The organism is Streptomyces luteoverticillatus (genome assembly GCF_003970715.1).
In the GTDB taxonomy this organism is placed as follows: Bacteria; Actinomycetota; Actinomycetes; order Streptomycetales; family Streptomycetaceae; genus Streptomyces; species Streptomyces abikoensis.
On sequence record NZ_CP034587.1, the window covers coordinates 2,830,001 to 2,943,566 of the forward strand.

General features: G+C 72.1%; 101 protein-coding genes, 1 tRNA gene and 1 riboswitch (2 of these 103 cut by a window edge). Of the genes, 38 read left to right on the top strand and 64 right to left on the bottom strand.

Going from position 1 to position 113,566, the window contains the following annotated elements:
- Positions 1–1,209, bottom strand: the 5' portion of a protein-coding gene (ahcY, locus tag EKH77_RS12210; RefSeq protein ID WP_126914418.1) for an adenosylhomocysteinase. It extends 246 nt beyond the left edge of the window; the window shows 1,209 of its 1,455 coding nt (coding positions 1–1,209); the start codon lies at positions 1,207–1,209; its stop codon lies off the left edge, out of view.
- 359 nt (positions 1,210–1,568) lie between these two features.
- Here ahcY and EKH77_RS12215 point away from each other — a divergent pair, with 359 nt between their 5' ends.
- The gene (locus EKH77_RS12215; protein ID WP_397613306.1) at positions 1,569–3,602 is read left to right on the top strand and encodes a fructose-specific PTS transporter subunit EIIC; all 2,034 of its coding nucleotides are present in this window, start codon (positions 1,569–1,571) and stop codon (positions 3,600–3,602) included.
- Between the two features lie 102 nt (positions 3,603–3,704).
- Here the strand turns inward: EKH77_RS12215 and EKH77_RS12220 are convergent, their stop codons facing one another.
- The 6 genes from EKH77_RS12220 to EKH77_RS12245 form a co-directional block, all read right to left on the bottom strand.
- The gene (locus tag EKH77_RS12220) at positions 3,705–4,631 is read right to left on the bottom strand and encodes a cation diffusion facilitator family transporter (protein WP_126914420.1); all 927 of its coding nucleotides are present in this window, start codon (positions 4,629–4,631) and stop codon (positions 3,705–3,707) included.
- Positions 4,632–4,694: 63 nt separating this feature from the next.
- Positions 4,695–5,912: a mannose-6-phosphate isomerase, class I gene (manA, locus tag EKH77_RS12225; protein ID WP_126914421.1), complete on the bottom strand. Its 1,218-nt coding sequence runs from the start codon at positions 5,910–5,912 to the stop codon at positions 4,695–4,697.
- 87 nt (positions 5,913–5,999) lie between these two features.
- The gene (locus tag EKH77_RS12230) at positions 6,000–7,172 is read right to left on the bottom strand and encodes an SIS domain-containing protein (protein ID WP_126914422.1); all 1,173 of its coding nucleotides are present in this window, start codon (positions 7,170–7,172) and stop codon (positions 6,000–6,002) included.
- Between the two features lie 104 nt (positions 7,173–7,276).
- On the bottom strand, positions 7,277–7,462 hold the full coding sequence (locus tag EKH77_RS12235) for a Trm112 family protein (RefSeq protein WP_126914423.1): 186 nt from the start codon (positions 7,460–7,462) through the stop codon (positions 7,277–7,279).
- A 151-nt stretch (positions 7,463–7,613) separates the two neighbouring features.
- Positions 7,614–8,972 carry a phosphomannomutase/phosphoglucomutase gene (locus tag EKH77_RS12240; protein WP_126914424.1) on the bottom strand — a complete coding sequence of 453 codons (1,359 nt, stop codon included), beginning with the start codon at positions 8,970–8,972 and terminating at the stop codon, positions 7,614–7,616.
- A 96-nt stretch (positions 8,973–9,068) separates the two neighbouring features.
- Positions 9,069–9,509 carry a DUF3499 domain-containing protein gene (locus EKH77_RS12245; protein ID WP_126914425.1) on the bottom strand — a complete coding sequence of 147 codons (441 nt, stop codon included), beginning with the start codon at positions 9,507–9,509 and terminating at the stop codon, positions 9,069–9,071.
- Positions 9,510–9,782: 273 nt separating this feature from the next.
- Between EKH77_RS12245 and EKH77_RS12250 the strand changes: the two genes are divergently transcribed.
- Positions 9,783–10,277, top strand: coding sequence for a metallopeptidase family protein (locus EKH77_RS12250; RefSeq protein ID WP_126914426.1), 495 nt, complete (start codon positions 9,783–9,785; stop codon positions 10,275–10,277).
- Between the two features lie 13 nt (positions 10,278–10,290).
- Here EKH77_RS12250 and EKH77_RS12255 read toward each other — a convergent pair whose 3' ends face one another.
- The 3 genes from EKH77_RS12255 to EKH77_RS12265 form a co-directional block, all read right to left on the bottom strand.
- Positions 10,291–11,862 (bottom strand): DUF5719 family protein, encoded by a 1,572-nt coding sequence (locus EKH77_RS12255; RefSeq protein ID WP_126914427.1) that lies wholly within the window; start codon positions 11,860–11,862, stop codon positions 10,291–10,293.
- The gene (locus EKH77_RS12260) at positions 11,859–15,530 is read right to left on the bottom strand and encodes a glycosyltransferase family 2 protein (protein WP_126914428.1); all 3,672 of its coding nucleotides are present in this window, start codon (positions 15,528–15,530) and stop codon (positions 11,859–11,861) included. The genes EKH77_RS12255 and EKH77_RS12260 overlap by 4 nt, the downstream gene beginning before the upstream one ends.
- 297 nt (positions 15,531–15,827) lie before the next feature.
- Positions 15,828–16,091, bottom strand: coding sequence for a WhiB family transcriptional regulator (locus EKH77_RS12265; RefSeq protein WP_004952403.1), 264 nt, complete (start codon positions 16,089–16,091; stop codon positions 15,828–15,830).
- 735 nt (positions 16,092–16,826) lie between these two features.
- On the opposite strand from EKH77_RS12265, the gene EKH77_RS12275 reads away from it, so the two are divergent.
- The 3 genes from EKH77_RS12275 to EKH77_RS12285 are packed head-to-tail and all read left to right on the top strand — an operon-like array spanning position 16,827 to position 19,679.
- Positions 16,827–17,333 carry a cysteine dioxygenase gene (locus EKH77_RS12275; protein WP_126914430.1) on the top strand — a complete coding sequence of 169 codons (507 nt, stop codon included), beginning with the start codon at positions 16,827–16,829 and terminating at the stop codon, positions 17,331–17,333.
- A gap of 58 nt (positions 17,334–17,391) precedes the next feature.
- Positions 17,392–18,363 carry a 2-phospho-L-lactate transferase gene (gene cofD, locus EKH77_RS12280; protein ID WP_126914431.1) on the top strand — a complete coding sequence of 324 codons (972 nt, stop codon included), beginning with the start codon at positions 17,392–17,394 and terminating at the stop codon, positions 18,361–18,363.
- Positions 18,360–19,679, top strand: coding sequence for a coenzyme F420-0:L-glutamate ligase (locus tag EKH77_RS12285; RefSeq protein WP_126914432.1), 1,320 nt, complete (start codon positions 18,360–18,362; stop codon positions 19,677–19,679). The genes cofD and EKH77_RS12285 overlap by 4 nt, the downstream gene beginning before the upstream one ends.
- A gap of 158 nt (positions 19,680–19,837) precedes the next feature.
- Here the strand turns inward: EKH77_RS12285 and EKH77_RS12290 are convergent, their stop codons facing one another.
- The 3 genes from EKH77_RS12290 to EKH77_RS12300 all read right to left on the bottom strand — a co-directional run bounded on the left by EKH77_RS12290 (position 19,838) and on the right by EKH77_RS12300 (position 23,505).
- Positions 19,838–20,746, bottom strand: a complete 909-nt coding sequence (locus EKH77_RS12290) for a DNA-3-methyladenine glycosylase family protein (protein ID WP_126914433.1) — start codon at positions 20,744–20,746, stop codon at positions 19,838–19,840.
- Positions 20,747–20,797: 51 nt separating this feature from the next.
- Positions 20,798–21,880 (bottom strand): sugar phosphate nucleotidyltransferase, encoded by a 1,083-nt coding sequence (locus EKH77_RS12295; RefSeq protein WP_126914434.1) that lies wholly within the window; start codon positions 21,878–21,880, stop codon positions 20,798–20,800.
- An 83-nt stretch (positions 21,881–21,963) separates the two neighbouring features.
- Positions 21,964–23,505 carry a peptidoglycan recognition protein family protein gene (locus tag EKH77_RS12300; protein ID WP_240667327.1) on the bottom strand — a complete coding sequence of 514 codons (1,542 nt, stop codon included), beginning with the start codon at positions 23,503–23,505 and terminating at the stop codon, positions 21,964–21,966.
- 139 nt (positions 23,506–23,644) lie between these two features.
- Here EKH77_RS12300 and EKH77_RS33755 point away from each other — a divergent pair, with 139 nt between their 5' ends.
- The 4 genes from EKH77_RS33755 to EKH77_RS12320 all read left to right on the top strand — a co-directional run bounded on the left by EKH77_RS33755 (position 23,645) and on the right by EKH77_RS12320 (position 29,868).
- Entirely contained in the window at positions 23,645–24,397 is a 753-nt protein-coding gene (locus tag EKH77_RS33755; protein WP_126914436.1) for a TIGR03089 family protein, read from the top strand.
- A 137-nt stretch (positions 24,398–24,534) separates the two neighbouring features.
- A complete protein-coding gene (locus tag EKH77_RS33760; protein ID WP_397613298.1) occupies positions 24,535–25,956 on the top strand; it encodes an LCP family protein in 1,422 nt (473 codons plus the stop codon).
- Between the two features lie 289 nt (positions 25,957–26,245).
- A complete protein-coding gene (locus EKH77_RS12315; protein ID WP_126914437.1) occupies positions 26,246–28,027 on the top strand; it encodes an LCP family protein in 1,782 nt (593 codons plus the stop codon).
- A 98-nt stretch (positions 28,028–28,125) separates the two neighbouring features.
- The gene (locus EKH77_RS12320; protein WP_126914438.1) at positions 28,126–29,868 is read left to right on the top strand and encodes an LCP family protein; all 1,743 of its coding nucleotides are present in this window, start codon (positions 28,126–28,128) and stop codon (positions 29,866–29,868) included.
- A 91-nt stretch (positions 29,869–29,959) separates the two neighbouring features.
- On the opposite strand, the gene EKH77_RS12325 is transcribed toward EKH77_RS12320, so the two are convergent.
- The 6 genes from EKH77_RS12325 to EKH77_RS12350 all read right to left on the bottom strand — a co-directional run bounded on the left by EKH77_RS12325 (position 29,960) and on the right by EKH77_RS12350 (position 32,877).
- Positions 29,960–30,430, bottom strand: a complete 471-nt coding sequence (locus EKH77_RS12325) for a hypothetical protein (RefSeq protein ID WP_126914439.1) — start codon at positions 30,428–30,430, stop codon at positions 29,960–29,962.
- A 77-nt stretch (positions 30,431–30,507) separates the two neighbouring features.
- Positions 30,508–30,738, bottom strand: a complete 231-nt coding sequence (locus EKH77_RS12330) for a DUF397 domain-containing protein (RefSeq protein WP_126914440.1) — start codon at positions 30,736–30,738, stop codon at positions 30,508–30,510.
- A 277-nt stretch (positions 30,739–31,015) separates the two neighbouring features.
- A complete protein-coding gene (locus tag EKH77_RS12335) occupies positions 31,016–31,204 on the bottom strand; it encodes a hypothetical protein (protein WP_126914441.1) in 189 nt (62 codons plus the stop codon).
- A 61-nt stretch (positions 31,205–31,265) separates the two neighbouring features.
- Positions 31,266–32,114: a helix-turn-helix domain-containing protein gene (locus EKH77_RS12340; RefSeq protein WP_126914442.1), complete on the bottom strand. Its 849-nt coding sequence runs from the start codon at positions 32,112–32,114 to the stop codon at positions 31,266–31,268.
- An 18-nt stretch (positions 32,115–32,132) separates the two neighbouring features.
- Positions 32,133–32,654: a DUF6879 family protein gene (locus EKH77_RS12345; RefSeq protein ID WP_126914443.1), complete on the bottom strand. Its 522-nt coding sequence runs from the start codon at positions 32,652–32,654 to the stop codon at positions 32,133–32,135.
- Positions 32,620–32,877 (bottom strand): hypothetical protein, encoded by a 258-nt coding sequence (locus tag EKH77_RS12350; RefSeq protein WP_126914444.1) that lies wholly within the window; start codon positions 32,875–32,877, stop codon positions 32,620–32,622. Before EKH77_RS12350 ends, EKH77_RS12345 begins: the two co-directional genes overlap by 35 nt.
- 221 nt (positions 32,878–33,098) lie before the next feature.
- On the opposite strand from EKH77_RS12350, the gene EKH77_RS12355 reads away from it, so the two are divergent.
- Positions 33,099–33,893 carry a VOC family protein gene (locus EKH77_RS12355; protein ID WP_126914445.1) on the top strand — a complete coding sequence of 265 codons (795 nt, stop codon included), beginning with the start codon at positions 33,099–33,101 and terminating at the stop codon, positions 33,891–33,893.
- Between the two features lie 27 nt (positions 33,894–33,920).
- Here EKH77_RS12355 and EKH77_RS12360 read toward each other — a convergent pair whose 3' ends face one another.
- Complete coding sequence (locus EKH77_RS12360; protein WP_126914446.1) at positions 33,921–35,225, bottom strand: LCP family protein; 1,305 nt, start codon at positions 35,223–35,225, stop codon at positions 33,921–33,923.
- Between the two features lie 141 nt (positions 35,226–35,366).
- On the opposite strand from EKH77_RS12360, the gene EKH77_RS12365 reads away from it, so the two are divergent.
- Positions 35,367–35,915 (top strand): acyl-CoA thioesterase, encoded by a 549-nt coding sequence (locus EKH77_RS12365; RefSeq protein ID WP_126914447.1) that lies wholly within the window; start codon positions 35,367–35,369, stop codon positions 35,913–35,915.
- A 14-nt stretch (positions 35,916–35,929) separates the two neighbouring features.
- Here EKH77_RS12365 and EKH77_RS12370 read toward each other — a convergent pair whose 3' ends face one another.
- Positions 35,930–37,426, bottom strand: a complete 1,497-nt coding sequence (locus EKH77_RS12370) for an LCP family protein (protein ID WP_240667328.1) — start codon at positions 37,424–37,426, stop codon at positions 35,930–35,932.
- A gap of 239 nt (positions 37,427–37,665) precedes the next feature.
- Here EKH77_RS12370 and EKH77_RS12375 point away from each other — a divergent pair, with 239 nt between their 5' ends.
- Positions 37,666–38,670 carry a glycosyltransferase family 2 protein gene (locus EKH77_RS12375; protein ID WP_126914448.1) on the top strand — a complete coding sequence of 335 codons (1,005 nt, stop codon included), beginning with the start codon at positions 37,666–37,668 and terminating at the stop codon, positions 38,668–38,670.
- A 271-nt stretch (positions 38,671–38,941) separates the two neighbouring features.
- Here EKH77_RS12375 and EKH77_RS12380 read toward each other — a convergent pair whose 3' ends face one another.
- Positions 38,942–40,099, bottom strand: coding sequence for an acyl-CoA dehydrogenase family protein (locus EKH77_RS12380; RefSeq protein WP_126914449.1), 1,158 nt, complete (start codon positions 40,097–40,099; stop codon positions 38,942–38,944).
- 216 nt (positions 40,100–40,315) lie between these two features.
- On the opposite strand from EKH77_RS12380, the gene EKH77_RS12385 reads away from it, so the two are divergent.
- Positions 40,316–41,656 carry a UDP-glucose dehydrogenase family protein gene (locus EKH77_RS12385; protein WP_126914450.1) on the top strand — a complete coding sequence of 447 codons (1,341 nt, stop codon included), beginning with the start codon at positions 40,316–40,318 and terminating at the stop codon, positions 41,654–41,656.
- A 53-nt stretch (positions 41,657–41,709) separates the two neighbouring features.
- On the opposite strand, the gene EKH77_RS12390 is transcribed toward EKH77_RS12385, so the two are convergent.
- Genes EKH77_RS12390 through EKH77_RS12400 form a run of 3 tightly spaced genes read right to left on the bottom strand, consistent with a single transcriptional unit; the run spans position 41,710 to position 44,551 of the window.
- Positions 41,710–42,897 (bottom strand): dipeptidase, encoded by a 1,188-nt coding sequence (locus EKH77_RS12390; RefSeq protein WP_126914451.1) that lies wholly within the window; start codon positions 42,895–42,897, stop codon positions 41,710–41,712.
- Positions 42,898–42,902: 5 nt separating this feature from the next.
- Entirely contained in the window at positions 42,903–43,436 is a 534-nt protein-coding gene (gene purE, locus EKH77_RS12395) for a 5-(carboxyamino)imidazole ribonucleotide mutase (RefSeq protein WP_126914452.1), read from the bottom strand.
- The gene (locus EKH77_RS12400; RefSeq protein WP_240667732.1) at positions 43,433–44,551 is read right to left on the bottom strand and encodes a 5-(carboxyamino)imidazole ribonucleotide synthase; all 1,119 of its coding nucleotides are present in this window, start codon (positions 44,549–44,551) and stop codon (positions 43,433–43,435) included. The genes purE and EKH77_RS12400 overlap by 4 nt, the downstream gene beginning before the upstream one ends.
- 198 nt (positions 44,552–44,749) lie before the next feature.
- Here EKH77_RS12400 and EKH77_RS12405 point away from each other — a divergent pair, with 198 nt between their 5' ends.
- Positions 44,750–45,268, top strand: a complete 519-nt coding sequence (locus tag EKH77_RS12405; RefSeq protein ID WP_126914454.1) for a GtrA family protein — start codon at positions 44,750–44,752, stop codon at positions 45,266–45,268.
- A gap of 7 nt (positions 45,269–45,275) precedes the next feature.
- On the opposite strand, the gene EKH77_RS12410 is transcribed toward EKH77_RS12405, so the two are convergent.
- Positions 45,276–46,520: an ATP-binding protein gene (locus tag EKH77_RS12410; protein WP_126914455.1), complete on the bottom strand. Its 1,245-nt coding sequence runs from the start codon at positions 46,518–46,520 to the stop codon at positions 45,276–45,278.
- A 10-nt stretch (positions 46,521–46,530) separates the two neighbouring features.
- Positions 46,531–47,211, bottom strand: coding sequence for a response regulator transcription factor (locus tag EKH77_RS12415; RefSeq protein WP_126914456.1), 681 nt, complete (start codon positions 47,209–47,211; stop codon positions 46,531–46,533).
- A gap of 473 nt (positions 47,212–47,684) precedes the next feature.
- On the opposite strand from EKH77_RS12415, the gene EKH77_RS12420 reads away from it, so the two are divergent.
- On the top strand, positions 47,685–49,220 hold the full coding sequence (locus EKH77_RS12420) for a peptide MFS transporter (protein WP_126914457.1): 1,536 nt from the start codon (positions 47,685–47,687) through the stop codon (positions 49,218–49,220).
- Between the two features lie 107 nt (positions 49,221–49,327).
- Here the strand turns inward: EKH77_RS12420 and EKH77_RS12425 are convergent, their stop codons facing one another.
- From EKH77_RS12425 to EKH77_RS12445, 5 genes are all read right to left on the bottom strand, one after another.
- Positions 49,328–50,272 (bottom strand): hypothetical protein, encoded by a 945-nt coding sequence (locus EKH77_RS12425; RefSeq protein ID WP_126914458.1) that lies wholly within the window; start codon positions 50,270–50,272, stop codon positions 49,328–49,330.
- Positions 50,269–51,177, bottom strand: a complete 909-nt coding sequence (locus EKH77_RS12430) for a hypothetical protein (RefSeq protein WP_126914459.1) — start codon at positions 51,175–51,177, stop codon at positions 50,269–50,271. Before EKH77_RS12430 ends, EKH77_RS12425 begins: the two co-directional genes overlap by 4 nt.
- Positions 51,178–51,209: 32 nt before the next feature.
- The gene (locus EKH77_RS12435) at positions 51,210–52,106 is read right to left on the bottom strand and encodes a peptidase (protein ID WP_126918036.1); all 897 of its coding nucleotides are present in this window, start codon (positions 52,104–52,106) and stop codon (positions 51,210–51,212) included.
- Between the two features lie 146 nt (positions 52,107–52,252).
- Entirely contained in the window at positions 52,253–52,747 is a 495-nt protein-coding gene (locus EKH77_RS12440) for an ATP-binding protein (protein ID WP_126914460.1), read from the bottom strand.
- 138 nt (positions 52,748–52,885) lie between these two features.
- Positions 52,886–53,254 (bottom strand): STAS domain-containing protein, encoded by a 369-nt coding sequence (locus EKH77_RS12445; RefSeq protein ID WP_126914461.1) that lies wholly within the window; start codon positions 53,252–53,254, stop codon positions 52,886–52,888.
- 245 nt (positions 53,255–53,499) lie between these two features.
- Here EKH77_RS12445 and EKH77_RS12450 point away from each other — a divergent pair, with 245 nt between their 5' ends.
- Together EKH77_RS12450 and EKH77_RS12455 are read left to right on the top strand one after the other, a co-directional pair.
- Positions 53,500–54,453, top strand: a complete 954-nt coding sequence (locus EKH77_RS12450; RefSeq protein ID WP_126918037.1) for an RNA polymerase sigma factor SigF — start codon at positions 53,500–53,502, stop codon at positions 54,451–54,453.
- A gap of 220 nt (positions 54,454–54,673) precedes the next feature.
- Positions 54,674–55,039 (top strand): hypothetical protein, encoded by a 366-nt coding sequence (locus tag EKH77_RS12455; RefSeq protein ID WP_126914462.1) that lies wholly within the window; start codon positions 54,674–54,676, stop codon positions 55,037–55,039.
- A gap of 33 nt (positions 55,040–55,072) precedes the next feature.
- Here EKH77_RS12455 and EKH77_RS12460 read toward each other — a convergent pair whose 3' ends face one another.
- Positions 55,073–55,429 (bottom strand): hypothetical protein, encoded by a 357-nt coding sequence (locus tag EKH77_RS12460; protein WP_126914463.1) that lies wholly within the window; start codon positions 55,427–55,429, stop codon positions 55,073–55,075.
- Positions 55,426–55,905: a hypothetical protein gene (locus tag EKH77_RS12465; RefSeq protein ID WP_126914464.1), complete on the bottom strand. Its 480-nt coding sequence runs from the start codon at positions 55,903–55,905 to the stop codon at positions 55,426–55,428. The genes EKH77_RS12460 and EKH77_RS12465 overlap by 4 nt, the downstream gene beginning before the upstream one ends.
- Before the next feature lie 311 nt (positions 55,906–56,216).
- On the opposite strand from EKH77_RS12465, the gene EKH77_RS12470 reads away from it, so the two are divergent.
- The 3 genes from EKH77_RS12470 (at position 56,217) to EKH77_RS12480 (ending at position 57,687) form a co-directional block, all read left to right on the top strand.
- On the top strand, positions 56,217–57,041 hold the full coding sequence (locus tag EKH77_RS12470) for a helix-turn-helix domain-containing protein (RefSeq protein WP_126914465.1): 825 nt from the start codon (positions 56,217–56,219) through the stop codon (positions 57,039–57,041).
- Between the two features lie 162 nt (positions 57,042–57,203).
- Complete coding sequence (locus tag EKH77_RS12475; RefSeq protein ID WP_240667330.1) at positions 57,204–57,404, top strand: hypothetical protein; 201 nt, start codon at positions 57,204–57,206, stop codon at positions 57,402–57,404.
- Positions 57,397–57,687, top strand: coding sequence for a hypothetical protein (locus EKH77_RS12480; protein ID WP_126914467.1), 291 nt, complete (start codon positions 57,397–57,399; stop codon positions 57,685–57,687). The genes EKH77_RS12475 and EKH77_RS12480 overlap by 8 nt, the downstream gene beginning before the upstream one ends.
- Positions 57,688–57,770: 83 nt before the next feature.
- On the opposite strand, the gene EKH77_RS12485 is transcribed toward EKH77_RS12480, so the two are convergent.
- The 5 genes from EKH77_RS12485 to hutU all read right to left on the bottom strand — a co-directional run bounded on the left by EKH77_RS12485 (position 57,771) and on the right by hutU (position 64,073).
- Complete coding sequence (locus EKH77_RS12485) at positions 57,771–58,445, bottom strand: hypothetical protein (RefSeq protein WP_126914468.1); 675 nt, start codon at positions 58,443–58,445, stop codon at positions 57,771–57,773.
- Positions 58,446–58,538: 93 nt separating this feature from the next.
- The gene (gene hutI / locus EKH77_RS12490; RefSeq protein ID WP_126914469.1) at positions 58,539–59,705 is read right to left on the bottom strand and encodes an imidazolonepropionase; all 1,167 of its coding nucleotides are present in this window, start codon (positions 59,703–59,705) and stop codon (positions 58,539–58,541) included.
- Positions 59,706–59,725: 20 nt separating this feature from the next.
- Complete coding sequence (locus tag EKH77_RS12495; protein WP_126914470.1) at positions 59,726–61,060, bottom strand: formimidoylglutamate deiminase; 1,335 nt, start codon at positions 61,058–61,060, stop codon at positions 59,726–59,728.
- A complete protein-coding gene (locus tag EKH77_RS12500) occupies positions 61,051–62,238 on the bottom strand; it encodes an allantoate amidohydrolase (protein WP_126918038.1) in 1,188 nt (395 codons plus the stop codon). Before EKH77_RS12500 ends, EKH77_RS12495 begins: the two co-directional genes overlap by 10 nt.
- A gap of 176 nt (positions 62,239–62,414) precedes the next feature.
- Complete coding sequence (gene hutU / locus EKH77_RS12505) at positions 62,415–64,073, bottom strand: urocanate hydratase (RefSeq protein WP_126914471.1); 1,659 nt, start codon at positions 64,071–64,073, stop codon at positions 62,415–62,417.
- Between the two features lie 151 nt (positions 64,074–64,224).
- Here hutU and EKH77_RS12510 point away from each other — a divergent pair, with 151 nt between their 5' ends.
- Positions 64,225–65,607 carry a diaminopimelate decarboxylase gene (locus tag EKH77_RS12510; protein WP_126914472.1) on the top strand — a complete coding sequence of 461 codons (1,383 nt, stop codon included), beginning with the start codon at positions 64,225–64,227 and terminating at the stop codon, positions 65,605–65,607.
- On the opposite strand, the gene EKH77_RS12515 is transcribed toward EKH77_RS12510, so the two are convergent.
- The gene (locus EKH77_RS12515; protein ID WP_126914473.1) at positions 65,591–66,175 is read right to left on the bottom strand and encodes a hypothetical protein; all 585 of its coding nucleotides are present in this window, start codon (positions 66,173–66,175) and stop codon (positions 65,591–65,593) included. The two genes, EKH77_RS12510 and EKH77_RS12515, sit on opposite strands and share 17 nt — an antisense overlap.
- Positions 66,176–66,425: 250 nt before the next feature.
- On the opposite strand from EKH77_RS12515, the gene EKH77_RS12520 reads away from it, so the two are divergent.
- The gene (locus EKH77_RS12520; protein WP_126914474.1) at positions 66,426–67,727 is read left to right on the top strand and encodes an alpha/beta hydrolase family protein; all 1,302 of its coding nucleotides are present in this window, start codon (positions 66,426–66,428) and stop codon (positions 67,725–67,727) included.
- 110 nt (positions 67,728–67,837) lie between these two features.
- Here the strand turns inward: EKH77_RS12520 and EKH77_RS12525 are convergent, their stop codons facing one another.
- Both EKH77_RS12525 and EKH77_RS12530 read right to left on the bottom strand, forming a co-directional pair.
- Positions 67,838–68,689 carry a MurR/RpiR family transcriptional regulator gene (locus tag EKH77_RS12525; RefSeq protein ID WP_126914475.1) on the bottom strand — a complete coding sequence of 284 codons (852 nt, stop codon included), beginning with the start codon at positions 68,687–68,689 and terminating at the stop codon, positions 67,838–67,840.
- 77 nt (positions 68,690–68,766) lie between these two features.
- The gene (locus tag EKH77_RS12530) at positions 68,767–70,128 is read right to left on the bottom strand and encodes an acyl-CoA synthetase (protein WP_240667331.1); all 1,362 of its coding nucleotides are present in this window, start codon (positions 70,126–70,128) and stop codon (positions 68,767–68,769) included.
- A 108-nt stretch (positions 70,129–70,236) separates the two neighbouring features.
- Between EKH77_RS12530 and EKH77_RS12535 the strand changes: the two genes are divergently transcribed.
- Positions 70,237–70,770 (top strand): hypothetical protein, encoded by a 534-nt coding sequence (locus EKH77_RS12535; RefSeq protein ID WP_240667332.1) that lies wholly within the window; start codon positions 70,237–70,239, stop codon positions 70,768–70,770.
- Between the two features lie 344 nt (positions 70,771–71,114).
- Here EKH77_RS12535 and EKH77_RS12540 read toward each other — a convergent pair whose 3' ends face one another.
- Complete coding sequence (locus EKH77_RS12540; protein WP_126914477.1) at positions 71,115–72,512, bottom strand: cystathionine beta-synthase; 1,398 nt, start codon at positions 72,510–72,512, stop codon at positions 71,115–71,117.
- 213 nt (positions 72,513–72,725) lie between these two features.
- Between EKH77_RS12540 and EKH77_RS12545 the strand changes: the two genes are divergently transcribed.
- The 3 genes from EKH77_RS12545 to EKH77_RS12555 all read left to right on the top strand — a co-directional run bounded on the left by EKH77_RS12545 (position 72,726) and on the right by EKH77_RS12555 (position 76,116).
- Positions 72,726–73,790 carry an SGNH/GDSL hydrolase family protein gene (locus EKH77_RS12545; RefSeq protein ID WP_126918040.1) on the top strand — a complete coding sequence of 355 codons (1,065 nt, stop codon included), beginning with the start codon at positions 72,726–72,728 and terminating at the stop codon, positions 73,788–73,790.
- Between the two features lie 39 nt (positions 73,791–73,829).
- Positions 73,830–75,050: an acetyl-CoA C-acetyltransferase gene (locus EKH77_RS12550; protein WP_126914478.1), complete on the top strand. Its 1,221-nt coding sequence runs from the start codon at positions 73,830–73,832 to the stop codon at positions 75,048–75,050.
- A gap of 253 nt (positions 75,051–75,303) precedes the next feature.
- Positions 75,304–76,116, top strand: a complete 813-nt coding sequence (locus EKH77_RS12555) for a hypothetical protein (protein ID WP_126914479.1) — start codon at positions 75,304–75,306, stop codon at positions 76,114–76,116.
- Positions 76,117–76,212: 96 nt separating this feature from the next.
- Here the strand turns inward: EKH77_RS12555 and EKH77_RS12560 are convergent, their stop codons facing one another.
- Positions 76,213–76,539 (bottom strand): hypothetical protein, encoded by a 327-nt coding sequence (locus tag EKH77_RS12560; RefSeq protein ID WP_126914480.1) that lies wholly within the window; start codon positions 76,537–76,539, stop codon positions 76,213–76,215.
- A 98-nt stretch (positions 76,540–76,637) separates the two neighbouring features.
- On the opposite strand from EKH77_RS12560, the gene EKH77_RS12565 reads away from it, so the two are divergent.
- Positions 76,638–76,868 (top strand): DUF4287 domain-containing protein, encoded by a 231-nt coding sequence (locus tag EKH77_RS12565; protein ID WP_126918041.1) that lies wholly within the window; start codon positions 76,638–76,640, stop codon positions 76,866–76,868.
- Positions 76,869–76,956: 88 nt separating this feature from the next.
- On the opposite strand, the gene EKH77_RS12570 is transcribed toward EKH77_RS12565, so the two are convergent.
- Positions 76,957–77,844 (bottom strand): Bax inhibitor-1/YccA family protein, encoded by an 888-nt coding sequence (locus EKH77_RS12570; RefSeq protein WP_126914481.1) that lies wholly within the window; start codon positions 77,842–77,844, stop codon positions 76,957–76,959.
- 223 nt (positions 77,845–78,067) lie between these two features.
- Positions 78,068–78,149 (bottom strand) — tRNA-Leu (locus tag EKH77_RS12575).
- Positions 78,150–78,585: 436 nt separating this feature from the next.
- Here EKH77_RS12575 and EKH77_RS12580 point away from each other — a divergent pair.
- Both EKH77_RS12580 and EKH77_RS12585 read left to right on the top strand, forming a co-directional pair.
- The gene (locus EKH77_RS12580) at positions 78,586–79,362 is read left to right on the top strand and encodes an ABC transporter ATP-binding protein (RefSeq protein ID WP_240667734.1); all 777 of its coding nucleotides are present in this window, start codon (positions 78,586–78,588) and stop codon (positions 79,360–79,362) included.
- Between the two features lie 34 nt (positions 79,363–79,396).
- Positions 79,397–81,916, top strand: coding sequence for an ABC transporter permease (locus tag EKH77_RS12585; protein ID WP_126914483.1), 2,520 nt, complete (start codon positions 79,397–79,399; stop codon positions 81,914–81,916).
- A 73-nt stretch (positions 81,917–81,989) separates the two neighbouring features.
- Here EKH77_RS12585 and EKH77_RS12590 read toward each other — a convergent pair whose 3' ends face one another.
- The 3 genes from EKH77_RS12590 to EKH77_RS12600 form a co-directional block, all read right to left on the bottom strand.
- Entirely contained in the window at positions 81,990–83,300 is a 1,311-nt protein-coding gene (locus EKH77_RS12590; protein WP_126914484.1) for an SAM-dependent methyltransferase, read from the bottom strand.
- Between the two features lie 191 nt (positions 83,301–83,491).
- Positions 83,492–84,868: an NAD(P)/FAD-dependent oxidoreductase gene (locus EKH77_RS12595; RefSeq protein WP_126914485.1), complete on the bottom strand. Its 1,377-nt coding sequence runs from the start codon at positions 84,866–84,868 to the stop codon at positions 83,492–83,494.
- A 404-nt stretch (positions 84,869–85,272) separates the two neighbouring features.
- The gene (locus EKH77_RS12600; RefSeq protein WP_126914486.1) at positions 85,273–85,491 is read right to left on the bottom strand and encodes a DUF397 domain-containing protein; all 219 of its coding nucleotides are present in this window, start codon (positions 85,489–85,491) and stop codon (positions 85,273–85,275) included.
- A gap of 164 nt (positions 85,492–85,655) precedes the next feature.
- On the opposite strand from EKH77_RS12600, the gene EKH77_RS12605 reads away from it, so the two are divergent.
- From EKH77_RS12605 to EKH77_RS12630, 7 genes are all read left to right on the top strand, one after another.
- A complete protein-coding gene (locus EKH77_RS12605; RefSeq protein ID WP_126914487.1) occupies positions 85,656–86,867 on the top strand; it encodes a helix-turn-helix domain-containing protein in 1,212 nt (403 codons plus the stop codon).
- A gap of 85 nt (positions 86,868–86,952) precedes the next feature.
- Positions 86,953–87,432, top strand: coding sequence for a recombinase family protein (locus EKH77_RS12610; protein ID WP_164737788.1), 480 nt, complete (start codon positions 86,953–86,955; stop codon positions 87,430–87,432).
- On the top strand, positions 87,429–87,725 hold the full coding sequence (locus EKH77_RS12615; protein WP_126914489.1) for a hypothetical protein: 297 nt from the start codon (positions 87,429–87,431) through the stop codon (positions 87,723–87,725). Before EKH77_RS12610 ends, EKH77_RS12615 begins: the two co-directional genes overlap by 4 nt.
- A 409-nt stretch (positions 87,726–88,134) precedes the next feature.
- Positions 88,135–88,287 (top strand): hypothetical protein, encoded by a 153-nt coding sequence (locus tag EKH77_RS33000; protein ID WP_164737789.1) that lies wholly within the window; start codon positions 88,135–88,137, stop codon positions 88,285–88,287.
- On the top strand, positions 88,284–89,468 hold the full coding sequence (locus tag EKH77_RS12620) for a protein-L-isoaspartate(D-aspartate) O-methyltransferase (protein WP_240667333.1): 1,185 nt from the start codon (positions 88,284–88,286) through the stop codon (positions 89,466–89,468). The genes EKH77_RS33000 and EKH77_RS12620 overlap by 4 nt, the downstream gene beginning before the upstream one ends.
- Positions 89,469–89,574: 106 nt before the next feature.
- Positions 89,575–89,847 (top strand): type II toxin-antitoxin system Phd/YefM family antitoxin, encoded by a 273-nt coding sequence (locus EKH77_RS12625; RefSeq protein WP_126914490.1) that lies wholly within the window; start codon positions 89,575–89,577, stop codon positions 89,845–89,847.
- On the top strand, positions 89,844–90,113 hold the full coding sequence (locus tag EKH77_RS12630; RefSeq protein WP_126914491.1) for a type II toxin-antitoxin system RelE family toxin: 270 nt from the start codon (positions 89,844–89,846) through the stop codon (positions 90,111–90,113). The genes EKH77_RS12625 and EKH77_RS12630 overlap by 4 nt, the downstream gene beginning before the upstream one ends.
- Before the next feature lie 4 nt (positions 90,114–90,117).
- On the opposite strand, the gene EKH77_RS12635 is transcribed toward EKH77_RS12630, so the two are convergent.
- From EKH77_RS12635 to EKH77_RS12680, 10 genes are all read right to left on the bottom strand, one after another.
- Positions 90,118–91,059, bottom strand: a complete 942-nt coding sequence (locus EKH77_RS12635) for a Ppx/GppA phosphatase family protein (RefSeq protein WP_126914492.1) — start codon at positions 91,057–91,059, stop codon at positions 90,118–90,120.
- Positions 91,056–91,592, bottom strand: a complete 537-nt coding sequence (locus EKH77_RS12640) for a DUF501 domain-containing protein (RefSeq protein WP_126914493.1) — start codon at positions 91,590–91,592, stop codon at positions 91,056–91,058. The genes EKH77_RS12635 and EKH77_RS12640 overlap by 4 nt, the downstream gene beginning before the upstream one ends.
- A 71-nt stretch (positions 91,593–91,663) precedes the next feature.
- Positions 91,664–92,140 carry an FtsB family cell division protein gene (locus tag EKH77_RS12645; RefSeq protein ID WP_126914494.1) on the bottom strand — a complete coding sequence of 159 codons (477 nt, stop codon included), beginning with the start codon at positions 92,138–92,140 and terminating at the stop codon, positions 91,664–91,666.
- 129 nt (positions 92,141–92,269) lie between these two features.
- Positions 92,270–93,550 carry a phosphopyruvate hydratase gene (gene eno, locus EKH77_RS12650; RefSeq protein WP_126914495.1) on the bottom strand — a complete coding sequence of 427 codons (1,281 nt, stop codon included), beginning with the start codon at positions 93,548–93,550 and terminating at the stop codon, positions 92,270–92,272.
- Positions 93,551–93,812: 262 nt separating this feature from the next.
- Positions 93,813–94,565, bottom strand: a complete 753-nt coding sequence (locus EKH77_RS12655; protein ID WP_126914496.1) for a transglycosylase family protein — start codon at positions 94,563–94,565, stop codon at positions 93,813–93,815.
- Between the two features lie 4 nt (positions 94,566–94,569).
- A riboswitch (cyclic di-AMP (ydaO/yuaA leader) is annotated at positions 94,570–94,754 on the bottom strand.
- 259 nt (positions 94,755–95,013) lie between these two features.
- A complete protein-coding gene (locus tag EKH77_RS12660; protein ID WP_346429055.1) occupies positions 95,014–96,030 on the bottom strand; it encodes a transglycosylase family protein in 1,017 nt (338 codons plus the stop codon).
- Between the two features lie 183 nt (positions 96,031–96,213).
- The gene (locus EKH77_RS12665; RefSeq protein ID WP_126914498.1) at positions 96,214–97,485 is read right to left on the bottom strand and encodes a cytochrome P450 family protein; all 1,272 of its coding nucleotides are present in this window, start codon (positions 97,483–97,485) and stop codon (positions 96,214–96,216) included.
- A 73-nt stretch (positions 97,486–97,558) separates the two neighbouring features.
- Complete coding sequence (locus EKH77_RS33005) at positions 97,559–97,990, bottom strand: DUF6479 family protein (protein WP_240667334.1); 432 nt, start codon at positions 97,988–97,990, stop codon at positions 97,559–97,561.
- A 75-nt stretch (positions 97,991–98,065) separates the two neighbouring features.
- The gene (locus EKH77_RS12675; protein ID WP_126914500.1) at positions 98,066–99,103 is read right to left on the bottom strand and encodes a nucleoside triphosphate pyrophosphohydrolase; all 1,038 of its coding nucleotides are present in this window, start codon (positions 99,101–99,103) and stop codon (positions 98,066–98,068) included.
- 94 nt (positions 99,104–99,197) lie between these two features.
- Entirely contained in the window at positions 99,198–99,818 is a 621-nt protein-coding gene (locus tag EKH77_RS12680) for a SurA N-terminal domain-containing protein (protein WP_126914501.1), read from the bottom strand.
- A gap of 323 nt (positions 99,819–100,141) precedes the next feature.
- Between EKH77_RS12680 and EKH77_RS12685 the strand changes: the two genes are divergently transcribed.
- A complete protein-coding gene (locus EKH77_RS12685; protein ID WP_126914502.1) occupies positions 100,142–101,596 on the top strand; it encodes a DUF2079 domain-containing protein in 1,455 nt (484 codons plus the stop codon).
- A 170-nt stretch (positions 101,597–101,766) separates the two neighbouring features.
- On the opposite strand, the gene mfd is transcribed toward EKH77_RS12685, so the two are convergent.
- The 3 genes from mfd to EKH77_RS12700 all read right to left on the bottom strand — a co-directional run bounded on the left by mfd (position 101,767) and on the right by EKH77_RS12700 (position 108,999).
- The gene (gene mfd, locus EKH77_RS12690; protein ID WP_126914503.1) at positions 101,767–105,297 is read right to left on the bottom strand and encodes a transcription-repair coupling factor; all 3,531 of its coding nucleotides are present in this window, start codon (positions 105,295–105,297) and stop codon (positions 101,767–101,769) included.
- A gap of 346 nt (positions 105,298–105,643) precedes the next feature.
- Positions 105,644–108,214, bottom strand: a complete 2,571-nt coding sequence (locus tag EKH77_RS12695) for an ABC transporter permease (RefSeq protein WP_126914504.1) — start codon at positions 108,212–108,214, stop codon at positions 105,644–105,646.
- Entirely contained in the window at positions 108,211–108,999 is a 789-nt protein-coding gene (locus EKH77_RS12700; RefSeq protein WP_126914505.1) for an ABC transporter ATP-binding protein, read from the bottom strand. Before EKH77_RS12700 ends, EKH77_RS12695 begins: the two co-directional genes overlap by 4 nt.
- A gap of 462 nt (positions 109,000–109,461) precedes the next feature.
- On the opposite strand from EKH77_RS12700, the gene EKH77_RS12705 reads away from it, so the two are divergent.
- The gene (locus tag EKH77_RS12705) at positions 109,462–111,276 is read left to right on the top strand and encodes a lytic transglycosylase domain-containing protein (RefSeq protein WP_240667335.1); all 1,815 of its coding nucleotides are present in this window, start codon (positions 109,462–109,464) and stop codon (positions 111,274–111,276) included.
- A gap of 60 nt (positions 111,277–111,336) precedes the next feature.
- Here the strand turns inward: EKH77_RS12705 and EKH77_RS12710 are convergent, their stop codons facing one another.
- Complete coding sequence (locus EKH77_RS12710) at positions 111,337–112,227, bottom strand: cellulose-binding protein (protein ID WP_126914507.1); 891 nt, start codon at positions 112,225–112,227, stop codon at positions 111,337–111,339.
- 193 nt (positions 112,228–112,420) lie between these two features.
- Positions 112,421–113,566 carry the final stretch of an SUKH-4 family immunity protein gene (locus EKH77_RS12715; RefSeq protein ID WP_126914508.1) on the bottom strand. Its footprint extends 1,482 nt past the window's final position, so only the last 1,146 of its 2,628 coding nucleotides appear in the window; its start codon lies off the right edge, out of view; it ends in the stop codon at positions 112,421–112,423.

The window sequence follows — 113,566 nt, forward strand, 5'->3', positions numbered from 1 at the left end:
GGTCGCGTTGCCGAGGTTGAGGAGGCGGCCCTCGGACAGCACGATGAGGACCTTGCCGTCGGGGAAGGTCCAGGTGTGGACCTGGGGCTTGACCTCGTCCTTGACGATGCCGGGGACCTTGGCGAGGCCGGCCATGTCGATCTCGTTGTCGAAGTGGCCGATGTTGCCGACGATGGCCTGGTGCTTCATCTTGGCCATGTCCGAGGCCATGATGATGTCCTTGTTGCCCGTCGTGGTGATGAAGATGTCGGCGGTCTCGACGACCTCGTCCAGGGTGGTGACCTGGAAGCCGTCCATGGCGGCCTGGAGGGCGCAGATCGGGTCGATCTCGGTGATGACGACCCGGGCGCCCTGGCCGCGGAGGGACTCGGCGCAGCCCTTGCCCACGTCGCCGTAGCCGCAGACGACCGCGACCTTGCCGCCGATGAGGACGTCGGTGGCGCGGTTGATGCCGTCGACGAGGGAGTGGCGGCAGCCGTACTTGTTGTCGAACTTCGACTTGGTCACCGCGTCGTTCACGTTGATCGCGGGGAAGAGCAGCGTGCCGGCCTGCTGCATCTCGTAGAGGCGGTGGACGCCCGTCGTGGTCTCCTCGGTGACGCCGCGGATCTCGGACGCCAGCTGGGTCCACTTCCGCGGGTTCTCCGCGAGGGTGCGGTTGAGGAGGGTGAGGATCTGGGCGTACTCCTCGCTGTCGGCCGTGGCCGGGTCGGGAGCGGCGCCCGCCTTCTCGAACTCCACACCCTTGTGGACGAGGAGGGTGGCGTCACCGCCGTCGTCCAGGATCATGTTGGGGCCGCCGGTGGGCGTGCCCGGCCAGGTCAGCGCCTGCTCCGTGCACCACCAGTACTCCTCGAGCGTCTCGCCCTTCCAGGCGAAGACGGGGATGCCCTGGGGGTTCTCCGGGGTGCCCTCGGGGCCGACGGCGATGGCGGCGGCCGCGTGGTCCTGAGTGGAGAAGATGTTGCAGGACGCCCAGCGGACCTGCGCGCCCAGTGCCGCCAGGGTCTCGATGAGGACCGCGGTCTGCACGGTCATGTGCAGGGAGCCGGTGATGCGGGCGCCCGCCAGCGGCTGCGCCTCCGCGTACTCCTTGCGGATCGCCATCAGGCCGGGCATCTCGTGCTCGGCGAGGGTGATCTCCTTACGGCCGAAAGCCGCCAGCGACAGGTCCGCGACCTTGAAGTCCTGACCGGTGGTGGTAGTCATACGGCTGCTCCTCCTACAGGGGCGAGCGGGAGTGGGTACGGCTGTGCGTGCGGACGGACAGCGTCGTCCGGTCGTCGCGCGGACGCGGCTCAGCGCGGTCCACGGCGCGATCGGTCGCACACTGCTCCCCCGGCCGCAGCCCAGTCCGTCGGAGGCCCTCTCTCCCTCGGCCGGCCCGTCGCGCGGGCCGCCCGACCTGCCATCAGCAGCGACGTCTGGCTCTTGGCACGAATCTACACCGGGGCCCCTGCCGAGCCCCAGCCCCGAGCGCCGGGTTCCGGACTCGCCCCGGACGACCTGTCCGTCGGGCCGTCAGTTGTTGCAGGATGCGGGCACGATGAGTTTGTGAGGAGATCCACGTGACGCCATCAGCGGATCCGTCCGCCCCCGCGACGAGGCACGGGCGGCGGCTCAAACTGCTTGCCGTGACCGCCTGTCCGACCGGAATCGCGCACACGTACATGGCGGCGGAGAAGCTGACGCAGGCGGCGGAAGCGCTGGGCCACGACATCAAGGTGGAGACGCAGGGCTCCATCGGCGCCGAGAACGAGCTGACCGACAACGATGTCAGCCGGGCCGACGGGATCATCGTCGCGGCCGACAAGGACGTCGACCTCAGCCGGTTCGTGGGCAAGCGGCTGCTGGTCGTCGGCGTCGCCGAGGGGATCCACCACCCCGAGCGGCTGATCGAGCGGGTGATGGCGGCTCCGGTCCACGAGGGGGATGGCGGTGGGATGGGTGCCGACGGGGGCGGCGTGGGGAGCCGGGGCGGGCCGGGTGTCCTCGGGCCCGGGCTCGGGGCCGGGCGGGGGACCGTTTACAAGGCGCTGATGAACGGCGTCTCGTACATGATCCCGTTCGTCGTGGTCGGCGGGCTGCTGATCGCGGTGTCGCTGGCGCTGGGCGGGCATCCCCGGCCGGACGGCGGGCTGGTGATCCCGGACGGCACGTTCTGGAAGCACGTCAACGACATCGGTGTCATCGGTTTCACGCTGATGGTGCCGATCCTGTCCGGTTATATCGCCTACGCCATCGGCGACCGGCCCGCGCTGGTGCCGGGCATGATCGGCGGCTGGATCGCCAACACGGGCGCGCTGTACGACTCCAAGTCCGGCGCGGGCTTCATCGGGGCGATCGTGACGGGCTTCCTGGCCGGCTACCTGGTTCTGTGGATCAAGAGGATCCGGGTGCCGAGGTTCGTCCGGCCGATCATGCCGATCATCGTGATCCCGGTGGTGGCCACCTCGGTCCTCGGCCTGTTCTTCATCTATGTCCTCGGCAGGCCCATCGCCTGGGTCTTCGAGCACCTCACCGGCTGGCTGGACGGTCTGACGGGGGCGAGCGCGGCGCTGCTCGGCGTGCTCCTGGGGCTCATGATCGCCTTCGACATGGGCGGGCCGGTCAACAAGACGGCCTTCCTCTTCGGCGCCGGTCTCGTCTCCAAGAACCCGGAGATCATGGGCATGTGCGCCGCCGCCATCCCCGTGCCGCCGCTCGGGCAGGGGCTGGCGACGCTGTTGCGGCGCGGGATGTTCAGCGAGCAGGAGCGGGAGACCGGGCTGGCCGCCCTCTTCATGGGCTTCTTCGGCATCACCGAGGGAGCGATTCCCTTCGCCGCGGCCCGGCCCGCGCGGGTGATTCCCGCGAACATGCTGGGCGGCGCGGTGGCGGGCGCGATCGCGGGGCTCGCGTCGGTGGGGGACAGCGTGCCGCACGGCGGGCCCATCGTGGCCGTGCTGGGGGCGGTGAGCGGGGTGGCGATGTTCTTCGTCGCGATCGGGGTGGGGATGGTGGCGACGGCGCTGACGACGGTGACGTTGATGGCGGTGGGGCGGGGTGAGCGTGCGGGCTCCGCTGAGGGCGGCAGCGGTGCCGGCGCTGTGGCGGTGCCTGTCGCTCGTACCGGTGGTGTGGGCGTGGCGGCCCCGGGCGCGGCCGATGTTCTGTCCGGCTACCTCACCGCGCGGACCGTGCGGCTGGACCTCGCGGCCGTCCGCAAGGAGGCGGCGATCCGGGAACTGGCCGAGGTGCTGGCCGGCACCGGGCAGGTGCGGGACGTCGACGCGCTCGTCACGGCCGCGCTCGCCCGCGAGGAGCTGGGCACCACCGGGCTGGGCGAGGAGATCGCCATTCCGCATGCGAAGACGGACGCGGTGACGGCCCCCGTCGTCGGCTTCGCCCGGTCCGCCGAGGGGATCGAGTGGGGGGCGCTGGACGGCTCGAAGGCCCGGCTGATCTTCATGATCGCCGTGCCGGAGGCGTTGGCCGGGGACGAGCACCTGCGGATTCTCGCGCTGCTGGCACGGAAGCTGCTGGATCCGGGGTTCCGGGAGCGGTTGCTCGATGCGGAGGGGGAAGGGGCGGTGCTCGGGGTGTTGGCCGAGGTTCGGTAGGGGGCGGGTGCCCATGGGGCCGGGTGCCGCCGGGGCCTTGAGGGTCCCCGATCCCTCCCCTTCCCGTTTCTTTCAGGGGCTCCGCCCCCGAACCCCCGGTGCTCAGGCGCCGGACGAGCCGGCCTGGTAGATGTCCGGTTCCAGGTAGATCACTCGGGCGATCGGGACGGCCTCGCGGATGCGGGATTCCGCGGCGTCGATCGCGCGGGCGATCTGGGCCGCCGTGTCCTCGCCCCGTACCGCGATCTTCGCGGCGACCAGCAGTTCCTCCGGGCCCAGGTGGAGGGTGCGCATGTGGATGACCCGGGTGACGGACTCGCCGTCCACCGCCGCCGCGCGGATCCGTGCCACCTGCTCCGGGCCCGCGGCCTCGCCCAGCAGCAGCGACTTCGTCTCGGCCGCCAGCACCAGCGCGATCGCGACGAGCAGGGTGCCGATGCACAGCGTTCCGATGCCGTCCCACACGCTGTCGCCGGTGGCGATCGTCAGACCCACGCCGCCGAGGGCGAGGACGAGGCCGACGAGCGCGCCGAAGTCCTCCAGCAGGACCACGGGCAGCTCGGGGGCCTTGGCCGTGCGGATGAAGGAGCTCCAGGACTGCTCGCCGCGCAGGGCGTTGGACTCCTTGATGGCGGTGCGGAAGGAGAACGACTCGGCGACGACGGCGAAGACGAGCACGCCGACGGGCCAGTACCAGTGCTCCAGCGGGTGCGGATCCTTGATCTTCTCGTAGCCCTCGTAGAGCGCGAAGACGCCGCCGATGCTGAAGAGCACGACCGAGACGAGGAAGCCGTAGATGTAGCGTTCCCGGCCGTACCCGAAGGGGTGTTCCTCGCTGGCCTGTTTCTGGGCCTTCTTGCCGCCGAGGAGCAGCAGCGCCTGGTTGCCGGAGTCGGCGACCGAGTGGACGCCCTCCGCGAGCATCGACGACGAGCCACTGAAGGCGAACGCCACGAACTTGGCCACCGCGATGGCCAGGTTGGCGCCCAGCGCGGCGACGATGGCCTTGGTACCGCCTGATGCGCTCATATGTGCGGGTTTTCCCTTCCGGCCCTGCGGCTGCTCTGCATTGCTTTTATCAGTACGGCGCTTTTATGAGTACGGCCCCGACGTGGCACGCACTGTGGCGCGGAAGGCGGTGCCCTCGCCGCCGAGCTCGACCCGCTCCCCCGCCCGTACGAAGGCGGACTCGCCGCTCCCGAGGGTCAGTTCCGTCCCGTCCTCGCCGCGCAGCAGGGCCCGGCCCGCCGCGCACAGCAGGATCTGGGGGGTGCGAGCGTCGAGGCGGTGGGGCGCCGAGCCGGGGGCGAGCGCGTATCGGGAGAGGCGGAACTCCTCCACCGGCGTCTCGTACTCCTCCGCGCCGTCGACGTCGGCCTCGGGGCGCAGAACGCCCGGCGGCGTGGCCTCGAAGCGGACCACGCGCAGCAGCTCGGGGACGTCGACGTGCTTGGGGGTGAGGCCGCAGCGGAGCACATTGTCGGAGTTGGCCATGATCTCGACGCCCAGGCCGGAGAGGTAGGCGTGCGGGACGCCGGCGCCGAGGTAGAGGGCCTCGCCGGGCTGGAGGAGGACGTGGTTGAGGAGCATCGCGGCGAGGACCCCGGGGTCGCCCGGGTAGTGCCGGGCGAGGGTGGCGTAGGCGGCGTACGCCGCGCGGTGGGGGACGTCCTCTGCGGCGAGGCGCCCGGCGGCTGCCGCCGCCTCGGTCACGGTCCCGGCGACGGCGGTGCGCTCGGCGCTCAGCACGGCGGTGAGGACCTCGCGCAGGGCCGCGCTCTCCGGGTGGGCACGCAGCAGGTCCACGTACGGCTTGAGGCCGTCGACGTCCAGGGCCGCGAGCAGCTCGGCGGTGGCGTCGGGGGCGCGGAATCCGCAGAGTCCCTCGAAGGGGGTGAGGGCGCAGATGAGCTCGGGCTTGTGGTTGGCGTCCTTGTAGTTGCGGTGCGGGGCGTCGACGGGGACGCCGCGTGCCTCCTCGTCGGCGTGGCCGGCCTTGGCCTGGTCCAGGTCGGGGTGGACCTGGAGGGAGAGCGGGTCGGCGGCGGCGAGGATCTTGAACAGGAAGGGCAGACCGGGGCCGAAGCGGGCCACGGTGTCGTCGCCGAGCTCGCGGCGCGGGTCGGCGGCGATCACCTCGTTCAGGGCGACGGGGCCGGCGCCGCGGTCGACGCGGGAGGGGGCGCCGGGGTGGGCGCCCATCCACAGTTCGGCCTGGGGCTCTCCGGTGGGCGCGGTGCCGAGGAGGTCGGGGATCGCGGTGGTGGAGCCCCAGGCATAGGGGCGCACGGTGTTGAGAAGGCGGTCCATGGGGACGGTTCCTGACTTGTCGGACGGGACCGGGCTTGCGGACTCTCGTGCGGACTTGCTGACTTGCTGACTTGCGGTTCTACGGGTCTACGGAGTCACGGGTTTGGCCGCGAGCGCGAGGTAGACGGCGGCGAAGTCCGTGATGGAGAGGAGGTCGGCCGCGGTCTCCAGCGGGCCGGTCTCCTCGTCGGCCTCCAGCTCGCTGACGGGCGTGTCGCGGTGCAGGGCGAGCTCGCGCGCCGCCCCGGCCGGGGAGGTGACGTCCGGTCCGCGCTCGCGGAGGAGGACCACCCGGGCGTGCAGCGCCTCGGGCTCGTCGACCCGGTCGCGGAAGAAGTCCTCGGGGTCGGCGCCCGCGGCGAAGTCCCCGGCGAGCAGCGTGCCGTGCGCGGTGAGCGCCTCGGGCAGCTCGGCGGCGAGCGCGGGGCGCCCGGCGAGCGCGGCGAGGACGGTCGCGAAGCGGCGGCCGGCCGCGGCGGCGAGCTCGCCCTCGGTCCAGATCAGCGGCAGGGTGTCGGCCAGCTCGGCCGCCAGCGTCTTGGCGGGGTTGCCGTACGTGGCGATGGCGGGGCCGCAGCGCTCGGCGATGTGGTCCAGCCGGTCGGCGAGCGCCTCCAGGGCGGCGTGGGGCGCCTCGGCCAGGCCGATGCGGTCGGCCAGCACGAGGAGCGGGGTGAGCAGCGACCAGAGCGTGCCGGGCCCGGTGGGCAGGACGGCCAGGGAGTCGCTGTCCCGGGGAGCGTCGCCGGCCATCGTCGTCTCGTAGGGCGTGGCGGTCAGCGGGATCGCGAGGCCGCGCACCTGGGCGGTGGCGTCGGCGAGCGGGGAGCCGGTCGGGGAGACGGTCACGACGGTGCAGCCGCGCCGGTAGGCCTGCTCCAGCAGGAGCGCGAGGCCCGGTTCCGTTCCGTCCGGGCTGGCGACGAGCAGCAGGTCGAGCGGGCCCGTCCAGCCGGGGAGGGTCCAGCGCAGGGCGCCCGGGGCGGGCGCGACGCCCGCCGGGCGGATCAGGGTGACGGGGCAGCTGTCCCCGGCGAGCGCGGCGAGCAGGTCGGCGGTGGAGCCGCCCGCGGGCCCCGGGCCGGCGACCAGGACGGCGCGCGGGCGGCCGTCCGGCTGGAGCGCGTCGACCCCGGCCTCGGCCGCGTCGCGCATGGCCGTACGGACCCGGGCGCCGGATTCGGCGGCGCCCCGGAGCAGGCCGTGGAGGTCGGCTCGGGAGAGGCCGTCGGGGTCATCGAGGAGGGACTCGTCGAACACCGTTGTTCAGCCTCCGTGTGCCGTGGGTTTCGCCGTGGGGTACGGGGTTGCGGGGTCGCCGCCCGCTGTCGGACGCCTGCGCCCGTCGGACGCCTGCGCGGCCGTCACGCGGGGCGGCGGGCCTCGTCCACGAGGAGGACGGGGATGCCGTCGCGGACGGGGTAGGCCAGGCCGCAGCCCTGGCCCTCGCACACCAGCTCGTGGGTGTCCTCGGAGGGGGTCTCCTCGCGGAGGGAGGCGTGGCACTCCGGGCAGGCGAGGATCTCCAGGAGACCGGCTTCGAGCGGCATGGGGTTTCCCTTCGGGGTGGTGCGGGGCGCTGCGCCGCGCTGTTGCTGTGAGGTCAGCGTAGTCGCGTGGGCGGTGGTTTGGTCGGTGCGGACCGGTGGGCGCTTTGTGCCCGCCCGTTCCGCCCTGCGGAACGCCCGCCCACAAAGCTGTTTACGCGCGGACGATCGACAAAACCTCGTCGCGGACGCGGGCCACCGTCTCGGCGTCCCGGGCCTCGACGTTCAGGCGGAGGAGGGGCTCGGTGTTGGAGGCGCGGAGGTTGAACCACCAGTCGGCGGTGGCGACGGTGAGGCCGTCGAGCTCGTCCAGCGTGGCGCCGTCGGCGCCCTCGTAGGCGGCCCGGACGGCGGCGGCGCGGCCGGCCTGGTCGGCGACGGTGCTGTTGATCTCGCCGGAGGCGGCGTAGCGGTCGTACTGCCGGACGAGGCCGGACAGCGGGCCGTCCTGGCCGCCGAGGGCCGCCAGGACGTGGAGCGCGGCCAGCATGCCGGTGTCGGCGTTCCAGAAGTCGCGGAAGTAGTAGTGCGCGGAGTGCTCGCCGCCGAAGATCGCGCCGGAGCGGGCCATCTCCTGCTTGATGAAGGAGTGGCCCACGCGGGTGCGGACGGCCTTGCCGCCCTGCTCGGCGACGACCTCGGGCACGGACCACGAGGTGATCAGGTTGTGGATGATCGTGCCGCCGGGGTGCTTGGCCAGTTCGCGGGCGGCGACCAGGGCGGTGATCGCGGAGGGGGAGACGGGCTCGCCGCGCTCGTCGACGACGAAGCAGCGGTCGGCGTCGCCGTCGAAGGCCAGGCCGATGTCGGCGCCCGTCTCGCGGACCTTCGCCTGGAGGTCGACGAGGTTCTTGGGGTCGAGCGGGTTGGCCTCGTGGTTGGGGAAGGTGCCGTCCAGCTCGAAGTACATCGGGACGAGGTCGACGGGCAGCCCGGCGAGGACGGTCGGAACGGTGTGGCCGCCCATGCCGTTGCCCGCGTCGACGGCGACCTTCAGGGGGCGGATGCCCGTGAGGTCGACCAGCGAGCGCAGGTGCGCCGCGTAGTCGGCGAGGACGTCGCGCGAGGTGATCGTGCCGGCGGTGGCGGCGGGCTCGGGGGCGCCGGTCTCCAGCCAGCCCTCGACGAGGGCGCGGATCTCGGCGAGGCCGGTGTCCTGCCCGACGGGGGCGGCGCCCGCGCGGCACAGCTTGATGCCGTTGTACTGGGCGGGGTTGTGGCTGGCGGTGAACATCGCGCCGGGCAGGTCCAGTTGCCCGCTGGCGAAGTAGAGCTCGTCGGTGGAGCAGAGGCCGATCTCGGTGACGTCCACGCCGAGCGCGGCGGCGCCGCGGGCGAAGGCGCGGGACAGGCCCGGGGAGGAGGGCCGCATGTCGTGGCCGACGACGATCGCGCTCGCGCCGGTCACCTGGGCGAAGGCGGCGCCGAAGAGCTCGGCCATGGGCTCGTCCCACTGGTCGGGGACCACGCCGCGCACGTCGTACGCCTTCACGATCTGCGACAGATCAGCCACAGCCAACCCCTCCTGGACTCCGGTACGGGACCACAAACCTACCTGCCGTCACCGTCCGCAACGACCACGCGTGGTGGGTGGGGGCCGCACGGGCCGTCAGGAGTCGGGCGAGCGCAGGACCCTGAGGTGGCCTCGGCGGGCGACCTCCATCGGATCGGCTCCCCGGCCCGTCGGCGCGACCACGCTCGGGGCGGCGCCCGGACCCGCCGTGCGCTCCTGGGGGCGCGCGGCCTCGCGCACGGCGTTGGCGAGTGCTTCGAGGTCGTCACCGCTGGGGCGGGCCGGGCCGCTGTCGACGGCGAGACGGACGACGTCCCAGCCGCGCGGCGCGGTCAGCCGCTCGGAGTGCTCGGCGCACAGGTCGTAGCAGTGGGGCTCGGCGTAGGTGGCGAGCGGGCCGAGGACGGCGGTCGAATCGGCGTAGACGTACGTCAGCGTCGCGACGGCCGGGCGGCCGCACGCGGTGCGCGAACAGCGACGTACAGGGCTCACGAGGTTGGACGGTACCGCACTCTTGAGCGGGCCGCGACGACTCACCCCCGGCTCACTCCTCCGTGTCGTCCCGGTTCGCACCGTGGACAGCGTTGTCGAACGGCCTGGTCGACCCCGTCGGGACCGGGGGGACAGGCGTCCGGTGACAAAGAAAACTGTCACCAGCGGGTACACATAGTGTCATTCGGCATGGGAACGCCGATCCGGCGGGTGGCTGCAATTGATCGCAGACATGGCCGGAACGCTCATCGGGCGACATGCCGGGAGATGGGCGGCTACCCCGCGCGTACGGCCGGTCGGCGGATACCCTCGGGTGTGATGGACAACCCCGTAACTCGCCCGGCCGCCGCCGGGGACGCCCCCGGTCCCACCGGGCCCAGGCCACGCCGCCGCGACCGCCATGGACGCGGTATGCGCGGCCCCATCGCGCCCCCGCAGGTGCCGCTGTCGGTCAGCAGGGCCGACGCGTTCGTCGACCTGGTCCAGGACTCGGCGGAGCGGCTGGAGCGGCGCTGGCCGCAGCTCGCGGCCGTCGAGTTCCAGGTCCGCGAGGTGCCGGCCGAGCCCGGCACCGGCCCCGGCGACGATCCGCTGGAGGCGCTCCTGGACGGCGAGACCGTGCCGCTCGGGCGGTACGTCGCCGCGCGGGGCGAGGACCCGGACCGGATCGTCGTCTACCGCCGTCCGGTGGAGATCCGCGCCAAATCGCGTGACGAGCGGGCGCTGCTCGTCCACGAGGTCGTGGTGGAGCAGGTGGCGGAGCTGCTCGGGCTCGCGCCCGAGTCGGTCGACCCGCGCTACGGGCAGGACTGAGCGCCCCGCCGGATCAGCCGTTCAGCATCGACAGGTCCTGTTCGGCCTTGGGGACGGCCACGCTGGACCGGTCGTCCGGAATCGGCTGGATCGTGAACATCGGGACGCCGTCCTTGGGCAGCGCCAGCATCCGCGAGGCGTGGACGGGACCGCCCGAGACCTTCTCCACGGTCACGGCGAACACGCCCTTGCCGTCGGCGGGCTGGGGCGGTTCGACGGTGAGGGTGGTCCCGGCCTTGACCGTGTAGGTCTTGCTGACGGGGGTGCCGCCCTCGCTGCCCGCCGACGCGGTCACCTTCACCAGGGCCTCCTTCCCGGGGGCCACGAGGGACAGCGTGCTCGCCTTGGCGCGGTTGTCGGCGACGGTGCCGCGGCCCTCGATCGCCGGGGTGGCGGGGATGAAGGCGGTCTCCTGCTTGTCGTCCTTGCCGCGCGTCACGCGCAGCGCGGCGACGACCGGGCCGCTGCCGCGCGCGCCGGTCAGCAGCAGGGAGCCCGCCTCGCCCTTGGTGAGGTCCCCCAGGTCGACGACCGTGGTCATGCCGCTCTTGACGTGCAGCGACTCGTGGCCGGCCGGGCTGATGGAGCCGCTCGGGCCGGCGAGCCGCACGGTGACGTCGGCGTCGTCCGTGCCCGGCGCGAAGGCGACGAGACGGACGGAGGTCGCGTCGGCCGGGATGCCCGGCAGCACCGCGCCCGCCGCCGCGTCGGCGGACGGGGCCAGCCAGTCGCCGCCGGTCTTGTCGTCGGACGCCTGCACCGCCGCCCCCACCCGGCCGGACCGGGCGGCCACGTGGAGGGTGAGGTTCTCGGTGGGCGCGTCCGTGAGCGACGACAGCAGCACGGGGACGGTGGAGCGGGGCGGGACGGTGACGCCCTCACCGGAGGGGGCCTTGATCCGACCCTCGGGGCCGTACAGCTCCAGGTCGACGACGGCCGCCGAGTTGTCGGGGTTGGACACATGGACGTAGTCCTGGCGCCCCTTGGCGGTGCTGGCGCCCGGGAACCAGAAGGACGTGTCGGGCGGCGCGCAGGTCAGGCCGTGCAGCCCGCGCCCGCCGCCCGCCGCGACGGTGGTCGTCTGCTGGGCGGTCCAGCCGGGGGCCAGGGGCCCGGCGGCGGAGCCGAGGAGGGCGGGGGCGTCGGAACGTTCCGTGGTGGCCGTGACGGGCTTGCCGGGCTCCTTCAGCGACAGGACGGGTTTACCCGGATCGGTTTCGGCCTTTTTCCCGTCCTTCTTCTTGTCATCCTTCGCGGAGTCTTTCGCGGAGTCCTTCGAAGCGTCCTTCTTGGGCTCGTCCTTCTTGCCGTCCGTGCGTGCCGGGCCCGCCACGGGCAGCAGGTCCGCCGTGGACCCGGCCGCCGCGCCGCCCTTCCCGGGTGGCGTGAAAGCGGTGTACGTCGTGCTCGCCACGTCCGACGAGGTGGGCGCCGGGCAGAGCAACGTCGAGCGCTGGACGGGCATCCGGCCCGCGCGCGGCGGCGCGCCCGCGTGGTCGCCCGACGGCGGGTTGAGCGCGGCGACACCCGTGACGACGGCGAGCACGGCCGTCGTGGCGAACAGGGACAGGGTGGTGCGGTTCACTGCTGCTGGCTCCCGTCACGGTGGGGCCCCTCGCCCCCGCCGTACGTCGTGTCGTAGGGCCGGTGCCCGTAACCGTACGGGTCGTGCGCGCCGCCCGCGTAGGGGTCCGTGTAGCCGGTTCCGTATCCGGTGGCGTAGCCGCTCTCCTGGTACGGCTGCTGCTGTCCGTAGGCGCCCTGGTCCTGGGCTTGGTTCTGGGCTTGGTCCTGGGGCTGGTCCCACTCGGCGTACTGCTGCTGGTGCGGGACGGCGGCGTACGGATCGGCGGCGTACGGGTCGGCGTCGGCCACGGCCGGCTGCTGCTCGTACGGGTTGTAGGGATCGTATGAAACGGGCTCGGGCGCCGGGGCGGGCTCGGGGGCCTCGGGCGGGGTGGCGCCGCCCGTCGTGGCCGTCGCCGCGCGCAGCCTGCGGGCGCGGCGTCCCTCCCCCGCGCCGGCCTGGGCCGGTACGGGGGCGGGCGCTGCGGCGGCGTCCTCGGGCAGGTCGTCGTCGACCTCGCGGCGACGGCCCGGCAGGGCGAGCACGACCAGGACGGCGGCGAGGAGCCCCTGGGCCCAGAGCCAGGCGGTCCGCGCGACGGGGGTCTCGTAGGCGACGGTCAGCTTCCCGCCCCGGGCCGGCAGGGCGAAGCCCTGGGCCCAGCCGTCGACGGTGACGGCCTTGAGCGCCCGGCCGTCGAGCGTGGCCCGCCAGCCCGGCGCGGCCTTGTCGGCCAGCCGCAGGACCCGGTCGCCCGTCCCGGCCGGGACGGTGGCGCGGGCCGTCACCGGGCCGGCGGCGACGGGCACGGGGGCGGTGGCGCGGGTGCCGTCGGGCCGGCGCGGTCCGGTGACGACGGTGACGCGGGCGACCTGGTTGTCGACGCGCCAGAGGGAGCTGTGGTCCTCCTTGCCGAGCCGGGTCAGGCCGGGGGTCGCGTCGAGGACGCGGGCCATGTCGCGGGGGGCGCTGTCGCGGACGAGGACGTAGCCGACGGCGTAGTCGCCGAGGCGGCCCGCCTGGTCGGCGCCGGAGCCTGCGACGAGCGCGGCCACCATGGCGTCCAGCTCGCGCTGCCGGCCGGCGGCCGCCAGGGGTTCGGCGTCGCCCAGCCGGGCGCCCGCGCCGCGAACCAGCGTGTACGTCACCCGGCCGGTGTCCCCGCCGAGGACGAGGGTGCGGGCCTGGTCCCGGGTGCCCGCCTCCTCGGCCACGAACGCGGGCACCTGCACCGGGTCGCGCCGCTCCAGCGGCCCGGCGGCGCCGTGCGTCGCCCAGACGGCGGCGGCCGCGGCGGGGGCGGCCCCGGCTGCCAGCGCGATGAGCACGGCGACCGGCTGGCGCCAGCCGAAGCTGCGCGCCGCGACGCGCTCCCGCGCGCCTTCGGCGCCCACGGCGGCCGCCGCGATCAGGGCGAGCCCGTAGAGGAGGGTGCCCGGTCCGGCCCAGACGGAGCGGTTGACCAGTGCGGCGCAGAGCATTCCGGTGAGCGCGACGGTCCAGGCGGTCAGGATCGCCGCGCGGCGGTCGGCACGGAGCAGGGCGGCGAGCGCTGCCAGGACGACGCCGGCGAACAGCAGGGCGCCCGGGGTGCCGGGCCCGCCGGGGTCGGCGGTGAGCAGGCGCAGCGGGCCGGCCGTGCCGTGGCCGTAGGCCAGCCCGGCCTCGGCGAGGAAGCGGCCGGGGTGGGTGAGGAGCCCCAGCGACCAGGGGGCGAGCGCGAGGAGGGGGGTGGCGGCCGCGGCGAGGAACCGGGGGCCGTGGACGGCGGCCCGGGCGGCGCCGCCCCGGACGCAGTTCAGCGCGAGCGCCACGACGCCCAGGAGCACCGCCACCGGCCACACCACGGGCGTGAAGGCGGTGGTGACGGTGAGCAGGAGGGCGTACGCCCAGCAGGCGCGCCACGCGGGAGCCGTGCCCGGCGCGCGGAGCCCGGTGGCGGCGACGGCCGCGCGGGCCAGGAGCGGCAGCAGGACGGCGAGGACGGCGGTGCCCAGCCGGCCGGTGGCGAGGGCGCCGGTGGTGGCGGGCAGGAAGGCGTAGGCGACGGCCGCCCAGGCGCGCAGCGGGCGCGAGGCGATGAGGGGGCGGGCGGCGAAGTAGGCGGTGAGCCCGGCCAGCGGGACGGAGCAGACCAGCAGGAGGGTGAGGGTGATGCCGGTGGAGCCGAGGAGGAGCGTCGCCAGGGTCGCGAGGACGGCGAGGTAGGGGGGCGCGTTCTCGGTGCTGCCCACGCCGACCGGGTGCCAGCCGTCGGTGTAGGCGGACCACAGGTCGGAGAGGTGGGCGGGGACGGGCAGGAGGGCTCCGCCGGAGAGGGAGCCGCCGCCGAACAGGTCGCGGCAGGCGAGGGCGGAGACGAGGAGCAGGAGGGTGAAGAGGACGGGCGCGGGCTTGCGGGCGAGGCGTCTGAGCCGGGCGAACTGCTCGATCTCCAGGTAGTCGGCGTCGTCGCCGCCGGGGCCGGACTCGACGGCGCCGCCGTGGCGTCCGGCGGAGGGGGCCGCGTCCTCGGTGCGGGCGCCGATGTCGCTCGCGAGCTGTTCGAGGGTGGCGCGGACGGTGGCGCCGGGGGGCGGGAAGAGCGGCCGGAGTTCCGCGGGGGCGATGCGGGGCTCGCCTCGCCGTTTGCGCGCCGCGCGGACGCGCCCGGGGCGCAGGAGGACGCCGGCGAAACCGGCGAGTTCGTCGAGGGCCTGTCCGGGCGCCTTGCCGACGATGTAGCCGAGGACGCGCAGCAGGGTGCCGATGACGAGCCGGAGCATGACGTACGGCAGGAGCGCGCCACGGGTGTTGGCGAGGAGGGTGTAGACGGCGCCGGCCTTGTCGACGCGGTGGGGGTTGGCGGGTTTGCGGCCGGCGCAGTCGACGGGGCGGCGCTCGCGGGAGGCGGCCTCGGCGTGGCGCAGGACGGCGTCGGGGGCGACGAGGACGCGGTGGCCGGCGGCGTGGGCGCGCCAGCACAGGTCGACGTCGTCGCGCATGAGGGGCAGGCGGGGGTCGAAGCCGCCGAGCTCCTGCCAGACGTCGCGGCGGACGAGCATCCCGGCGGTGGAGACGGACAGCACGGACCGGATCTGGTCGTGCTGTCCCTGGTCCTGTTCGCGGCGTTCGAGGCCGGTCCAGCGGCGGCCGCTGCGGGCGATGGAGACGCCGGTCTCGAGGAGCTGGCGGCGGTCGTACCAGCTGCGGAGTTTGGGGCCGATGACGGCCGCGTCCGGTTCGGCCTCGGCGACGCGCAGCAGTTCGTGGAGGGCGGCGGGCTCGGGCGCGCAGTCGTCGTGGAGCAGCCACAGCCACTGGACGGGCCGGCGTTCGGCGCGGTCGGCGCCGGGGGCGTCCTCGGTCCAGGTGCGGCCGGCGGGGTCCCAGCCGCTGGAGCGTCTGAGGTAGGGGAGGTCGTCGGCGGTCAGGACCGGGGCCGTGCGGACAGCCTCCTCGACGGCGGTGCCGAAGCCGGCGCGCCGGGCCAGGTGGAGGACGCGGTCGGCGCCGAGGGCGTCCGCGAGGAGCCGGCGGGAGTCGTCGGCGCTGCCGGTGTCGGCGGCGACGGCGTGCTGGACGGGCCGTTCCTGGCCGAGCAGCCCGGCGAGGGCGTCGGGCAGCCAGCGGGCGCCGTCGTGGGCGACGAGGACGGCGGTGACGACGTGGTGCGGGAACGCCGGGGGGATGGTGGGGTCGAACATGGCAGGTGCGGGCCCCGGTTCAGTGGAGACTGCGATGGACGTGTGAGCGCGGCTCTCGTGGGCGCGGGCCCGGGAGGGCGCCCGCCCCACCGCGACCGGTACGTCTCGGACGGGCCCCCACCCTAGTGGCTGTGAAAGCAGCGGTCCGCCTCTCGCGTGCGGGGCGCGAGAGGCGGACCGTGCGGTATGGAGCATGGTGCGGGAGTGGGTGGAGCGGACGGCTCCGCGGTCCCCTCGCCCGGCCGTGGCACGGCCGGCCTTGAACGAGACATCCCGTCAGGTCATGACGCCGGTCTGTCAGACCGCGGCCTTCTTGAGGCGGCGGCGCTCGCGCTCGGACAAACCGCCCCAGATGCCAAAGCGTTCGTCATTGGCCAGCGCGTATTCAAGGCACTCGGAGCGGACTTCACAGGCAAGACAGACCTTCTTCGCCTCGCGTGTGGATCCGCCCTTTTCGGGAAAGAAGGACTCGGGGTCGGTCTGAGCGCACAACGCGCGCTCCTGCCAGCCGAGCTCCTCGTCCGCCTCCTCGACCAGCAGTTGCTGGAACAGCTCGGTCATGTGCGCCCCTCGTCTGTCAATGCGTCCCCGTGTGCTGCCGCGTGTCAGGTGGTCAGGTGCGGCAGAACGACACGAGTGAAATTACAAGTGCGCCGATCCGGGGCAGTCAAGCCGGGATCTGCTATTGGGCCCCTTATTCACTCTGCGGAACCAAGGGCGTGCGGAAAGTTGCCAAACCGCCTCAAGGGTGGACACATCCACCACTCGCCACAAAAGCCACTTCCGACCCGGTCCGGGACAGGGGCCTTCCAGCCTCGAAGAGAAGGACGCGACCTGCGGTGAACCCGTTGCACCCGATATTGACGACCCCGGTAGCCCGACCGCTGTCCGTACACACCGGCAAGCAAACCCTTCACTCCAATCAGTAACCGCACGGGTGAAAGATCCCCCCAAAACGGACACCCGGTTGACAGAGGAGCTCCGGAGCCGGTCTCCTTGGTGACATGCCAGCGACCTCCCTCCCCCTGGCCTCCGCCCCGGGGAACCTCAGCCTGACCCGTGCCTACGGGTCCCGCTGTGCTGTGCAGGCGCGCTGTCGCTGTTCCAGCTGTTGACGCGACCGAGGCCGGTTTCCGGCTCCTCCCGCTCCAGCTGATCTCCACTGCCGCATTCAGTACCGCTGTCTTCGGCACCGCTTGAGATCGCCCTTTCCCGCTTCCTGTCTCTGATCGCTCCTGCCGTGCGTACGCGCGCTCCCGCGCCGTCCCGGCACCCGCGCCGAGGAACCACACCCCCATGAACAGCGACGTCCAGATCGCCGGCGACCCGCTCGCCCTCCCCCACCTGATGCCGCCGCCCGCCGCCCACCCCGCCACCGTCGCCGAATTCGCCGGCCTGGCCCGCGCCATCGCCGCCGACACCGCCTCCTGGGCCCCGCTGGTGCGCTACGACGCCGTCACCCGCTGGTACCACCGGTTGCGCACCGGCCCCGGCTACGAGGTCTGGCTGCTGAGCTGGGTGCCCGGCCAGGGCAGCGGGCTCCACGACCACGGCGCGTCGTCCGGAGTGTTCACCGTCCTCCGGGGCGAACTGGCGGAGCTCTCGGCGCACGGCACCCGCCACGCGCTGGGAGCGGGCGCCCAGCGTGTCTTCGCGCCCGGGTACGCCCACGAGGTCGTCAACGACTCCCTCGAACCCGCCGTGAGCCTCCACGTCTACTACCCGGGCCTCACCGAGATGCCGATGCACCGGCCGCCGCTGTGCGCCTCCGCCGTACGGCCGTCCGCCGTCGTGACGAGCTAGGCGCGGGCGCCCGGGCCCGCCCTTCAACATGGCGGCACGCTCCTGAAAGACTGCGGCCATGCAGCGCATTGTGGTTCTGGCCGGCGGGATCGGGGGCGCCCGCTTCCTTCGTGGCCTCATGTCAGCAGTCCCCGACGCGGACATCACCGTCATCGGCAACACCGGCGATGACATCCACTTGTTCGGGCTCAAGGTCTGCCCCGACCTCGACACCGTGATGTACACGCTCGGCGGCGGCATCCACGAGGAGCAGGGCTGGGGCCGGGCCGGCGAGTCCTTCGCCGTGAAGGAGGAGCTCGCCGCCTACGGAGTGGGCCCGGAGTGGTTCGGCCTGGGCGACCGCGACTTCGCCACGCACATCGTCCGCACCCAGATGCTCGCCGCCGGCTACCCGCTGAGCGCCGTCACCGAGGCGCTGTGCGCCCGGTGGAAGCCGGGCGTCCGCCTGCTGCCGATGAGCGACGACCGGATCGAGACCCACGTCCTGATCGACGACCCCGACGGCGACGACGGCGCCCGCAAGGCCGTCCACTTCCAGGAGTACTGGGTGCGGATGCGGGCCTCGGTGGACGCCCACGCGATCGTCCCGGTCGGGGCGGAGCAGGCCAAGCCGGCGCCCGGGGTGCTCGAGGCGATCGCGGCGGCGGACGTCGTCCTCTTCCCGCCGTCCAACCCCGTGGTGAGCGTCGGCACGATCCTGGGCGTCCCCGGCGTCCGGGAGGCCGTCGCCGACGCCGCCGCGCCGGTGATCGGCCTCTCCCCCATCGTCGGCGGCGCGCCCGTGCGCGGCATGGCCGACAAGGTGCTCGCCGCCGTCGGCGTCGAGTCCACCGCCGCCGCCGTGGCCCGCCACTACGGCTCCGGGCTGCTCGACGGCTGGCTGGTCGACTCCGTCGACGGGACGGCCGTGGCCGAGGTCGAGGAGGCCGGGATCCGCTGCCGGGCCGTGCCGCTGATGATGACCGACGTCGAGGCCACCGCCGCCATGGCCCGCGCGGCGCTGGCCCTGGCCGAGGAGGTACGGGCGTGAGCGCGGCCCCCGAGTACCGCGTCTGGGCCCTGCCCGGCATCCCCGAGGTGCGCCCCGGCGACGACCTCGCGAAGCTGATCGCCGGCGCGGCCCTGGGCGAGGGGCTGCCCGGGCTCGCCGACGGCGACGTCCTCGTCGTCACCTCGAAGATCGTCAGCAAGGCCGAGGGCCGGATCCTCGCCGCCGAGGACCGCGAGGCGGCGATCGACGCCGAGACCGTGCGGCTCGTGGCCCGGCGCGGCACGCTGCGCGTCGTGGAGAACCGGCTGGGGCTCGTGATGGCCGCCGCCGGCGTGGACGCGTCCAACACCCGCGCCGGGACGGTTCTGCTGCTGCCCGAGGACCCGGACGCCTCGGCCCGGCGGATCCGCGAGGGCCTGCGCGAGGCGCTCGGCGTGGACGTCGGCGTCGTCGTCACCGACACAGCCGGGCGGCCCTGGCGCAAGGGCGTCACGGACTTCGCGATCGGCGCGGCCGGGGTACGGGTCGCCGACGACCTGCGCGGCGGCGTGGACGCGTACGGCAACCCGCTGGTCGCGACGGTGGTGGCGACGGTCGACGAGCTCGCCGCCGCCGGCGACCTGGTCAAGGGCAAGGCCGGGGGCCTGCCGGTGGCCGTGGTGCGGGGGCTGCCGCATGTGGTCACCGAGGACGGTGAGCAGGATGCTCATTGGCTGGTGCGGCCCGCCGTCGACGACATGTTCCGGCTCGGGACCTCGGAGGCGGTGAAGGAGGCGGTGTCGCTGCGGCGGACCGTCCGGGAGTTCACCGACGACCCCGTGGACCCGGGCGCGGTCCGGCGGGCCGTCGCCGCCGCCGTCACCGCGCCGGCGCCGCACCACACGACGCCCTGGCGGTTCGTGCTGCTGGAGTCCGAGGAGTCGCGGACGCGGCTGCTGGACGCCATGCGGGACGCGTGGGTCGCGGACCTGCGCGCCGACGGGCTCTCCGAGGACCGGATCGCCCGGCGCGTACGCCGGGGCGACCTGCTGCGGAAGGCGCCGTACCTGGCGGTGCCGTGCCTGGTGACGGACGGCGCCCACGACTACCCGGACGCCCGGCGCTCGGCCGCCGAGCGGGAGATGTTCGTGGTCGCGGCCGGGGCGGCCGTGCAGAACTTCCTGGTCACGCTGGCGAGTGAGCGGCTGGGGTCGGCGTGGGTGTCGTCGACGATGTTCTGCCGCGAGGTGGTGCGGGATGTTCTTGGGCTGCCGCGTGACTGGGATCCGATGGGTGCGGTCGCGATCGGCAGGCCGGCGACGACGCCGCCCGCGCGTCCCGCGCGCGACGCGGACCCGTTTGTGACGGTCCGCTAGCCACACGGTTGTGGGCAGGCGTTCCGCAGGGCGGAACGGGTGGGCACAACCGGAACGACGGCCCGCACCCCCCGTGGGCAACCCCGGTTCGGGTGCGGCCCGGTGGGCGGGTTTGCGCCCACCCGTCCCGCCCTGCGGGACGCCTGCCCGCAAACCGGTTAGATCCGGCTGAAGTCCGGCACCGTGAAGCGTGGCCCCCGTCTGGGCGGGATCACGCCGCTCAGCAAGATGAGGCGGCACGCCCGGTGCCGCTGCCCCTCGTACGGGGCCAGAAGGTCGAGCATCGCCGCGTCGTCCGCCCCGCGGAACCCCGTGAGCGCGTAGCCGATGATCTTCGGCAGGTGAAGGTCGCCCGTCGTGACCGCGTCCGGCGAGCCGTTGGCGCGCTGGAGCGTCTCCGCCGTCGTCCAGGGGCCGATGCCGGGGACGGCCTGGAGGCGGGCCGCCGCGCGGGCGTCGTCCATGGCGGCCGCCTCCTCCAGGCGAGCCGCCACCCGTGCCGCGCGGACGATCGTCGCCGAGCGCTTGGCGTCCACGTGCGCCCGGTGCCACTCCCAGGACGGGACGCGGGCCCAGCCCGCCGGGTCGGGCATCACGCGCATGCCGGCGGGGGCCGGGCCGGGTGCCGGTTCGCCGTGTCGGGTCAGCAGCAGCCGCCACGCGCGGTACGCCTCGTCGCTGGTGACCTTCTGCTCGAGGATCGAGGGGATCAGCGACTCCAGGACCAGCCCGGTGCGGGCGAGCCGGAGGCCGGGGTGGCGGCGGTGGGACTCGTGGACCAGCCGGTGGCGGGGCGTGAACCCCGCCGGGTCGTCGGTCGCGCCCAGGAGGGTGGGGAGCCGGTCCAGGAGCCAGTCGGCTCCCGGGCCCCACGCCTCGGCGTGGACCTGGCCGTCATGGGTCAGCCGGAGCGTGCCGGGCCCTTCCGGGGTACGGCTCGCCCGCCAGACCGCCCCGGCCGCGTCCACGCGATAGGCCGGGTCGCCCGGGCCGCGCGCGAGGACGCCCAGGGTGCGTCCGAGGTCGTAGGGGCCGCCGGTGGGCGGGGCCCACGTGCGGGTGGCCATTCGGCCAGGGTACGTCGCCGGGCCGGCCTACCAGTCCGGCTAGCGGTCCGGCTACTGGTCCGACGAGAAGCGGATCGCCCCCTGGGGGATCCGCGCCCCGCACCAGATCCGGGCCCCGGCGCGCAGCTCGTTGTCGGGGCCGATCTCGGCGCGGTCGCCGATGACGGCGCCGTCCAGGACCGTACGCGCCCCGATGCGCGCCCCGGCACCGACGAGGGAGTCGCGGACGACGGCGCCCGCCTCGATCACCGCGCCGTCCAGGACGGCGCTGCCGTCCACCCGCGCGCCGGGCGCCACGCGCGCTCCCGCGCCGACGACCGTGCCGCCGGTGAGTTTGGCGTCAGGGGCCACCTCGGCACCGTCGAGGACGAGGCGGTCGCCGCAGCGGCCGGGGACCGCCGGGGACGGGGCGCGGCCCATGACCAGGTCGGCCGAGCCGCGCACGAAGGCCTGCGGGGTGCCGAGGTCGAGCCAGTACGTGGAGTCGACCATGCCCTGGAGGTGGGCGCCGGCGGCCAGCAGCCCGGGGAAGGTCTCGCGCTCCACGGAGACCGGGCGGCCGGTGGGGATCTCGTCGATGACCGAGCGGTTGAAGACGTACGCGCCCGCGTTGATCTGGTCGGTGACGATCTCCTCGGGCGTCTGCGGCTTCTCCAGGAACGCCTGGACGCGGCCGGTCCCGTCCGTGGGGACCAGGCCGAAGGCCCGGGGGTCCGCGACGCGCGTCAGGTGGAGCGAGACGTCCGCGCCGGTCGTCCGGTGGGTGTCCACCAGCGCCTCGATGTCGAGGCCGGTGAGGATGTCGCCGTTGAAGATCAGGACCGGCTCGTCCGGGGCCGAGCGCAGCCGGTGGGCGACGTTGCGGATGGCGCCGCCCGTGCCCAGGGGCTCGACCTCGGTGACGTACTCCAGGTGGAGACCCAGCGCGGAACCGTCGCCGAAATATGGCTCGAAGACCTCGGCCAGGTAGGAGGTGGCGAGCACGATGTGCTCGACTCCCGCCGCCCGCGCCCGGGCCAGCTGGTGGGTGAGGAACGGGACGCCCGCCGCGGGGACCATGGGCTTGGGCGTGTGCACCGTCAGCGGGCGCAGCCGGGTGCCCTTGCCACCGACCAGGAGGATCGCTTCTGTCACCTTGTCGTCTCTGCTTTCCTGCCGGGGCCGGGCCGTGATCGGCGGCCAGTGTACGCAGAACGTGCGGTTCCGGCCGCGCCCGGTCAGCGTCCCTGGAGGCGGGAGGCCGTGGAGCGGGCCGTGCCGAGCCGGTTGTAGAGCTGGTCGCCGGGGCATTCGGTGGCGAAGCCGTCGCGGTGTCCGGAGATGGCCCTGAGCCTTACGGAGGTGCCCTTCTTGAAGAGGTTGCCGCCGCCCGAGACCAGGGTCGTGGTGCCGGCGGGGTTGACGCCGTACAGGCCGAGCTTCCACGCGGAGAGGGTCGCCACGGCGGTGAGCGCGGCGCTGGACGGATCGCTCCTCCCGAAGGTCCCGAGCACGGCGATGCCCATGCTGTTGGTATTGAAACCGAGAGTATGGGCGCCTCTGACGGGTTTCGCCACACCGCCTGCCCGGCCCTCGTAGACGGTGCCGCATTTGTCCACGAGGAAGTTGTAGCCGATGTCCCGCCAGCCGCTGCTCACCACGTGGTAGCGGTAGATACCCCGGATGACGGAGGGGGACTGTCCGCAGCCGTAGCCGTTGCCGGAGGCGGTGTGGTGGACGAAGGCGGCGTGGACGGTCTTGTTGTAGACGAAGCCCTTCTCCCGGATCGACTCGTCGGCGCCCCAGCCGGCCCGGGTGACGATGCGCGGGCGGGGGCCGACGTAGCGGCCGGCGTCGAAGTCGGCGTCGGAGTCGGAGTCGTCGACGTCGGCCGACCCGTCGCCGTTGTCGGCACCGCTGTCGGGGGCGCCCTGCTGGGGCCTGTCCGTGGGTTCGGCCTCCGGGTCGGCGGCGCCGTGGCCGTCGGAGATCGGGTGGCCCTCGGCCACGTTCGTGCCGTCGACGTGGGTGGCCTCGACGTCCTTGGCCGACTCGGGCCTGCCGACGGCGGGGATCTCGGTGGCGCCCAGCGGGGCCAGCGGGAAGTTGGCGGCCGAGCTGGCGGCCTCCTCGTCGGAGGGGCCCGGCGCGGGGGGCGGGGCGCTGCGGCCCCGGCCGGCGCGGGGGCGGCCGGGCGCGGGGTCGTGGCCGGGGTCGACGAGCTCGACGCGCATCCCGGAGGGCAGGGCGGTGCCCTCGGCGAGCCGGCCCCCGGCGGCCGGTTCGGGGTTGACCCGGACCTGCACGGCGTCGGAGGCGCCCACCCACAGCGGGGCGGTGGAGCCGCGCAGGGTGCCGGCGCGGGACTCGGGCGAGTCGAGGTCGGGGCGGTCGTCGTCGTGCGTCTGGACGTCCCGCCACTCGGACCAGCTCCGGCCGCCGAGGGGGCGGGTGCGCACCTGGGCCCGGCCGCGCAGCTCCGTGGTGGCGTCGTCCCAGACGATGCCGACCAGCGAGAACGGCGGGACCTCCCGGGCGGGCAGCCCCTGGGGCCCGCGCACCCGGCCGTGTCCCGGGGCGGCCCGGTGGCCGGGGCCGAGCGGCACGAGCCGCAGCGAGTGCGTGGCGCCCGGCACCCTGGGCGGCGCGGCCGCCCGGGGGAGGGCGGGGTGCGGCGGGATCGCCACGGAGGGCGTGGCGGCGGCGGGGGCGGCGAGGAAGGACAGGGTCAGGGCGGCGGCGCAGAGGCTGGCGGCCGGGGGGACGAGATTTCCACGCATGCCAGAAATCCTGGACATATGCATACTAATCTGTCCATTGATCCGCTGACGGCGAGTCGGCTCCCCGGGCGTCCCGACGGCCCCGGGGACGCCTCCGTCCGACTGACCGTCACCCGGTGCGGCGCGTACGCTGGCGCCGATGAACGCCATCGATCGCACCCCCGCCGACCTGCTGCGTTCCGCGCTCGCCGCGGACCCGGCCCGCCCGCTCGTGACCTTCTACGACGACGCCACCGGCGAGCGCGTGGAACTGTCCGTGGCCACCTTCGCCAATTGGGTGGCGAAGACCGCCAATCTGCTCCAGGGCGAGCTCGCCGCCGAGCCCGGCGACCGGCTCGCGCTCCTGCTGCCCGCCCACTGGCAGACGGCCGTCTGGCTGCTCGCCTGCTCCTCGGCCGGTGTGGTCGCCGAGGTGGGCGGCGACCCGGCCGCCGCCGACCTGGTCGTCAGCGGCCCGGACACGCTGGAGGCGGCGCGCGCCTGCTCCGGCGAGCGCGTCGCGCTCGCCCTGCGCCCGCTGGGCGGCCGCTTCCCCGAGGCCCCTGCGGGCTTCGCCGACTACGCCGTCGAGGTGCCGAGCCAGGGCGACCGCTTCGCCCCGTACGCCCCCGTGGACCCCGGTGCCCCGGCGCTCGCCGTGGCGGGGGTGGAGCTGACGGGCGCGCAGGTCGTCGAGCGGGCGGCCGCCGACGCCGCCCGGCTCGGCCTCGGCGCGGGCTCGCGCCTGCTGTCCGGGCTGGCGTACGACACGTGGGAGGGCCTCTCGTCGGGTCTGCTCGCGCCGCTCGCGGCGGGCGGCTCCGTCGTGCTGTGCCGCAACGCCGACCGGCTGTCCGCCGACGCGCTGGACCAGCGGCTCACGAGCGAGCGCGTCACCGTGACGGCCCTGTAGACGCTGCCGGAGCGTCGCGTCCGGGCGATGATCGGGGTACGTGCCCACGGGCACCGGCGCCCCGGCCCGCGCCCGGACGCCGGCCCCGCCGGGCGCGTACGCCACCGACTCGAGCGGCGGAGGGACGCAGCGCAGCCGTGAACCGCCCAGGCATGTCCGGCCCGCCGGACGGCCCCTTCACCGGGGAGCCGTACGGCCGCCCGGTGACGCCCCGTCCGCCGGGCCGCCGGCGGCGCTGGCTGCGGCGGCTGGCGGCGGTGGCCGCGGCGCTGGTGCTCCTCGTCGCGGGGCTGGGCTGGGTGCTCTACGAGCAGCTCAACAGCAACATCACCACCGACGACGAGACCGCCGAGGAGCTGCGCCGCTGGGAGAAGCAGCGCCCCAGCGCGCTGGTGCGCGGCGCCCAGAACATCCTCATCATCGGGTCCGACACCCGCAGCGGCTCCGGCAACGCCAAGTACGGCGAGGACAGCGGCAGCCAGCGCTCGGACACCACGATCCTGCTGCACCTCGCCGCCAACAGGAGGAGCGCGACCGCCGTCAGTCTCCCCCGCGACCTGATGGCGACGATCCCCAGCTGCCGCAAGCGCGACGGCACGTACACCAACGAGCGCTTCGCGCAGTTCAACTGGGCCTACGAGCTCGCGGGCACCGCCTGCACGATCCGCACCGTCGAGAACATCACCCAGATCCGGATCGACCATCACATCGTCCTGGACTTCAACGGTTTCAAGAACCTCGTGGACGCCATGGACGGCGTGGAGCTCTGCCTGGACAAGCCCATGGACGACCGCGAGGCCAAGCTCCACCTGCCCGCCGGGAACCAGACGCTCAACGGCGAGCAGGCCCTCGGCTATGTACGGGCCCGCTACAGCCTGGGCGACGGCAGCGACACCGAACGGATGGGGCGTCAGCAGAAGTTCCTCGGCGCCCTGGTGCGCGACATGCGCAGCGAAGGGTTGCTGCTCAACCCCACCCGGCTCTACCCGGTGCTCGACGCGGCCACCAAGTCGGTGACCACGGACGCCGGGCTGGACTCGCTCAAGAAGCTCTACGACCTGGTGCGCACCGTGCGGGACATCCCGACCGAGCGGGTGCAGTTCCTGACGGTCCCCCGGCGGCCGTACGCGTTCAACAGCGCGCGCGACGAGCTCGTCCAGCCCGACGCGGACCAGTTGTTCCGTCAGTTGCGCCTGGACCGGCCGGTGTCGGTGAACGCGCAGGTGCGCCCGGCGGACGACAAACCGCGCGACGACCGGCACGGGCGGGGCAGGTCCGGGCGGGATCCGGGGCCGGAGGGGACGGACGGTTCCGCGACCGAGGGCGGCGAGGCGCCGCCCGTACCCCCCGCCACGGCGGCGCCGCCCGCCGCACCGCCGGCACCGCCCTCGCAGGCGCCCGTCGCGCCGCGGACCGGGTCCGTCCCGTCCTCGGCGCCGGCCGCGCCCATGACGTCCCCGGCGTCCCAGGCACCCCCCGCGACCACGGCGCCCTCACCGCTCTCCAGCGTCCCGCCGACCTATCAGGGCACCACGGCGGCACGCGGGATGTGCGGCTGAGCGACACTCTGCGCCACAAACGCGATAAAACCGTCAAACGACCCGACCGGTTTTCGTCTCCGCGTTCTCTCGGCAGCCCTCTCCGCAGCCCTCTCCGCGAAGGGATTGGGCAGATTGCCCAGTTGTAGGGGAGTGCAATTTGTCACGGGCGTCGCTTGACGCTGAACTGGGCGGATAGTGTGAGCGACCCGGTGCGCACCGCCGGGTTGACCGCGCACTGCACAGACGACGCTCCGAGCGCCTCAGGGGGGTAGGCGCCGCGTGGCACCGACGGAGGATTCAAGCGACCGTGGACGCGCAAGGCCGTGGGCGGGCGGGCGGTATCGACCCCGCCGACCAATGGGTGTTCGACCCCGAGACGGGCAGCTACGAGCTGCGTCTCGATCAAACCGGGGAGCCCGCGACGGCTCCCCGTGAAGCTTCCGCCGCGGCGTCCGGCCCAGCCCCCCGCACCTCGCCCAGACAGGCCCCCGCCCGGCCCAAGCCCGGCGGCGGCCGTACCGTGCCGGGCCAGCGCGGCCAGCGCGCGGGCGGCACGGCGGCCGGTGGCCGCCGGGGCGCCGGGGCCAAGGCGACGGCGGCCGCCGGGCGGCGGCGCCCCAAGCCGAAGAAGAAGGCCGCCCGGAAGAAGAAGGTCCTGATGTGGACCGGCGGCACGATCGGCCTGGTGCTGGTGGTGTGCACGGTCGGCGGCTATCTGCTCTACCAGCACCTCAACGACAACATCGACAAGATCGACGTCGGCATCAACAACAGCGTGTTCGACAAGGGCCCGCTGAACATCCTGGTGATCGGCACGGACAAACGCTCCGGCAAGGGCAACACCGGCTACGGCGACGACGGCAGCGTCGGCCACGCCGACACCACCGTGCTCTTCCACGTCTCCGAGGACCGGACGAACGCCACCGCGCTGTCCATCCCGCGCGACATGATCACGGACATCCCGGACTGCCCCACCAAGCAGAAGAACGGCTCCACGAAGACCATCCCCGGCTCCAAGGGGGTGCGCTTCAACGAGAGCCTGGGCCAGGAGGACCGCGACCCGGGCTGCACCTGGCGGACCGTCGAGCAACTGACGGGTCTGAAGGTCAGTCACTTCATGATGGCCGACTTCAACGCCGTCAAGGAGCTCTCCTCGGCTGTGGGCGGCGTCGAGGTGTGCGTGGCCAAGGACATCAACGACCGCGACTCGCACCTGAAGATGGCCAAGGGCCGGCACACGGTCGAGGGCGAGCAGGCCCTGGCCTTCGTCCGGACCCGGCACTCGGTGGGCTTCGGCGGCGACCTCAGCCGGATCGAGCTCCAGCAGCAGTTCCTGAGCTCGATGCTCCGGAAGATGAAGTCCGGCGACACCCTGACCAACCCCAAGAAGCTCTATGACCTCAGCGACGCCGCGACCAACTCGCTCACCGTCGACACCGGCATAGGCTCCATCAGCAAGCTGACGAGCCTGGCCAAGGAGCTCAGGAAGGTCAATCTGAAGAACGTGACCTTCGCGACCGTCCCCGTCCTCGACAACCCCGCCGACGGCAAGCAGCACAAGACGGTCATCCTGGACAAGCCCAAGGCCGAGCCGCTGTTCGCCATGGTCCGCCAGGACGTCTCCCTCACCGAGGAGAAGGAGAAGGAGAAGAAGGCGCAGGAGCAGGCCGACGCCAAGCAGGCGGCGCTGCTCCAGGGCCCGAAGGCGGAGCCCGCGAAGGTCCGGGTGAAGATCCTCAACGGCAGTGGGCGGGTCGGCGCCGCCCAGGAGACCGTCGCCTGGATGCAGAACAGCAAGGCCGTGTCGCACTCCAGCAACGGCGGCAACGCGGCGGGGGGCAAGAAGGACAAGACCCTGCTGGAGTTCGCCCCCAACCAGGCCGACCAGGCGCGCCGCGTCGCGGAGGACATGGGCCTCCCCGTCGACGCCCTGAAGCAGACGACGGCCGACGCGCCCCCCACCGCCGAGATGACGCTCACCCTCGGCGCGGACTTCAAGGGCGCGGGCGTCCCGGTGTCTGCGCCGAAGAAGGCGCCGGAGGGGATTCAGAAAGTCGAAGCCGACGATGAGAACATCTGCGCCAAGTGAACCCCGACAATGGCCTTTCGCATCTCATAGCGCAGTAATACTCATTTAGGTACGACACGCCTGCCCATCGGGCCGGACACCATCCAGGGGAGGGCCCGATGCGGCAGAGCAGCGGCGTGCGGGGAGAGAAGTCCCGCGACGCCCGGGAGAGCGCGCCGGAGCAGAAGGGCGTCCCGGAGCAGAGCACGCCGAAGACCGCCGGCGCCGAGGGCTCCGGGGGCGCCGCGAAGGACACCGGGACGGACACCGGGACGGAGGCGGGCGACGCGAAAGGCGGCGCCCCCCGGCGCCGCATCGGCCGAATAGCCCGCTGGACCGCGCTCGGCGTCGCGGTCACCGTCCTCGGGGTCTCCGGGGTGGGGTACTTCTACTACCAGCATCTCAACGACAACATCCGCAAGAACAAGCTCAACCTCGGCGACAAGCAGCTCGACCGCAGCGTCGCCAACGCGGCCGGCCAGCGCCCGCTGAACATCCTCCTCCTGGGCTCCGACAGCCGGGGCAGCAAGGAGAACCAGGAGCTCGGCGGCGCCCGTGACGACGCCGACCGCCCGCCGCTCGCCGACGTCCAGATGCTCGTCCACGTCTCGGCGGACCGCAGCAACATGTCGGTGATCAGCGTCCCCCGCGACACCCGGGTGACGATCCCCAAGTGCACCGACCCCGACACCGGCAAGGTCTACAAGTCGACCGACCGCCAGATCATCAACACCAGCCTGGTCAACGGCGGCCCGGGCTGCACGGTCGCCACCTGGGAGGAGCTCACGGGCATCCCCGTCGACCACTTCATGATGATCGACTTCTCCGGTGTGGTGAACATGGCCGACGCGGTCGGCGGCGTCCCGGTGTGCGTGGACGCCAATGTGCGCGACGACAAGTCCGGCCTGCGGCTGACCAAGGGCTCCCACACCATCAAGGGCAAGCAGGCCCTGCAGTGGCTGCGCACCCGGCACGGCTTCGAGGACGGCAGCGACATCGGCCGCACCCACGCGCAGCACATGTACATGAACGCGATGGTCCGGCAGCTGAAGTCCGGCACCAAGCTCAGCGACCCGGGCCAGCTCACCGACCTGGCCGAGGCCGCCACCAAGGCTCTCACCGTCGACAAGGACCTCGGCTCCGTGAAGGAGCTCTACGACCTCGCCGACGACATCAAGCGGGTGCCGTCCGGCCGGATCACCATGACCACGATGCCGTGGACCACCGATCCGCAGAACCCGGACGCCCACGTCATACCCAAGCCGGGCGACGCCGACAAGCTCTTCGCGCTCGTGCGCAACGACATCGCCCTGGACGGCAAGGACAAGAAGAAGGACGACAAGAGCCCGGCACCCACCGCCCCGCCCGCCCGCAAGAACGACATCGCGATCACCGTCTTCAACGGCACCGGCACGGCGGTGGAGCCGCCGGCCACCGGGCGGGGCTCGGACATCGCCGCGTTCCTCGTCAAGCAGGGCTTCGCCAAGGCGACGGCCGACTCCACGCCCCGGGCGCAGGTGGACACCACGATCACCTATCCGAGGGCCGGGCAGCGCGCCGACGCCCTCGCCGTGGCCAAGGCGCTGGGGTTGCCGGACGCGGCGGTGCGGCACTCCCCCGAGGTCCGGCAGATCACGCTGGTCGTGGGCGGGGACTGGCGGACGGGCACGGCGTACCCGGCGGACGCGGCGGCGGGGGCGGTCGGGGGCGATACGGGCGCGACGCCCGACGCGTCCGGGTCGCCGTCGGCCACCCCCTCCGGGAAGCCGACGGGCGAGAACAAGGCGCCCGAGAGCTCGGACCCCCTCAATGGCGCGGACGCCTCGGCGTGCATGAAGGTGAACACGGCGAACCGGTTCTAGGCGGGGGGGCCGGGGGATTTCGCCTCGGCCCCGCCCTTGTCTCCCCTGGCTACCGCTGGGGGGTGCCCCCGGTTTCCGAGGGGCCCCGCCGTCACAGGTCGACAGGGCACGGTTGGTCACGGAGTGCCCGGTTCGGCGAACACATCACCAGGGCCAGGCTCAAGAACTGCGGCCGTCCCAGGTAGTACCCAAGTGAGACGTCCCCGCCCCAGCTCAGCATGTCCGCCGCGTATGTCACTTTCAGCGTAAGCGTGGTCGTATCCTGGTCCGCTTGCGCGGCGAAGCGCGGTGCGTAACTCGTCAGACAGTGACCCAGCCATTCGGCTGCTTCCTTCGGACGCTTCCACGTGCCCTGTACGAGCTTGGCAGGCTTCATCAGCCAATACGCCGTTTCCAGAGGTGGCACCTCGGTCACCCGCCACTCCGCCACGGCTTCCCGGTACCGCTCCACCACATCCGGTGGGCTGGTTGTTGTCGGCTCCACCGGCGACGGCGGGCGCCGGACACTTTCCTTGTCGAACACCGCTTTGTCGCCGACCCACAGATAACCGTGGAAATGCACGAGCGTCCCGATTCTGCGCAGGTGGAAGCGGCTCCCGCCCTCATGGAGTCAGAGGGCGGGAGCCGCGGTTCAGGAGGTTAGGCCGTCAGTCCGAACCGGCTCGGGTTGATGCCAGCCGCGTTCAGTTCAGCCGTGGTGAACCTCAGCGGTTCGGTGTTGGGGCGCTTGCTGTCGCCCACGGCCCAGGCGTCCTCGCCAATGCGCGCGAGAGTGACGCACGATTCGCCGTCCGGGTGTGTATTTCCGCCGCACGCCTTGGCGAACTGGGCGCCTTGGATATCGAGCCCATACAGATCGGTTCCACTCATGGGCGTACCTTTCTGAGCGATGGAATGGACACCTGATCAGCCAGCCATCTGTTGCGCCTTGCGTTCTCTCAACTGACCTGCAATCAGGGCGTCAGTCAACGTGTCGGCGGCGTGCAAGGAAAGCGTCCCAACCACCACATGAGAATGCCCGGAGCTTGTAGCCGTTCCCCGGATATTCCAAATGTCCGACTCGCGCACTCCGAGGTGGGTGAGCGCCTCTCGCAGGAGCCGGGCCGTCTCGTCGGCTCGCCTCTTGGCTCACCTGTAGGCCGACATCTCAAGCACCGACGATGGCCTTCAGATGGACTTCCGCAAGGTGTCTGCGGGCCTCGCGTGCGGCTTTCGAGACCTTGTCGTGGTCGAGCGTTTCCCTGGCCTGCCGCATCTGCTCCCTGAGTCGATAGCAGGCCATGCAGCCTTCCTCGCCCCCGAGATCGGGCTGCGCGGCTTCGGTGTCCGTCGTCATGACCAGACGCTAGGGGGACGGGAGGTATCGCGACCACGAAGTTGCACTTCGTTGCGGACCTTCACCCCAGGGCGCGTACGGCCTCCCGGATCAAGGCTCGTGCTTGTGGTCCGTAGACGGCCAACTTTTGCAGCTCTGCATAAGCCTTCGCGTAAAGTGCGATCTCGCTGGGGGCCGTGACTGTGATTGCTGCTGATACCAGCTCGACACTCACTTGATCTTCATCAAAAATCGAGAACGTCTCTACCGGCCACATGTGGCGATCAGCCGTAAAGGGAATGACGCCGAGGGACACTCGTGGCAGGGACATCACTGTCAGCAGGTATTCGAGCTGGCCTCTCATCGTTGCGGCGTTTCCCAGGCGATGCCGTAGAGCCTCCTCTTCGACGAGGAGTCCAAATCGGTGGTTTCCTTGGTGAATCACACGGGATCGAGCGAGCCGTGCTGCCACGGCATCGATCACATCATTGGGCGTTCCCCGGAATTCGGTGATCGCAGACAGCAAGGCCGTGGCGTATGACTCGGTTTGGAGAAGGCCAGGGATGATGTTCGCGCAGTAGATGCGGAAGAGGCGTGTCCGCTCGTACAGCGGTACACGGCCTTCTTGACCCCGGCGCAGGCCAGTCCGATGGAGCCGTCGCCACTCCACATACATGGAGTCGGCGCTGCGGGAGGCGGCTATGAGGTCAGCTGTTTGGTCCTCGGACTCACACGCTGCACACCATGCGCGGATATCGGCATCGGACGGCAGCGTCTTCGCGTTCTCGATCCGTGAGGACTTCGACTTGTTCCACCCGCATCGCTCTGCCAGTGACTCCACCGTCAGTCCAGCGTCGAGGCGCATTTCCCGCAAGCGGTTCGCGATTGCCTCACGGGCCTTCTGGACGCTGGACGACGGCGAAGTGGGCATGACTGGCGTGCTGGCGGCTCAGACCGCGTACTCGTCATGCGGAGTGCCGCGCTCCCACACCGACTCGAACGCCGAGGAGAATTGCTTGGCCAGTTCGGGGTCTGAGCTGAGCTCGTCGACGACATGAGAGCCGTCACCGGCGAAGTGGTGAACGCGCACCAGCCGGTCGTCGAACACCCAGTAGTCGTTCGGCGGAAGCAGAAGGTCGGATGCGCGTCGCCTCGGCAACCAACGAACTGCCTCCCCTGCCTCCACGTTGCTGCGCGTGGCGTAGTGCTCCCACCGGATGTACTCCGATACGGGCTCGCTCACCACACGAGCGCGGCGGATAGCCACCCCTCGGCGCACGGCCTGAGCGATCTGCTCATGGAAGCTGTGCCACCACGACGCCCGGTCATCCCAATCAGTACGGTGACCGTCCCGCCAGGCCGCAAAGCGTGGGTTGTCGCCGTACACATCGCGCAGCTCCAGATGGACCGCTGTGCGCTCCGTGGAGGCCAGCAGCTCACCGAAGCTCGGTTGCTGCTCGCTCTGCGGCATCGCACGCCTCCCTGATCAGCGACACCATCCGTGCCGGTATGCGGATGACAGCTTCCGTGTCGGGCTTGGGGCTGTTCTTCGAGCACTCTGCCTGCGTTGCCTCGTCGGCCAACCAGCCCTGCACAACCAGATGGGGTTCCGGTTTCGCCTCGACGTCGATCCACACGGCCGGGCAGTGGTCGTGATCGGTGTCAGGGTCGATGCCGATAAACCGTAGTGCCATGACTGCCTCCGTTGTAGAGCCAGTTGCGCCTAGTTGCACGACCCTCTTGCCTGGCCAGCCACGCCGTCAAGAGGGCGTGCGATTGTCCTGGAGATTCACAGCCATGATCAGGGGGGAACGCGGTCCGCCGGGGGCCGTTCGCCGTTTCTCCGGTGGCGGAGCGCCGTGCGCCGGGTGAAGGTGGTCGCGGGGGTGTCCGTACTGCCAGGGAGGCGCGCGTCATGCCCGAGGTAACCAAGCCGTACGTGCCCGGGACGCCCTGCTGGGCCGATCTCGTGGTCCCGGATCAGCGGGAGGCCCTCGACTTCTACCGCGACCTCTTCGGCTGGCAGGGGGAGCCCGGGCCGCCCGAGACGGGCGGGTACGCGGTCTGCACGCTGCGCGGCAAGCCGGTGGTGGGGATCATGACGTCGATGGCGCAGGAGGGCGGCTCCAAGCCGCCGCCCGCGTGGACGACGTACCTGGCCGTCGCGGACGCCGATGCCACCATGGGGAAGATCAAGGACGCCGGTGGCACGTCGCTGATGGACCCGATGGACGTGATGACGCTCGGGCGGATGGCCGTCGTCGCCGACTCCACGGGCGCGGTCTTCGGGATCTGGCAGGCCAAGGAGTTCCACGGCTCCGGGGTCGTCAACGAGCCGGGCGCGGTGGTGTGGAACGAGCTCAACACCGCCGACACCGAAGCGGCCGGTGCCTTCTACGCCGATGCCCTGGGCCTCGCGGCCGAGCCCTTCGAGGAGCCGCCCGGCTACTTCTCCCTCAAGGCGAAGGGCCGGGTGATCGGCGGGATGCAGAGCCTGGAGAACTCCCCGCCCGGATCGCCCTCCCACTGGCTGACGTATTTCTCCGTCGACAACACCGACAGTACGGTCGACGCCCTGGTCAGGGCCGGCGGCAATGTGCTCGCGCCGCCGTTCGACATGGTGGCCGGCCGGATGGCCGTCCTCCAGGACCCGCAGGGCGCGATCTTCGCGGTCATCAACGCGACCGGGCCCTCGCCCGACGACGCCTGACGGCCCCCGCCGTCGTCACCGCCGTCGTCACTTCGGGGCGACGGCGGTGACCTTGTCGTCGTTCTTCAGCTGGTCGAAGAGCTGCTTGGCCTTGACCTTGTCCCACGCCACGGCCTCGCCGTCACTGCGCGTGGGCAGGTTCGGGTTGCCGATGGGCACGGTCAGCTGCTGCCCGTCGCCGCCCGTGACGCCCTTCATCGCCCAGAACATCGACGCCAGGTCCCACAGCCCCATGTCCTTGTCGACGACCAGGGTGTCCAGGCCGGAGCCGATCACCGGGTAGAGCCGGAAGGGGTTGAGGACCGTCGAGGGCGAGGCGGCCTGCTTGGCGAGCGTGTTGAGGAACTTCTGCTGGTTGCGCATCCGGCCCAGGTCCTGGTCGGCCTCCTGGTGCCGCTGGCGGACGAAGGCCAGCGACTGCGCGCCGTCGAGCGTCTGGCAGCCCGCCTTGAAGTCCGCGCCCGAGTCCCGGTCCTTGACCGGCTTGTCCAGGCACATGTCCACGCCGCCCAGCGCGTCCACGAGATTGCGGAAGCCGCCGAAGCCGATCTCCGCGTAGTGGTCGATGCGCAGCCCGGTGTTGTACTCGATCGTCCGGACCAGCAGCTCGGCGCCGCCGTCGGAGTACGCCCGGTTGAGCTTGTGGGTCGACTGGGCGTACTGCTTGCCGGACGTCGCGCCGGTGAAGGCGGGGATCGTGACGTACGAGTCGCGCGGCAGGCTCAGCATCGTGGTGCCGTTGTCGCCCGTGTGCAGGATCATCATCGAGTCGGTGCGCTTGCCGTCCGCCGACCCGGTGTGGAGGTCCTTCTTGTCCGCCTCGGACAGGCCCTCGCGGCTGTCGGAGCCGACGATCAGGTAGTTCGTGCCCGAGCCCGCCGCCGGGCGGTCGGCGACCTTGTTGAGATCCACCTCGCGGCGCATCTTGCCGTCGGCCCAGAAGTACGTGCCCACGGAGACGACCAGGGCCGTGGCGACCAGCGCGATCGCCCCGATCTTGATCCGCTTGCGCCAGTCCGGGGCGCCGGCCCGCGCGCCCGGGCCGCCCGCGCCGCCGCCGGGGTTCCCCCGGCCGGTGCCGCCGCGACCGCCGCCGCTGCCGTGCCCGTAGACCTGTCCGGTGTTGTAGCCGTCCGAGGGGCCGCGGCCGTCGGAGGGGCCCGGGGCGTCGTAGTCCTGCGGCGGGCGGTACTGCTGGGGCGGAACCTGCCTGGGAGGCGCGGGACGCCGTACGTGCGGCATCGCGCGGGCGCCCTCGGGCTCGGTACCGGTGCTGCCGCGCCCGTACCGCTCCTCGGGCGCGCCGTTCCGCCGATCGGGCCAGTCATTCATGCAACCGAGTGTGCCCGCCCGGCGGGCCGCTCCACAGGGCGCGTGGGAAACCGGAGCGTTCCTGTTGCAGAGCTGATGCACACCCGCCGCACCACCCGGGCGCCCGGCGGGGTGTCCGGCGGTCCCCGCATACTGGGGGACATGACCAATCAGGACCGCGGCACGGATCCGGAGATATCCGGGAAGCCGACATCGGCTTCCCGCACGACGCTCTCCCACATCATGACCGGCAACGACACCAATCTGCTGGGCACCGTCCACGGCGGTGTGATCATGAAGCTGGTGGACGACGTGGCCGGCGCGGTCGCCGGGCGGCACTCCGGCGGGCCCGCGGTCACCGCCTCCATGGACGAGATGGCCTTCCTGGAGCCGGTCCGCGTGGGCGACCTGGTTCATGTGAAGGCCCAGGTGAACTGGACGGGCCGGTCCTCCATGGAGGTCGGCGTGCGGGTCCTGGCCGAGCGGTGGAACGAGTCCACGCCCGCCGTCCAGGTCGGCAGCGCCTATCTCGTCTTCGCGGCCGTCGACGCCGACGGCAAGCCGCGGCAGGTGCCGCCGGTGGTCCCCGAGACCGAGCGTGACCGGCGGCGCTACCAGGAGGCGCAGATCCGGCGGACGCACCGGCTCGCCCGGCGCCGCGCGATCATGGAGCTCCGGCAGAACCGGGCCGCCGAGGGCATCGAGGACTGAAGCAGAGGCCGGGTTCAGGTCTGCTCCGGGCAGACCGCCTGGTCGCCGGTGACCACCGGGATCCGGTCCGGCCGGTCGGGCTCCCCGGCCCGGACGGGCCGGACGTCGGTGAAGTCCTCGCCGAGGACCACCTTCATCAGCGGCCCCTGGCCGGGCGCCGGCCGGAGCTCGGCGCCGGGCAGGGCGGTGGCGAGCGAGCGGGCCGAGCGGTCCCAGCGCGGGTCGTAGGTGATCGTCGTGTGCTTGATCGCGGGCGGTGGCGCGTCGGCGGGCAGCCCGGTGGTGAGGAAGCCGGTGGCCCGCAGTGCCTGGTCGGCGCCCCGGGCCAGGCCCGGGCGGCCGCTGCCGTTGAGGACCTGCACGTGGATCCGCTCGGGGGCGACGTCGACGGCCGCGGCGGGGGGCTGATTGCCCTCGGCGGGCGGCTTGGCGTCCTGGGTGTGGTGCGGGGAGCCGGGGGCGGAGCCCACGGGCCGGTCCTCGCGCAGGGACTGGAAGAGCTTGCCGGCCGCCGCGTCGTCCCAGCGCACGGTCGAGCCGACGTTCGGCACGGGGTAGTCCGCCACGGCGATCGGCACGGACATGAACTCGGTGGAGGCGGGGGTCAGGTTCCGCATCGCCCTGCCGAGGTCCACGAGCTCGTCGGTGCCGAAGCCCCGGTCCGCGCGGACCGAGCCGACCACGGACGAGGCGACCTCCTGGAACTTCACCGGGTTCAGCAGCACCCCGCCGTCGGCGGCCTTGTGCATCAGCGAGGCGAGGAACCGCTGCTGCCGCTGCATCCGGCCCAGGTCGGCGGCCCCGTCGAGATGGCGGGAGCGCACGTACTGCAGGGCCTGGCCGCCGTCGAGGTTGCTGGTGCCGGCGGGCAGGTCGAGCCCGGAGTAGGCGTCCTTGAGCGGCCGTACGGTGCACACCCGCACCCCTCCCACCGCGTCGACGGTCCGCATGAAGCTGGTGAAGTCGACCTCCATGTAGTGATCGACGTGCAGCCCGGTCAGCCGTTCCACGGAGCGCACGGTCAGCCCGGGGCCGCCCTCGGCGTAGGCGGCGTTGAGCTTCTGCGGATGCGCGGGGCGGACCCGGCCGAACTCGTCCGCGCGCTCGGGGATCTCGGTGTAGGTGTCGCGCGGCAGGCCGACGACGGTGGCCCGCTCGCGGTCGGCGGAGAGGTGCACCAGCAGGATCGTGTCGGTGCAGTGACAGGCGGTGCCGCCCAGACGGTAGCGCCTGCGCTCGTCCTCGGTGATCCGGTCGCGGCCGTCGGTGCCGACGAGCAGGACGTTCATGCCCCGGCCGCCGTCCGGCCGGTTGGACAGGCCCTCGAAGGCGTCCACGCGGCCGATCCCGCCGGAGAGCCCGGAGACCACCGCATGGCCGATGCCGCTCGTGCCCAGCACCGCCACCGCGGCGACCGTGGCCAGCCGCATCCCCCAGCGCGGGGGGCGCGGCGGGGTGCGGTGACGGGCGTTGGCCGGGCGGGGGGCGGGGGAGCGGGCCGGTGCGGTCACTGCGGGACCTCCGCGGGGATCGGGCGGCGAGCCGTGGACGGGCAGGGACGGGTGTGACGCTTCCCTCGCCATGCGGACACAACGTAGGCCCATACGATGATCTGTCTGCGGCCCCACGCCGTCCGCGCCCGCTCCGCCACCCGGGCGGGGCGGAACCCGGTCCCCCATTGGCGGTAACGTGGCCGACGTTTCCGTCGTCCGCCGGGTGGTGATCCCGACCCCCGTACCCCCGAGGAACCATGCCCGATCAGCAGCTGCCAGCCGTTTCCGTGATCATGCCGGTGCTCAATGAAGAGCGGCATCTGCGCACCTCCGTGCGGCACATCCTGGAGCAGGAGTATGCCGGTGAGCTGGAGGTGGTCATCGCCCTCGGCCCGTCCACGGACCGTACGGACGAGATCGCCGCGGAGCTCGTCGCGGAGGACTCCCGGGTCCACACGGTGCCGAATCCCACGGGTCGCACCCCCGCCGCGCTCAACGCCGCGATCAAGGCATCACGTCACCCGATCGTGGTACGCGTCGACGGGCACGGCATGCTCTCGCCGGACTACATCGCCACCGCCGTGCGGCTCCTGGACGAGACCGGCGCGCAGAACGTCGGCGGCATCATGCACGCCGAGGGCGAGAACGACTGGGAGAGGGCCGTCGCCGCCGCCATGACCTCGCGGATCGGCGTGGGCAACGCGGCCTTCCACACCGGTGGCCAGGCCGGGCCCGCCGAGACCGTCTACCTGGGCGTCTTCCGCCGCGAGGTGCTGGAGCGGCAGGGCGGCTACAACGAGGAGTTCATCCGCGCCCAGGACTGGGAGCTGAACTTCCGGATCCGTGAGGCGGGCGGGCTGATCTGGTTCTCCCCGGAGCTCAAGGTCTCCTACCGCCCCCGCCCGAACGTGCGGGCGCTGGCCAAGCAGTACAAGAACTACGGCCGCTGGCGCCACGTGGTGGCCCGCTACCACCAGGGCTCGATCAACCTGCGCTATCTGGCGGCCCCGGCCGCCGTGTGCGCCATCGCGGCGGGCGCCGTCGTGGGCGCGACCGTCAGCCCCTGGGGCCTGGTCGTCCCGGCCGGCTACCTCGCGGCGATCACGGCCGGCTCCGTCCCGGCGGGCAAGGGCCTCCCGGCCGGCGCCCGGCTGAGGATCCCGGTGGCGCTGGCCACGATGCACATGTCGTGGGGCTACGGATTTCTCACCAGCCCGCGCTCTTTGGCGCGGAAGGTCATCGCCAGTCGGCGCACCGCCTGACGGTCCGGGGGCTTCGCCCCGGACGAGTGAGGCGTCGTACTGCAAGCCTTACGCCCTCGGCACTACAACGGCGCCACCTTGACGAACAGCCCCCGGCTCAATGCCGGGGGCTGTGTCGTTTGTACAGGTCAGCGGCTGGTTTCGCCCCAGCGTCGTCCCAGGATTTCCCCAGCATGACGCCCATGATCGGCCCGAAACGGGCCCGAACGGACCGGAAGGCGATCAGGGCTCACGAACCACCCAAGATGGCTGCTGACCTGCGGAAACGCCGCTACGGCAGGTTCCTCGCCATGACGATCCGCTGAACCTGGTTCGTGCCCTCATAAATCTGCGTGATCTTGGCGTCGCGCATCATGCGCTCGACCGGGTAGTCACGGGTGTAGCCGTAGCCGCCGAGGAGCTGGACGGCGTCCGTGGTGATCTCCATGGCGGCGTCGGAGGCGTAGCACTTGGCGGCGGCGCCGAAGAAGGTGAGGTCGACGTCGACGCGCTCGGACCTGGCGGCGGCCGCGTAGGTCAGCTGACGGGCGGCCTCCAGCTTCATCGCCATGTCGGCCAGCATGAACTGGACGCCCTGGAAGTCGGCGATCGGCTTGCCGAACTGCTTGCGCTCGCGGACGTAGCCCTTGGCGTAGTCGAGGGCGCCCTGGGCGATGCCCAGCGCCTGGGCGGCGATGGTGACGCGGGTGTGGTCCAGGGTCTTCATCGCCGTGGCGAAGCCGGTGCCCTCGGCGCCGATCATGCGGTCGGCGGGGATGCGGACGTTGTCCAGGTAGACCTCGCGGGTCGGCGAGCCCTTGATGCCGAGCTTCTTCTCCGGGGCGCCGAAGGAGACGCCCTCGTCGCCCTTCTCCACGACGAAGGCGCTGATGCCCTTCGAACGCTTCTCGGGGTCGGTGACGGCCATGACCGTGTAGTACTCGGAGACGCCGGCGTTGGTGATCCAGCGCTTGACGCCGTTGAGCACCCAGTAGTCGCCGTCGCGCACGGCGCGGGTCTTCATGCCGGCCGCGTCCGAGCCGGCGTCGGGCTCGCTCAGGCAGTACGAGAACATCCCCTCGCCCTTGGCGAGCGGGCTCAGGTACCGCTTCTTCAGGTCCTCCGAGCCGGAGAGGGCCACCGGGAGCGAACCCAGCTTGTTGACCGCGGGGATGAGCGAGGACGACGCGCAGACGCGGGCGACCTCCTCGATCACGATCACGGTGGCGAGGGCGTCCGCGCCCGCGCCGCCGAACTCCTCCGGCACGTGCACGGCGTGGAGATCGGCGGCGACGAGGGCGTCGAGCGCCTCCTGCGGGAAGCGGCCCTCCTCGTCCACCTCGGCGGCGAACGGCGCGATCTTCGCCTCGGCGAGCGAGCGCACGACCTTGCGGAGCTCGTCGTGCTCCTCGGCCGGCCGGTACAGGTCGAAGTCCTTGTTTCCCGCCAAGGCGTACTCCCCAGAGAGTTAGCTACTGATTAGTAACCCCGATTCTAGGGGCGCACTTCGGGCCGGTACCACGTGAGCTTGCCGACAACGCGCGATCTCCCGCGATCTCCCCGGGATCCTTCCCGAGCGGCCCCCGACTATGCTCGGGCAACGCAATCAGGCCGCCTGGCCCGCACGCGGGCCGGCCGTCAGTACCGCACAGCAATGGAGCACCGCATGGCCCTCAGGATCACCGTGATCGGCACCGGCTACCTCGGCGCCACCCACGCCGCGGCCATGGCCGAGCTGGGCTTCGAGGTGCTGGGGCTCGACGTGGTCCCCGAGAAGATCGAGACGCTCGCGCGCGGCGAGGTCCCGATGTACGAGCCGGGGCTGGAGGAGCTGCTGCGCAAGCACGTCGCCGGCATCGAGGGCTCGACCGGACGGCTGCGCTTCACGACCTCCTGGGAGGAGGTCGGCGAGTTCGGCGACGTCCACTTCGTCTGTGTGAACACCCCGCAGAAGCACGGCGAGTACGCCTGCGACATGTCCTACGTCGACAGCGCCTTCGCCTCCCTCGCCCCCCAGCTGCGCCGCCCCGCCCTCGTCGTCGGCAAGTCGACCGTGCCGGTCGGCAGCGCGACCCGCCTCGCGAAGCTCCTCACCGAGCTGGCCCCGGCGGGCGAGGACGTCGAGCTCGCCTGGAACCCGGAGTTCCTGCGCGAGGGCTTCGCCGTCCAGGACACCCTCCACCCCGACCGCATCGTCGTCGGCGTGGCGGGCGAGCGCGGCGAGAAGCTGCTCCGCGAGGTCTACGCGACGCCGGTCGGCGAGGGCTCGCCCTTCGTCGTCGCCGACTACCCGACCGCCGAGCTGGTCAAGACCGCCGCCAACTCCTTCCTCGCCACGAAGATCTCCTTCATCAACGCCATGGCCGAGGTCTGCGAGGCCGCCGACGGCGACGTGGTGAAGCTGGCCGAGGCCATCGGGCACGACGACCGCATCGGCAAGAAGTTCCTGCGCGCGGGCGTCGGTTTCGGCGGCGGCTGCCTGCCGAAGGACATCCGCGCCTTCATGGCCCGCGCGGGCGAGCTCGGCGCCGACCAGGCGCTGACCTTCCTCCGCGAGGTCGACTCCATCAACATGCGCCGCCGCTCCCACATGGTCGAGCTGGCGCGGGAGGCCGTGGGCGGCGACTTCCTGGGCCGCCGCGTCGCGGTGCTGGGCGCCACGTTCAAGCCGGACTCGGACGACGTCCGGGACTCCCCCGCGCTCAACGTCGCCGGCCAGATCCACCTCCAGGGCGGCCAGGTGACCGTCCACGACCCCAAGGGCATGGCGAACGCCCGCCGTCTCTTCCCCACCCTCGCCTACGCGGACACCGCGCTGGAGGCCTGCCGCGGGGCGCACGTGGTGCTCCACCTCACGGAGTGGGGCGAGTACCGGCAGCTCGACCCGGCGGTGGTCGGCGCGGTGGTGGCGGAGCGCCACGTCATCGACGGCCGCAACGCGCTGGACGCCGCGCGCTGGCGTTCGGCGGACTGGACGTTCCGGGCGCTGGGACGGCCGAAGGCCTGACAAACGCCGGACGGGCCGACTTTTGTCGGCCCGTCCGGCGTTCGAGGACGGCGCTAGCCGTCCAGCTGGTCGATCGTCGCGATCGACGGCCCCCGCTTCGCGGAGAGGTCGCGCGCGACCGCCTCCGCGTCCCGCAACGCCCGCGTCGCGTTCTGCCACGTCAGCTTCGCCAGGTCCGGCTCCGACCAGCCCCGCCGCAGGAGTTCCGCGATCAGGTTCGGGTAGCCGGAGACGTCGGCCAGGTCGGCCGGGGTGAAGGCCGTGCCGTCGAAGTCGCCGCCGATGCCGATGTGGTCGACGCCCGCGACCTCGCGCATGTGGTCGAGGTGGTCCGCGACCGTCGCGGCCGTGGCCACCGGGCGCGGGCGCTCCGCCTCGAAGGCGCGGTGGACGGCCATGGCCTCGGCGGTGGTGTCGAGGTGGTGGAAGCCGTGGGCGCGCATGTTCTCGTCGGCGGCCACGGTCCAGGCGACGGCCTCCGGCAGGATGAACTTGGGGACGAACGTGGCCATGGCCACGCCCCCGTTCGCGGCGAGCGCGCCGAGCACGTCGTCCGGCACATTGCGCGGGTGGTCGCACACCGCGCGCGCCGACGAGTGCGAGAAGATCACCGGCGCCTCGCTGACCCGCAGCGCGTCCCGCATCGTGCCGGGCGCGACGTGCGAGAGGTCGACGAGCATGCCGAGGCGGTTCATCTCGCGGACGACCTCCTCGCCGAAGCGCGTCAGCCCGCCCGCCGCCGGCTCGTCGGTCGCCGAGTCCGCCCACGGGATGTTGTCGTTGTGGGTGAGCGTCATATAGCGGACGCCCAGGCGGTGGAGGGCGCGCAGCGTGGCCAGCGAGCAGTTGATGCTGTGGCCGCCCTCGGCGCCCATCAGCGAGGCGATGCGCCCCTCGGCGCGGGCCGCCTCCATGTCGTCGGCGGTCAGGGCGAGCCGCAGCTCGCCGGGGTAGCGGTCGACGAGCTGCCGTACGACGTCGATCTGCTCCAGCGTCGCGCTGACCGCCTCGTCGCCGGCCATGTCGGTGCGCACGTACACCGACCAGAACTGCGCGCCGACGCCGCCCGCGCGCATCCGGGGCAGGTCGGTGTGGAGCCCGGCGGCGCTCTGGTCGGTGGCGATGTCGCGCTGGTCGAGGTCGTAGCGGACCTGCTGGCGCAGGGCCCAGGGGAGGTCGTTGTGCCCGTCGACGACGGGGTGCGCGGCGAGCAGCTCGCGGGCGCGGATCAGTTCGTCCACTGAGGTCACTTCCCGAATCCGAAGCCGGAGGCGCCTTCCACCTTGGCGCGCAGGCGCTTGCCCTTCTCGGTGGCCTGGTCGTTGAGCTCGTCCTGGAAGCGGCGCATCCGCTCCAGCAGCTTCTCGTCGTGGGCGGCGAGCATCCGGACGGCCAGCAGGCCGGCGTTGCGGGCGCCCGCGACGGAGACGGTGGCGACGGGGACGCCGGCGGGCATCTGGACGATGGAAAGGAGAGAGTCCATGCCGTCGAGGTACTTCAGCGGCACGGGCACGCCGATCACCGGCAGCGGGGTGACCGAGGCGAGCATCCCGGGCAGGTGGGCCGCGCCGCCCGCGCCGGCGATGATCGCCTTGAGGCCGCGGCCGGCGGCCAGCTCCCCGTACTCGACCATCTCGCGCGGCATCCGGTGCGCGGAGACGACGTCGACCTCGTAGGGGATCTCGAACTCGTCCAGGGCCTTCGCGGCGGCTTCCATGACGGGCCAGTCGGAGTCCGAGCCCATGACGATGCCGATGAGGGGGGAGCCGGGAGAACTCATTCCGTGATCGTTCCTCGCAGGTATCCGGCGGCGTGCGCGGCGCGCTCGCGCACGTCCGCCAGGTCGTCGCCGTAGGTGTTGACGTGTCCGACCTTGCGGCCGGGCTTCACGTCCTTGCCGTACATATGGATCTTCAGTGCCGGGTCGCGCGCCATGCAATGCAGGTACGCGTAATACATGTCCGGATAGTCGCCGCCGAGAACATTGGCCATCACGGTCCACTTGGCGCGCGGGCGCGGGTCGCCCAGCGGCAGGTCCAGCACGGCCCGGACGTGGTTGGCGAACTGCGAGGTGATCGCGCCGTCCTGGGTCCAGTGACCGGAGTTGTGGGGGCGCATGGCGAGCTCGTTGACGAGCACGCGGCCGTCGCGGGTCTCGAAGAGCTCCACGGCGAGGTGGCCGACGACGCCCAGTTCCTTGGCGATGCGCAGGGCGAGCTCCTGGGCGTGCGCGGAGAGCTCGTCGGACAGGCCGGGCGCGGGGGCGATGACGGTGTCGCAGACGCCGTCGACCTGGACGGACTCCACGACGGGGTACGAGACGGCCTGGCCGTGCGGGGAGCGGACCACGTTGGCCGCGAGCTCGCGGACGAAGTCGACCTTCTCCTCGGCGAGCACGGGCACGCCGGCCCGGAAGGGCTCCTCGGCCCCCTTGGCGTCGCGGACCACCCAGACACCCTTGCCGTCGTAACCGCCGCGCACGGTCTTGAGGACGACGGGGAAGCCGTCGCCCTCCGCCGCGAAGCGCTCGACGTCGGCGGGGTCCGCCACGATGCGGTGCCGTGGGCAGGGCACTCCGATCGCGTCGAGCTTCGCGCGCATCACGCCCTTGTCCTGGGCGTGCACCAACGCGTCGGGCCCCGGGCGGACGGGGATGCCGTCCGCCTCCAGGGCCCGGAGGTGCTCGGTGGGTACATGCTCGTGATCGAAGGTGATCACGTCGCAGCCTTGTGCGAACGCACGAAGGGTGTCCAGGTCGCGGTAGTCGCCGATGACGACATCGCTCACCACCTGGGCCGCCGAGTCCTGGGGAGTGTCACTGAGCAGCTTGAACCTGATGCCGAGGGGGATGCCCGCCTCGTGGGTCATACGGGCGAGCTGACCGCCACCGACCATGCCGACTACCGGGAACGTCACTCCCCCAGAGTATCCGTACGTACGAACCACCCTGACCTCCCCTGGATGATCCTCCAAGTCGGGAGCCTTTCGTTCCGGCGGCGACGAGGTGTAACCAAAGCGGCAATTCCGGGCGTTCGCCGTTCGTTCATCGACTCTGCGGACGGGCTCCACAGCGGGCTCGTTAGCATGAAGGACATGACTCAACGGCGCACAGTGCGTTCCCGGCTGGAGCGGCTGGCCCGCGAAATCGCGAAATTCGGTGCCGTGGGCGCCATCGGATTCGTGGTCAACTTCATCGTCTTCAACATCTGCGTCCACGGCCTGGGTCTGGCCGTCGTGCGCTCGGGCGTCATCGCCACGGCTGTGGCCATCGCCGCGAACTACGTCGGCAACCGCTACTGGACCTACCGCGACACGGACAAGAACCGGCGCAGCCGTGAGCTCACCCTGTTCCTGCTCTTCAGCGGCGTCGGCCTGGTGATCGAGAACGGGATACTCGCCCTCTCCCACTACGGCATGGGCTGGACCAGCCCGCTCGCCGACAACATCGCCAAGAACGTCGTCGGCCTCGGCATCGGCACGGTCTTCCGCTTCTGGTCGTACCGCACGTGGGTGTTCCGCGCGATGCCCGCCCGCGACGCCGTCCAGGCCGCCGAATCGTTCCTGACGGAGGCGGGGGTGCCCGCGCAGGAGCGGGTCCGGGCCGGGAAGTGACCCGCCTCTAGTCCGCTTGATCCGCTTCGCGGCTCAAGAACAACGCGAACACCGGCGGCTGCTGCTGGAGGAGCTCCAGCCGGCCGCCGTCCGCCTCCGCGAGATCGCGGGCGACGGCCAGGCCCAGCCCCGTGGAGTTACGGCCGCTCACCGTCCGCTCGAACACCCGGGAGCCCAGGTCGACCGGGACGCCCGGCCCCTCGTCGGAGACCTCCACGACCGCCTGGTTGCCGGTGACCCGGGTGCGCAGGGCGACGGTGCCGTCCCCGTGCATCAGGGAGTTCTCGATCAGCGTCGCCAGCACCTGGGAGACCGCGCCCGGCGTGCCCACCGCGCGCAGCCCCTGCTTGCCCGAGCGGACCACGGCCCGGCCCGTGGCGCGGGCGGCCGGGCGCCATTCCTCGATCTGCTGCTTGATGACCTCGTCGAGGTCGAAGGTGACCGCGGACCCGGTCTGCGGGTCGCGGGAGTTCGTCAGCAGCCGCTGGACGACGTCGGTGAGCCGCTCCACCTGGGTGAGGGCGATCATCGCCTCCTCCTTGACCGTCTCCGGGTCGTCGGTGAGCGTGATCTCCTCCAGCCGCATCGACAGCGCGGTCAGCGGGGTGCGGAGCTGGTGCGAGGCGTCGGCGGCCAGCCGCCGTTCCGCCGTGAGCATGCGCGCGATCCGCTCGGCGCTCGCGTCGAGGACGTCGGCGACCCGGTCGAGCTCGGGGACGCCGTAGCGGCGGTGGCGGGGGCGGGGGTCGCCGGAGCCCAGCCGCTCGGCGGTCTCGGCGAGGTCGGTGAGCGGGGCCGTGAGCCGGTTGGCCTGGCGAACGGCCAGGAACACGGCGGCGATCACGGCGAGCAGGGCCACCGCGAGGATCACCAGCAGGGTGCGGCCGATCTCCCGGCTGACGGTGGCGCGGGACTCCTCGACCCGTACCGTCTCACCCTGCTCGCCCTTCTGCGTCGCGGTGATGACGCCGCCCTCGGGCCGGGTGCCGATCTCGATCGTCGGCCGCCCGGGGATGTCGACCCGCGCGTACCGGTCGGGGGTGATCTGATCGCTCAGCACCCCCGACTCCACGCGCTCGTGCCCGGCGAGCCGGCTGTCGACGATGCTCACCAGCCGGACGACCTCGGACTGCACGCTCTCCTGCGCGCTGTTCTCGATCGTCCGGGTCTCGACGATGACCAGCGAGATCCCGAAGACCGCGATCACGACGAGTACGACGGCGAGCGTGGAGTTGATCAGTCGGCGGCGCACGGGTCTCTGGTCAGCTCTTCTCGAAGCGGAAGCCGACGCCGCGCACGGTGGCGATGTAGCGCGGGTTGGCGGCGTCGTCGCCGAGCTTCTTGCGCAGCCAGGAGATGTGCATGTCCAGGGTCTTGGTGGACGACCACCAGGTGGTGTCCCAGACCTCGCGCATCAGCTGGTCGCGGGTGACGACCCGGCCGGCGTCGCGCACCAGGACCCGCAGCAGGTCGAACTCCTTCGCGGTGAGCTGGAGTTCCTCGTCGCCCATCCAGGCGCGGTGCGACTCGACGTCGATCCGCACGCCGTGGGTGGCCGGCGGCTGCTGGTGGGCCTCGACGGTGCCGCGGCGCAGCAGCGCCCGGACCCGCGCGAGGAGCTCGGCGAGCCGGAAGGGCTTGGTGACGTAGTCGTCGGCGCCGGCGTCCAGGCCGACCACGGTGTCCACCTCGTCGGCGCGGGCGGTGAGGACCAGCACGGGGAATCCGTGCCCTTCGTTGCGCAGTCTGCGGCAGACCTCGAGGCCGTCCATGCCGGGCAGCCCGAGGTCGAGGACGAGCAGGTCCACCCCTCCTTGCAGGCCGGCGTCCAGGGCGGTGGGACCGTCTTCGCGCACCTCCACCTCGTACCCTTCGCGGCGCAGGGCGCGCGCGAGCGGCTCCGAGATGGAGGCGTCATCCTCGGCGAGCAGTACTCGGGTCATGAGGGTGATGGTAGTCCGCGCGGGCGCGCGTCAGAGGCGGGCCGAGTGCTACCTACGGCAACACTTCACCGAAAGTGCTACCACCTTCGAATGGAAGCGATCGGTTCCGGAATCGGCTGTGATCCATGTCTCAACACCTTCCGTACCCGGGCGGGGTGTGACGTATGGTGACCCGACATCTGTAGCACTACCGAGGGACCTTCGGGACATCCGACGAGCCGAAGGTCTCTGTTGTGCGCAGGGCTGGTGCTCCAGCCTTGTTCCACAGTGTTTGACCTGTCGGCCGGGTCCGCCGCGCGAAGGTGCGCGGGGGGCGTGGATCCCGGCATACGGCCGTCCCGCGGCTTCTCCCATTCGAGGAGCCGCACCCCAGGGGAGTGGGGGGACGGCGTCAGTAGCCGGTGCCGGCCAACCCCTCACCCGGGCGCGCGTCCTCCGGACCACCGCGCGTCCCGAGCACCCTAGGAATGACCATGGCGTCCAGCCTGACGAAGGACGCGGCCGAGCGGGAGAAGACCTCTCCGGCCTCCGGCGGCATGACCTTCTTCGGCCACCCCTTCGGCCTGGCCCCGCTCTTCTTGACCGAGATGTGGGAGCGCTTCTCCTACTACGGCATGCGGGCCCTGCTCGTCGTCTACCTGATCGCCGGCGGCCCCGACGCCAAGCCCGGCAGCCAGGGCGGCGGTCTGCACATGCCCGAGGCCAGCGCGGTGGCGATCTACTCCATCTACGTGGCCATGGTGTACCTGCTCGCCATGCCCGGCGGCTGGTTCGGCGACCGCGTATGGGGTCCCCGTAAGACGGTCACGATCGCGGCCAGCACCATCATGGCGGGCCACCTGCTCCTGGCCGTGCCCGGCAAGCCGACCTTCTTCGCCGGCCTCGCGCTGGTGGCGATCGGCTCCGGCCTGCTGAAGTCCAACATCTCCACGATGGTGGGCCACCTCTACGACGGCCCCACGGACCCGCGCCGGGACGGCGGCTTCACGCTGTTCTACATCGGCATCAACCTGGGCGCCTTCTTCGCGCCGCTGGTCATCGGCACCGTCGGCCAGGAAGTCAACTGGCACCTGGGCTTCGGCATCGCCGCCGCCGGTATGGCGCTCGGCCTGATGATCTTCCTGTGGGGCACCCGCCACCTCGACCCGAAGAGCAGCGTCGTCCCGACGCCGCTGTCGGCCGAGGAGCGCAAGGCGACCCTCACCAAGGCCCTGATCTGGCTCGGTGTCGCGGCCGTCTTCTACGGCATCGTGGGTGGCGCCGGTATCTTCACCCTCAACTGGGCCCTGGTCCCGATCACCCTGCTGGGCCTGATCATCCCGATCACCGTCCTGTTCCGCATCAAGCGCGACAAGGACCTGACGGACTCCGAGCAGACCAAGGTCAGCGGCTACATCTGGTTCTTCGTCGCCGCCGCCGCCTTCTGGATGATCTTCGACCAGGCCGGTTCGACGATGTCGACCTTCGCCGAGAAGAAGACCGCCGACAACGTCTTCGGCTTCAGCTTCCCGTCGACCTGGTTCCAGTCGGTCAACCCGCTGTGGGTCATGGCGCTGGCCCCGGTCTTCGCCTGGCTGTGGGTGTTCCTGGCCCGCCGTAACAGCGAGCCCAGCACCACGGTGAAGTTCTCCATGGCGATGGTGCTCATCGGCGCCTCGTTCTTCGTCTTCGCCGTCCCGATGGGCATGGCGGGCGACGGCACCAAGGTCAGCCCGGCCTGGCTGCTGATGATCTACATGATCCAGACCATGGGTGAGCTGTGCCTCTCCCCGGTCGGTCTGTCGCTCACCACGAAGATGGCGCCGAAGAAGTACGCGAGCCAGATGCTGGGCGTGTGGTTCCTCGCCGTCACCGCCGGTGACTGCACCACGGGTCTGCTCTCCATCGCGGGCGTGGACATGAACGGCACCGGCACGATCGTGTTCCAGGCCGCGCTCTGCACCCTGGCGGGTGTCGCGGTGTGGATGTACCGCAAGCGGATCATCGCCCTGATGGGTGACGTCCACTGATGTCGGTTCGCTGACGCGGATGCGCTGACGCGGATTCGCCGACGAACGCTGGAAGCCCCCGGCACGGGAACGTGCCGGGGGCTTTCGCGTACCCGGTTCGCCGTCCGTCAGCCGGGGCCCCTGGGGTCGGTGTCCGGGGTGAACCACGGAAGCGGGGCCGCGCCGGCGGTGGGAGGCGTGGTGGCGGGCGTACGGGGCCGGACGCGGTCCACGACCGCCATGCCCGCGCGGAAGACCGCCAGCGGGACGACCACGCCCAGCAGGATCCAGAAGAGCGTCACCCCCCAGGGCCGGCTCACGTCCCACGGCTGCTCGACGAGCACCTTGCCGCCGTACTCGAGCGAGACGAGGTAGTCCCCGTACGCGCCCGCCGCCAGCTCCACGTCCAGCGTCACCCGCTCCTTCCGCCCGGGGGCCACCGTGCCGTGCCAGGGGCGGTCCTCCCAGACCGGCGCGAGCACCCCGCGCGAGGTGCCGAGCCGGAAGGCGGGGTCGCGGGCGGGGGCCGAGCCGAGGTTGGCGACGGTGACGACGAGCCTGCGGGTGGGCGGGGCCCCGAACCACGTCAGCAGCCCACTGGAGCCCTCCAGCCGGGCGTCCAGCACCCCGAGCCGTTCCCCGCCGCTCCGCTCCGGCAGGGGCGCGACGGGGTGCCCGGTGACGACCAGCGGGACGTCCGCCGTGGCGGAGTCGCCGGTGACGGTCGCCACATGGACGACACACGGGCAGGGCTTGGGCGGCGCGGGGACGGGCACGTCCTTGCGGAAGGCGCCGTCGGCGCCGGTGGTGACGGCGCGGCCGTCGGCGTTGGCGCAGGCGTTGGTGCCGCCGATCATGTTCTGCCCGCAGACGAGCAGGGTGAGCAGCGCGCCGGCCGGCCAGCCCCGGCCGGTCACGGTGACCTGGCCGTCCCGGGGGACCTCGGAGCGGTCCACGGCGGCCCGGGGAGTCCGGGGAGGGTCGTCGCCGTCGGCGAGGGCGGGGGGCGCGGGAAAGGCCGTGAGGAGCGCGAGCAGGGCGAGGAGCGCTGCGGCGCGCTTCCAGGCGCTCATGAGCCCTCCTCCAGGTGGTCGGCCCGTGAGCGGGCCGACCGGCGCCGTCGTACGCCCCGTACGACCCCGAGCGCCGCCACGAGCCCCGCCGCCCCGGCGAAGGCCGGGCGGAGCCAGGGCAGCGGCGTGTACGAGCCGTACGCGGCGGCTCCGGTGCCGTCCGGCATGGTGGCGGTGACCCGTACCCTCACCCGGTCCAGGCGTGGGGCCTCCGGCCACCGTTCCGCCAGCCGTACGCTCTCGCCGGGAGCCAGGGCGGTGGGGGCTCCCGCTGCCTGGCGGCGCAGGACCTGCCCGAAGAGGCCCTCCGCGCGGATGGTCAGCCGGGGGGCGAGGGTGATGTTGCCCCGGTTGACGAGGGCGTAGTGGATCACCGCGTCCCGGCCCGTGCCACTGACCCGGACGTGCTCCACCGAGAGCGCGGCGAGGGCCGTCCCCGCGACCCGTACGGCCATGGGCACCGGGACCCGTCGGCCGTCCCCCGAGGCGGTCACGACGGCGGAGCGGTCGCCCGGTGCCGTACCGGCCGGGACGGTCACGGTGAGGGGGACGTCCGCGCGGGTGCGGGGCGGCACGGTCACGCGCCGGGCGGCGAGGGAGATCCAGGGGGTGCTGCCGCTCAGCTCGACCGCCAGCCGCCGGTCGCCGCGGTTGACGACCGTCAGCTTGTCCTCCAGGACCGCGCCGGGAGCGCCTTCGAGGTAGAAGGACGACCGGTCCTCCGCCGTCGGCGCCTTCCCGCCGCCGGGGGCGGGCGCCGCCGTCCAGGACGGCGGGCTGCCGGCCGGGCCCTGCGGGGCCGGGTCCGGAGCCGGGGCGGTGGGCGCGGGCACGACGAGCACCGAGGCGGCGCAGAGCAGCGCGGCGGCCCGGGCACGGGGTGCTCTCTGGGTGGTCGGCGGCATCGGCGGCTCCCTGGGCGTGGGGGTGAGGGCGTTCAGCCGGCGCTGCGGCGCCTCCGGGTGAGCCAGAGGGTGCCCGCGACGCCGGTGAGGAACACGGTGCCGCCGAGGGTGGCGAGGGCGAGGGCGGAATCGGAGGGCCCGGTCTGCGGCAGCCGTCCACCGCCGGTGGTGCCGGTGCTTCCGGTGGTGCCGGTGGTGCCGCTGGTGGTCGAGCCACCGGTCGTGGAGCCGCCGGTCGTCGAGCCGGTGGTCCCGCCGGTGTCACCGGCCGTGGAGCCGCTGCTCGACCCACCGGTGGACCCGGCCGTCGACCCGCCGGTGGACCCACTCGTGGACCCGCCCGTCGAACCACTCGTGGACCCACTGGTCGATCCGGCCGTCGAACCGCTCGTCGTCGAACCGCCGGTCGTGGTCCCTCCCGTCCCGCCCGGGGCCTTGACCTCAAGGGTGAGCGAGGGCTTGGGGTTGTTGGTGGGGGTGCAGGTGGTCGTGGTGCCCAGGGCGGAGATGGTGAGGGTGGAGGCCGTGAAGGTGACCTGGCCGCCCTTCTTCGGGGTGTACGTCCCCGACAAGTCGCTTATCTTGATGGGGGTGTTGGGGGGTATCGGCTGGTCGTTGGCGGGTCCCGAGACCTCGACCTGGCCGCTGTCCGCGCCGCCCACCTTGATCACGGCACTTGGCTTCATCGCGCCCTTGCCGAGCTCGATGGGGCTGGAGGAGACGCCCTTCTGGAAGGTCATGGTGAGCTTGTAGGCGTCGCCGCTCGGCGTGGCCTTGATGTCGATGGGCGAGACCGCGCTCCGGTCCCCGATCGGGGTCTTGCACTGGTAGTCGACGTCGACGACCTCGGCCCGCGCGTCCGGCGCGACCAGCAGGAACGCGCCGCCGGCCAGGGCCGCCGAGACGGCGAGCGCGCCGGCGCGGCGCAGGGGGTGGCGTGGTGTGCGGTACACCTGGGGTTCCCCTCTCGTCCGGTGCCGCAGCCGAGAATTGCTGACGGCACATCAGATCGGACGCCGAAGGTACGCCCGGGACCGTGGAGAGGGAAGACAAGGAACAGCCCGTAAGGGCTCTCCTACGACGGTCCGGCCAGTTCCGCCCAGACCGTCTTGCCGACGCCCCCGGAGCGCCGGACGACGCCCCAGTCGAGGCAGAGCCGCTGGACGATGAACATGCCGTGGCCGCCGGGGCGGCCCGCGCGGTGCGGGGTCCGGGGGGCGGGGCTGCCGGCGCCGAGGTCGCTGACCTCCAGCCGGAGGGTCTTGCCGGAACGGCTGACGCAGAGCTCCTCGGGGCCGTCGGCGTGCAGGCAGGCGTTGGTGACCAGCTCGGAGACGACCAGCAGGACGTCCTCGGCGGCCGCCCGGTGGTCGGCGGAGCGGGCGGGGAGCCAGCCCCAGTCGTAGAGGGCCTGCCGGGTGAAGTCGCGGGAGAGCGGCACGGCGCCGCCCACCCCGACGAGGCTCAGGCTGCGGGCCGCTTCCGCCGGGGCCGGTGAGCCGGCCGAGGCGGCGTCCCCCGCCTCCGGGCCGGGACCGTCCGGCGGTGGGCACGCCCGGGTGGTGCTCATCAGCGCTTCACCTCACCGATTCACCGATACGAACATGAACATCTTCAATGGATTCAGCTGTCTCCTGCCCGGCGGAATCGTGAGAACACCCACGGATTCCACACGGCGCCTGTGACGCGGGCAACGGAGGCTCCGGGCTCAGTCCGCGAGCGCCGAATCGAGCGTGTCGTGCACGGTGAAGACGGCCCCGGCCCCCGTGATCTCGAACACCCGGGCGACGACTGGCGTCATCGCGGCGAGGTGGACGGCGCCGCCGGCGGCCTCGGCCTTGAGCCGGACGCCGAGAAGCACGTTCAGACCGGTGGAGTCACAGAAGTCGAGCCGTGAGCAGTCGACGACGACGCGGGCGTCGCCCTCGCGTACGCAGCTCTCCAGGGTCTCGCGCAGCAATTCCGCCGTGTGGTGATCGAGCTCACCCGCGGGCGAGACGATCGAGCTCCCGCCCACACGCCGGACCTCCACTTGCAGTCGGCCCCTGCTCGGATTGCCGACCATCCCGCGATCCATGCGCTCCCGCTCCCCTTCATGCGCTCGTGGCGTGCTCACGTTCCGCTGCGGAAACCCTACGCCTTCCATACGGACGTCCGGAAGCCGAACTTCCGCCAAATACTGACAGAATTGGACAAACCGCACTTGCCAGGAGGTGGTGAAGACCGGTAGGGCTAGTAGGGACACACATTCCTCGGACGGCTTTGGAGGCGCCGCAAACCGCAGCAAAAGGTCACGGCATCGGCAGCCATATGCCGAGAATGATGGAGGAGACCATGTCACCCCGGCTCGACGAACAGCGTCCCGCCACCTTGTGCACCCCGTACGAGGACCCCGCGACCGCCTCGTCGGCAACCATGCCCGAGCACGACGCCCACGGCGCCCCCGGCCACGACGAAGGCCACGGCCCCGGCCTCGCCGGCCTACCGGAGATCCCCCCGTACGACGAGGTGGACGCGGTGGACGCGCGGGCGCTGTCCAAGACGCTCTTCGCCCGCCTCGCCTCGCTCGAAGAGGGCACCCACGACTACGCGTACGTCCGCAACACCCTGGTCGAGCTGAATCTCGCCCTGGTGAAGTTCGCGGCCTCCCGGTTCCGCACCCGCAGCGAACCGATGGAGGACATCATCCAGGTCGGCACCATCGGTCTGATCAAGGCGATCGACCGGTTCGAGCTGACGCGGGGTGTGGAGTTCCCCACCTTCGCGATGCCGACGATCATCGGTGAGATCAAGCGCTTCTTCCGCGACACCAGCTGGTCCGTCCGGGTCCCCCGGCGGCTCCAGGAGCTCCGCCTCGACCTGGCCAAGGCCGGCGACGAGCTGGCCCAGCAGCTGGACCGCGCCCCGACCGTCGCCGAACTGGCCGAGCGGCTGGGCCTGGCGGAGGACGAGGTCGTCGAGGGCATGGCCGCGAGCAACGCGTACACCGCGAGCTCGCTGGACGCCCAGGCCGACGAGGACGAGCCGGAGGGCTCGCTCTCGGACCGCATCGGCTACGAGGACCACGGCCTGGAGGGCATCGAGTACATCGCGTCGCTCAAGCCCCTCATCGCCGAACTGCCGTACCGCGACCGCCACATCCTCTCCCTGCGGTTCGTGTCGAACATGACGCAGTCGGAGATCGGCGAGGAGCTGGGCATCTCCCAGATGCACGTCTCCCGGCTGCTGTCCCGCACGCTGGTGCGGCTGCGGCGGGGGCTGCTGACCGAGGAGTGACGCGACCGCCACGCGCGACCGCCAAGACCGCTGTGCCGCATGGGACGACGAATCCCCTGCGGCACAGCGGTTTTCGCGGCTTTCCCGAGGCCCTGCCTTGAGGAAACCTTGAGAAGGACTTTCACGACCTCTCATGGCCGAAAACATTCTCCTCAAGCGATTCACTCAGGCCATTGAATGCGCTGGCCAACACTGATCCCTCACGCTTGGGAGACACCCCATGAGACGACTCCGCACCGCGGGTCTGGCCCTTCTCGGCGCGACGCTCGCCGCCTCCTTCGCGACGAGCCCCGCCCAGGCGTCGGCGGGCGAGACCCGCACGGTGTGCGCCGACACGATGACGCCGGACGGCTGGGTCGACGTCAACTGGGGCACGAGCGCCTCGTGCCGCGTGATGGGCGGCTCGAACATCAAGATGATCAAGCAGCTCGACGGCCTCCCCGTCGGCACCCAGGTCAACGCCTGCGCCACGGCACAGCCGCCGACCGGCTGGATCAAGGTGCAGACCTACTACAGCGGCGGCTGCGTGGCCTTCGGCAACCCGTCCTTCACCCCCAACGCGTGGCTGCTGCGCCGGGCGTCCTGACCGGGACGGTCCGGGGACCGCGAAGCGCTCCGGTCAGCGGTCGGTGGCTCGCGGGTGCGCGGTGCCCGCGTAGGTGACCCAGCAGGTGTTGCGGTCGGAGTCCACGAGGTACCAGATACGGCCTCCGCCGGTCACCTCGATCTGCCACTGTTCACAGGTCTGCCCGCGGTGGGTGCCATGCGCCAGGCTGCCCTTCAGCCTGTGGTGCCGTGGCGTCTCGGCGGCCGGCCTCGGATCGGTACGTATGACGAGCCAGGCCCGGTATGTGTTCTCGCGCGCCTGCTGCGTAAGGCTCTCCCAGCCTTTGGCCGAGGCCGCGTCGGCGAACCGGATCTCCCATTGCCCGTCCGGAGCGGGCGGCGCCACCCTGTCTCCACGGCCCGAGGTCACGCGATCGCCTCGGGGCTGGGCACAGGACCATAATCCGCCTCGTGGTCCATGGTCAGCGCCGCCCGAACGTCGGGATCCGAATGCGCTTCGGCGGTGTGCTCCCATGCAGTCAGCATTTGGGCGACAGCCGCGCTGTTGTTGATGGAGTCCGCGGCACGCATGGTGTCGACCAGTTCGACAGCGAACGCGTGCACATCCGGCTCGGGAAGGAACCGGACCCAGGGAAACGCGTCGGGCAGCACGTCCAGGAGCAGTTCCATGCTGCCGGGTTCGCGCCGAGCCATGGCGGCGAGCATCCGCGTGGCGGCCGACACTACGGTGCGATCCTGCTCCGCCCGCGCGGCCGTCGTCAGGACCAGGTCCTCCCCGTCCCGGCGGTGCAACAGCAGTCTCGGGGATTCCTTCAGACGCGCCAGCGTCTGCTTGTTCTTGTTCACCAGCTCGGAGAAGTTCACGGCGGCGTTCTCAGCGCTCATGACTTTGAAGGTAGTTCGAAGTTCAGGCCGTTCACCATCCCCCGTAAGAGGGACGGGGACGCTTCAGGCACGCCGACGAGAGGCAACCGGTTCGCGGTGGGCCGTGAACCGGTGGGGCTGGACATCCCTTTAAAGGACTTGGGGAGAGAACCAACCCCTACCAACCCGACGTGTCACCCCATCGGGTGACACGGTGGAAGTCGCGGGTCGCGGCGCGGTACGTTCGCCGCGACCCCAGACAGACGACGGCCCCCGCCGGGACTGGCATCCCGCACGAGGGCCTGATCATCCAGGAAGCCAACACCTTCCCAATGACTGAAGCGCAGTTTAGCGCGCCCGTATCCGCGCGCACCGAGCTCCCACGTGCCGGAGTGATCCACATCCGCCACCGCCACGACACGAACTTCACCGTCGTCGGCAACCACCTCGCCCAGCACCCGGACTTGTCCGCCGTGGCGATCGGCCTCGGCGTGTACATCCAGTCGCTGCCGGACGGCGCGTCCGTCGGCATCAAGGACCTCACGCGCCGCTTCAAGGAAGGCGAAATCACCATCGCCAGAGCCTTGAAGGAGCTGGAAACCGCCGGCTATCTGGAACGGAAGCCCGAGCGGACGGCGACAGGCCGGATCGTCACCCGCACCCGCTGGTACGAACGGCCCGGCGCCGAGCCGACCCCGGCCCCGGCCCCGGCCAAGGTCGACCTGGTGAAGCGGCGGCCTGTCGCCCAACAGCCCGTCCCGCGCGAGGAGCCGACCCCCTTACCGCCCGTCGACCAGCCCGCGGCCGACCTGCTCGCCGGGCTGCGCCGCCGCGACCCACGGCTGTGGCTCTCGGAGACGGACGTCCGGCGGCTCTCCCCCGCCGTGCGCACATGGCTCGACCGTGGGATCGGCCCCGGCCGGATCGCTCTCACCCTCACGGGCAGCCTGCCCATAGGTGCCATCTCCTGGCCCGCCCGGCTGCTCGGCTACCGCCTGAGGAACTGGCTGCCACCCGCCCTGCCCGAACGCCCGACGGCACCTGGCCCGACAGCGCCCCTGCCGTTCCAGACCTGCGGCGGCTGCGAGCGCGTGTTCCGCGCGGCCGACCCGGGCCGGTGCCGAGACTGTCGCCAGATGGCAGGGCAAGCCGCATGAAGGCAACGTGAGAGTGCCCTCACCCACTACCTTGTCAAAGGAAGCGAGCGTCAGGAGGCCACCGCCATGACCGCACAGCCCATGCATCACCACCGTCCTGAGCCGGAGCGAGTGCCCCGCACGTACGACGGAATCGCCAACGCTCTCCAAGGTGCACGGCGCATGGAATTCTTCCGCGAATTCGGCGAAGCTCCCCTGGAACAGGCCGAGTCCGTACTGCGCCGCTGGTGGTGCGAAGCGATGCTCGACACCGACCCTGACGCCGATCGCATCCGTGAGGCCGCCATGGCGGGAACACTGCCGACCACCACCGTCGATGACGCCCTCGCCCTGCGAAAGGCAAGGGGGCTTCCCGTTGACTGAACAGGAACGCCCAGAGGGCTGGCCCTGCCTGTTGTCCGACGAAGTGGCTCAGCTGCTGCTGTCTCGTGCCGTCAGCCCCGCCCTCTTCAGCGCGATCATCGCCCTCACGGTCGTAATCAACGAAACCAGAGGTGACGCACCCGGTCACACGGCCTCGGACAAATGGCCGGAGCTGCGCCGGGTCGCCCTCGGCGCCGATGGTTCCCTAGGCGTCGCCGAGTACGTGGTCGTCGCCTACGCCGACGAGCCTCACTCTGTCCTCACTCGTGTGCAGCCGTTCTGACCCGCCCGAGGTGCCCCCTCCGCTGCCGCGAGCAGCCAGCCAGGGAGGCTTGGGTCTCCTGGAGTCCGGTGACGTGGCGGCGGTCAGGGCGCGGTGGACCCGGCCTTCGCGGACCGCAGGGAGTGGGCCTCGCGTATCGGGCGGGAGATTCCGCTGGTGACGCTGGAGAGGACCGGCTGAGTGGGGACGTTGCCGCCGAGCGGGGCCAGGGCCAGGAGGAAGAGGAGGCCGCCCACGGGTATCAGGTCCAGGCTGATCGCCGAGACCGCCACGCCCGCCACGATCGCGAGCGGACGCCAGAAGACGATCGCGCGCAGGGCCGCCAACTGGACCGTGAGCAGCAGCAGTCCGACGTAGAAGAGCAGCGGGCCGATCGTGTAGACGGCCGGGGTTACCCCGGGCAGGTCGCGTATGTGGTCGAAGAGCACGTTCATCGTGTCGCGGTCCACCGACGCGTATCCGACGAGCAGGTCGATGGACGCCTGTGCCGTCACGGCCGCCACGCCCAGCAGGCCCAGGGTCGCGCCGGCGTCGGCGAACGTCCGGCTTCCCCGGCCCCGGCCCGTCGCCACCGCCGTCCGGCGCAGGCCCAGCATCACCGGTGCGAACAGCAGGACGCCCGACAGCAGGGCCAGGTGGCCCAGGGACCAAGCCGGGCCCGGGCCGTGGCCCGGGTCCGTCAGCCGGATGAGGCCGTAGGCCGTCATGCACAGCGGGCCCGTCGCGAAGGCCGCCTGTCGCCATGTCGTGTTCGTCATGGCCTTGATACTTCCGGGCGGGGCCCGCCCACGGCTTCCGGGAAGACCCTGGGCTCGCCCTGATCCGCCCCTGAGCCCTCCCTGACCTCGCCCTCAGAGCTCGCGCACCCCGCGCCGCCAGACCGCCGAGACGAGCGGTACGCCGGGCCGGTAGGCGAGGTGGACGTGCGAGGGGGCGTCCAGGAGGGCCAGGTCGGCGCGGGCGCCCGGCGTGAGGCGGCCGATGTCCGTGCGGCGCAGGGCCGCCGCGCCGCCCGCCGTGGCGGACCAGACGGCCTCGTCGGGGGTCATGCCCATGTCGCGCACGGCCAGGGCCACGCAGAACGGCATGGAACTGGTGAAGGACGAGCCGGGGTTGCAGTCCGTGGACAGGGCCACCGTGACGCCCGCGTCGAGGAGGCGGCGCGCGTCGGGCCACTGGGCGCGGGTGGAGAACTCGGCGCCGGGGAGGAGGGTGGCCACGGTGGTGCCCTGCGCGAGGGCGTCGACGTCCGCGTCCGTGAGGTGGGTGCAGTGGTCGGCGGACGCGGCGCCGACCTCGACGGCCAGCTGGACGCCGGGGCCGTGCCCGAGCTGGTTGGCGTGGACGCGCGGCACCAGGCCGTGGCGCTTGCCGGCCTCGAGGATCGCGCGGGCCTGGTCGCCGTCGAAGGCGCCCTTCTCGCAGAACACGTCGACCCAGCGGGCGTGCGGGGCGCACGCGTCGAGCATCTCGCCGGTGACGAGGGAGACGTAGCCGTCGGGGTCGTCGGCGAACTCCGGTGCCACGATGTGCGCGCCGAGGTACGTCACCTCGTCGGTGTGGGCGGCGGCGATCCGCAGGGCGCGGGCCTCGTCGTGGGTGGTGAGGCCGTAGCCGGACTTCGTCTCGAAGGTGGTCGTGCCCTGGCGGAGGGCCTCGGTGAGGTAGCGCAGGAGATTGGCCTCCAGCGCCTCGTCCGTCGCGGCGCGGGTGGCCGCCACCGTCGTGCGGATGCCGCCCGCGCTGTAGCTCCGCCCGGACATCCGCGCGTTGAACTCGGCGGTGCGGTCGCCCGCGAACACCAGGTGGGAGTGGGAGTCCACGAAGCCGGGGACGACCGCCCGGCCACCGGCGTCGACCGCGTTGTCAGTGGCGGGTGCTTTGCTGGACTCACCGATCCACGCGACGCGGTCGCCGTCGATGACGACTGCCGCGTCCTGGACCAGACCGAGGGGGCCTTCGCCGAGAGAGGGGTCGTTGGTGACCAGACTGCTGATGTTGATGATTGCCGTGCTCATGCTTGCTCCGGTCCTCGGCGTCAGCCGCTCAGGGCGGCGATGGAGTCGGCCAGTTCCCGCGGCACGTCCGGTACGAGCTGGTGGACCCCGTCGCGTACGACGTGCCGGCCGCCCACGACCGTATGGCGGATGTCCGCCCCCGTCGCGGCGAATACGGCCGTCTCGGCCCCGTGGCGCGGAGCCGGCCCCGCGGTACGGACGGAGTCCAGCGCGACGGTCGTGAGGTCGGCGAGGGCGCCCTGCTCGATGCGGCCCGCGTCGGCCCAGCCCAGCGAGGCGTGCCCGTCCTCGGTGGCGGCGCGCAGCAGCGCGGCGGCGGTCCAGTGGCCTCGCGTGCGGCTGCGCAGCCGTTCGTCGAGCTCCATGGCGCGGGCCTCTTCGAGGAGGTCGATGACGGCGTGGCTGTCGCTGCCCAGGGACAGCGGGCTGCCGGCCCGCTGGAGGGCGACGGCGGGGCCGATGCCGTCGGCGAGGTCCCGTTCGGTCGTCGGGCACATACAGATCGTGGACGCCGCGCCGCCGAGGAGGGCGATGTCCTCGTCGGTGAGGTGCGTGGCGTGCACGGCGGAGGTGCGCGGGCCGAGCACGCCGTGGTCGGCGAGCAGCCGCGTGGGGGTGCGGCCGTGCGCGGCGAGGCAGGCGTCGTTCTCGGCGGTCTGCTCGGACAGGTGGACGTGGAGGGGGGCCTCGCGCTCCTTCGCCCAGTCGGCGACGGTCGTCAGCTGGTCGGCGGGCACGGCGCGCACCGAGTGGACGGCCGCGCCGATCCGGGCGTGGCCGGCGGGCTTGAGGGCGGCGGCGCGCTCTGCCCAGGCGTCGGCCGTGCCGTCGGAGAAGCGCGCCTGGTGGTGGTTGGGAGGCTGCCCGAAGCCGGAGGAGAGGTAGGCGGTGTCGAGGAGGGTGATGCGGATGCCGGCTTCGGCGGCGGCCGCGATCAGGGCTTCGCCCATGGCGTTGGGGTCGGCGTAGGGGGTGCCGCCGGGGCCGTGGTGGAGGTAGTGGAACTCACCGACGCAGGTGATGCCGGCGAGGGCCATCTCCGCGTACGTGGCGCGGGCGAGGGCGAAGTACGAGTCCGGGGTGAGCCGGTCGGCGACGCCGTACATCACGTCGCGCCACGTCCAGAACGTGCCGCTGCCCACCTGGGTGCGGCCGCGCAGGGCGCGGTGGAAGGCGTGGGAGTGGGCGTTGGCCAGCCCGGGGAGGGTCAGGCCGCGCAGGGTCGTCGCGCCCGGGGGCGGGGCCGGGACGTTCGTGCGGACGGCCGTGATCCGGCCGCCCGTCACCTCGATGGCCACGCCGGGCTCGACATGGGTGCCGAGCCACGCGTGCTCGGCCCAGTAGGTCACCTGCACGCCAGGCCCTCCAGTACGTCGGCGAGTGCGGTCACTCCGGCCACGCAGTCGTCCTCGGTCGCCGTCTCGGCGGGCGAGTGGGAGACGCCGGTGGGGTTCCGTACGAACAGCATGGCCGTGGGGATGACGCCGGACAAAATACCGGCGTCGTGCCCGGCGCCCGTGGGCAGCACGGGCGCGCCGCCCAGGAGCTTGGAGAGTTCGTCGCGCAGGTCGTGGGCGAACTCGACGACCGGCGTGAAGGATTCCCGGGTCACCCGGACGTCCACGCCGTCGCGGCCGCCGCGCTCGACGGCCGCCTGCTCGATCTCGGCGACGACGGCGGCCAGCGTCTCCTCGTCGGCGGCGCGGGAGTCCAGCCAGCCGCGGACGAGGGAGGCGATGGCGTTCACGCCGTTCGGCTCGACGGCGACCTTCCCGAAGGTCGCCAGGGCGCCGGCGAGCCGGGCCTTCTTCCGGGCGGCGAGCACGGTGTTGGCGTACGTCAGCATCGGGTCGCGGCGGTCGTCGAGGCGGGTGGTGCCGGCGTGGTTGGCCTCGCCGTGGAAGTCGAACCGCCAGCGGCCGTGCGGCCAGATCGCCGACGCCACGCCCACGGGGTGCGGGGTGTCGGCGAGGGCCCGTCCCTGCTCGACGTGCAGTTCGACGAAGGCGCCGATGCGGGCGAGGCGTTCGGGGTCGGGGCCGATGGCCTCGGGGTCGTATCCGGCGCGCTCCATGGCGTGGGCCAGGGAGACGCCGTCGCCGTCCCGGAGGGCGTGGGCCTTGTCGCGGGTGAGCTGTCCGGCGGTCAGGCGGGAGCCGACGCAGGCGAGGCCGAAGCGGGCGCCCTCCTCGTCGCCGAAGTTGACGATCGCGAGGGGGCGGCCGGGCTTCGCGCCGCGGGCGCGGAGCTCGTCGAGCGCGGCGAAGGACGACACGACGCCGAGGGGGCCGTCGAAGGCGCCGCCGTCGGGGACGGAGTCCAGGTGGGAGCCGGTGACGACGGCGTCGCCGGCGGTGGGGTCGCCGAGCCAGGCCCACTGGTTGCCGTTGCGATCGGTCTCGTAGGTCAGCCCGCGCGATTCCGCCTGTGCGCGGAACCACGAGCGGCAGTCGGCGTCGGCGCCGGTCCAGGCGTAGCGGCGGTAGCCGCCCGAGGCCGCGTCGCGGCCGATGGGCAGCAGGTCGCGCCACATCTCGTGGAACGACGGCGTCGTGGGCAGTCGTTCCGCTGGGGCGGAACGGGTGGGCACGGCGTCGGCACCCGGCGACGGCGCGTTCCCCGCGCCGGGCGTACCCGCTTCGGGTGCGGCCCGGTGGTCGGGCTGCGCCCACCCGTCCCGCCCTGCGGGACGATTGCCCGCAGCGGCGGTCATGCTTCTTCCCGCATCGGGATGCGGACGCCGCGGTCCTCCGCGACCGAGTCCGCGATGTCGTAGCCCGCGTCGACGTGGCGGATGACGCCCATGCCCGGGTCGTTGGTCAGGACGCGGCGGATCTTCTCGCCCGCCAGGGCCGTGCCGTCGGCGACCGTGACCTGGCCCGCGTGGATGGAGCGGCCCATGCCGACGCCGCCGCCGTGATGGAGGGAGACCCAGGAGGCGCCCGAGGCGACGTTGACCATGGCGTTGAGCAGCGGCCAGTCCGCGATCGCGTCGGAGCCGTCGAGCATGGCCTCCGTCTCGCGGTAGGGGGAGGCGACGGAGCCGCAGTCGAGGTGGTCGCGGCCGATGACGATCGGCGCGGAGAGCTCCCCGCTCGCGACCATGTCGTTGAAGCGCTCGCCCGCGCGGTCGCGCTCGCCGTAGCCGAGCCAGCAGATGCGGGCCGGGAGGCCCTGGAAGTGGACGCGCTCGCCGGCCATCTTGATCCAGCGGGCCAGGGACTCGTTCTCGGGGAAGAGGTCGAGGATCGCGCGGTCGGTGGCCGCGATGTCCTTGGGGTCGCCCGACAGCGCCGCCCAGCGGAAGGGGCCCTTGCCCTCGCAGAAGAGGGGGCGGATGTAGGCGGGGACGAAACCGGGGAAGTCGAAGGCGCGGGTGTAGCCCGCGAGCTGGGCCTCGCCGCGGATGGAGTTGCCGTAGTCGAAGACCTCGGCGCCCGCGTCCTGGAAGCCGACCATGGCCTCCACATGACGGGCCATCGACTCGCGCGCCCTGGTCGTGAAGTCGGCGGGCTTCTCGGCCGCGTAGGTGGCCATCTCGTCGAAGGAGACGCCGACGGGCAGGTAGGCGAGCGGGTCGTGGGCGCTCGTCTGGTCCGTGACGATGTCGATGGGCGCGTTCATCGCGAGCAGCTGCGGTACGAGCTCGGCGGCGTTGCCGAGGACGCCGATGGACAGCGGGCGGCGGGCGTCGCGCGCCTCGACGGCCAGCTGGAGGGCGTGGTCGAGGGAGTCGGCCTTGACGTCCAGGTAGCGGTGCTCGATGCGGCGCTCGATGGCGCGCGGGTCGCAGTCGATACAGATCGCGACGCCGTCGTTCATGGTGACGGCGAGCGGCTGGGCGCCGCCCATGCCGCCGAGGCCGGCGGTCAGGGTGATCGTCCCGGCGAGCGTGCCGCCGAACTTCTTGGCGGCGACGGCGGAGAACGTCTCGTACGTGCCCTGGAGGATGCCCTGCGTGCCGATGTAGATCCACGAACCGGCGGTCATCTGCCCGTACATGGTCAGGCCGAGGGCCTCCAGGCGGCGGAACTCCTCCCAGTTGGCCCAGTCGCCGACGAGGTTGGAGTTGGCGATGAGGACGCGCGGCGCCCACTCGTGCGTCTGCATCACGCCGACGGGGCGGCCGGACTGGACGAGCATGGTCTCGTCCTGCTTGAGCGTCTGCAGGGTGCGGACCATCGCGTCGAAGGAGCGCCAGTCGCGGGCCGCCTTGCCCGTGCCGCCGTAGACGACGAGCTTGTCGGGGTGCTCGGCGACCTCGGGGTCGAGGTTGTTCTGGAGCATCCGCAGCGCGGCTTCCTGCTGCCAGCCCCGGGTGCTCAGCTCGGTGCCTCGCGGTGCTCGCACGGGTCGCGGTCCTGACATGGGCGCTGCCTCCCTGGCTCTCTCCATCATGTTCTGAATAGAACACTGCACAGTTTGAGTGTCTGAATACCTCTAGTCAACAGGTTCCTCGGGCGACCTCTGCGGCAGGCGCACCGTGGCCGTCGGTCCCGCGCGGTGGTGGAGTGGGCGTATGGGTCATGTGGAGAGCGGGAGCGGGAGCACCGCGCGGCGGCGGGACGCGGCCGTGTGGGCGGCCGTCCGGCAGGGGATCGTCACGGCGGACCGGCCCGTCGCGGGCCTGCTGGACGTCCCGGGGATCAGAGCGGCCGCCGCCGCGCTCCACAGGGCGTTCGCGCAGGTCAGCGCCCCCGGTACCGACGTGCTGCACGCCTTCGCCGTCAAGGCCGCGCCCCTGGTGCCCGTGCTTCGGCTGCTCGCCGAGGAGGGGCTGGGCGCCGAGGTGGCGAGCCCCGGAGAGCTCGCGCTGGCCCGCGCGGCGGGCGTGCCGCCCGCGCGGACCGTGCTGGACTCCCCCGCCAAGACCCCCGCCGAGCTGCGCGAGGCGCTGGCGCTCGGCGTCGCCGTCAACGCTGACAGCCGGGAGGAGCTGACCCGGTTGGACGCCCTCCTCCCCGATTCCGATACCGCGTCCCTCCCGCCCCTCGGCCTGCGCGTGAACCCCCAGGTCGGCGGCGGCAGCATCAGCGCCCTCAGCACCGCGACGCCGACGTCGAAGTTCGGGGTCCCCCTGCGCGACGAGGGGGCGCGCGAGTGGCTGGTACGCGCCTACGCCGAGCGGCCGTGGCTCACCCGGATCCACGCGCACGTCGGCTCGCAGGGCTGCCCCCTGGAACTGATGGCCGCCGGCATCAGAGCGGTGTACGAGCTGGCCGAGGAGGTCAACGAGCACGTCGGTGCCCGGCGCGTCCGGTCCGTGGACATCGGCGGCGGCCTGCCCGTCAACTTCGCCTCCGACGACGTCACCCCCACCCACGCCACGTACGCGCGGCTGCTCGCCGAGGCCGTCCCCGGCCTGTTCGACGGGCGCTACGGCCTGGTCACCGAGTTCGGGCGGTCGCTGCTGGCCAAGAGCGGGATGGTGCTGGCCCGGGTGGAGTACGCCAAGTCGGCGGGCGGCCGCCGGATCGCGGTGACACACGCGGGCGCGCAGGTGGCCGTGCGCACGGTGTTCGCGCCGGAGGCGTGGCCGCTGCGCGTGGCCGTGTACGACGCGTGGGGACGGCCGAAGGAAGGGGCGCCCGAGAGTCAGGACGTGGCCGGGCCGTGCTGCTTCGCCGGGGACCTGATCGCGACCGGGCGCTCGCTGCCCCGGCTGGAGGCCGGGGACCATGTCGCGCTGCTCGACACCGGCGCGTACTACTTCTCGAACCACTTCGCGTACAACACGCTCCCCCGTCCGGGGGTTTACGGCTATGCGGAACACCAACGGACGGAGGGGGCTGAGACCGCCCCCTCCGTGCGCTTCGTGCCCGTACGGCCGCCGCAGTCCCTCGACGAGCTCGTCGCCGAGAGCGGCGGCGCCCACGCGGTGGGGCTCACCGCGCTGCGCTGACCACCGCCCCGCCCGGGGCCGGACGCCCCCGCCGCCGGGCCCCGCCGGGCAGGGCGTCCCCGGCGACGAGTCCGGTGGTGAACCAGCCGCGTACGGGCGCCGCGACGGGGCTGCCCTGCGCCCGCTCCGTACGCACCCACAGCAGCGATTCGCTCCGGCGCTCCAGGCCGCCCAGCCACAGGGCCTTCGCCCACAGCCCGGCACCGGCGCCCGCCATCGCCAGCCCGGCCGCCACGGGCACCGCCAGCGAGGAGGCCGTGGCGGCGACGAAGGCGCCGGCCAGCCACCAGCTCCGGGCCCGCCGCCAGTTCCGCGCCGTCACGGCCCGGTCCTGGAGGAACACGGCCCGGCCCGCGCGCTCCGCGCCGCCCGCCAGCTCCGTGTACCGGCCGCGCCGCGCCAGGAAGGCCAGGGCCCCGGCGGCGACGAACAGGACGCCGCCCACCGCCACCCCGAGCCGGCGTCCGGTGAGCCCCGGCACCAGCTCCGGCAGCGCGGCACCGGCGCCCGCGCTCAGCAGCCCGAGCCACCACAACCAGCGCGCCGGCGCCCTCACGATCACGGCCACACGAGCCAGCGCATACGCTCCGCGCCCCACGTCGGACCTCCTCGTCGGTCTTGTCGCCATCACTGCGGGCCGCACGCTAGCCGACGATTCTGAGTGCGAGCTGAGAACCGCGCGCGCCCGTAGCCCACTGGAGTCATACCCGGGTATCACAGGCGAGTTGACCCCCACGTATGTCGTGTCGACGCATCGTCGGTCCTTATGGTCGTCCTACCGACGGAGCGGTGGACGAAGCGGTGGGAGGAGACAAGACATGCCGGTGAACGAGCGGGCCCTGCGGCGACGGGCGCTGGTGGCGGCGGGGGCGCTGGCCCTGACCGGTCTGCTCGGGGTCTTCGCCCCGCACGCCCGCGCGGCGGCCGACGGCGCGGCCCCTTCCATGACCACCGCCCGCGCCCACGTCCGGCTGCCCGAGCCCACCGGCCCGTTCCCCGTCGGCACCACCACCCGCCACCTGGTCGACACCTCCCGCGAGGACCCCTGGCACCCGGGGCGCGGCCACCGCGAGGTCATGGTCGGCTTCTGGTACCCGGCGGCCCACGCGGGCTGGCGGACCGCCGCGCGCACCGCGCCCCACATGGAGCGGCGCGCGGCCGCCCACTTCGGCTCGCCGGGCGGCTCCGGCCACCTCGGCTACCGCGTGCCGGCCGGGGCCGTGGACTGGGCGGCCACGACGACGCACGCGCGCGTGGACGCTCCCGTCGCGCGCGGGGCGGGCGTACGGCCGGTCGTGCTGTACTCGGCGGGTCTGGGCGATCCCCGGACCTGGAACACCTCGCTCGTCGAGGACCTGGCCTCGCGCGGCTACGTGGTCGTCACGGTCGACCACACCTACGACTCCTCCGAGGTCGCCCTCCCCGGCGGCCGCCTCGCGCGCTCCGTGCTCCCCGGCCTCGCCGCGAAGCGCGGCACGGACCCGGCGCGGGTGCTGCGCAAGGCGATGAAGGCGCGCGTCGACGACACCCGTTTCGTCCTGGACCGGCTCGGTGACCGCAAACACCGGCTGTCCCTGCCGCACGGTCTGGCCGCCGCCATGGATCTGCGGCACGTGGGGATGGTGGGCCACTCGGCGGGCGGCTTCACGGCCCTCCAGGCCATGCACGACGACCGGCGCATCCGCGCCGCCGTCAACATGGACGGGACGATGGAATTCCCCGGGCCGGGCGGGACGAGCTCGGTGTCACGGGACGGGGTGGACCGGCCGTTCCTGCTGATGGGCACGGACGCGGCGGATTCCGGCGAGTACGGACGCCAGCCGTCGTGGAAGGCGCTGTGGCAGCACTCGCGGGGCGGCTGGCGGGGTGACGTGACGCTCACCGGGTCGGAGCACGGGGCGTACACGGATGCGGCGGCGTTGCTGCCGCAGCTCGCGCGGGCGGGTGTGGTGCGGCAGGACACCGTCCGGGAGGACGTCGGGTCGGTGCGGGGGGAGCGGGCCGTGGCCGTGACGCGGGCGTACGTGGCGTCGTTCCTCGACCGCTTCCTGCGGGGGCGGGACGACCACTTGCTGGACAGGCCGTCGTCCCGGTTCCCGGAGGTGCGGTACGCCCGTTAGGGCGGTGAGGAGTCCCCGATCCCGCCCCTTCCCGTTTCTTTCAGGGGCTCCGCCCCCGAACCCCCGGTCCTCAAACGCCGGACGGGCTGAATTCAGCCCCGCCGGGCCCCTCACTCCACGAACAAGCCCCGCGCAGCGGCCCTCGCGTCGAACTCCTCCAGGCGCGCCTGCGCGTCCGGCAGCGCGTCGCACATCGCCTCCAGGAGCACCCGGCCCAGCAGCATCGGCGCGCACGCCGTGTCGAAGGCGAGGCCCGTGCCGACGGCCGCCGGCAGCAGGACGTCGCTGTGGCGCGCGACGGGGGCGAACGTGGAGTCCGCGACGGTGACGACCGTCAGGCCCGCCCCCCGCGCGTACTCCAGCGCGTCCACCACCTCGCGCGGATGGCGCGGCAGCGCGAAGCACAGCAGGGCGCTGGCCCCGGCGCGGACGGCCGCGTCGATGCGGTCGACGAGGAGCGTGCCGCCCTCGTCGAGGAGCCGTACGTCGGGGTGGACCTTGCGCGCGAAGTAGGCGAAGCCCGCCGCCTGGGCGGTCGCGGCCCGCAGGCCGAGGACGGGCAGCGGGCGCGACGCGGCCAGCAGCCGGCCGGCCCGGGCGACGGGGGCGGGGTCGGCGAGCAGCGAGGCGAGGTGGCGGAGGTTGTCGATCTCGGCCTGCACGGCCTGCTGGTACTCGTTGTACGAGTCCTCGGCGGGCGGCTCGGCGGCGGGGACGACGTCGCGCAGGTGGCGGCGGAGCGCGGGGTAGCCGTCGAAGCCGAGGGCTACCGCGAAGCGGGTCACCGACGGCTGGCTGACCCCGGCGAGCTCGGCGAGTTCGACGCTGGAGAGGAACGGCGCGTCCGCCGAGCGGCGGACCATGCAGTGGGCGATGCGGCGCTGCGTGGGCGTCAGCCGGTGCCCTTCGAAGAGCTTCTGCAGCCGCGCGGTGGCTTCCGGCTCGCCCCCGGTCTCGCTCATGAGCCCTCCTCGGTCAGTCATTCATCCGGTCCGTACCCTGCATGGAATTATGCAGGGTACGGCTCCCGGACCGCGCCTCACAGCGGAGGCAGCAGCTTCTTCTGCGGCTTGCCCATGGCGTTGCGCGGCAACGCGTCCATGAAGCGGATCCGGCGCGGCCGCTTGTGGACGGAGAGGTGGCCCGCCACGAAGTCGATCAGCTCGCGCTCGGCGATCCCGTCGGCCACCACATAGGCGACGATCTCCTGCCCCAGATCGTCGTGCGGCACCCCGACGACCGCCGCCTCACGGACGGCCGGGTGGTCCAGGAGGGCGTTCTCGACCTCCCCGGCGCCGACGCGATACCCGCCCGACTTGATCAGATCGGTGGAAGCCCGGCCCACGATGCGGTGGGTGCCGTCCGGCTCGATCGCGGCGATGTCGCCCGTGCGGAACCAGCCGTCGGCCGTGTACGCGGCCGCCGTCGCCTCGGGGCGGCCCAGGTAGCCGGCGAAGAGCGTCGGGCCGGACACCTCCAGCTCCCCGATGCCGCCCTCCTCCCCCGTCTCCACGACCCGGGTCCGTACGCCCGGCAGCGGCACGCCCACCGCGCCCGGGACGCGCTCGCCGTCCGCGCGGGTGGCGACGGTGATCAGCGTCTCCGTCATGCCGTAGCGCTCGACGGGGCGTTGCCCGGTGAGCGCCTCCAGGTCGCGGAAGACGGGCGCGGGCAGGGCGGCGCTGCCCGACACCAGCAGCCGGGCCCCGGCGAGCGCCCGGGCGGCGGCGTGGTCGCGCGCCACCCGCGACCAGACCGTCGGCACGCCGAAGTAGAGGCTGCCGCCCGCCGCCGCGTACGCCTCCGGCGTGGGGCGGCCGGTGTGGATCAGCCGGCAGCCGGTACGCAGGGCGCCCAGCACGCCCAGGACGAGGCCGTGGACGTGGAAGAGCGGCAGGCCGTGGACGAGGGTGTCCTCGGCCGTCCACTTCCAGGCATCGGCGAGCCCGTCCAGGCCCGCCGCGACGGCGCCGCGCGGGATGAGCGCGCCCTTGGGCGCGCCGGTGGTGCCGGAGGTGTAGAGCACGAGGGCGGTCGACTCCGGGGCCGGCTCGGGCGCGGACCAGGTGCCGCGTTCCCGTATGTCCACGGGGACGTCCTCGCCGAGGACCAGTTCGGCGCCGGAGTCCCGCAGGATGTGGCCGCGCTCGGCGGGCCCGGCGTCCGGCGGCAGCGGTACGACGGGCACCCCGGCGAGCAGGCCGCCGACGACGGCCACGACGGTCTCGGGCTCCGCCGCGGCCCGTACGGCCACGGACGAGGCCCCGGCGATCCGGGCCGCCACCGCGCCCGCCGCGCCCAGGAGTTCCTCCCGCGACAGGGACCGTCCCGCGATGGTGAGGGCGTCCGGACGGTCGGCGGCGTCCGGCGCGACCAGGGACGACAGCAGGGGTTCGGGCACGGAATCGCTCCTTCCACGGGGCCCCGGCGGACCGGGGGGCATCCCCTCTGCGGATACGGGTGCTGGCCCCACTGACGCGGGGCCCTCGCCGACCGTACCGTCGTGGCCATGATGGCCCGTGACACCGATGCCCCGAAGGAACCCGGTCGCGCCGAGGACCCGGTCCCCGACCTGAAGAAGGACTCCGCGCCGCTCCGGGATCCCGAGCTGCGCCGCGAACTGGACGCTACCGCGCACACGCTCAAGGAGCTCGGACCCGAGTACGAGGCGGAGCTCATCGACTCCTTCCTGGAGAAGGTCGGCGAGCGCATCGACCGGCGGATGGACGCCACGGCGGACCGTCAGGTGCGGCGGCATCTCGCCGAGCGGCAGATGAGTGCGGCTCGCGGCGCGGCCGGGCGCGTCCCGGGTGACGGGCCAGCGCCCGGGAGCTTCGGGGAGCGGTTCGGGTTCGCGGCGGTGTCGCTGGTGCTGGCGATCCCGCTGTCGGCGATCGCCGCGTACAACGCGCATCTGCCGGGGTTGCTCGTGACGTGGGCGGGGATCGTGGGGGTGAACGTCGCCCAGGCGGCGCGAATGCCTTTGCGGCGGCGGGCGGGTGACCGCGAGCCGGAGCGGTCCTCCGAGGGCTGGGGTTCGTAAGCGGTCCGGTCGCCTGCGGGCCGGTGGGGGCTGGTCGCGCAGTTCCCCGCGCCCCTATGGGGCGCCGTAGGCGCCCGAAAACGACGAGCGCGGGGGCCGCCGCACCCCGGCTGGTGGCCGGGGTCGGGACGACGGCGGTCCCCGCGGAGGGCGCGGAGCCGGATCCCGGGTGCCGGGATCCGGTGCCGCGTCCGGACGGCTCTGGAGTCCGGGAGCCGCTCCGGAGTTCCTGCCGCCTCGTCACCCCTCACTATGCCGGGCCCGTGTTAAGCCCATGCTGCGTGCGCGTGACGCATACGGACCTTTTACGGGCCGGTAGTTGCCGGTAGTTGGCCGCGGTGTGACTACTTCGTACCGCCGTTGCCGCCCTCGGCGAGGAACGCGAGCAGGTCCTGGCGGCTGACGACGCCCTTGGGCTTGCCCTCGACGAGCACGATGGCCGCGTCCGCCGTGCCGAGGACGTTCATCAGGTCGCCGACCGCCTCGCCGGAGCCGACCTGCGGCAGCGGCGCGCTCATGTGCTTCTCCAGCGGGTCGGAGAGCGAGGCCCGCTGGGCGAACAGCGCGTCCAGCAGGTCGCGTTCGACGACCGAGCCGATGACCTCGGCGGCCATGACGTCGGGGTGGCCGGCGCCGGGCTTGACGATGGGCATCTGCGAGACCCCGTACTCGCGGAGCACCTCGATGGCCTGACCGACCGTCTCCTCGGGGTGCATGTGGACGAGCGAGGGGATGCCGCCGTCCTTGCGGCGCAGCACGTCGGCGACCCGGGCGGCGTCGCCGGGCTCCTCCAGGAAGCCGTAGTCGGCCATCCACTCGTCGTTGAAGATCTTGCTCAGGTAACCGCGGCCGCTGTCCGGCAGGAGCACCACGACGACGTCGTCCTCGCCGAGCTCCTTCGCGATCTCCAGGGCGCTGACGACCGCCATGCCGCAGGAGCCGCCGACCAGCAGGCCCTCCTCCTTGGCGAGGCGGCGCGTCATCTGGAAGGCGTCCTTGTCGGAGACCGCGACGATCCGGTCCGTCACCGTGCCGTCGTAGGCGGAGGGCCAGAAGTCCTCGCCGACGCCCTCGATCAGGTACGGGCGGCCCGAACCGCCGCTGTACACCGAGCCCTCGGGGTCGGAGCCGATGATCTCGACCTTGCCGCCGCTGATCTCCTTCAGGTACCGGCCGGTGCCGCTGATCGTGCCGCCCGTGCCCACGCCCGCGACGAAGTGGGTGATCTTCCCCTCGGTCTGCTCCCAGAGCTCCGGACCGGTGGAGTAGTAGTGCGAGAGCGGGTTGTTGGGGTTGCTGTACTGGTCGGGCTTCCAGGCGTTGGGCGTCTCGCGCACGAGGCGGTCGGAGACGTTGTAGTACGAGTCCGGGTGCTCCGGGTCGACGGCGGTCGGGCAGACGACGACCTCGGCCCCGTACGCACGCAGTACGTTGATTTTGTCCTGGGAAACCTTGTCAGGGCAGACGAAGATGCACTTGTAGCCCTTCTGCTGCGCCACGATCGCGAGACCCACGCCCGTGTTGCCCGAGGTGGGCTCCACGATCGTGCCACCCGGCTTGAGCTCACCGGACTTCTCGGCGGCCTCGATCATCCGCACGGCGATGCGGTCCTTCACCGATCCACCGGGGTTGAAGTACTCCACCTTGGCGAGGACGGTCGCCTTGATGCCTTCGGTCACATGGTTGAGCTTGACGAGCGGGGTGTTGCCAACGAGCTCAATCATCGAATCGTGATACTGCACGGTGATCTCCGCGGTCGGGGGCACTAGCGGTCGTCGCGTGCCCATACCGCCAGCCTAGAGCGCCTTCCACCGCTCCAACGGCGCGTTGCGGAGGCGAGTGCGCGGGGCAACCTGCTCATAGCGCGCACTGGCAAGGGCGCGCCGGGTTCATGAAGCTTTTGTGAAGCGTTTGTAAACCCGCTGTTGGAGCGCTGAGGAGGCTGTCCGGTGTCCATGCTGAGGGCGAGGGCCGCGCGACGGATCGCGGCCGCTGCGGCGTACGGAGGCGGCGGGGTCGGCCTGCTCGGCGGGGCGATGCTCGGGGTGCTGATCACGGAGGTGGCGCTGGCCCGGCGGGTCGTCGGCGGGGCCGGCGGCGCCCCGCCGCACGCGGACGGCCGCTACGGCTCCGCGTTCGTCCACGGGCTGGGGCGGGAGCCGCTGCTGCTGGGCGTGCTGGGCGACTCCACGGCGGCGGGGCAGGGGGTGCACCGGCCCCGGCAGACCCCGGGCGCCCTGCTGGCCTCGGGGCTCGCGGCGGTCGCCGAGCGGCCCGTGGAGCTGCGCAACGTGGCGCTGTCCGGGGCGCAGACCTACGACCTGGAGCGGCAGGTCACCCAGATCCTCTGTGACCCGGAGCGGGTCCCCGACGTCTGCGTGATCATGATCGGGGCGAACGACGTCACCCACCGGGTGCCCGCCACCCGCTCCGTCCGGCTGCTCACGGAGGCCGTGCGCAGACTGCGGGAGGCCGGCTGCGAGGTGGTGGTCGGCACCTGCCCGGACCTGGGCACGATCGAGCCCGTCTACCAGCCGCTGCGCTGGCTGGCCCGGCGGCTGAGCCGGCAGCTCGCGGCGGCGCAGACGATCGGGGTGCTGTCGGCGGGCGGCCGGACGGTCTCGCTGGGCGATCTGCTGGGGCCGGAGTTCGAGGCCAATCCCCGGGAGCTGTTCGGCCCCGACAACTACCACCCGTCGGCCGAGGGTTACGCCACCGCCGCCATGGCCGTGCTGCCCACGCTCTGCGCGACGCTGGGCCTCTGGCCCGAGGACGAGGAACGGCCGGACGCGGCCCGTCGCGAGGGCATCCTGCCGCTGGCCAGGGCGGCCGCCGAGGCGGCCGCCGAGGGCGGCACGGAGGTCACGGCCCGGGGCCGCTGGGCGCTGCTCAAGCACCGCAAGCGGCGGCGGCTGCCGACGGGCCCGGAGGCCGCCCCGAACGGGGAACGGCCCGCCCATACTGGAAAGAGTCCGGCGTCACAGCCCGGAGACCGTGACCCGGGCCGTACTTGCGGGTAACTTCCGGGGAGTCTTCGTTCCCGCGCAACTGGAGCCGTGATGCCCGAAGCCGTGATCGTCTCAACCGCCCGCTCCCCGATCGGTCGCGCCTTCAAGGGCTCCCTGAAGGACCTGCGGCCCGACGACCTCACCGCCACGATCATCCAGGCCGCGCTCGCCAAGATCCCCGGGCTCGACCCGCGCGAGATCGACGACCTGATGCTCGGCTGCGGTCTGCCCGGCGGCGAGCAGGGCCACAACCTCGGCCGCGTCGTGGCCGTGCAGATGGGCATGGACCACCTGCCCGCCACCACGATCACCCGCTACTGCGCCTCGTCCCTGCAGACCTCCCGGATGGCGCTGCACGCCATCAAGGCCGGCGAGGGCGACGTCTTCATCTCGGCGGGCGTCGAGATGGTCTCCCGGTCCGTCAACGGCTCCTCCGACGGCATGCCCGGCACCCACAACCCGCTCTTCGCCGACGCCGAGGCCCGCACGGCCGCCCGCGCCGAGCAGGGCGGCGAGGGCTGGCACGACCCGCGCGAGGACGGCCTGGTCCCGGACGCCTACATCGCGATGGGCCAGACCGCCGAGAACCTCGCCCGTCTCAAGGGCGTCACCCGCGCGGACATGGACGAGTTCGGCGTCCGCTCGCAGAACCTCGCCGAGGAAGCCATCAAGAAGGGCTTCTGGGAGCGCGAGATCACCCCCGTGACGCTGCCCGACGGCACGGTCGTCTCCAAGGACGACGGCCCGCGCGCGGGCGTCACCCTGGAGGGCGTCGCGGGCCTCAAGCCCGTCTTCCGCCCCGACGGCCTGGTCACGGCGGGCAACTGCTGCCCGCTCAACGACGGTGCCGCCGCCCTGGTGATCATGTCCGACACCAAGGCGCGCGAGCTGGGCCTCACCCCGCTGGCCCGGATCGTCTCGACGGGCGTCTCCGCGCTCTCCCCCGAGATCATGGGCTACGGCCCGGTCGAGGCCAGCGAGCAGGCCCTGCGACGGGCGGGGCTGACCATCGGCGACATCGACCTGGTCGAGATCAACGAGGCCTTCGCCGCGCAGGTCATCCCCTCCTACCGCGACCTGGGCATCGACATCGACAAGCTGAACGTCAACGGCGGCGCCATCGCCGTCGGCCACCCCTTCGGCATGACGGGCGCCCGCATCACGGGCACGCTCATCAACTCGCTCCAGTTCCACGACAAGCAGTTCGGCCTGGAGACGATGTGCGTGGGCGGTGGCCAGGGCATGGCCATGGTGATCGAGCGGCTCAGCTGAAGCACCGCTAAAACGCCAGGCGGCAACTGCCGGCAGCACCTATCGGCCACCTTGCCGAAACGTGACTCAATCTCCCCCAGGATGTGACCAACGTCCCGGGGGAGATTCGTTTCCCCAGGTCAGAGTGGTTGAAGGAACAACGTCCGGGCCCTTGGTCCCGTCCGTTTACTGACGTTTTGCACTGTGGGCCTCCGGAGGCATGCGCGAAGCTGAGGTAGGAATTCGGGGGATCCAAGCAACCGGGAGTACGTCAGTGAGCGCCATGTCCCTTGCCCTGCTGATGGGCGCTGCCGCGGCCACGGCCGCGGGCGCCGCCGCCCTGCACAGCACTCGCGGTCTGCGCCGGCAGATCACCGCCCTGCGCGAGGAACTCGCCGCCGCCACGGCCGGCGCCGCCGACGGGCGCGGTGCCGTGCCCGCCGCCCGTACCGCGCCCGTCGCGGAGCTCGCCGAGATACGCGCGGCCGTCGCCGACGCGCTCGCCGAGGAGCGGGAGCGCGAGCTGGCCGAGGCCCGGGCGTTCTGGGCCGCCCAGGAGGCCCGTGACCTGGCCGGGGCCGCCGACGCGCCCGCGCTGCCCGTCGTCCTGCCCGGCCTCGACGACGCCCTCTTCCTGCCCCGCCAGGCCGATCTCGCCGGGCTGGACTTCACCGGGCTGGACCCGCTGGCCGACCTCGAGTCGGAGGCCGCGGACTCCCCGGAGCTGGCGGCGGCCCGCCGCCGCCACCCCTCGCACCCCGACTTCACCCCCGCGGCCCCGTCCGTCACCGACCACGAGCGCACCGTCGAGCGCCTCACCGAGCTCGCCGACGACGGCGTGCCGCTCACGGACGTCCGCCCCGGCCCGCTGGGCACCCTCGACGTCTACGTCTTCGCCGACGGCACCACGGTCTGCATGACCCCCGGGCACCGCGAGACCGCCGAGCGCCTCGCCGAGGCCCTGCGGGCCGGTGACGCGCCCGTCCTGCTGGGCGGCTCCGGGGTCTCCGGCGCCTACGCCCTGACCTTCGAGTGCGCGTCGGGCACGGTCTACGTCCTGGCCGACCGCGTCATCGCGTCGCTCTAGCGACCCGCTGGACGTCCGGTCAGCCGTCTGCGGGTGCGTCGTGGCTGGTCGCGCAGTTCCCCGCGCCCCTTCGGGGCACCACCCCACCGCGCGAGGTCACAGCCCGCAGCGCCCCGCGGCCTCCTCGACCAGCCCCACGGCCCGGGCCACGCCTTCCGTGACCCCACCGGAGGCGAGCAGCGCTTCGGCCAAATCATGGCCGGCCACCGCCACTTGGTCGGCCACGGCGAACATCCCCGCGTCCGGCATCTCCCGTACCGCCGGGGCGTCCGGCTCCTCGATCCGCTGGGTCCACACGGCGAGCTCCCTGGCCAGGGCCAGCGCTTCCGCCGCCGCCCCCCGGCTGAGCCGGGACTGCGGCAGGGTCCGCAGCCGGTCGGCGAAGGTGTCCACGGCGGCCAGAAGAGGTGTCACATCATCCACGCCACGAGACTATGCGCCGCCCGCCGACTGTTGCCAACGCTTGAACACTCGGGCACGGTGACATGAAGGACCATCATTCGACGCGTCCGGAGGCGCCGATGTCCCACGTCTTCTCCGACAAGACCCACCGGAACCTGCTCTCCCGAATCCCCCAGTGCACCGGCCGCGAAGTCGCGGACTGGCTGCGCACGGTCGAAGAAGGCCCCTCCCTGTTCCGTTTCGAGGAGAAGGTCAGCTGGCTGCGCGGCGAGCACAATCTCGCTTACGGCCACGCGAAGGCCATCGTCCACGAGTACGACCTGCGACGAGCGGCGCGAAAGCTGGGCTGAGCCACGCGCCCCGCGAACGGAACAGGCCCGGGAAGGCGACGCCTTCCCGGGCCCTGTCACACCGCGTGGATATATCCACGCGATTGTTTTAGTCGTTGTTCAGGATCGCGATGATCCGGAGGATCTCCGTGTAGATCCAGACGAGCGACAGCGTCAGGCCGAAGGCCGCCAGCCAGGACTCCTCGCGGGGAGCGCCATAGGCCACACCGTCCTCGATCTGCTTGAAGTCGAGCGCCAGGTAGGCAGCGCCCAGCAGCACACCGACGACACCGACCGCGATACCGAGACCACCGCTGCGGAAGCCCAGACCGTCACCGCCGCCGAACACCGCGAACAGGGAGTTCGCGACCATCAGCAGAAGGAAACCGATCGAGGCGCCGATCACGAAGCGCGTGAAACGGCGGTCGACCCGGATGATCCGGGTGCGGTAGACGATCAGGACACCCGCGAAGACGGCCATCGTGCCGAGCACGGCCTGCATCGGGGCGCCATAGGCGATCCCGTTGTAGTACTTGCTGATCACGCCGAGGAACAGACCCTCGAAGGCCGCGTAGGCCAGGATCAGCGCCGGGGAGGGCTTGGCCTTGAACGACTGGATCAGACCCAGCACCATGGCGACGATCGCGGCACCGAAGCCCACGCCGACGGGCAGCGAGAGCGCCCAGGCGGCACCGGCGGCGACGATCACCGTGCCCAGCGTGATGCCGGTCTTGGTGACGACGTCGTCGATCGTCATCCGGCCGGTGGCCCGCGCCGGGGCCTGCTGGCCCTGCTGGAGATCCGGGCCGCCCTGCGCGTACGGGTTCGTCGCGTAGGGGTTGCCGGGCTGGGCGTACGGGTTCCCGGCGTACTGGCCGCTCGCGTACGGGTTCCCCTGGGACGCGGCCCCGGCCTGCGCTCCCGCGCCGAAGCCCGCGTAACCGCTGTTGTCGCGGCTGAACCCCCGTCGCGAGAAGACCGGGTTGCTGCTCCTCATCTCACTCCTCCGTGGCCACCCTGCGCGGCCTTGGCGTCAAGGGTAATAGGGGAGCAAAGAAAAGGCCCTCCTGCTACGGGACGATCTTTTCCTCGCCGGACCCCGTACCGGACAACGCGAACCGGCGGCGGCCGGTTCCGGGAGAACCACGAATTGCGGCACTCTTAACGCGATGGCCACACCAATACGGGATGACTCGCCGAGTGATCGCGAAGTGATGAGGTGCCCGGAGCCGGACTTGAACCGGCACGGCCCGAGGGCCAGCGAGGTTTAAGCTCGCCGTGTCTGCATTCCACCATCCGGGCGGGGGACTCTCGGGCAGCCCGACGGTGAGGCGCGCGAGCCTCCCCATCAAGGAGAGCAGCACGAGCCTAGCCGGGGCACGCCCCCCAAACAGCGGAACATCGACCCGAGGTTGTCTTATTTTATGGGCAACTGAGCCCCCGTCAGTGCTGGGATGACGCCCTTGGCACATGCCAGAGGCCGATCTCCGCCGTTCACCACCCCGCCCTCACGGTGAACCGGAATTGTCGCAATCTCGTCGCCCTCGGTAAGGGTCTGTCTCCTACCCAGGGATGACAGGGCCCTCCCGGCATACCTCCGGAGACTGTCCCGGGAACGGGAGCTACGGCTGATCCCGGCGGCCGAAGCGCGTCGGACCATGGTGTACGTGCCCTGAATCCGAGGACGACGAGTCCCGGAGCCCGCCGTCCCGACAGGAGAGGCCCCACCGTGACCACCATGCCCTTCGGCGCCCCGACCGCCGTCCGCAGCAGCACCGCTGTGGCCGCCCGCGCCACGGACCTGACCAAGGTCTACGGCCAGGGCGAGACCCAGGTGGTCGCCCTGGACGCCGTCTCCGTGGACTTCCGGCAGGCCGAGTTCACCGCGATCATGGGCCCCTCCGGCTCCGGCAAGTCCACGCTCATGCACTGCATGGCCGGACTCGACACCGTCTCCGGCGGCTCGGCCCGCATCGGCGACGTCGAGCTCACCGGGCTGAACGACAAGAAGCTCACGCGCCTGCGCCGCGACAAGATCGGCTTCATCTTCCAGGCCTTCAACCTGCTGCCGACGCTCACCGCCCTGGAGAACATCACGCTCCCCATGGACATCGCCGGCCGCAAGCCCGACCAGCAGTGGCTCAACATGGTCGTCGACACCGTCGGCCTGTCCGGGCGCCTCAAGCACCGCCCGAACCAGCTCTCCGGTGGTCAGCAGCAGCGCGTCGCCGTGGCCCGCGCCCTCGCGGGCCGGCCGGAGATCATGTTCGCCGACGAGCCCACCGGCAACCTCGACTCCCGCTCCGGCGCCGAGGTCCTCGGCTTCCTGCGCAACTCCGTGCGCGAGCTCGGACAGACGGTCGTCATGGTCACCCACGACCCCGTCGCCGCCTCCTACGCGGACCGCGTCGTCTTCCTCGCCGACGGCCGCATCGTCGACGAGATGCGCGAGCCCACCGCCGACGCCGTGCTCGACCGCATGAAGCGGTTCGACGCCAAGGGCCGCACGAGCTGATCCCCGCCGGACTCGAACCTCAGGACTGAACCCCATGTTCCGCACCGCGCTGCGCAATGTGCTCGCGCACAAGGCCCGGCTGCTGATGACCGTCCTCGCCGTCATGCTCGGCGTGGCCTTCGTCTCCGGCACCCTGGTCTTCACCTCGACCATCTCCGACGCCTTCCAGAAGAGCTCCGAGAAGGGCTTCACGAACGTCGACGTCGCCGTCCAGCCCCACAGGGGCAGCGGCGACGAGAACACCCCGGGCGCCGTGCCCAGGCTCTCGCAGAGCCTGCTCGACCAGGCCGCCAAGGTCCCCGGCGCCGCCTCCGCCACCGGCACCGTCAGCGGCTTCGCGGCGATAGCCGACAAGAAGGGCAAGCTGATAGGCGAGGGCTTCTCCTCGTCCGGCGCCAACTACTACGCGGCACAGGGCGGCAAGGACCCCCGCTACCCGCTGAAGTCAGGCCGCGCGCCCCAGGGCCCCGGTGAGATCGCGCTCGATGCGAAGACCGCCGACCGGGCCGGCTACAAGGTCGGCGACACCGTCCGCGTCTCCGTCGACGGCCCCGTGCTCCAGCAGAAGCTCAGCGGCGTCTTCACCACCGACGACGGCAACGTCTCCGCCGGCGGCAGCCTCGCCCTGTTCGACACCGCCACCGCGCAGAAGCTCTACGGCAAGCCCGGCGGCTTCGACGAGATCCACCTGAAGGCCGCCGCGGGCACCTCGCAGACCGCCCTCAAGGCCGCCGTCGAGAAGGTCCTCCCCAAGGACGCCGAGGCCACCACCGGCAAGCAGCTCGCGGACGAGCAGAGCCGGATGATCTCCCAGTCCATGGACGGCATGCGGACCAGCCTGCTGGTCTTCGCGGGCATCGCCCTCTTCGTCGGCATCTTCATCATCGCCAACACCTTCACCATGCTGGTCGCCCAGCGCACCAAGGAGCTGGCCCTGCTGCGCGCCGTCGGCGCGAGCCGCCGCCAGGTCACCCGCTCGGTGCTCATCGAGGCGTTCGTCGTGGGCACGGTCGCCGGTGTGACCGGTCTGGTCGCGGGCATCGGCATCGGCGCGGGCCTGCGGTCGCTGATCGGCGGCACGGGCGCCACCATCCCGGACGGCCCGCTGGTCATCTCCCCCAGCACGGTCCTGGTCTCGATGGTCGTCGGCATCGTCGTCACCATGCTCGCCGCCTGGCTGCCCGGCCGCCGCGCCGCGAAGATCCCGCCGGTCGCCGCGATGAACAGCGTCCACGCCGTGGCCACCACCAAGTCCCTGGTCGTCCGCAACTCCATCGGCGGCGTCATCAGCGCCATCGGTGCCGCGATCGTCCTGACCGCCACCAGCTCGACCATGATGGGCCTGGGCGCGGGCCTCGTCCTCATCGGCGTGTTCGTGCTGACGCCGCTGCTGTCCCGCCCGGTGATCGCCGCCGCGGCGCCGCTGCTGCGCCCCTTCGGGATGACCGGCAAGCTCGCCCGGCAGAACGCGGTCCGCAACCCGCGCCGCACCGCCGCCACCGCCTCCGCGCTGATGATCGGCCTCACCCTGATCACCGGTCTGACCGTCATCGCCGGCAGCATGCAGCAGGCCATCGACAAGATGGCCACGGGCTCCCTGAAGGCCGACTACGTCGTCTCCATGGCCAGCATGACCCCGCTGTCCACCGATGTGGAGAAGAAGCTCGCCGGCCACCCGGACGTCGTCGCCTCCAGCCCGCTGCGCTCCTCCCCGGCCCGGATCAACGGCGACCACCAGAGCCTCACGGGCGTCAACGGCAAGGACATGGGCAAGCTGACGAACCTCGACTTCACGTCGGGCTCGTTCGCCGCCCTCTCCGGTGACAAGGTCCTCGTGGACGACGCCACGGCCCGCACCAAGCACTGGAAGCTCGGCTCCTCCTTCGACGTCACCTTCGAGGACGGCAAGAAGGGCACGCTGACGGTCGGCGGCGTCTACAAGGGCAACGACCTGATGCGCGGCGTCTGGATCGACGCCCCCACCCTGGCCCCCCACCAGAAGCAGATCGACGACCGCCAGGTGATGGTCAAGGTCAAGGGCGGCGCCGACGAGAAGGTCAAGGACTCCCTCGCCAAGGCCCTCGGCGACAACCCCGCCATCCAGATCCAGACCAAGCAGGACATCTCCGACGGCATCTCCAAGGCCATCGGCCTGCTGCTGAACATGCTCTACGGCCTGCTGGCCATGGCCGTGGTGGTCGCCGTCCTCGGCGTCGTCAACACCCTGGCGATGTCCGTCTTCGAGCGTCAGCAGGAGATCGGCATGCTCCGCGCCATCGGCCTGGACCGCAAGGGCATCAAGCGGATGGTGCGCCTGGAATCCCTGATCATCTCGCTCTTCGGCGGTGTGATGGGCATCGGCCTGGGCGTCTTCTTCGGCTGGGCCGCGGGCGACCTCATCAAGAAGGCCGTGAGCACCTACGAGCTGGTGCTCCCCTGGGAACGGATGGGCCTGTTCCTGCTGCTGGCCGCCCTGGTCGGCGTGCTGGCCGCGCTGTGGCCCGCCCGCCGGGCGGCGAAGCTCAACATGCTGGCGGCCATCAAGGCCGAGTAGCACTCCCTTGGTACGAACGGGCCGGGCCCCGCGGCATCAGCCGCGGGGCCCGGCCTTTTTCCGTCTCCGGGTCTCAGTTCCAGCTCCGCGTGCGCAGCGGAAGCCCCGGATCCCCGGACTCGGGGGTACGGATCGCCAGCACCTGGTTGACGCCGATGCGGTTGCGCTCGAAGGACAGCGCGGAGGCGGCCATGTAGAGCCGCCAGACGCGGGCGCGGCCCGGGGAGGTCAGCCGCACGGCCTCGTCCCAGTGCGCCTCCAGGTTGGCCACCCAGCTCCGCAGGGTGAGCGCGTAGTGCTCGCGCAGCGCCTCGACGTCCCGGACCTCGAAGCCGGCCTCCTCCAGCTGGGCCACGGTACGGCCGACGGGCGCGAGCTCGCCGTCGGGGAAGACGTAGCGGTCGATGAACTCGTCGACGCGGTAGCCGTCCTCGTCCTTCAGCGGGCGGCGGGCGATCTGGTGGTTGAGCAGCCGGCCGCCGGGCCGCAGGAGGGCGTACAGGCCGGCGGCGTACTCGGCGTAGCGCGCGGAGCCGACGTGCTCGGCCATGCCGATGGAGGAGACGGCGTCGAAGGGGCCGTCGGAGACCTCGCGATAGTCCTGGACGCGGACCTCTATCCGGTCCGCCAGACCGGCCTCGGCGGCCCGCTTGCGGGCGTAGGCGGCCTGCTCCTCGGAGAGGGTGACGGCGACGACGTCCGCCCCGTACTCGCGGGCGGCGTGCAGAGCCATCGAGCCCCAGCCGCAGCCGACGTCCAGCAGCCGCGTTCCGGGTTTGAGCGCCAGCTTGCGGCAAACAAGGTCGAGCTTGGCGCGCTGGGCCTCTTCCAGTGTGGACTCGGGGCTCTCCCAGTACGCGCAGGAGTAGACCATGGAGGGGCCGAGGACGTGCTCGTAGAAGGTGTTGCCGACGTCGTAGTGGTGGCTGATGGCCTGCTTGTCGCGGCGCAGTGTGTGGAGGGGGCCGCCGGCCCTGCGGGCCTCTTCGGCGGGCGGGGCGGGCGGTGTCCAGGGCCCGGTGAGCTTCAGCAGCTCACGGCCCACGGCGCGGATCTCCGGGTCGCGCAGGGCCTTGAGGACGGCCGTGGGACCGGTGGGGCGGGCGGCGTCCTCGTCGCGCTCCCAGAAGAACCCGGCGAGCAGCCCGAGGGCCTCGTAGAGATCGCCCTCGACGTCGAGGTCCCCGGCGACCCAGGCGCGGGCCAGGCCGAGCTCACCGGGCTGCCACAGCAGCCGGCGCAGGGCGCGCCGGCGCCGGACGATCAGTACGGGGGTGCCGGGCGGGCCCGACTCGCTGCGGTCCCAGGCCCGTACCCGGAGCGGGAGCGGGGCGCCCAGGGCGCGCTCCGCGAGCGCGGTGAGCCGTCGAGCGGCCTCGGCCATGTCGCACACCTCCATGATGAAGGGTCAGCAGATCGTTTTCGCCTGACACCTGAAACACCGGCAGGTCGTGCTCTAGTCCTTCCCCGCGCGGGGGATTCGCCCTCTTCCCGGGTACTCCGGGTACGCCGAAGGGCGTCCACCCCACGGATAGGCGGACGCCCTTCGACTGCTGTTCAGTTAGTGACCGGAAGTCAGGAGGCCTTGGCCTTCTCGGTCTTGGCGGGAGCCTGCGGGGCCGGCTTGGCGGCCTCGTAGAACTCCTCGCGCGGGTTCTCCATGGCGCGCAGGGAGACGACCTCGCGCTTGAGGAACATGCCCAGGGTCCAGTCCGCGAAGATGCGGATCTTACGGTTCCAGGTCGGCATGGCCATGCCGTGGTAGCCACGGTGCATGTACCAGGCGAGACGGCCCTTGAGCTTGATCTTGGTCTTGCCCATGACGATCATCGCGACGCCCTTGTGGAGGCCGAGACCGGCCACCGCGCCCTTGTTGGCGTGCGAGTACGTCTTCTGCGGGAAGCCGCGCATGCCGGACAGGACGTTGTCGCCGAGGACCTTGGCCTGGCGCAGCGCGTGCTGGGCGTTGGGCGGGCACCAGGCGTTCTCGTTGCCGGCCTTGCGGCCGACCATGTCCGGGACCTGGGCGTTGTCGCCCGCGGCCCAGATGTAGTCGGTGCCCTGGACCTGGAGGGTCTCGGAGGTGTCGACGTGGCCGCGCGGGCCCAGCGGCAGGCCGAAGCGGGCCAGGGCCGGGTTGGGCTTGACGCCCGCGGTCCACACGATCGTGTTGGAGTCGACCTCGAGGCCGTTCTTCAGCACGACGTGGCCGTCGACGCAGGAGTCCATGGAGGTCGAGAGGTAGATCTCGACGCCGCGGCTCTCCAGGTGCTTCTTGCCGTACTCGCCGAGCTTGGGGCCGACCTCGGGGAGGATCTTGTCGGCGGCGTCGACGAGGATGAAGCGCATGTCCTCGCGCTTCACGTTCGGGTAGTACTTGGCGGCGTCGCGCGCCATGTCCTCGACCTCGCCGATCGTCTCGGCGCCGGCGAAGCCACCACCGATGAAGACGAAGGTCAGCGCCTTGCGGCGGATCTCCTCGTCCTTCGTCGAGTCGGCCTTGTCGAGCTGCTCGAGAACGTGGTTGCGCAGACCGATGGACTCCTCGATGCCCTTCATGCCGATGCCGTTCTCGGCGAGGCCGGGGATCGGGAAGGTGCGCGAGACAGCGCCGAGCGCGATCACCAGGTAGTCGAAGGGCAGCTCGTACGCCTCGCCGACGAGCGGCGCGATCGTGGCCACCTTGCGGTCCTGGTCGATCGTGGTAACACGGCCGGTGAGAACCTCCGCCTTGGGCAGGACGCGGCGCAGCGGCACCACGACGTGGCGCGGCGAAATGCTGCCGGCGGCTGCTTCAGGAAGGAAGGGCTGGTACGTCATGTACGAGCGCGGGTCGACGACCGTGACGGTCGCCTCGCCATACCGCATCTTCTTGAGGATGCGGCGCGCCGCGTACAGGCCGACGTACCCACCGCCTACTACGAGGATCCGTGGACGCTCCGTGGTGCTCATGATTCGAGTATCCAGCACTCTCCCATGGGGTGCTCGTGAGCCCCTTCACAAGGCCTCGAAAGGGGTCTGCTACACTCCGCCGCCCCCGTGATGGACGCCATACCTCCGCAAGGGAACCGCAACGTCCGTGCGGGCGTTGAGCACCCCCGCTGAACTGGCCTTGGGGCGCTCGGGGCGACTGGACCACCGCCCGGCCGGCCCCCGCATAAGGCTCTCTTTAACACGGCCGAAACCGGCTGGTTTCCCACCGCCAACCCCCCGGAGGGCCCGAAAGAGGGGCCGAAGGCCCCCTTCCGAGGTTCCGGGGCCGCTTTTTCATGTGAAGGATTTCACGAACATTTCCCGAGGGGCTGTCCAGGGGGCGTCCGGTACGTCCCATAAGGGCCGCTCCGGGGGGCCCGGGCCTACCCGAGTCCGCCGACGCGAACCGCCTCGACGAAGCCGCGGATCTGCCGGTGGTTGAACAGGAGCGCGGGCCCTGTAGGGCGCTTGCTGTCCCGCACCGCGACCACTTCCTCTTCCTCGCCCACGATGCCGACCTCCACACAGTCGGACACCGCCCCGGACGCGCTCGCCTTCCACCACCGCGCGGGAAGTATCGAGGCGTCGTCAACGTGGGTCATGCCGTCTTCCTTATCTCTGCGATGCGCTCGGCGGACGCCTCCGGCGCGAGCGCCGCAGCGCTCAGCCGTTCCGTTTTGCGTTGTTGACGCTCACCCCGACCAGCCCCTGCGCACCGGCCTACCATCGGAACGACGCCGAGCTCTACTAACTCCCCGAGGTGAACGTGAGCAGCTGGGCCAATATGACCACCGGAGCGCGGATCAAGCATCTGCGCGGCTCCGATCTGACGCAGCAAGGGCTCGCCGAAGCTGCGGGCGTATCCCTTGCGTTGGTGCAGAAGGCCGAGCAGGATCGCGGCGAACTCTCGGTCGGTTCGCTTCTGAAACTCGCCAACGCCTTTAACACCGACGTGGGCACGATACTGGGCCAGCAGGCGCCGCGCCGCGGCATGACCCGAACGGACCGCGCCGCGCTGCGTCGGCTGTCCGACGCCGTACATGAAAGCGCCCTCGGCGCATGGGAAGGCATTGACGACCCGAGCAGCGTCGCCGAGTTGGCCAGGGCACGCGACCTCGCATGGTCGGCTTTCTGGAGCAGCAATACAGCGGATATCAGCACCTATGCCTCGAAAGTCCTCATGGAGGGACAAGTGAGGTATGAATCCGCAACTGGTTCCGAACGGGAGCAAGTTGGCCTCATCCTGGCCAGCACCTACCGCGTCGCCGCTTCCTGTTCGAATGGCTTCGGACTCCGGGACCTCGCCCTGAGCGCGCTCACCTCAGCGAAGCACCACGCCAAAGAGGTGGACGACCCGATCATGACGGCGCTGCTCGAGTCCACGCTGTCATGGATCTACCTGCGCGGCGCCAAGACGGCACGCTCGCAGGCAGTGGCCGAACGTGCCGCACTCGCGGTCGAACCTTCCTTCAGGAAGGCCGACCGCCCCCGACTCATCGCATACGGACGCCTCATGATCTCCGCAGCCGTGGCCGCGTCACGCCGCGAGGACGAGACCGGCGCCGCCGACTACATTTCACAGGCGCACGCCGCTGCCGCCCGCCTCGGCAGCGACGAAAAGCTCTGGGGAACCGCGTTCGGTCCCACCGCCGCGAAGACAGAAGCGGTCGGCATCCACGTCGCCCTCAAGAACTACGGGAAGGCGTTGAAACTCGCGAACCAAAAAGGCATGAGCGACATCCCCGCCCAGATGTCCAAGGTAGCGAGGAACAGGTACAAACTCGACATCGCCCTTGCCCAGTGCGCCGCAGGACTCTACGACCAAGCCGCGGACGTCCTCATCGAGGTTGGTCTCGACGCTCCCGAGTGGGTCCGCCACCAAGCCCTCCCCGGCGTGATCGGTCAGCGGATCGCGAAGGTTTCCACGGCGAAGGTGCGACACATCAGCAACGTCATCGGCGTTCCCTTGATCGCGTAGGTGATACGGAGCGTGCGAGTTCTCGGCGATGATCTCGCCAAGTCGTACGCTCCGTCGCTTCACCAGCGGCTTCGCCAAGAGCACCATGCCCGTCATGCTCAACAATCAGAGTCCCGACTCCCACGAGCCACCGGGCGTGCGCCGAACCGAGCGCGACCAGCAGCGCCGCCGCGCCCTGGCAGACGCGGCGGCCGGCTTTTCACCGTCGACCGGGCGGGTGAAGTGCCTCATCTATCTGTCCGGCAGCGACGATGCCCTCACCCGGCAGGCCCGCGACACGTGCGAGGAAGCGGCCGAAGCGTTCTGCTGGGAGGTCGCGGACGTCATCGAAGAGGACGACGCCCAGCCCGCCCCCAGGGAGCGCGGCGGCCTGTCACAAGCGCTCAGCCGCCTCTGCGAAGGCGAGATCGACGGCATCGTCACGGGTTGGCCCTCGATGATCTCCCCCTCGGCCGCCGAACGCGAAAGCGTCGAACAGGAGGTCCGCCAGGTCGGCGGATTCCTGTACACCGCGAAGCCGGCGGACCCGGCCGCCTCGGGTACCACCGCCGGGGGGACGACGTGACGTCGAAGCCGGATCGCACCGCCCTGATCGGGCAGGTGGTGAACGACTCCGACACGGGCCGAATCGGCAAGGTCATGGACAAGGTCGGACCGCGCTACCAACTGCGCCGCCTCGACGGCGGTCGCGAGTGGGAGGCGAAGGGCGACTCCCTCGAAGTCGTCATCCCACTGCGATGCAAATACATCGCCAGACTCAAGGCCGAGCGCAGGAAGGCGCTGGAAGCGGGCCACCCCGACGCCGCCCACCGGTTCACCGTGGCCATGTGTCGCCACCTGCGGGTGATGCACCCATGAGTTGGCTTGCGTACCTCCTTCGCCAGCTCCGGCGCATCGCGAAACCGACGCCGCCGCCTTCGAAGACCGCCGAGGCGCCGTCAGTTCCCGCGCCACCGGCAAGGCGCCTCACATGGGCTGAGGCGTGCGGACCGTTCTTCTCTCCGCCTGCCATGCCGGACCCGGATCTTCCGGCCGCCGTCCGTCGCCACTACGCGCCCGTGGTGTGCCCGGCCTGCCAGGGCACCCGCCTCCCGCAGCAGACCACCCAATAGCGGCGATCCGGCACCCCGGCCCCGGCCGTGCCCCTACGATCCGGGACCACACACCCCATCCCCAGACCCCTGTTCGGTCGCCGCCTCACAACGGTGAGGGCCGTCGACGGCCGGGCAGGCGCACGTGCCCATCCGAATAAGCGAAAGGGTGCAAAGTGTACATTCAGTTCGTAACCGCCGTCGACGGCGGGCGCGGCAAGGACGAAGGCGAGGGGGACGGACACCCCGGGCAGCCGTGGACGCCGCCGGCCGAGCCCCCGTCCCCCGACGGCGGTAGCCCCGAGGGAGACGGGGCCCACCGCAAGTGACGTTCAACCCGCAGGTGGAGCGCCCCAGCCGACATGAGCTGGGGCGCGTCCTCTTCGAGACGAAAGCGATGTCGTCGGACTGGGCGCCGACCTTCGCCGCCGTGGACCGGGCCGCCTTCCTGCCCGATCTGATCTGGCCGTGGGACATGGAGACCGGTACGAGCGTCGCCGTCGACCGGACCACCGACCCCGACGGCTGGTACGCGGCCGTGGACAGCGACCAGCCCATCGTCACCCAGTGGGACGACGGCGAGCACTCCGGCACCGCGCCAGGACATCTGTCGACGAGCTCGTCGTCCGCGCCGTCCGTGAACTACGGGCTCTTTCAGGATCTGGACGCCGACGAGGGCATGAACGTGCTGGACGTGGCTACCGGGACGGGTGAGACCGCCGGGGCCCTGTACCACCGCTGCGTGGGGTCACGCGGGCGCGGACGCGTCACCACGATCGAGATCGACCGCACCGTCTCCATTCGGGCCCGCGAACGGCTGTGCGCGGCCGGGCTGTACCCGGACGTCGTCGTCGGCGATGGGTTCGGCGGCCACGCGGGTCACGGGCCGTACGACCGCGTCCTCGCCACCGTGGGACTCCGGGAGTCCCCGGGGGCGTGGCTGCCGCAGATCCGCAAGGGCGGGATCATCGTCGCCCCATGGGGCACGCACTACAGCAACGCGGACGCCGTGGTTCGTCTGAGGGCAAACAACGGAATCGCGCTCGGCCACTTCACCCGCCCCGTGGAGTTCATGAAGATCCGGGCCCAGCGTTCGCCCCGCCGACCGCACGCGGAATACGTTCCGGCGGGCACGTTCGACAGCGCGGACACCTCCACCACAGCGGTTACCGAGTCCGAGTTCATCACCGGCCGGTACACCGCCCTCCCGTTCGCCCTCGGCCTCCGGGTGCCGCACTGCGTCCAGGCCGTCGCCGACGCCCGTGACGGCGCTCGTCCCGTGTGGTTCTACGGGTTGGGCGACCGCTCCTGGGCCTGCGTGATGTTCCGGGACGGGGAAGAGACCCGCGTCTGGCAGGCGGGCCCGCGCCGGCTGTGGGACGACGTGGAAGCCGCCTTCCGGTGGTGGCAGAAGCAGGGCAGACCCACGCACGACCGCTTCGGGCTCACCGTGACACCGGACGGGCAAGAGGCATGGCTCGACACGCCGGGCGACTCCTGGCCGGTGTGAGGCAACGAGGTGCCCCCGGCCCGCGCACAACGGGCCGGGGGCGTTCGCAAAGTGCCGGAGGAAGCGCCACCGTGCGCGTGTACACGCTGATGCGTACACTGGTCTCATGACCGAGAACACCGTGACCGTACGGGAAGCCCGCGCGCACCTCGCCGACCACATCAACCGGGCCGAGGAAGGCGTTCCGACTGTCATCACGCGCAACGGCGCTCCGGTGGCAGCGGTAGTCCCGATCGCGGACTTCGAGGCACTGGAGGAAGCGGCCGACGTCATGCTGGCGCGCGAAGCCGAAGCGGTCCTGGCCGAGGGCGGCCGCACAGTGACGATGGCGGAACTGCTGGCAGACCTGTTCACCGAGCAGGACGGCGACGCGGCGTGAAGTACGCGTTCCGGTTCACTGCGGCGGCGCAGCGGGGGCTCCGGGCCATCAGCCGGCCCGACGCCATGCGCATCCTGACCGCGCTGACCGCGCTCGGTGACGACCCGTACCGCGAGGACGCCGACGTCAAGAAGCTCACCGGCCCGTCCGGGCTCTACCGGCTCAGGGTCGGAAGCTACCGGGTCGCCTACCAGATCAACGATGGTGAGCTCGTCATCCTCGTCGTCAAGGTAGGCGACCGGCGGGACGTGTACCGCGGCCTGTAGGCGGTCAGGCCAAGGACCACGCGATGCCGTCGAGGATGTCGTGCTCGCTCACGACGACCTCCTCGGCGCCCACGCGCTCCATCACGCACTGGAGGATCAGCGCGCCCGCGGCGATGACGTCGACGCGGCCGGGGTGGAGCACCGGGATCGCGGTGCGCTCCTCGTGGGTGGAGGCGAGGAGGCGGGCGGTGATGTCCTGGACGCGGGCGAGGGGGATGCGCGCGTGGTGGATGGCGGTGGAGTCGTACTCGGCCAGGTCGAGGGCGATGCCCGCGACCGTGGTGACCGAGCCGGCCAGGCCCACGAGCGTGCGGGCCTCGGTGAGCGGGACGGTCTGCCCGGCGAGGTCGAGGGCGGCCTCGACGTCGGCCCGTATGGCGGCGATCCGGTCGGCGGCCGGCGGGTCGGAGACCACGCCGTCCGTCACGAGGTGACGTTCCGTCATCCGCACGCAGCCCACGTCCACGCTGCGCGCGGCCCGGACGTGCTCCTCGCCGACGACGAACTCGGTCGAGCCGCCGCCGATGTCCACGACGAGGAACGGCTTCGCCAGGTCCGCGCGGCCCACGAGCTCCTTGGTGGCGCCGGTGAAGGAGAACTCGGCCTCCTGGTCACCGCTGATCACCTCGGGCTCCACGCCCAGGATGTCCTCGACGCCGCGCACGAACTCCTCGCGGTTGGAGACGTCCCGGGAGGCGGACGTCGCCACGAAGCGCACCCGCTCCGCCTTGAGGTCCTTGATGACCTCCGCGTACTCCCGGCACGCGGCGAACGTGCGCTCCAGCGCCTCCGGCGCGAAGCGGCCCGTGCGGTCCACGCCCTGGCCGAGGCGGACGATCGTCATCCGGCGGTCGAGCTCCACGAGTTCGCCCGTGTCCGGGTCGCAGTCGGCGACCAGCAGCCGGATGGAGTTCGTGCCGCAGTCGACGGCGGCGACGCGGGTCACGCGCAGCCCTCCTCACCGGAGCACGGGTTCACGCACGGGCCCTTGCTCCACCACTCCGGCAGCAGCGCGATGGCCTCGTCGCCGAACGGGTTCACGCCCGGGCCGGCCGCCAGCGAGTGGCCGACGAGCACGTGGAGGCACTTCACCCGGTCCGGCATGCCGCCGGCGCTGGGGAAGCCCTCCAGGACCTCGATGGCGTCGCGGCGCGCGATGTAGTCCTCATGGGCGGCCCGGTAGGCGGCGGCCAGCTCCGGGTCCGTCGCCAGCCGGTCCTGCATCTCCTTCATCAGGCCCGAGCCCTCGAGGGTGCCGATCGCGCCCGCGGCCCGGGGGCAGGTCAGGTAGTAGAGGGTGGGGAACGGCGTGCCGTCCTCCAGGCGCGGCGCCGTCTCGACCACGTCGGGGTTGCCGCAGGGGCAGCGGTGCGCGATGGAGCGCAGTCCGCGCGGCGGGCGGCCCAGCTGCTCCTTGAACGCGGCGATGTCCGCGTCCGTCGGCTCGGTGGGCTCGGTCTTCGGAGGAGGCGTGTCCATGTGCTCGCTCGTGCTCGATCGGTCGGATGCGTGATGTCGGGTGCGTAAGAGGTGTGTGCGGGGTCGCCGGGTCAGCGGTGGGCGTCGGAGGCGTCCACGTCGTCGAAGAGGTTGCTGTACCAGGGGCGGTCGGCGGCGCCCTGGTCCTTGTGGCGCCCGCCGTCGGCGCTGCCGTCCACCACGGTGTAGCCGGTCTCGCCGGGGCGTACGAAGTGGAGGTGCTCGCGCGCCAGCTGTTCCACGTACGCCGGGTCCTCCAGCCGGGCCTTCTCCTCGTGCAGCCGCTTGACGTCCTCGCGCGCCTGCTCCGTCCGGTGCCGCTGGTCGGCGATGTCCGAGCGCTGGGTGACCCACTGGCGCATGGGGTAGGCGAGGGCGACGACGAGCGAGCAGACGACGAGCGCGAGGAGCGCCGCGCGGCCGGTGAGCCGGGAGCGGCGCTGCGGGCGGGCGCGGTAGACCCGGGCCCGGGCCGCGGTCGGCCCCTGGACCAGCGCCGTGCCCAGCGCCTTGAGCCTGGTCGCGGTGGAGAACCGGTCCGCGCCCACGTCGCCTCCCCTGGAGAGTCCGTTACGAACGTACGTCCCCGGACACGGTACGGGACCGCGGCCGGGGACGTACGGAGACTGGCGAGAAGGTCAGCCCTTGAGGCTCAGCCCTCGCTGTGCCTTTCGGGCTCAGCCCTTGAAGCGCGGGAAGGCGCTGCGGCCGGCGTACACCGCGGCGTCGTCGAGGATCTCCTCGATGCGCAGCAGCTGGTTGTACTTGGCGACGCGGTCCGAGCGGGCCGGGGCGCCGGTCTTGATCTGACCGCAGTTCACGGCGACGGCGAGGTCGGCGATGGTGACGTCCTCGGTCTCGCCGGAGCGGTGGGACATCATGCACTTGAAGCCGTTGCGCTGGGCCATCTCGACGGCGTCCAGGGTCTCGGTCAGCGAACCGATCTGGTTGACCTTGACGAGCAGGGCGTTGGCGGAGCCCTCCTCGATGCCGCGGGCCAGGCGCTCGGGGTTGGTGACGAACAGGTCGTCACCGACGATCTGGACCTTGTCGCCGAGCTTCTCGGTGATGGTGTTCCAGCCGGCCCAGTCGTCCTCGAACAGCGGGTCCTCGATGGAGACCAGCGGGTACGCGGCGACGAGCTCGGCGTAGTACTCGGTCATCTCGGCCGCGGTGCGGTCCTTGCCCTCGAAGGTGTAGACGCCGTCCTTGTAGAACTCGGAGGCGGCCACGTCGAGCGCGAGCGCGATGTCCTGGCCGGGGGTGTAGCCGGCCTCCTTGATGGCCTCGAGGATGAGGTCGAGGGCCTCGCGGTTGGAGCCCAGGTTCGGGGCGAAGCCGCCCTCGTCGCCGAGACCGGTGGACAGGCCCTTGGCCTTCAGCACCTTCTTGAGGGTGTGGTAGACCTCGGCGCCCCAGCGCAGGGCCTCGGAGAAGGACTCCGCGCCGATCGGCGCGATCATGAACTCCTGGATGTCCACGTTGGAGTCGGCGTGCGAGCCGCCGTTCAGGATGTTCATCATCGGAACGGGCAGCAGGTGCGCGTTCGGGCCGCCGAGGTAGCGGAAGAGCGGCAGGTCGGACGCCTCGGAGGCGGCGTGCGCGACGGCCAGGGAGACGCCGAGGATGGCGTTGGCGCCCAGGGAGCCCTTGTTCTCGGTGGCGTCCAGGTCGAACATGGCCTGGTCGATCAGGCGCTGCTCGGTGGCGTCGTAGCCGACGAGCTCCGGGCCGATCTGCTCGATGACGGCGAGGACGGCCTTCTCGACGCCCTTGCCGAGGTAGCGCTTGGGGTCGCCGTCACGAAGCTCGATGGCCTCGAAGGCGCCGGTGGAGGCGCCGGACGGTACGGCGGCACGGCCCGTGGAGCCGTCGTCGAGGCCGACCTCGACCTCGACCGTGGGGTTGCCTCGCGAGTCGAGGATCTCGCGAGCTACGACGACGTCGATGGACGGCACGAGGGTCTCCTTCGTGGGTGTCTGGAGTTCTGCACCACGAGCCTAACGGGCCCCGGAGCGTGCGCCCGCCCTTGCCCTGTCGCCCGGGCCGAAAATTGGCACAAACGCCGAGATCCCCGGACGAATCGTCGGTGTGTTCGCTCAACAGCGGACCGGCAGAACGAGCGGAGCCCCGCTCCGATGCGGCTCGGGGGGAAGTCGCATCGGGGCGGGGCGGTCGCTCGGCCGGCCGGGGTCGTCACCGGCCCCGGCCGGCCTTCGCTCAGCGCAGGTGGAGCTGCTGGCCCGGGAAGATCACGTCCGCGTCGGGCACGATCTTCTTGTTGAGCTCGTGCAGCTTCTGCCAGCCGCCCTGGACCTTCTGGGACACGGCGATGGTGGCGAGGGTGTCGCCCGCCTTCACCTGGTACTCGCCGTCGCCCTTCTGGACGGTCTGCGGGGCGGTGTGCTTCGGCGCCGGGGCCTCGTCGTCGGAGTCGTCCGACTGCTGGACGGGCTTGCTGCTGTGGTTGCCCTGCGGCGCGGCCTGGCGCTTGCTGCGGTCGGCGTGGGACTGGGCCTTGCCGTAGGCACCGGAGGCGGACTTCGTGGACTTCTTCGCGACGTAACCGCCGTCGGAGTCGTCCGTGTCGACGTTCGCCTTGGCGCCACCGCTGGTCAGGCCGCCGTAGCCGGCGCAGCCCCAGGCACCCGGGCCCTGCATGGCCAGCAGGCGCTCGGCGGTGGCGATCTGCTGGGACTTGGTGGCCAGGTCGGCGCGCGGGGCGTACTGCCCGCCGCCGGCGGCCTTCCAGGAGGAGTTCGAGAACTGCAGGCCACCGTAGTAGCCGTTGCCGGTGTTGATGTGCCAGTTACCGCTGGACTCGCATTCGGCGACCTTGTCCCACGTGGAGACGGAGGCGGCGTTGGCGGAGGTCGCGACCATCAGAGGGGCTGCGACAGCCGCGCCGGTGACGCCGGCGAGCGTGACGATGCGGACGGCCTTGGACGGACGACGGTGCTTGCCCTTGGACATGAGTCGGTTTCCTCACCGACGCCTACGAGGTGAGCTGTCGGGTTCGGGCTGTGAGTTCGCCCGGCCCGGTGCGCTTTCGCGTTCCCGGGCTTCACCCCAAGCCGTTCCGCTCCTTCGGCCATGTGGCCTTGGGACCGTTCCGGCGACCTACCTTGGTTCCCCCGCTCCTGCCTACGGCGCTTGCGCGACGACTCCCCCGGCCGCCGGCAGGATTCGGCGTGCGGCCGTGGTGCTCGCGGTGGCGAGCGGTGACGACGGTAATCACAGGCGGCCGACGGGTTCAAACCCCACTTTTCAGCCACCAGCGGCCAGAGTTACCCCCGGAAACCAGACGTTTCCGCAGGTGAGAGGCCATTCGAGCAAAACGGATTCGAGGCATCCGACGCTCCGTCAACGAGACCCATGTCTCACTTTCGACTGGAACGGACATTCGCCTCGAACCGGAGCGCTACTTACGGATGTCAAGCCTCTGACCAGGGCGGATAAGGTCCGGATCAGAACCGACCAGTTTCTCGTTCTTCTGATACAGCGTCTGCCAGCCTCCGGTGACCGAGTGTTGCTCGGCGATCTCTGACAGGTTGTCACCGGGCTGCACGGTGTAGTCGTTCGCGGCCGGCAGCTCCGCCCGGCTCTCGCCGCCCCGGGAGGGCCGCTGAGCATCGCCGGAAGGTGACGGGTCGGCACGGTGGCGGCCCGTTCCGGGAGTCGCCCCGGTGTCACCGGGAAGCGGTGAACCGGACGGCGAGGTTCCTGTTCCAGGAGTGTCCGAGGGCGTGTTCGCCGGGGTGTTCGAGGGGCTGCCGACCGGGGCGGTGGGGATGGCGGTCGGATCGGCCGACGCGCCGGGGCTCGTACCCGTCGTCGGCTGTCCCGTCGGCTGTCCCGACGGGTCCTTGCGGTGCTTGCCGCCGGCCGCGTCCGGGGACGGGCTCGTGGAAGCGGAGGGGGTACCGGAGGAGCCCGGCGTGGGCGAACCGGACGAAGTGGGCGCGGGCTTGGACGACCCGGAAGACGGCTCGGACGGCGCGGGCGACGTGCGCTCGGGAGCGGGCTGGTTGCCGCGCCCGGGCGTGCGGGGGCGGCTGGGCTCCGGCGCGGCGGAGGACGACCCGTCGCCCGGGTCCACCTCAGGCGCCTTGTCGTCGCCCTGAGCCGCCTCGCCGGCCAGGCCGGAACTCACCGCGCAGGTGCGCCAGGTGTCGGCGCCCTCCGCCTTGAGGATCCGCTCGGCCACGGCTATCTGCTGGGACCGGCTGGCCAGGTCGGGGCGCGGCGCGTACGCGATGCCGCCGTTCTGCTCCCACATCTGCTGGGTGAGCTGGAGACCGCCGTGGAAGCCGTTGCCGCTGTTGGCGCTCCACATCCCCCCGCTCTCACACTGGGCGACCTTGTCCCAGGTGCCCGCGTCCGCGGCGACGGCGGAGCCGGTCGCCAGCAGCGGCAGGGCCGCGCTGGAGGCCGTCACCCCCGCCGCGACCACGATGGCGGGTATCTGACGAGGACGGCGATGTCTACCGGATCCAGAGAGCATGGGCGGGCCTCTCGCGTAGGCGGCGTTCGATTGGTCGCAGACCATAGCGAGGGCTTCCGGGAGTCACAAGCCGGTGTAGCGGAGGTCACGTGCCGATAACCACCGTTTGACGTGGCGTCACAGGGCGTGGCTTTTGGGCGTGAACTCCACGGGCAAAGTGCGCAATCCACGCATGATCAGGCCACCGCGCCAGCGCAGGTCCTCGGGTTCGGCGGCGAGGGACAGATCGGGCAGCCGGCGCAGCAGCGTCGCGATCGCGGCCTGTCCTTCGAGGCGGGCGAGGGGCGCGCCGAGGCAGTAGTGGATGCCGTGTCCGTAGCCCAGGTGCTGGTTGTCGCGCCGGGACAGATCCAGGGTGTCGGGGTCGGCGAAACGCTCCGGATCCCGGTCGGCGGCGGCCAGAACGACCAGCACGGGATCGCCCTCGGCGATGCGCTGCCCGCCCAGGACCAGGTCCTGGGTGGCGAACCGCCAGGTGGCGAGCTCCACCGGGCCGTCGTAGCGCAGCAGCTCCTCGACGCCCGTGGCGAGGAGGCTCTCGTCGCCCTCGGCGAGGGCCCGCTGGAGCCGGGCGCGCTGCTCCGGGTGGCGCAGCAGCGCGTAGGTTCCGTTACCGATCAGGTTCACAGTTGTTTCAAAACCGGCGAACAAGAGGATGAAGGCCATCGCCGCGGCCTCGTTCTCGGTGAGGTGCTCGCCGTGGTCGCTCGCCCGGATGAGACCGGAGATGAGGTCCTCACCGAGGTCCTCGCGCTTGCGGTGGATGAGCTCCGCGAGGTACGTCCGCATCTTCTTCACCGAGCGGGCCACCCCGCCGCGCGGCCCGCCGCCGTGACGGATCATCATTCCCGCCCAGTCCCGGAAGTCGTCCTGGTCCTCGCGCGGGACGCCGAGCATGTCGCAGATGGCGTAGATGGGGAGGGGAAAGGCGAACTCGTGGATGAGATCGGCCTCCCCCTTCTCGACGCAGGGTTTATCGAGAATGGCGTCGATCAGCTGGTCGGTGAGTTCCTGGACGCGGGGGGCGAACTCGGCGACCCGGCGGGGGGTGAACGCCTTGGACACCAGCCGGCGCAGCCGGGTGTGGTCCGGCGGGTCGATGTTGAGCAGGTGCGTCATCAGATTGGCGCTGCGCTCGCCGGGGATGCCGACCTTGCCCTTGCCGTGGGCGGTCTCGGAGTGGTGCACGGGGTTCTTCGACAGCCGCTGGTCGGCGAGCGCCTGCCGGGCGTCGGCGTAGCGGGTGACCAGCCATGCCTCGACACCGCTGGGCAGCTCCGTGCGGTGCACGGGGGCGTGCTCGCGCAGCCAGGCGTACGCCGGGTAGGGGTCGGAGGCGAACTCCCAGGTGAAGAGGGGTGGGGCGGGGGGCGTGTGATTCTCGTGCACGCCCCGACGCTACCTACCCGGCGCCACCAGAGCGCCACCCAGGCGCCCAGCCGCCCAGCCGCCCGGGCGTCACCTAGTGGTGGCCACCGCCGCCGCTGCCGAAGGCGCCGCTGCTGCCGGGGTCCCATTTCTTCCGCTCCTCGGAGAGCTCCTCGGGATGGGCGGGCGGGTTCTTCATCTCATGCGGAAGGACCCGCTCCCCGTCGGCCTCCGGGTGGAGCTCGTCCGGCTCGTGGTGCTCCGTGACGTACCCGACCGCCTCCTCGTCGTGGGCGTGCCCGGGGCCGTGGTTCGGCGAGGTGGGCCCCCGTTCGTGCTCCTGCGGGGTCTGCCAGGCGCCCTGGCGGCGCTGCGGCTGGCTCGGCGGCGGGGGCTCCCGGTCGCGGACCCTCCGGCCGACGACGATGGCGCCGATCAGGATGGCGACGACGAAGAGCCCCACGATGAAGGGGGCGATCCCGCCGAGCTGAGGGGGAGCGGCGAAGTCCATGGGAACGGTGCGCATGGGACTCGGGTACCCGCCGGTCGCCCCCTCAAGACCGCCACTGGGCCGAACGAGTGAGCGAGCGCCCCGTCCGCGCTACTCCGGGGCCCCGCCCCGGGCCTCCTCGGCGGCCCGGATCGCGTCACGGTACGTCCGCGCGGCGGCCCGCAGGGCGGTCTCCGGCTCGACACCCGCCGCCTCCGCCCGCACGGCCAGGGCCAGCAGCTCGTAGCCGACGCCCTCCCCCTCCGGCAGGGCCACCGCCAGCCGCTCGTGGCGGGCCCGGGAGGCCAGCTTCGCGGCCAGCGCCAGGGCCGGCTGGCCCAGCGGCACGCCCTCGGTCACCGACTCCCGGCGCTTCTCGTCGGCCTTCGTCCGCATCCAGTGCGCCTTGACCTCCTCCGGCGTCTCGGCGGACTCCTCGCCGAATACGTGCGGGTGGCGGTGGATGAGCTTGTCGACGATCCCGGCGGCGACGTCGTCGACGGAGAACGGCTCGTCCGGGTCGTCCTGCGCGATCCGGGCGTGGAAGACGACCTGGAGCAGGACGTCGCCCAGCTCCTCCCGGAGCGCCTCCCGGTCACCGGTCTCGATGGCCTCCAGGAGCTCGTACATCTCCTCCAGCCCGTACTTCGCCAGGTCCTCGTGGGTGCGGATCCCCGTCCAGGGGCAGGACACCCGGATCCGGTCCATCACCTGCACCAGGTCGAGCAGCCGGGCGCCGGGCAGGTCGTACGAGCCGGGCAGCAGCTCCAGCGCGGGCATCGACTCCCGGCCGGAGCCGGCCAGCCGGGCCAGGCCGTCGGTGAGGGCCGACTCGCCCTCGGCGGAGGTGAGCACCACGACGGTGCGCCCGCCCGCCGCGCAGTAGTCGACGAGCTCCCGCGCCGCCGGCGCCGCGTGCTCGACCACGACGCCGGCCTCCCCCAGATACGGCAGCTGGGGGTGGCCGGCGTCGGCGCACAGCACCCGGTCGGCGGCGCGCAGCGTCTGCCACGCCGGCCAGGACAGCAGACCGGGGGCGACCCGGTGGCTGGTGGTCAGCAGGACGATACGGCCGAGGGGGTCGCCCCCGGGCGCGTCGGCGGGGACGTCGGAGGCGTTCGCGGAATCATTCGCACGGCGGTCGGTCACATGGCCGAGCCTAAGGGCTCCGCCGGGGGACCGATTCTTCGTCTGCGGGCCGGTCGTGGCCGGTCGCGCAGTTCCCCGCGCCCCTTACGGGCGCTCAGGCCGGCTGTTCGGGGGCGGCCTGAGCGGCGGGGCGCAGCCAGGGCTCCTGGACGGGCCGGGCCGTGCCGCGCCTGGCGTCCCACGTGCCGTAGCGCGGATTGACGTCGACGCGCAGCGCCTCGGACGTCTTCATCAGCGTGTCGACGGTACGGGCCTGGCCGAGCTTCTTCTCCAGCTTGGCCCGGACGAGCCCGGCCGACAGCTCCTGGTCGACCTGGTCCGGGGCGATCCCCGCCGCGAGGAACCGGCTGTCGACCGCCGCCGAGCCGCCGAGCAGCTTCTCGACCTCCTCCCGGCGCTCCTGGAGCTCCCGCCGGGTGACGTCGACGCCGTTGTCCCGGCCGGCGGCCTCGATGACCCGGTACTGGATCAGCCGCACCAGGGTGTCCTGGCTGAGCCGGGCGCTGCTCGCCAGCAGCTGGCGCCCCTGCGGCGCGGACCGTTGCGCCTCCCGCACGTCCTCCACCTGGCTCTGGAGCTGGGCGACGGTGATCCGGTCCTTGCCCACCACGGCGGCGGCACCGGGGTGCGGAGTGGATCCGCAGCCGGTGAGCAGGGGCACGGCGGCGAGCAGCCCGGCGGCGGAGACGGAGAGCGCTGTCCTGCGGCGGATCATGAAGCCTCCCGGCGACGAAAGATCGTGCGGCATACGTGGGCAGGGGCGTTGAGCAGGGGCGGGGCGGACCCCGCGGCGTGCGGTCCATCGGCCTGGCGTTGATCGATGGTAGGCAGTCCGCGTGGCCCAAGCCACTGATTCGGCCAACGATTCGCGGTCCGCCGGGATGCGCGAACGATCCCGGCGCGCGACGGCATCGTGACGCCCGCCGCCGAGGACGCATACTTCAAGACCAGCGGAGCGCACGGACCGCAAGAAACCGGCCGAAGCCGGCCAAGGGGCCCGAAGGCCCCGTTGACGAGCAGGAAGAGAGAGGACCGCCCATGGACTCGGCCACCGCCGACGTGTCGGCAGCAGGCCACAGCCCGGCCGAGGCCGCACCAGCCGGACGCCGCCCCATGTCCGCCCGGCTGCGCGCACCGGGACTGGACCCCTACTGGCTGGGCGCCGTCCTGTTCGTCCTCTACACCATCCTGTCCGTCAGCCGTCATCTGCGGATGCTCACCATGTCCTGGGACCTGGGCATCTTCGAGCAGGCGATACGCGCCTACGCCCACTTCCAGGCGCCCATAGCCGACCTCAAGGGCCCCGGCACCAACGTCCTCGGCGACCACTTCAGCCCCGTCACCGCGCTGATCGCCCCGCTCTACCGCGTCTTCCCCACGCCCATCACCCTCCTCGTGGTCCAGGCCGCGCTGTTCGCGCTGTCGGCCGTGCCCGTCACCCGGCTCGCGGCCCACCTCCTCGGCCGCGGCCGGGGCCTCGCCATCGGCATCGCCTACGGACTGTCCTGGGGAGTCCAGCGCGCCGTCGACTTCGACTTCCACGAGATCGCCTTCGCCATGCCGCTGCTGGCCTTCTCCCTGGAGGCCCTGGTCCGCCGGCGGTGGACGGCCGCGGTGCTCTGGGCCGCGCCCCTGGTCCTGGTCAAGGAGGACCTCGGCGTCACGATCGCGACCATCGGCGTGGTGATCATCGTCCGGCTGCGCGGCACGGGCCGCGACCCCCGGGCCACGGCCCTGGCCACCGGACTGGTCACCTTCGGACTCGCGGCCACCGCCCTCGCCCTCGGCGTCATCATCCCCGGCTTCAACAGCAGCGGCTCCTACGACTACTGGAACAAGCTCAGCGGCGACGCCGGACCCGCCCCCACCATCCCCCTCGACACCGCCGTCCGCACCCTGGCGTGGACCCTGCTGCCCACCACCGGACTGCTGGCCCTGCGCTCACCGGTGCTGCTCGTCGCCCTGCCCACCCTCGGCTGGCGGTTCGTCTCCCACGACGACCACTTCTGGGGCACCGACTGGCACTACAGCGCCGTCCTGATGCCCATCGTCTTCATCGCCCTCACCGACGCGCTCGCCAAGGCGCGCGCCACCGGCCGGCCGTGGCTGCGCCGCTACGCCCACCAGCTGCCCGCCGCCGTCCTCGCCGCGGCCCTCGCGCTCACCGCGTCCCTGCCGCTGTACTCCCTGACCATGCCGGACACCTACCGGATACCCGAGAGCGTCAAGGCCACGGAACGCCTCTTCGACCGGATCCCCGACAACGCCACCGTCGAGGCCGACATCACCCCCATAAGCCGGCTCGTCCAGCGCTGCCGGGTCTTCTGGATAGGCGGCACCCAGGGCATCGTCCCCGACTACATCGCGCTGCGCATCGGCGACGGCAGGACCGCGAACGACCTGGTCGAGGACGCGCGGACCCGGCACCCGGGGGCCACGTTCACCGTGCTCGGCACGGAGAGCGGCTACGCCGTCCTGCGGCACGTCGGGTAGGCCGGGGCCCGGCCCCGGCCCCGGACTCCCGGCGGAGCGCTCCGCCGGGAGTCCGGTACGTCACCTGCGGGTGCGTCGTGGCTGGGCGCGCCCACGCGGCGGTAGCCGCATATCGGCGCTGCCCCGCGCCCCTTACGGGGCGCTCAGGACGGGGCGCCCCTTACGGGGCCTCAGCCCAGGATCGTCGTGAGGAACTCGCCCGTCCACGCCAGCAGCTCGCGGCCCACGAGCGGCTTGCCGCCGATGGGCCGGGTCGCCGGGCGCGGCACCAGGATCTGCTGGGCGGCCGGCTTCATCACCGTGCGCGGGTACAGGCGCTTGAGGCGCAGCTCCTGGGACTCGCGCAGGTCCACCGGGCCGAAGCGGACGTTGGGGCCTTGCAGGGTGATGTCGCTGACGCCGCAGGCACGGGCGAGCATCCGCAGTCCGGCGACCAGCAGCAGGTTCTCCACGGGCTCCGGCAGCTTGCCGTAGCGGTCGGTGAGCTCCTCGCGGACCGCCTTGATGTCCTCCTCGCTGTTCGCCGAGGCGATGGCCCGGTACGCCTGGAGGCGCAGCCGCTCGCCCGGCGCGTAGTCGTGCGGGACGTGCGCGTCGACGGGCAGCTCGATCTTCACCTCGAGCGGCGCCTCCGCCTCCTCCCCGCCGCCCTCGACCGAGGCCCGGTAGTCGGCCACGGCCTCGCCGACCATCCGGATGTACAGGTCGAAGCCGACGCCCGCGATGTGGCCGGACTGCTCGCCGCCGAGGAGATTGCCCGCGCCGCGGATCTCCAGGTCCTTCATGGCGACGTACATGCCCGCGCCCATCTCCGTGTGCTGGGCGATGGTGGCCAGCCGCTCGTGCGCCGTCTCCGTGAGCGGCTTCTCCGGCGGGTAGAGGAAGTAGGCGTAGCCGCGCTCGCGGCTGCGGCCCACCCGGCCGCGCAGCTGGTGGAGCTGCGACAGGCCGAAGTTGTCGCCGCGCTCGACGATGAGGGTGTTGGCGTTGGAGATGTCGATGCCCGACTCGACGATCGTCGTCGAGACCAGCACGTCGAACTTCTTCTCCCAGAAGTCGACGACGACCTGCTCCAGCTGGCTCTCGCCCATCTGCCCGTGCGCCGTGGCGATGCGCGCCTCCGGCACGATCTCGCGCAGCCGCGCGGCGGCCCGGTCGATGGACTCCACCCGGTTGTGGATGTAGAAGACCTGGCCCTCGCGGAGCAGCTCGCGCCGGATCGCGGCGCCGATCTGCTTCTGGTCGTACGGCCCCACGAACGTCAGCACCGGGTGCCGCTCCTCCGGCGGAGTGGTGATCGTGGACATCTCGCGGATGCCCGTGACCGCCATCTCCAGGGTGCGCGGGATGGGCGTGGCGGACATCGTCAGCACGTCGACGTTGGCGCGCAGCTTCTTCAGCTGCTCCTTGTGCTCGACGCCGAAGCGCTGCTCCTCGTCGACGATGACCAGGCCCAGGTCCTTGAACTTCGTCTCGGACGAGAACAGGCGGTGGGTGCCGATGACGATGTCGACCGAGCCCTCGCGCAGGCCCTCCAGCACGGCCTTCGCCTCGGTGTCCGTCTGGAAGCGGGACAGCGCCTTCACGGACACCGGGAACTGCGAGTAGCGCTCGGAGAACGTGCCGAAGTGCTGCTGGACGAGGAGGGTGGTGGGCACGAGCACGGCCACCTGTTTGCCGTCCTGCACGGCCTTGAAGGCCGCGCGGACCGCGATCTCGGTCTTGCCGTAGCCGACGTCGCCGCAGACCAGGCGGTCCATGGGGACGGACTTCTCCATGTCCTCCTTGACCTCGGCGATGGTGGTGAGCTGGTCGGGCGTCTCCGCGTAGGGGAAGGCGTCCTCCAGCTCGCGCTGCCAGGGGGTGTCCGGCGCGAAGGAGTGGCCGGGGGCGGCCATCCGGGCCGAGTAGAGCTTGATGAGGTCGGCGGCGATCTCCTTGACGGCCTTCTTGGCGCGCGCCTTGGTCTTCGTCCAGTCGGCGCCGCCCAGCCGGTGGAGGGTGGGGGCCTCGCCGCCCACGTACTTGGTGACCTGCTCCAGCTGGTCGGTGGGGATGTAGAGGCGGTCGCCGGGCTGGCCGCGCTTGGCGGGGGCGTACTCGACGAGCAGGTACTCGCGGGTGGCGCCCTGGACGGTGCGCTGGACCATCTCCAGGTAGCGGCCGACGCCGTGCTGCTCGTGGACGATGTAGTCGCCGGCCTGGAGGGTCAGGGGGTCGATGGTCTTGCGGCGGCGGACCGGCATCCGGCCCAGGTCCTTGCTGGCGGACTTCTGGCCGGTGAGGTCGGCCTCGGTGAGCACCGCGACCTTCAGGGCGGGGTCGACGAAGCCGCTGTCGAGGCTCGCGCAGGAGACGTGGACGACGGCGGGCGTCAGCTCGGGCAGGTCCGCGTCGAGGCGGGCCGGGATGCCCTCGCCCGCCAGCACCTCGGCCGTGCGGGAGGCGGGGCCGTGGCCCTCGGTGAGGAAGACCGTCCGCCAGCCGTCGGCGACCCAGCCCTTGGTGTCGGCCAGGGCGCGGGCGGTGTCGCCGCGGTAGGTCTCGGGGGCGTGCATGCCGAGCGTGAGGGTGTCGCCGTCCAGGTCCTCGCCGGCGGCGAAGGGACTGACCGACCACCACATCATGCCGAGCTCGCGGGCCCGGTCGCGGACGTCGGCGATGCTCCACAGGGACGCGGCGTTCACGTCGATGGGGGCCTCGCCGCCGCCGGCCGTGGCGGCCCACGACGCCTGGAGGAACTCCTGGGAGGTGGCCACCAGGTCGGCGGCCCTGGTGCGGACCCGCTCGGGGTCGCAGACCACGGCCATCGCGCCGGCCGGCAGCACGTCCAGGAGGAGCTCCATGTCGTCGACGAGGACGGGCGCGAGGGACTCCATGCCCTCGACCGCGATCCCCTCGGCGATCTTGCCGAGGAGCTCGCCCAGCTCGGGGTGTTCCTCGGCGAGGGCGGCGGCCCGCTCGCGGACGTCGTCGGTCAGCAGCAGCTCGCGGCAGGGCGGGGCCCACAGGCCGTGCTCGGAGACCTCCAGGGAACGCTGGTCGGCGACCTTGAAGTAGCGGATCTCCTCGACGTCGTCGCCCCAGAACTCGACGCGGAGGGGGTGCTCCTCGGTCGGCGGGAACACGTCGAGGATGCCGCCGCGCACGGCGAACTCGCCGCGCTTCTCGACCAGTTCGACGCGGGCGTACGCGGCGGCGGCGAGGGCGTCCACGACGACTTCGAGGTCGGCGGCCTGCCCGCTGCGCAGGCTGACGGGCTCCAGGTCGCCCAGGCCCTTGACCTGCGGCTGCAGCACGGAGCGGATGGGCGCGACGACGACGCTGACGGGCCCGGCGGCCGGGTCGTCCCCGCTCGGGTGGGAGAGGCGGCGCAGCACGGCGAGGCGGCGGCCGACGGTGTCCGAGCGCGGGGACAGCCGCTCGTGCGGCAGCGTCTCCCACGCGGGGTACTCGACGACGGCGTCCGCCGGGAGGAGCGAGCGCAGCGCCGCCGCCAGGTCCTCGGCCTCCCGGCCGGTGGCGGTCACGGCGAGCACGGGGCGTCCCGCGTTCCGGGCGAGCGCGGCGATCGTGAAGGGACGCGCGGCGGGCGGGCCGACCAGGTCGACGTGCGGCCGGTTGCCGTCGCCCGCGGCCTTCACCGCCTCGGCGAGCGCCGGATCGTTGACGACGGCGTCGAGCAGACCGTGCAGGCTCATGAAGTGCATCCCGTCCCGGGGGTGGACAACGCGACTAGCCCGACGCGGGCTGGGTGGGGCCTGTGCCGGGGCTTCCAGCCTACGACGGGGCACCGACAGGTGCCGGGTGTCCCTTGGGGCGGGGCGGGCGTCCCCGGGGGCGGTTCGGCACCGCCGGGCACGTTGCGGGTGGCTGGGCGCCGTCGCGGCGGGGGAGGCCCCGGTCCCGCCGCGACGGCGCCCGGCCACCGCCAAGGCGTCCGGCGGTGCCGAACCGCCCCCGGGACGCCGCCGGAACGGCGAACGGCCCGGACTCGCACCCCCGTGGCGCGTCCGGGCCGTCGTTCCCCTGCGGGTGGCAGCCGGGCTAATCCGTCGCGATCGCCTTGAGGACGTTCATCCGCCCCGCCCGGAACGCCGGGATGAGCGCGGAGAGCAGGCCCACGACCGCCGAGCCGAGGAAGACCGTGATGATCGTCGGCCAGGGGATGTCCAGCACGCCCAGGCCCTGCGTGGCCAGGAGGCTCTGGGAGGTGGTGCCCCAGGCCATGCCCAGGCCCAGGCCGAGCAGGGCGCCGAAGAGGGCGATGACGACCGACTCGAGGCGGATCATGCGGCGCAGCTGGCGGCGGGAGAGGCCGATGGCGCGCAGCAGGCCGATCTCGCGGGTGCGTTCGACGACCGACAGGGCGAGGGTGTTCACGACGCCCAGGACGGCGACGATGATCGCGAGGGCCAGCAGGCCGTAGATCATGTTGAGGAGCTGGCCGACCTGGTCCTGGATGAGCTTCTTGTAGTCGGCCTGGTCGCGGACCTTGACCTGCGGGTAGTCGGCGACGGCGGCCTTGAGGGAGGCGGCCGCGTCCTTCGCGTGGCCGTCCGTGGCCTTGGCGAGGATGAGCATGTCGAGCGGCATCTTGTCCGCCGGCAGGTACTGCCGGGCGGTGTCGAGGCCGATGAACATGCCGCCCTTGTTGATGCTGGTGTCGTCGGAGGTGATGGCCTTGACCTGGAGGCGGGCCTCGCGGGCGCCGGTCATCGTGACGGTCAGCCGGTCGCCGAGCTTGATCCCGTGGTCCTTGGCGAAGCCCTCGGGGACGGTCATGGCGTCCTTGCCCCAGGCGTCCGCGAAGGTGCCCTGGACGGTCTCCGTGCGGAGGTCGTCACCGTAGGTGGGCTCGGAGGCGTTCAAACCTTGGGTGACGGACGTGCCGTCGGGGAGGGCGAGCCGGGCCTTGACCGTGGTGATGGTCGTGAAGTGGGCGATGCCGGAGGCCCGGCGGACGGCCTTGCTCTGGGCCGGGGTCAGCGGCCCGTTGTCGCTCTGGACGATGAAGTCCGCGCCGACGGACTTGTCGAGCTGGTCCGTGGCCGAGGCGACCATGGAGGAGCCGACCACCGACAGGGCGGCGACCAGCGCGAGCCCGATCATCAGGGCGGAGGCGGTGGCGCCCGTGCGGCGCGGGTTGCGCAGGGCGTTGCGTTCGGCGAGCCGGCCGACGGGGCCGAAGGCCCGCAGGACGACGGCGCTCAGCACGCGGACCACGAAGCCGGCCAGCAGCGGGCCGACGACCACGAGGCCGACGAGGGTGAGCAGGACGCCCAGCCCCAGCAGGCCCGAACCGGCCGAGGGCGTGTCCGCGTTCGCGGCGGCCAGCAGCGCGGCGCCGCCGGCGGCCGAGACGACGAGTCCCACGACGGCCCGGACCTTGCCGGCCTTGCCGTCGGCGGGGGTGCCCGCGTCGCGCAGGGCGGCGATCGGGGAGATCTTCCCGGCCCGCCGGGCGGGCAGGAAGGCGGCCAGCACGGTGACGACGACGCCGAGGACCAGGCCCACGACGGGCGTGGTGGCCTTGACGGTGAGCTCGGAGGTGTCGAGGTTCATGCCGGTGGAGCCCATGAGCTCCATCAGCCCCACGGCCAGGGCGATGCCGCCGCCGATGCCGAGCACCGAGCCGACGACGCCCAGGAGGACCGCTTCCACCAGCACGGACCGCAGGACCTGCGAGCGGCTGGAGCCGATGGCCCGCATCAGGCCGATCTCGCGGGTGCGCTGGGCGACGAGCATGGAGAAGGTGTTGACGATGAGGAAGACGCCCACGAGGACGGCGATGCCGGCGAAGCCCAGCAGCGCGTACTTCATGACGTCGAGGACGGAGCCGATGTCCTTCTTGTTCTCCGCCTTGCTCTCGGCGGCGGTGCGGATCGCGTAGTCCGCGCCGTCCTTGCCGAGGGCGGCGGTGACGTTCCGCTTCAGCTGCTCGTCGCTGACGCCGGGGGCGGCGGTCAGCCCGTAGCCGCTGTAGGCGCTGTCGCCGCCGAGCAGCCGCGCCTGGGCGGTGGGGGTGTCGAAGTAGAGGACGGCCGCGCCCGGGTTGGTCGTCTTGTACGTGGCGATGCCGACGATCGTCACGGAGAAGTCGCCCGGAGCCGCCATCACGCGGACCCTGTCGCCCGGCTTCAGGCCGTGCTTGGCGGCCGTGTCGGCGTCCAGGACGGTCTCGCCGGGGCCGTGCGGCTCGTGGCCGCTGGTGATGTCGACGGACTTCTTCTGGCTCTCGTCCCAGTTGGTGCCGACGGTGGGGGCGCCGGACTCGGGGCTGATGCTCTTGTTCTTCGCGTCGGCCGCGGTGATCTGCCGGCTGGTGGCGTGCGGCTCGACCTTGGCGACACCGGTCACCTCGGTGAGGCGGGACGCCAGGGACGCGGGGACGGTCTCCGGCCGGCCGGTCTCCTGCGCGTCGTCGTCCTTCTTCGGGGAGACGCTGACGTCGGCGGCGGTGGAGGCGAAGAGCTTGTCGAACGTGGCGTTCATGGTGTCGGTGAAGACGAGCGTGCCGCACACGAACGCCACCGACAGCAGGACGGCGACGGCGGAGAGCGCCATGCGTCCCTTGTGCGCGAGAACGTTGCGCAGGGAGGTCTTGAGGACGGTCACGACACCCGCCCGCGGGCGTCGAAGTTCTTCATGCGCTCGAAGACGGCCTCGGCCGTCGGGGAGTACATCTCGTCGACGATGCGGCCGTCCGCGAGGTAGAGGACGCGGTCCGCGTAGGAGGCGGCGACGGCGTCGTGCGTCACCATGACGATGGTCTGCCCCAGTTCGTCCACGGAGCGGCGGAGGAAGCCGAGGACCTCGGCGCCGGCGCGGGAGTCGAGGTTGCCGGTGGGCTCGTCACCGAAGATGATCTCCGGCCGGGCGGCGAGGGCGCGGGCCACGGCGACGCGCTGCTGCTGACCACCGGAGAGCTGGTTCGGGCGGTGCTTGAGCCGCCCGGACAGGCCCACGGTCTCCACGACCCGGTCCAGCCACTGCTGGTCGGGCTTGCGGCCGGCGATGTCCATGGGAAGCGTGATGTTCTCGATGGCGTTGAGCGTCGGCAGCAGGTTGAACGCCTGGAAGATGAAGCCGATCCGGTCCCGGCGCAGCCGCGTCAGGTGCTTGTCCTTCAGGCCCGTGATCTCGGAGTCGTCGATGAATATCTGTCCCGACGACACCGTGTCGAGGCCGGCCAGGCAGTGCATCAGCGTGGACTTGCCGGAACCCGACGGGCCCATGATGGCCGTGAACTGGCCACGGGCGATGTCCACGTCCACGTGGTCGAGGGCGACGACCCGGGTCTCCCCGGACCCGTACGCCTTGACGACCTGCCGGGCCCTCGCCGCGACGGCCGCTCGACCTCCGGTGTCCCCGGCCTTGGGAATGGATACAGCGGTTGTCACGGTGCGGTTCTCCTATGAGCTCATGCGAGGGCCCCGGATGCGGGGTGGTGTAACGGGTTCAAGGGTGCTGAATGACGGTGGCGGCGGGCGATGGTGCCAATACGCCTCTCGGTGGTGGGGACAACCCCACCCCGGCACTGCGGCCGCCCCTAGAAATCTAGGCACCGGCCGGGCCCCGCTCCTCCTCCTGCGGTACGAACCGGAGGGAGGAGAACGTACGGCGATACCCCTAGGGGTTCGCAGGGCCGACCCTGACGGAAGCCGGAGATCCGCTACGCACCGAGGCGGAACTGTCCACTCCGGAAGGTCACTTGCGGAGGAAGGCCCGGCGAAGAATCTGTGAAGCCAGTCCCCGGACAAGACAACTGCGGCCACTGGGAATTAGTGTTCGGGTCTATGGCCGAGGGGGGAGACGGGCGACCCCCTTCACACGGCCGCCGGTCTCCCGAGGAAGCAGCCTCCGTGAAGATACTTCGTACCCGCGCTGCGAGCGTCTCCCGCCAGGGACTGTGCACTGCTCTGCTCGTCGCCAGCCTCACGACCGCCGCGGTGGGCGCCAGCCCCGCCAGCGGCGCGTTCGGCGGCGACCCGTCCCCCGGGCCCGACAATCCGCAGCGGAAGCCGCACGGCGTCCCCAACCTCACCCTCCCCGACCTCGTCCCGCGCCCCGGCGCCTCCGGCAAGCCCGGCTCCCCCGCCGGCCGCGGTGACACCCCCGACGGCAGCACGGGCATCCCGGTGACCGCCCTCGCCGCCTACAAGAACGCCGAGAAGCTCGCCGCCGAGCGCTACCCGGGCTGCCACATCCCCTGGCAGCTCGTCGCCGGCATCGGAAAGGTGGAGTCCGAGCACGCCGCCTCCTACGGGCTGCGCTCGGACGGCACGACGGAGAGACAGATCCTGGGGCCCCGGCTGACGGGCGGCCAGTTCGCGGAGATCAAGGACACCGACGGCGGCCGCTGGGACGGCGACGCCCAGTACGACCGTGCCGTGGGGCCGACCCAGTTCATCCCCTCCACCTGGGAGAGCTACGGCGTCGACGGCAACGGCGACGGCAAGGCCGACCCCAACAACATCTTCGACGCGGCCGCGGGCACCGCCCGCTACCTCTGCGCCGGGAACAAGGACCTGCGCGACCCCGCCGACCTCGACCGGGCCATCCTCAGCTACAACAACTCCCGCGAATACGTGAACGCCGTGCTCGCGTGGATGCGGACGTACCAGAGCGGCCAGGTCGGCGCCACACCCGACACCGGCACCGGCACCGGGACGTCCACCCCGCCGTGGAGCGGCCCGAAGCCCACGCCGCTGCCCTCGAACGGCAACAACGGCGGCAGTGGCAACGGCGGTACGAACGGCACCAAGCCCAGCCGGCCGGGCACGCCGTCGACGCCCACGACCCCGGACAAGCCCAAGCCCAAGCCGGATAACCCGAGCAAGCCCGACAACCCGGACAAGCCCGGTGGTGGCGGCGACAAGCCCACCCCGCCCAAGCCGCCCGCCGTCTCCCGCCTCGACCGCGTCGGCGACGAGCAGCTGACGGCCACGGCGGGCGAGACCTTCGCCGACCAGCCGGCCGTCCGCGCCCTGACCGCCGACGGGAAGGCCGCCCCGGCGGGCACCCGCGTCACGTTCGAGATCGTCGGCCTGAGGACCGAAGCCCGCTTCGAGGACAAGAGCCGCACCGCCACCGTCACCGTCGACAAGGACGGCAAGGCCGTCGCCCCGAAGCTCACCGCGGGCAGGATCGCCGGCGACTTCACCGTGCGCGCCACGGTCGACGGCAAGGGCGGCGCGAAGATCACCACCGACTTCGCCGGCACCGTCAAGGCCGTACCCGCCCCGCGTGCCACCGCTCTGGAGCGCGACGGCAAGGACGACCTGACGGCCGCTCCGAAGAGCTCCTTCAAGGAGCAGGTGACGCTCAAGGCCATCGACAAGGACAAGGGCAAGGCCGCCGCCGGCGCGATGGTCACCGCCACCATCCTGCAGAGCGACAAGAAGACCCCCGCCACCACCGGCCCGTACTTCCTGGACGGCGGCGACACACCGCAGCGCCGGGTCACCCTCGTCAAGACGGACGAGAACGGCTACGTCACCCTGCCGATGCTGTTCACGGACGAGCACGCCGGAACGTACATCCTGCACCTGACCACGACCGACGGCGCGATCCTCGACCTGGAGCTGACCGTCACGGCCACCGCGACGGCGACGCCGACCCCGGCACCGGCCACCACCCCGGCCACGCCCTCGGCGACCCCCGCCAAGAAGCAGTAGCGCGAGCACACGCACAACGGCCCCGCCCCCCTCACGGGGAGCGGGGCCGTCCGCCACTCACTACTCGTTCGCACCCACGTCCTCGGCCACCGGCTTGCCCGTCAGGGCCGCCAGACTGTGCCGGACGTGCGCCATGTGCGACTTGAGCTCCTCACGCCGCTCCTCGTGCTCCCGCAGCACCCGCTCGGTGTCCCGCGCGATGCGCTCCTCACGCACCCGCGCCTGCGCGATCACCGCCGCCGCCTGCGCCTCCGCGTCCTCCTGGCCGTGCCGCGCGGCCTCCTCCGTGTCCGCGTACCGGCGCCGCGCGTCACCCAGCGCCGTCCGCGCGTACTCCTCCAGCGCCGCCACCCGGGCGTCCATCGCCGCCTCCCGCTCGGCGATCTCCCGCCCCGCCGCGTCCCACCGCTCGGCGTGTTCCTTCTCCTGCTCCGCCAGGATGTGAGCGCTGCGCTGCTTCATCTCCTTCAGCGCCGCCAGCGACTCCTCACGCCGCTGCGTCGTCTCCTGACGCACCGTGGACCGCAGATCGTCCGCGACCGTCTGCGCGGCGAGCTGCGCCTGCCGCGCCCACTCCTCCGCCTCCGCGCGCACCGCCACCGCGTACTCGTGCGCCGAATCCCGCACCGAACGCGCGTGGGACTCCGCCGCCTCCTGAAGACCCAGCGCCTCGGCCTCGGAACGCTCCCGCAGCCCCGCCGCCTCCAGCTCCGCCGTCGTCACCAGACCCTGCGCACGCGGACCGAGCGTCTCGTACGTCTGCGGCGGAAGCTTCGCGACGACCTGGGCGAGGCGCCGCACCTCGTCCTCCATCTCACGCGCCAGGACCGTCAGCCGAGCCGCCCGCTCCCAGGCGGAATCCCGCTGGCGAGCGCACTCCGCCACCGCGCGGTCGACCTGCTCGGGCCGGTAACCACGGCCTCGTACGACAGCGAAACCGTCAGGAGACACCGGTGAACTCATCCTTGTAGCCCCTTATATCCGGAAATCCGGTATGCGACAGGTCGGCGTCCATCATTCCCGGACAACCGGAGCGCCCATGACGCGACACTCCGCACTCCACGACGCCCGGCGCCCGGCCCCGAACCGGGGACCGGGCGCACCACGCCGTCCGGGCACGCCTCACCGACCGCTGGACCGGCCGCTAGAAGAGACCGTCCCACATCTGCTCCAGCAGCACGGCCCACCAGTTCTCCGGCGTGGCAAGAGCGGCCGGGTCCAACGCGGCCAGCTGCTCCTGAAAGTCCACGGTCCAGCGCCCGGCCTGCTCCGGCGTCAACCCGTAACGCCACCGCCACATCTTCCCGAGCAGCGCCAAAGAGCGAACGAACTGGGGAAGGCTCGTGTTGACGAACTGCGGCGGCACGGGCTGGCCGTCCGGCCCCGCCTCGAGGGGCACCGCCACGATGTGCGCCGTACCGTACTGCACACACAGCTGACGGCCGTAGTCCCCGCCCATCACCAGGTACGAACCCGCGTCCGCCGCCGGTCGCACCCCACGCTCGGCGGCGAGCTCCGCCAGCGTCGGCACGGGCCGGCCCGGCTGCGCCTGCGCCCAGAAGAACGGCCCGAAGTCCACCGGCAGCCCCGCCCAGACCAGCGTCTGCGCGACGACCTCCGGCACGCCCTGCCGCGACACGGCCCGCTGGTCGAACCGGAACACACCCTGCGGACCGAACGCCTCCGCCAGCTCCCGCCCGATCACGTCCGGCCCGACCGGCGGCGCCGGCTGGACCCGGCCCGGATGCGGGGCCGGCACCGGATTCGGCGCGGGCCGCGCCGGACCGTCCGCCACCTGATGCAGCTCACCCTGGTGCGCCACGAGATGACGCATGCCCTGCTGACGGGTCGCGTGGTCACGCCCGTACGGCGCGGTGTGACTGATCCGCACCTGCGGCCACGTCTCCCGGACCATCCGCGCGCAGTACCCGCCCGGCAGATCACAGGACTCCAGCTCCGTGTGCAGCTCCAGCACCTGCTGCGGCGGCACGTTCATCGCCCGCAGCTCATGCAGGATCTGCCACTCCGGATGCGGCGTGCCCGGCGCACTGCGCCGGATGATCTGCTGCTCGGACCCGTCCTGCGCACGGTAACGGAGCACGGCCATGTAGCCGGGCCCGACGGTGGGCAGCCCGGTGGGCGCGGGGGCGGCCTGCGGGTAGCCGTAGGCGGGGGCGGCGCCGGGGGCCTGCGGCGGCTGCGGCGCGCCGGGCGCCTGGGGCGGCGTGCCGGGCGCCTGGGGCGGCGTGCCGGGGAGGCCGGGGGTGCCGGGGCCGGCGAGCATCGTCGC

Bases quoted from the DNA above. Each gene is read 5' to 3' on its own strand.
- EKH77_RS12275 (WP_126914430.1), top strand. From the start codon at position 16,827: ATGAACAGCGACGTCCAGATCGCCGGCGACCCGCTCGCCCTCCCCCAC.
- EKH77_RS12590 (WP_126914484.1), bottom strand. From the start codon at position 83,300: ATGGCCGAGGCCGCTCGACGGCTCACCGCGCTCGCGGAGCGCGCCCTG.
- EKH77_RS12400 (WP_240667732.1), bottom strand. From the start codon at position 44,551: ATGGTCGGTGGCGGTCAGCTCGCCCGTATGACCCACGAGGCGGGCATC.
- EKH77_RS12365 (WP_126914447.1), top strand. From the start codon at position 35,367: ATGACCAATCAGGACCGCGGCACGGATCCGGAGATATCCGGGAAGCCG.
- EKH77_RS12470 (WP_126914465.1), top strand. From the start codon at position 56,217: ATGACTGAAGCGCAGTTTAGCGCGCCCGTATCCGCGCGCACCGAGCTC.
- EKH77_RS12485 (WP_126914468.1), bottom strand. From the start codon at position 58,445: ATGACGAACACGACATGGCGACAGGCGGCCTTCGCGACGGGCCCGCTG.
- EKH77_RS12330 (WP_126914440.1), bottom strand. From the start codon at position 30,738: ATGAGTGGAACCGATCTGTATGGGCTCGATATCCAAGGCGCCCAGTTC.
- EKH77_RS12595 (WP_126914485.1), bottom strand. From the start codon at position 84,868: ATGAGCACCACGGAGCGTCCACGGATCCTCGTAGTAGGCGGTGGGTAC.
- EKH77_RS12580 (WP_240667734.1), top strand. From the start codon at position 78,586: ATGCCCTTCGGCGCCCCGACCGCCGTCCGCAGCAGCACCGCTGTGGCC.
- manA (WP_126914421.1), bottom strand. From the start codon at position 5,912: ATGGACCGCCTTCTCAACACCGTGCGCCCCTATGCCTGGGGCTCCACC.
- EKH77_RS12450 (WP_126918037.1), top strand. From the start codon at position 53,500: ATGGAGGAGACCATGTCACCCCGGCTCGACGAACAGCGTCCCGCCACC.
- EKH77_RS12565 (WP_126918041.1), top strand. From the start codon at position 76,638: ATGTCCCACGTCTTCTCCGACAAGACCCACCGGAACCTGCTCTCCCGA.
- EKH77_RS12685 (WP_126914502.1), top strand. From the start codon at position 100,142: ATGGACTCGGCCACCGCCGACGTGTCGGCAGCAGGCCACAGCCCGGCC.
- EKH77_RS12600 (WP_126914486.1), bottom strand. From the start codon at position 85,491: ATGACCCACGTTGACGACGCCTCGATACTTCCCGCGCGGTGGTGGAAG.
- EKH77_RS12585 (WP_126914483.1), top strand. From the start codon at position 79,397: ATGTTCCGCACCGCGCTGCGCAATGTGCTCGCGCACAAGGCCCGGCTG.
- EKH77_RS12420 (WP_126914457.1), top strand. From the start codon at position 47,685: ATGGCGTCCAGCCTGACGAAGGACGCGGCCGAGCGGGAGAAGACCTCT.
- EKH77_RS12375 (WP_126914448.1), top strand. From the start codon at position 37,666: ATGCCCGATCAGCAGCTGCCAGCCGTTTCCGTGATCATGCCGGTGCTC.
- EKH77_RS12350 (WP_126914444.1), bottom strand. From the start codon at position 32,877: ATGGCACTACGGTTTATCGGCATCGACCCTGACACCGATCACGACCAC.
- EKH77_RS12610 (WP_164737788.1), top strand. From the start codon at position 86,953: ATGCCCGTCATGCTCAACAATCAGAGTCCCGACTCCCACGAGCCACCG.
- EKH77_RS12345 (WP_126914443.1), bottom strand. From the start codon at position 32,654: ATGCCGCAGAGCGAGCAGCAACCGAGCTTCGGTGAGCTGCTGGCCTCC.
- EKH77_RS12235 (WP_126914423.1), bottom strand. From the start codon at position 7,462: ATGCCGCTCGAAGCCGGTCTCCTGGAGATCCTCGCCTGCCCGGAGTGC.
- EKH77_RS12680 (WP_126914501.1), bottom strand. From the start codon at position 99,818: ATGATCCGCCGCAGGACAGCGCTCTCCGTCTCCGCCGCCGGGCTGCTC.
- EKH77_RS12510 (WP_126914472.1), top strand. From the start codon at position 64,225: ATGGGTCATGTGGAGAGCGGGAGCGGGAGCACCGCGCGGCGGCGGGAC.
- EKH77_RS12220 (WP_126914420.1), bottom strand. From the start codon at position 4,631: ATGAGCGCATCAGGCGGTACCAAGGCCATCGTCGCCGCGCTGGGCGCC.
- cofD (WP_126914431.1), top strand. From the start codon at position 17,392: ATGCAGCGCATTGTGGTTCTGGCCGGCGGGATCGGGGGCGCCCGCTTC.
- EKH77_RS12475 (WP_240667330.1), top strand. From the start codon at position 57,204: ATGGAATTCTTCCGCGAATTCGGCGAAGCTCCCCTGGAACAGGCCGAG.
- EKH77_RS12570 (WP_126914481.1), bottom strand. From the start codon at position 77,844: ATGAGGAGCAGCAACCCGGTCTTCTCGCGACGGGGGTTCAGCCGCGAC.
- EKH77_RS12535 (WP_240667332.1), top strand. From the start codon at position 70,237: ATGATGGCCCGTGACACCGATGCCCCGAAGGAACCCGGTCGCGCCGAG.
- EKH77_RS12355 (WP_126914445.1), top strand. From the start codon at position 33,099: ATGCCCGAGGTAACCAAGCCGTACGTGCCCGGGACGCCCTGCTGGGCC.
- hutI (WP_126914469.1), bottom strand. From the start codon at position 59,705: ATGAGCACGGCAATCATCAACATCAGCAGTCTGGTCACCAACGACCCC.
- EKH77_RS12260 (WP_126914428.1), bottom strand. From the start codon at position 15,530: ATGTTCGACCCCACCATCCCCCCGGCGTTCCCGCACCACGTCGTCACC.
- EKH77_RS12250 (WP_126914426.1), top strand. From the start codon at position 9,783: ATGGACAACCCCGTAACTCGCCCGGCCGCCGCCGGGGACGCCCCCGGT.
- EKH77_RS12500 (WP_126918038.1), bottom strand. From the start codon at position 62,238: ATGTGGCGCGACCTGCTGCCCATCGGCCGCGACGCGGCCTCGGGCGGC.
- EKH77_RS33005 (WP_240667334.1), bottom strand. From the start codon at position 97,990: ATGCGCACCGTTCCCATGGACTTCGCCGCTCCCCCTCAGCTCGGCGGG.
- EKH77_RS12430 (WP_126914459.1), bottom strand. From the start codon at position 51,177: ATGCCGCCGACCACCCAGAGAGCACCCCGTGCCCGGGCCGCCGCGCTG.
- EKH77_RS12625 (WP_126914490.1), top strand. From the start codon at position 89,575: ATGACCGAGAACACCGTGACCGTACGGGAAGCCCGCGCGCACCTCGCC.
- EKH77_RS12360 (WP_126914446.1), bottom strand. From the start codon at position 35,225: ATGAATGACTGGCCCGATCGGCGGAACGGCGCGCCCGAGGAGCGGTAC.
- EKH77_RS12520 (WP_126914474.1), top strand. From the start codon at position 66,426: ATGCCGGTGAACGAGCGGGCCCTGCGGCGACGGGCGCTGGTGGCGGCG.
- EKH77_RS12415 (WP_126914456.1), bottom strand. From the start codon at position 47,211: ATGACCCGAGTACTGCTCGCCGAGGATGACGCCTCCATCTCGGAGCCG.
- EKH77_RS12445 (WP_126914461.1), bottom strand. From the start codon at position 53,254: ATGGATCGCGGGATGGTCGGCAATCCGAGCAGGGGCCGACTGCAAGTG.
- EKH77_RS12290 (WP_126914433.1), bottom strand. From the start codon at position 20,746: ATGGCCACCCGCACGTGGGCCCCGCCCACCGGCGGCCCCTACGACCTC.
- EKH77_RS12440 (WP_126914460.1), bottom strand. From the start codon at position 52,747: ATGAGCACCACCCGGGCGTGCCCACCGCCGGACGGTCCCGGCCCGGAG.
- EKH77_RS12385 (WP_126914450.1), top strand. From the start codon at position 40,316: ATGGCCCTCAGGATCACCGTGATCGGCACCGGCTACCTCGGCGCCACC.
- EKH77_RS12545 (WP_126918040.1), top strand. From the start codon at position 72,726: ATGCTGAGGGCGAGGGCCGCGCGACGGATCGCGGCCGCTGCGGCGTAC.
- EKH77_RS12335 (WP_126914441.1), bottom strand. From the start codon at position 31,204: ATGACGACGGACACCGAAGCCGCGCAGCCCGATCTCGGGGGCGAGGAA.
- EKH77_RS12340 (WP_126914442.1), bottom strand. From the start codon at position 32,114: ATGCCCACTTCGCCGTCGTCCAGCGTCCAGAAGGCCCGTGAGGCAATC.
- EKH77_RS12640 (WP_126914493.1), bottom strand. From the start codon at position 91,592: ATGGACACGCCTCCTCCGAAGACCGAGCCCACCGAGCCGACGGACGCG.
- EKH77_RS12465 (WP_126914464.1), bottom strand. From the start codon at position 55,905: ATGAGCGCTGAGAACGCCGCCGTGAACTTCTCCGAGCTGGTGAACAAG.
- purE (WP_126914452.1), bottom strand. From the start codon at position 43,436: ATGAGTTCTCCCGGCTCCCCCCTCATCGGCATCGTCATGGGCTCGGAC.
- EKH77_RS12525 (WP_126914475.1), bottom strand. From the start codon at position 68,689: ATGAGCGAGACCGGGGGCGAGCCGGAAGCCACCGCGCGGCTGCAGAAG.
- EKH77_RS12455 (WP_126914462.1), top strand. From the start codon at position 54,674: ATGAGACGACTCCGCACCGCGGGTCTGGCCCTTCTCGGCGCGACGCTC.
- EKH77_RS12300 (WP_240667327.1), bottom strand. From the start codon at position 23,505: ATGCGTGGAAATCTCGTCCCCCCGGCCGCCAGCCTCTGCGCCGCCGCC.
- mfd (WP_126914503.1), bottom strand. From the start codon at position 105,297: ATGAGCCTGCACGGTCTGCTCGACGCCGTCGTCAACGATCCGGCGCTC.
- hutU (WP_126914471.1), bottom strand. From the start codon at position 64,073: ATGTCAGGACCGCGACCCGTGCGAGCACCGCGAGGCACCGAGCTGAGC.
- EKH77_RS33755 (WP_126914436.1), top strand. From the start codon at position 23,645: ATGAACGCCATCGATCGCACCCCCGCCGACCTGCTGCGTTCCGCGCTC.
- EKH77_RS12265 (WP_004952403.1), bottom strand. From the start codon at position 16,091: ATGACCGAGCTGTTCCAGCAACTGCTGGTCGAGGAGGCGGACGAGGAG.
- EKH77_RS12655 (WP_126914496.1), bottom strand. From the start codon at position 94,565: ATGTCCAAGGGCAAGCACCGTCGTCCGTCCAAGGCCGTCCGCATCGTC.
- EKH77_RS12550 (WP_126914478.1), top strand. From the start codon at position 73,830: ATGCCCGAAGCCGTGATCGTCTCAACCGCCCGCTCCCCGATCGGTCGC.
- EKH77_RS12425 (WP_126914458.1), bottom strand. From the start codon at position 50,272: ATGAGCGCCTGGAAGCGCGCCGCAGCGCTCCTCGCCCTGCTCGCGCTC.
- EKH77_RS12405 (WP_126914454.1), top strand. From the start codon at position 44,750: ATGACTCAACGGCGCACAGTGCGTTCCCGGCTGGAGCGGCTGGCCCGC.
- EKH77_RS12320 (WP_126914438.1), top strand. From the start codon at position 28,126: ATGCGGCAGAGCAGCGGCGTGCGGGGAGAGAAGTCCCGCGACGCCCGG.